Annotated in this window: 114 protein-coding genes, 1 tRNA gene and 3 pseudogenes (2 of these 118 running past the window's edge); 94 read left to right on the top strand and 24 right to left on the bottom strand. The window is 45.2% G+C overall.

Annotated features, from left to right (window positions below; all coding sequences use genetic code 11):
* A protein-coding gene (locus ACINLD_RS16105; protein WP_410207072.1) for an N-acetylglucosaminidase crosses the window boundary here: on the top strand, positions 1–2,175 show its 3' portion. It extends 576 nt beyond the left edge of the window; the window shows 2,175 of its 2,751 coding nt (coding positions 577–2,751); its start codon lies beyond the left edge, outside the window; its stop codon occupies positions 2,173–2,175.
* 91 nt (positions 2,176–2,266) lie between these two features.
* Here ACINLD_RS16105 and tagH read toward each other — a convergent pair whose 3' ends face one another.
* The 5 genes from tagH to tagD form a co-directional block, all read right to left on the bottom strand.
* Positions 2,267–3,865, bottom strand: coding sequence for a teichoic acids export ABC transporter ATP-binding subunit TagH (gene tagH / locus ACINLD_RS16100; protein ID WP_410207071.1), 1,599 nt, complete (start codon positions 3,863–3,865; stop codon positions 2,267–2,269).
* Between the two features lie 20 nt (positions 3,866–3,885).
* Positions 3,886–4,701 (bottom strand): ABC transporter permease, encoded by an 816-nt coding sequence (locus ACINLD_RS16095; protein ID WP_409444336.1) that lies wholly within the window; start codon positions 4,699–4,701, stop codon positions 3,886–3,888.
* A gap of 226 nt (positions 4,702–4,927) precedes the next feature.
* Positions 4,928–7,051: a CDP-glycerol glycerophosphotransferase family protein gene (locus ACINLD_RS16090; RefSeq protein ID WP_410207070.1), complete on the bottom strand. Its 2,124-nt coding sequence runs from the start codon at positions 7,049–7,051 to the stop codon at positions 4,928–4,930.
* A gap of 131 nt (positions 7,052–7,182) precedes the next feature.
* Positions 7,183–9,144, bottom strand: a complete 1,962-nt coding sequence (locus ACINLD_RS16085) for an alpha-glucosyltransferase N-terminal domain-containing protein (protein WP_051290457.1) — start codon at positions 9,142–9,144, stop codon at positions 7,183–7,185.
* A gap of 210 nt (positions 9,145–9,354) precedes the next feature.
* Complete coding sequence (tagD, locus tag ACINLD_RS16080) at positions 9,355–9,744, bottom strand: glycerol-3-phosphate cytidylyltransferase (RefSeq protein WP_026588968.1); 390 nt, start codon at positions 9,742–9,744, stop codon at positions 9,355–9,357.
* Between the two features lie 410 nt (positions 9,745–10,154).
* Here tagD and ACINLD_RS16075 point away from each other — a divergent pair, with 410 nt between their 5' ends.
* The gene (locus tag ACINLD_RS16075) at positions 10,155–10,934 is read left to right on the top strand and encodes a WecB/TagA/CpsF family glycosyltransferase (RefSeq protein ID WP_026588967.1); all 780 of its coding nucleotides are present in this window, start codon (positions 10,155–10,157) and stop codon (positions 10,932–10,934) included.
* A 37-nt stretch (positions 10,935–10,971) separates the two neighbouring features.
* Positions 10,972–12,156, top strand: a complete 1,185-nt coding sequence (locus tag ACINLD_RS16070; RefSeq protein ID WP_077736074.1) for a CDP-glycerol glycerophosphotransferase family protein — start codon at positions 10,972–10,974, stop codon at positions 12,154–12,156.
* Between the two features lie 52 nt (positions 12,157–12,208).
* On the opposite strand, the gene galU is transcribed toward ACINLD_RS16070, so the two are convergent.
* Positions 12,209–13,087, bottom strand: coding sequence for a UTP--glucose-1-phosphate uridylyltransferase GalU (galU, locus tag ACINLD_RS16065; protein WP_026588965.1), 879 nt, complete (start codon positions 13,085–13,087; stop codon positions 12,209–12,211).
* A gap of 189 nt (positions 13,088–13,276) precedes the next feature.
* Here galU and wecB point away from each other — a divergent pair, with 189 nt between their 5' ends.
* Positions 13,277–14,419, top strand: coding sequence for a non-hydrolyzing UDP-N-acetylglucosamine 2-epimerase (wecB, locus tag ACINLD_RS16060; RefSeq protein ID WP_409444334.1), 1,143 nt, complete (start codon positions 13,277–13,279; stop codon positions 14,417–14,419).
* A 32-nt stretch (positions 14,420–14,451) separates the two neighbouring features.
* On the opposite strand, the gene ACINLD_RS16055 is transcribed toward wecB, so the two are convergent.
* Positions 14,452–15,378 (bottom strand): LytR family transcriptional regulator, encoded by a 927-nt coding sequence (locus ACINLD_RS16055; protein WP_410207069.1) that lies wholly within the window; start codon positions 15,376–15,378, stop codon positions 14,452–14,454.
* A 177-nt stretch (positions 15,379–15,555) separates the two neighbouring features.
* On the opposite strand from ACINLD_RS16055, the gene ACINLD_RS16050 reads away from it, so the two are divergent.
* The 12 genes from ACINLD_RS16050 (at position 15,556) to ACINLD_RS15995 (ending at position 29,115) form a co-directional block, all read left to right on the top strand.
* Positions 15,556–15,855 (top strand): hypothetical protein, encoded by a 300-nt coding sequence (locus ACINLD_RS16050; RefSeq protein ID WP_026588963.1) that lies wholly within the window; start codon positions 15,556–15,558, stop codon positions 15,853–15,855.
* Between the two features lie 305 nt (positions 15,856–16,160).
* On the top strand, positions 16,161–17,648 hold the full coding sequence (locus ACINLD_RS16045) for a cell wall-binding repeat-containing protein (RefSeq protein ID WP_410207068.1): 1,488 nt from the start codon (positions 16,161–16,163) through the stop codon (positions 17,646–17,648).
* Positions 17,649–17,736: 88 nt separating this feature from the next.
* Positions 17,737–18,570, top strand: a complete 834-nt coding sequence (locus ACINLD_RS16040; protein WP_347176598.1) for an exopolysaccharide biosynthesis polyprenyl glycosylphosphotransferase — start codon at positions 17,737–17,739, stop codon at positions 18,568–18,570.
* Between the two features lie 23 nt (positions 18,571–18,593).
* Entirely contained in the window at positions 18,594–20,045 is a 1,452-nt protein-coding gene (tuaB, locus tag ACINLD_RS16035) for a teichuronic acid biosynthesis protein TuaB (RefSeq protein ID WP_026588960.1), read from the top strand.
* Between the two features lie 2 nt (positions 20,046–20,047).
* A complete protein-coding gene (tuaC, locus tag ACINLD_RS16030; protein ID WP_410207067.1) occupies positions 20,048–21,256 on the top strand; it encodes a teichuronic acid biosynthesis protein TuaC in 1,209 nt (402 codons plus the stop codon).
* Between the two features lie 145 nt (positions 21,257–21,401).
* Positions 21,402–22,733, top strand: a complete 1,332-nt coding sequence (gene tuaD / locus ACINLD_RS16025; RefSeq protein WP_142246088.1) for a UDP-glucose 6-dehydrogenase TuaD — start codon at positions 21,402–21,404, stop codon at positions 22,731–22,733.
* Positions 22,734–22,751: 18 nt separating this feature from the next.
* Positions 22,752–23,681, top strand: coding sequence for an NAD-dependent epimerase/dehydratase family protein (locus ACINLD_RS16020; protein ID WP_026588957.1), 930 nt, complete (start codon positions 22,752–22,754; stop codon positions 23,679–23,681).
* Positions 23,682–23,748: 67 nt separating this feature from the next.
* Positions 23,749–25,206 (top strand): teichuronic acid biosynthesis protein TuaE, encoded by a 1,458-nt coding sequence (gene tuaE / locus ACINLD_RS16015; protein WP_026588956.1) that lies wholly within the window; start codon positions 23,749–23,751, stop codon positions 25,204–25,206.
* Between the two features lie 37 nt (positions 25,207–25,243).
* Positions 25,244–25,921 carry a teichuronic acid biosynthesis protein TuaF gene (tuaF, locus tag ACINLD_RS16010; protein ID WP_026588955.1) on the top strand — a complete coding sequence of 226 codons (678 nt, stop codon included), beginning with the start codon at positions 25,244–25,246 and terminating at the stop codon, positions 25,919–25,921.
* Positions 25,922–25,950: 29 nt separating this feature from the next.
* Entirely contained in the window at positions 25,951–26,709 is a 759-nt protein-coding gene (gene tuaG / locus ACINLD_RS16005; RefSeq protein WP_026588954.1) for a teichuronic acid biosynthesis protein TuaG, read from the top strand.
* A gap of 28 nt (positions 26,710–26,737) precedes the next feature.
* The gene (tuaH, locus tag ACINLD_RS16000) at positions 26,738–27,919 is read left to right on the top strand and encodes a teichuronic acid biosynthesis protein TuaH (protein ID WP_026588953.1); all 1,182 of its coding nucleotides are present in this window, start codon (positions 26,738–26,740) and stop codon (positions 27,917–27,919) included.
* Positions 27,920–28,050: 131 nt separating this feature from the next.
* Positions 28,051–29,115 (top strand): glycosyltransferase family 4 protein, encoded by a 1,065-nt coding sequence (locus tag ACINLD_RS15995; RefSeq protein WP_026588952.1) that lies wholly within the window; start codon positions 28,051–28,053, stop codon positions 29,113–29,115.
* Between the two features lie 45 nt (positions 29,116–29,160).
* Here ACINLD_RS15995 and ACINLD_RS15990 read toward each other — a convergent pair whose 3' ends face one another.
* From ACINLD_RS15990 to ACINLD_RS15980, 3 genes are all read right to left on the bottom strand, one after another.
* Positions 29,161–30,405, bottom strand: a complete 1,245-nt coding sequence (locus tag ACINLD_RS15990; RefSeq protein WP_410207066.1) for a Kelch repeat-containing protein — start codon at positions 30,403–30,405, stop codon at positions 29,161–29,163.
* A 161-nt stretch (positions 30,406–30,566) separates the two neighbouring features.
* Positions 30,567–31,643 carry an LCP family protein gene (locus tag ACINLD_RS15985; RefSeq protein ID WP_026588950.1) on the bottom strand — a complete coding sequence of 359 codons (1,077 nt, stop codon included), beginning with the start codon at positions 31,641–31,643 and terminating at the stop codon, positions 30,567–30,569.
* Positions 31,644–31,656: 13 nt separating this feature from the next.
* A complete protein-coding gene (locus tag ACINLD_RS15980; RefSeq protein WP_026588949.1) occupies positions 31,657–32,295 on the bottom strand; it encodes a YigZ family protein in 639 nt (212 codons plus the stop codon).
* A 221-nt stretch (positions 32,296–32,516) separates the two neighbouring features.
* On the opposite strand from ACINLD_RS15980, the gene ACINLD_RS15975 reads away from it, so the two are divergent.
* The 40 genes from ACINLD_RS15975 (at position 32,517) to uvrA (ending at position 71,377) form a co-directional block, all read left to right on the top strand.
* Entirely contained in the window at positions 32,517–33,674 is a 1,158-nt protein-coding gene (locus tag ACINLD_RS15975) for a sensor histidine kinase (RefSeq protein WP_026588948.1), read from the top strand.
* 81 nt (positions 33,675–33,755) lie between these two features.
* Positions 33,756–34,445 carry a two-component system response regulator DegU gene (gene degU / locus ACINLD_RS15970; protein WP_026588947.1) on the top strand — a complete coding sequence of 230 codons (690 nt, stop codon included), beginning with the start codon at positions 33,756–33,758 and terminating at the stop codon, positions 34,443–34,445.
* A gap of 119 nt (positions 34,446–34,564) precedes the next feature.
* On the top strand, positions 34,565–35,407 hold the full coding sequence (locus tag ACINLD_RS15965; protein ID WP_026588946.1) for a DegV family protein: 843 nt from the start codon (positions 34,565–34,567) through the stop codon (positions 35,405–35,407).
* Between the two features lie 407 nt (positions 35,408–35,814).
* Positions 35,815–36,930: a DEAD/DEAH box helicase gene (locus ACINLD_RS15960; protein WP_372708878.1), complete on the top strand. Its 1,116-nt coding sequence runs from the start codon at positions 35,815–35,817 to the stop codon at positions 36,928–36,930.
* 56 nt (positions 36,931–36,986) lie between these two features.
* Positions 36,987–37,271: a late competence development ComFB family protein gene (locus tag ACINLD_RS15955; protein ID WP_026588943.1), complete on the top strand. Its 285-nt coding sequence runs from the start codon at positions 36,987–36,989 to the stop codon at positions 37,269–37,271.
* The gene (locus ACINLD_RS15950) at positions 37,228–37,962 is read left to right on the top strand and encodes a ComF family protein (RefSeq protein WP_035428518.1); all 735 of its coding nucleotides are present in this window, start codon (positions 37,228–37,230) and stop codon (positions 37,960–37,962) included. The genes ACINLD_RS15955 and ACINLD_RS15950 overlap by 44 nt, the downstream gene beginning before the upstream one ends.
* A 58-nt stretch (positions 37,963–38,020) precedes the next feature.
* Positions 38,021–38,440 (top strand): TIGR03826 family flagellar region protein, encoded by a 420-nt coding sequence (locus ACINLD_RS15945; protein ID WP_026588941.1) that lies wholly within the window; start codon positions 38,021–38,023, stop codon positions 38,438–38,440.
* 80 nt (positions 38,441–38,520) lie between these two features.
* Positions 38,521–38,787: a flagellar biosynthesis anti-sigma factor FlgM gene (flgM, locus tag ACINLD_RS15940; RefSeq protein WP_026588940.1), complete on the top strand. Its 267-nt coding sequence runs from the start codon at positions 38,521–38,523 to the stop codon at positions 38,785–38,787.
* Positions 38,788–38,806: 19 nt separating this feature from the next.
* A complete protein-coding gene (locus tag ACINLD_RS15935; protein ID WP_026588939.1) occupies positions 38,807–39,286 on the top strand; it encodes a flagellar protein FlgN in 480 nt (159 codons plus the stop codon).
* Positions 39,287–39,301: 15 nt separating this feature from the next.
* The gene (gene flgK / locus ACINLD_RS15930; protein WP_077736082.1) at positions 39,302–40,825 is read left to right on the top strand and encodes a flagellar hook-associated protein FlgK; all 1,524 of its coding nucleotides are present in this window, start codon (positions 39,302–39,304) and stop codon (positions 40,823–40,825) included.
* A gap of 10 nt (positions 40,826–40,835) precedes the next feature.
* On the top strand, positions 40,836–41,747 hold the full coding sequence (gene flgL, locus ACINLD_RS15925; protein WP_026588937.1) for a flagellar hook-associated protein FlgL: 912 nt from the start codon (positions 40,836–40,838) through the stop codon (positions 41,745–41,747).
* 49 nt (positions 41,748–41,796) lie between these two features.
* A complete protein-coding gene (locus tag ACINLD_RS15920; RefSeq protein ID WP_077736083.1) occupies positions 41,797–42,363 on the top strand; it encodes a DUF6470 family protein in 567 nt (188 codons plus the stop codon).
* 20 nt (positions 42,364–42,383) lie between these two features.
* Positions 42,384–42,815, top strand: coding sequence for a flagellar assembly protein FliW (gene fliW / locus ACINLD_RS15915; protein WP_077736084.1), 432 nt, complete (start codon positions 42,384–42,386; stop codon positions 42,813–42,815).
* Positions 42,809–43,033: a carbon storage regulator CsrA gene (gene csrA, locus ACINLD_RS15910; protein WP_026588934.1), complete on the top strand. Its 225-nt coding sequence runs from the start codon at positions 42,809–42,811 to the stop codon at positions 43,031–43,033. Before fliW ends, csrA begins: the two co-directional genes overlap by 7 nt.
* 145 nt (positions 43,034–43,178) lie before the next feature.
* Complete coding sequence (locus tag ACINLD_RS15905) at positions 43,179–44,348, top strand: flagellin (RefSeq protein ID WP_077736085.1); 1,170 nt, start codon at positions 43,179–43,181, stop codon at positions 44,346–44,348.
* Between the two features lie 190 nt (positions 44,349–44,538).
* Positions 44,539–45,018, top strand: coding sequence for a hypothetical protein (locus ACINLD_RS15900; protein ID WP_142246075.1), 480 nt, complete (start codon positions 44,539–44,541; stop codon positions 45,016–45,018).
* 251 nt (positions 45,019–45,269) lie between these two features.
* Positions 45,270–45,608, top strand: coding sequence for a flagellar protein FlaG (gene flaG, locus ACINLD_RS15895; RefSeq protein ID WP_026588931.1), 339 nt, complete (start codon positions 45,270–45,272; stop codon positions 45,606–45,608).
* Between the two features lie 18 nt (positions 45,609–45,626).
* Complete coding sequence (locus tag ACINLD_RS15890; protein ID WP_026588930.1) at positions 45,627–47,132, top strand: flagellar hook-associated protein 2; 1,506 nt, start codon at positions 45,627–45,629, stop codon at positions 47,130–47,132.
* Positions 47,133–47,149: 17 nt separating this feature from the next.
* The gene (fliS, locus tag ACINLD_RS15885; RefSeq protein WP_026588929.1) at positions 47,150–47,551 is read left to right on the top strand and encodes a flagellar export chaperone FliS; all 402 of its coding nucleotides are present in this window, start codon (positions 47,150–47,152) and stop codon (positions 47,549–47,551) included.
* Positions 47,551–47,892, top strand: coding sequence for a flagellar protein FliT (locus ACINLD_RS15880; protein ID WP_026588928.1), 342 nt, complete (start codon positions 47,551–47,553; stop codon positions 47,890–47,892). The genes fliS and ACINLD_RS15880 overlap by 1 nt, the downstream gene beginning before the upstream one ends.
* Before the next feature lie 9 nt (positions 47,893–47,901).
* Complete coding sequence (locus ACINLD_RS15875; protein ID WP_026588927.1) at positions 47,902–48,279, top strand: hypothetical protein; 378 nt, start codon at positions 47,902–47,904, stop codon at positions 48,277–48,279.
* 271 nt (positions 48,280–48,550) lie between these two features.
* Complete coding sequence (hpf, locus tag ACINLD_RS15870) at positions 48,551–49,114, top strand: ribosome hibernation-promoting factor, HPF/YfiA family (RefSeq protein WP_026588926.1); 564 nt, start codon at positions 48,551–48,553, stop codon at positions 49,112–49,114.
* 152 nt (positions 49,115–49,266) lie between these two features.
* Positions 49,267–51,792, top strand: coding sequence for a preprotein translocase subunit SecA (gene secA, locus ACINLD_RS15865; protein WP_026588925.1), 2,526 nt, complete (start codon positions 49,267–49,269; stop codon positions 51,790–51,792).
* Between the two features lie 60 nt (positions 51,793–51,852).
* A protein-coding gene (gene prfB / locus ACINLD_RS15860; RefSeq protein WP_142246076.1) for a peptide chain release factor 2 occupies positions 51,853–52,954 on the top strand; the annotation gives its coding sequence in 2 pieces (ribosomal slippage) (positions 51,853–51,924 and positions 51,926–52,954; 1,101 coding nt in all).
* Positions 52,955–53,160: 206 nt separating this feature from the next.
* Positions 53,161–54,015 (top strand): YitT family protein, encoded by an 855-nt coding sequence (locus tag ACINLD_RS15855; RefSeq protein ID WP_026588923.1) that lies wholly within the window; start codon positions 53,161–53,163, stop codon positions 54,013–54,015.
* Between the two features lie 45 nt (positions 54,016–54,060).
* Entirely contained in the window at positions 54,061–54,384 is a 324-nt protein-coding gene (gene cccB, locus ACINLD_RS15850; protein WP_026588922.1) for a cytochrome c551, read from the top strand.
* A 341-nt stretch (positions 54,385–54,725) separates the two neighbouring features.
* Positions 54,726–55,412: a cell division ATP-binding protein FtsE gene (gene ftsE, locus ACINLD_RS15845; protein ID WP_026588921.1), complete on the top strand. Its 687-nt coding sequence runs from the start codon at positions 54,726–54,728 to the stop codon at positions 55,410–55,412.
* Positions 55,405–56,295: a permease-like cell division protein FtsX gene (gene ftsX, locus ACINLD_RS15840; RefSeq protein ID WP_026588920.1), complete on the top strand. Its 891-nt coding sequence runs from the start codon at positions 55,405–55,407 to the stop codon at positions 56,293–56,295. The genes ftsE and ftsX overlap by 8 nt, the downstream gene beginning before the upstream one ends.
* Positions 56,296–56,389: 94 nt before the next feature.
* Positions 56,390–57,640, top strand: a complete 1,251-nt coding sequence (locus tag ACINLD_RS15835; protein WP_026588919.1) for a murein hydrolase activator EnvC family protein — start codon at positions 56,390–56,392, stop codon at positions 57,638–57,640.
* Positions 57,641–57,832: 192 nt separating this feature from the next.
* Positions 57,833–58,783 (top strand): LytTR family transcriptional regulator DNA-binding domain-containing protein, encoded by a 951-nt coding sequence (locus ACINLD_RS15830; protein WP_409444323.1) that lies wholly within the window; start codon positions 57,833–57,835, stop codon positions 58,781–58,783.
* Positions 58,784–58,924: 141 nt separating this feature from the next.
* A complete protein-coding gene (locus tag ACINLD_RS15825; RefSeq protein WP_026588917.1) occupies positions 58,925–59,773 on the top strand; it encodes an ABC transporter ATP-binding protein in 849 nt (282 codons plus the stop codon).
* Positions 59,773–60,468: an ABC transporter permease gene (locus tag ACINLD_RS15820; RefSeq protein WP_026588916.1), complete on the top strand. Its 696-nt coding sequence runs from the start codon at positions 59,773–59,775 to the stop codon at positions 60,466–60,468. The genes ACINLD_RS15825 and ACINLD_RS15820 overlap by 1 nt, the downstream gene beginning before the upstream one ends.
* 322 nt (positions 60,469–60,790) lie before the next feature.
* On the top strand, positions 60,791–61,849 hold the full coding sequence (locus ACINLD_RS15815; RefSeq protein ID WP_077736087.1) for a tartrate dehydrogenase: 1,059 nt from the start codon (positions 60,791–60,793) through the stop codon (positions 61,847–61,849).
* Positions 61,850–61,972: 123 nt separating this feature from the next.
* Positions 61,973–63,364, top strand: a complete 1,392-nt coding sequence (locus ACINLD_RS15810; RefSeq protein ID WP_026588914.1) for a S41 family peptidase — start codon at positions 61,973–61,975, stop codon at positions 63,362–63,364.
* Between the two features lie 352 nt (positions 63,365–63,716).
* On the top strand, positions 63,717–64,070 hold the full coding sequence (gene swrA / locus ACINLD_RS15805) for a swarming motility protein SwrAA (protein ID WP_035428513.1): 354 nt from the start codon (positions 63,717–63,719) through the stop codon (positions 64,068–64,070).
* 299 nt (positions 64,071–64,369) lie between these two features.
* Positions 64,370–65,578, top strand: a complete 1,209-nt coding sequence (locus ACINLD_RS15800) for a PDZ domain-containing protein (protein WP_077736088.1) — start codon at positions 64,370–64,372, stop codon at positions 65,576–65,578.
* A gap of 134 nt (positions 65,579–65,712) precedes the next feature.
* Entirely contained in the window at positions 65,713–65,973 is a 261-nt protein-coding gene (locus ACINLD_RS15795) for a DUF5316 family protein (RefSeq protein ID WP_026588911.1), read from the top strand.
* A gap of 124 nt (positions 65,974–66,097) precedes the next feature.
* A complete protein-coding gene (locus tag ACINLD_RS15790) occupies positions 66,098–66,331 on the top strand; it encodes a CsbA family protein (protein WP_077736089.1) in 234 nt (77 codons plus the stop codon).
* A gap of 179 nt (positions 66,332–66,510) precedes the next feature.
* The gene (gene uvrB, locus ACINLD_RS15785) at positions 66,511–68,496 is read left to right on the top strand and encodes an excinuclease ABC subunit UvrB (RefSeq protein ID WP_026588909.1); all 1,986 of its coding nucleotides are present in this window, start codon (positions 66,511–66,513) and stop codon (positions 68,494–68,496) included.
* 7 nt (positions 68,497–68,503) lie between these two features.
* Entirely contained in the window at positions 68,504–71,377 is a 2,874-nt protein-coding gene (gene uvrA / locus ACINLD_RS15780) for an excinuclease ABC subunit UvrA (protein WP_077736090.1), read from the top strand.
* A gap of 138 nt (positions 71,378–71,515) precedes the next feature.
* On the opposite strand, the gene ACINLD_RS15775 is transcribed toward uvrA, so the two are convergent.
* Positions 71,516–71,749: a hypothetical protein gene (locus tag ACINLD_RS15775; RefSeq protein WP_026588907.1), complete on the bottom strand. Its 234-nt coding sequence runs from the start codon at positions 71,747–71,749 to the stop codon at positions 71,516–71,518.
* A gap of 231 nt (positions 71,750–71,980) precedes the next feature.
* On the opposite strand from ACINLD_RS15775, the gene ACINLD_RS15770 reads away from it, so the two are divergent.
* The 5 genes from ACINLD_RS15770 to ACINLD_RS15750 all read left to right on the top strand — a co-directional run bounded on the left by ACINLD_RS15770 (position 71,981) and on the right by ACINLD_RS15750 (position 78,114).
* The gene (locus ACINLD_RS15770) at positions 71,981–72,307 is read left to right on the top strand and encodes a hypothetical protein (RefSeq protein WP_026588906.1); all 327 of its coding nucleotides are present in this window, start codon (positions 71,981–71,983) and stop codon (positions 72,305–72,307) included.
* A 25-nt stretch (positions 72,308–72,332) separates the two neighbouring features.
* A complete protein-coding gene (locus tag ACINLD_RS15765) occupies positions 72,333–73,427 on the top strand; it encodes a DUF4097 family beta strand repeat-containing protein (protein WP_077736091.1) in 1,095 nt (364 codons plus the stop codon).
* Between the two features lie 4 nt (positions 73,428–73,431).
* A complete protein-coding gene (locus ACINLD_RS15760) occupies positions 73,432–73,632 on the top strand; it encodes a PspC domain-containing protein (protein WP_026588904.1) in 201 nt (66 codons plus the stop codon).
* Entirely contained in the window at positions 73,632–73,988 is a 357-nt protein-coding gene (locus ACINLD_RS15755; protein ID WP_372708934.1) for a phage holin family protein, read from the top strand. Before ACINLD_RS15760 ends, ACINLD_RS15755 begins: the two co-directional genes overlap by 1 nt.
* Before the next feature lie 94 nt (positions 73,989–74,082).
* Positions 74,083–78,114, top strand: a complete 4,032-nt coding sequence (locus tag ACINLD_RS15750; protein ID WP_077736092.1) for a metallophosphoesterase — start codon at positions 74,083–74,085, stop codon at positions 78,112–78,114.
* Between the two features lie 18 nt (positions 78,115–78,132).
* Here the strand turns inward: ACINLD_RS15750 and ACINLD_RS15745 are convergent, their stop codons facing one another.
* Positions 78,133–79,716, bottom strand: a complete 1,584-nt coding sequence (locus ACINLD_RS15745; protein ID WP_026588901.1) for an MFS transporter — start codon at positions 79,714–79,716, stop codon at positions 78,133–78,135.
* A gap of 141 nt (positions 79,717–79,857) precedes the next feature.
* Positions 79,858–80,340: a MarR family transcriptional regulator gene (locus ACINLD_RS15740; RefSeq protein WP_026588900.1), complete on the bottom strand. Its 483-nt coding sequence runs from the start codon at positions 80,338–80,340 to the stop codon at positions 79,858–79,860.
* Between the two features lie 194 nt (positions 80,341–80,534).
* On the opposite strand from ACINLD_RS15740, the gene hprK reads away from it, so the two are divergent.
* The 6 genes from hprK (at position 80,535) to ACINLD_RS15710 (ending at position 85,555) form a co-directional block, all read left to right on the top strand.
* A complete protein-coding gene (gene hprK, locus ACINLD_RS15735; RefSeq protein WP_026588899.1) occupies positions 80,535–81,467 on the top strand; it encodes an HPr(Ser) kinase/phosphatase in 933 nt (310 codons plus the stop codon).
* Positions 81,468–81,478: 11 nt separating this feature from the next.
* Positions 81,479–82,291 carry a prolipoprotein diacylglyceryl transferase gene (gene lgt / locus ACINLD_RS15730; RefSeq protein WP_026588898.1) on the top strand — a complete coding sequence of 271 codons (813 nt, stop codon included), beginning with the start codon at positions 81,479–81,481 and terminating at the stop codon, positions 82,289–82,291.
* 24 nt (positions 82,292–82,315) lie between these two features.
* Positions 82,316–83,263: a nucleoside recognition domain-containing protein gene (locus ACINLD_RS15725; protein ID WP_077736093.1), complete on the top strand. Its 948-nt coding sequence runs from the start codon at positions 82,316–82,318 to the stop codon at positions 83,261–83,263.
* Positions 83,253–83,900 carry a pyrophosphatase PpaX gene (gene ppaX / locus ACINLD_RS15720; protein WP_077736094.1) on the top strand — a complete coding sequence of 216 codons (648 nt, stop codon included), beginning with the start codon at positions 83,253–83,255 and terminating at the stop codon, positions 83,898–83,900. The genes ACINLD_RS15725 and ppaX overlap by 11 nt, the downstream gene beginning before the upstream one ends.
* Positions 83,897–84,415 carry an acyltransferase gene (locus ACINLD_RS15715; RefSeq protein ID WP_026588895.1) on the top strand — a complete coding sequence of 173 codons (519 nt, stop codon included), beginning with the start codon at positions 83,897–83,899 and terminating at the stop codon, positions 84,413–84,415. Before ppaX ends, ACINLD_RS15715 begins: the two co-directional genes overlap by 4 nt.
* A gap of 108 nt (positions 84,416–84,523) precedes the next feature.
* Complete coding sequence (locus ACINLD_RS15710; protein WP_077736095.1) at positions 84,524–85,555, top strand: glycosyl hydrolase family 18 protein; 1,032 nt, start codon at positions 84,524–84,526, stop codon at positions 85,553–85,555.
* Between the two features lie 49 nt (positions 85,556–85,604).
* Here the strand turns inward: ACINLD_RS15710 and ACINLD_RS15705 are convergent, their stop codons facing one another.
* The gene (locus ACINLD_RS15705) at positions 85,605–86,336 is read right to left on the bottom strand and encodes a C39 family peptidase (RefSeq protein ID WP_077736096.1); all 732 of its coding nucleotides are present in this window, start codon (positions 86,334–86,336) and stop codon (positions 85,605–85,607) included.
* A 223-nt stretch (positions 86,337–86,559) separates the two neighbouring features.
* On the opposite strand from ACINLD_RS15705, the gene ACINLD_RS15700 reads away from it, so the two are divergent.
* From ACINLD_RS15700 to hisIE, 8 genes are read left to right on the top strand one after another with little or no spacing between them, the layout of a single operon-like run.
* Entirely contained in the window at positions 86,560–87,735 is a 1,176-nt protein-coding gene (locus tag ACINLD_RS15700; RefSeq protein ID WP_026588892.1) for an ATP phosphoribosyltransferase regulatory subunit, read from the top strand.
* Positions 87,728–88,369 (top strand): ATP phosphoribosyltransferase, encoded by a 642-nt coding sequence (gene hisG / locus ACINLD_RS15695; RefSeq protein WP_026588891.1) that lies wholly within the window; start codon positions 87,728–87,730, stop codon positions 88,367–88,369. The genes ACINLD_RS15700 and hisG overlap by 8 nt, the downstream gene beginning before the upstream one ends.
* The gene (hisD, locus tag ACINLD_RS15690; RefSeq protein WP_077736097.1) at positions 88,366–89,649 is read left to right on the top strand and encodes a histidinol dehydrogenase; all 1,284 of its coding nucleotides are present in this window, start codon (positions 88,366–88,368) and stop codon (positions 89,647–89,649) included. Before hisG ends, hisD begins: the two co-directional genes overlap by 4 nt.
* Complete coding sequence (gene hisB, locus ACINLD_RS15685; RefSeq protein ID WP_026588889.1) at positions 89,646–90,230, top strand: imidazoleglycerol-phosphate dehydratase HisB; 585 nt, start codon at positions 89,646–89,648, stop codon at positions 90,228–90,230. The genes hisD and hisB overlap by 4 nt, the downstream gene beginning before the upstream one ends.
* Positions 90,231–90,869, top strand: a complete 639-nt coding sequence (gene hisH, locus ACINLD_RS15680) for an imidazole glycerol phosphate synthase subunit HisH (protein ID WP_026588888.1) — start codon at positions 90,231–90,233, stop codon at positions 90,867–90,869.
* A complete protein-coding gene (gene hisA / locus ACINLD_RS15675) occupies positions 90,866–91,603 on the top strand; it encodes a 1-(5-phosphoribosyl)-5-[(5-phosphoribosylamino)methylideneamino]imidazole-4-carboxamide isomerase (RefSeq protein WP_026588887.1) in 738 nt (245 codons plus the stop codon). The genes hisH and hisA overlap by 4 nt, the downstream gene beginning before the upstream one ends.
* Positions 91,600–92,358, top strand: coding sequence for an imidazole glycerol phosphate synthase subunit HisF (gene hisF / locus ACINLD_RS15670; RefSeq protein WP_077736098.1), 759 nt, complete (start codon positions 91,600–91,602; stop codon positions 92,356–92,358). Before hisA ends, hisF begins: the two co-directional genes overlap by 4 nt.
* Positions 92,355–92,984, top strand: a complete 630-nt coding sequence (gene hisIE, locus ACINLD_RS15665) for a bifunctional phosphoribosyl-AMP cyclohydrolase/phosphoribosyl-ATP diphosphatase HisIE (protein WP_026588885.1) — start codon at positions 92,355–92,357, stop codon at positions 92,982–92,984. Before hisF ends, hisIE begins: the two co-directional genes overlap by 4 nt.
* Before the next feature lie 38 nt (positions 92,985–93,022).
* Here the strand turns inward: hisIE and ACINLD_RS15660 are convergent, their stop codons facing one another.
* On the bottom strand, positions 93,023–93,517 hold the full coding sequence (locus ACINLD_RS15660; RefSeq protein WP_026588884.1) for a GNAT family N-acetyltransferase: 495 nt from the start codon (positions 93,515–93,517) through the stop codon (positions 93,023–93,025).
* A 298-nt stretch (positions 93,518–93,815) separates the two neighbouring features.
* Here ACINLD_RS15660 and ACINLD_RS15655 point away from each other — a divergent pair, with 298 nt between their 5' ends.
* From ACINLD_RS15655 to ACINLD_RS15620, 8 genes are all read left to right on the top strand, one after another.
* Positions 93,816–95,276, top strand: coding sequence for a tetratricopeptide repeat protein (locus ACINLD_RS15655; RefSeq protein ID WP_026588883.1), 1,461 nt, complete (start codon positions 93,816–93,818; stop codon positions 95,274–95,276).
* 176 nt (positions 95,277–95,452) lie between these two features.
* Complete coding sequence (gene trxB, locus ACINLD_RS15650) at positions 95,453–96,403, top strand: thioredoxin-disulfide reductase (RefSeq protein ID WP_409444449.1); 951 nt, start codon at positions 95,453–95,455, stop codon at positions 96,401–96,403.
* Positions 96,404–96,810: 407 nt separating this feature from the next.
* The gene (locus ACINLD_RS15645; protein ID WP_142246078.1) at positions 96,811–97,284 is read left to right on the top strand and encodes an 8-oxo-dGTP diphosphatase; all 474 of its coding nucleotides are present in this window, start codon (positions 96,811–96,813) and stop codon (positions 97,282–97,284) included.
* Between the two features lie 18 nt (positions 97,285–97,302).
* Positions 97,303–98,190, top strand: coding sequence for an RNase adapter RapZ (rapZ, locus tag ACINLD_RS15640; protein ID WP_026588880.1), 888 nt, complete (start codon positions 97,303–97,305; stop codon positions 98,188–98,190).
* A gap of 1 nt (position 98,191) precedes the next feature.
* Positions 98,192–99,145: a uridine diphosphate-N-acetylglucosamine-binding protein YvcK gene (gene yvcK / locus ACINLD_RS15635; protein WP_026588879.1), complete on the top strand. Its 954-nt coding sequence runs from the start codon at positions 98,192–98,194 to the stop codon at positions 99,143–99,145.
* Positions 99,146–99,173: 28 nt separating this feature from the next.
* On the top strand, positions 99,174–100,124 hold the full coding sequence (gene whiA, locus ACINLD_RS15630; protein ID WP_026588878.1) for a DNA-binding protein WhiA: 951 nt from the start codon (positions 99,174–99,176) through the stop codon (positions 100,122–100,124).
* 24 nt (positions 100,125–100,148) lie between these two features.
* Positions 100,149–100,406 carry an HPr family phosphocarrier protein gene (locus tag ACINLD_RS15625; RefSeq protein ID WP_026588877.1) on the top strand — a complete coding sequence of 86 codons (258 nt, stop codon included), beginning with the start codon at positions 100,149–100,151 and terminating at the stop codon, positions 100,404–100,406.
* A gap of 48 nt (positions 100,407–100,454) precedes the next feature.
* A complete protein-coding gene (locus ACINLD_RS15620; protein ID WP_026588876.1) occupies positions 100,455–101,216 on the top strand; it encodes an arylamine N-acetyltransferase in 762 nt (253 codons plus the stop codon).
* Between the two features lie 792 nt (positions 101,217–102,008).
* Here ACINLD_RS15620 and ACINLD_RS15615 read toward each other — a convergent pair.
* Together ACINLD_RS15615 and ACINLD_RS15610 are read right to left on the bottom strand one after the other, a co-directional pair.
* A complete protein-coding gene (locus ACINLD_RS15615) occupies positions 102,009–102,347 on the bottom strand; it encodes a winged helix-turn-helix transcriptional regulator (protein ID WP_256860324.1) in 339 nt (112 codons plus the stop codon).
* A gap of 3 nt (positions 102,348–102,350) precedes the next feature.
* Positions 102,351–102,671 (bottom strand): annotated as a pseudogene (locus tag ACINLD_RS15610) (winged helix-turn-helix transcriptional regulator); the annotation flags it as partial.
* A gap of 175 nt (positions 102,672–102,846) precedes the next feature.
* Between ACINLD_RS15610 and hxlA the strand changes: the two are divergent.
* Entirely contained in the window at positions 102,847–103,479 is a 633-nt protein-coding gene (hxlA, locus tag ACINLD_RS15605; RefSeq protein WP_026588873.1) for a 3-hexulose-6-phosphate synthase, read from the top strand.
* A 4-nt stretch (positions 103,480–103,483) separates the two neighbouring features.
* Positions 103,484–104,041, top strand: a complete 558-nt coding sequence (gene hxlB, locus ACINLD_RS15600; RefSeq protein ID WP_026588872.1) for a 6-phospho-3-hexuloisomerase — start codon at positions 103,484–103,486, stop codon at positions 104,039–104,041.
* 134 nt (positions 104,042–104,175) lie between these two features.
* On the opposite strand, the gene ACINLD_RS15595 is transcribed toward hxlB, so the two are convergent.
* Entirely contained in the window at positions 104,176–104,898 is a 723-nt protein-coding gene (locus ACINLD_RS15595) for an ArsR/SmtB family transcription factor (protein ID WP_077736100.1), read from the bottom strand.
* A gap of 91 nt (positions 104,899–104,989) precedes the next feature.
* Between ACINLD_RS15595 and ACINLD_RS15590 the strand changes: the two genes are divergently transcribed.
* Positions 104,990–105,589: a flavin reductase family protein gene (locus ACINLD_RS15590; RefSeq protein ID WP_026588870.1), complete on the top strand. Its 600-nt coding sequence runs from the start codon at positions 104,990–104,992 to the stop codon at positions 105,587–105,589.
* A 19-nt stretch (positions 105,590–105,608) separates the two neighbouring features.
* Here ACINLD_RS15590 and ACINLD_RS15585 read toward each other — a convergent pair whose 3' ends face one another.
* A complete protein-coding gene (locus ACINLD_RS15585) occupies positions 105,609–106,580 on the bottom strand; it encodes a 2-hydroxyacid dehydrogenase (protein WP_077736101.1) in 972 nt (323 codons plus the stop codon).
* 381 nt (positions 106,581–106,961) lie between these two features.
* On the opposite strand from ACINLD_RS15585, the gene ACINLD_RS15580 reads away from it, so the two are divergent.
* Both ACINLD_RS15580 and ACINLD_RS15575 read left to right on the top strand, forming a co-directional pair.
* Positions 106,962–107,558 carry a beta-class carbonic anhydrase gene (locus ACINLD_RS15580; protein ID WP_026588868.1) on the top strand — a complete coding sequence of 199 codons (597 nt, stop codon included), beginning with the start codon at positions 106,962–106,964 and terminating at the stop codon, positions 107,556–107,558.
* A gap of 17 nt (positions 107,559–107,575) precedes the next feature.
* Complete coding sequence (locus tag ACINLD_RS15575) at positions 107,576–109,195, top strand: SulP family inorganic anion transporter (RefSeq protein WP_410207065.1); 1,620 nt, start codon at positions 107,576–107,578, stop codon at positions 109,193–109,195.
* A gap of 36 nt (positions 109,196–109,231) precedes the next feature.
* On the opposite strand, the gene ACINLD_RS15570 is transcribed toward ACINLD_RS15575, so the two are convergent.
* Entirely contained in the window at positions 109,232–110,212 is a 981-nt protein-coding gene (locus ACINLD_RS15570) for an HD domain-containing protein (protein ID WP_077736103.1), read from the bottom strand.
* Positions 110,202–110,570, bottom strand: a complete 369-nt coding sequence (locus tag ACINLD_RS15565; RefSeq protein WP_077736104.1) for a MazG nucleotide pyrophosphohydrolase domain-containing protein — start codon at positions 110,568–110,570, stop codon at positions 110,202–110,204. Before ACINLD_RS15565 ends, ACINLD_RS15570 begins: the two co-directional genes overlap by 11 nt.
* A gap of 65 nt (positions 110,571–110,635) precedes the next feature.
* On the opposite strand from ACINLD_RS15565, the gene ACINLD_RS15560 reads away from it, so the two are divergent.
* Positions 110,636–111,211, top strand: coding sequence for a TIGR00730 family Rossman fold protein (locus tag ACINLD_RS15560; protein ID WP_026588864.1), 576 nt, complete (start codon positions 110,636–110,638; stop codon positions 111,209–111,211).
* A gap of 79 nt (positions 111,212–111,290) precedes the next feature.
* Here ACINLD_RS15560 and clpP read toward each other — a convergent pair whose 3' ends face one another.
* On the bottom strand, positions 111,291–111,887 hold the full coding sequence (gene clpP / locus ACINLD_RS15555; protein WP_026588863.1) for an ATP-dependent Clp endopeptidase proteolytic subunit ClpP: 597 nt from the start codon (positions 111,885–111,887) through the stop codon (positions 111,291–111,293).
* Positions 111,888–112,138: 251 nt separating this feature from the next.
* Between clpP and ACINLD_RS15550 the strand changes: the two genes are divergently transcribed.
* The 5 genes and pseudogenes from ACINLD_RS15550 (at position 112,139) to ACINLD_RS15530 (ending at position 114,045) form a co-directional block, all read left to right on the top strand.
* Positions 112,139–112,214, top strand: a tRNA-Arg gene (locus tag ACINLD_RS15550).
* Between the two features lie 194 nt (positions 112,215–112,408).
* Positions 112,409–112,807, top strand: a complete 399-nt coding sequence (locus ACINLD_RS15545; RefSeq protein WP_410207064.1) for a phage integrase N-terminal SAM-like domain-containing protein — start codon at positions 112,409–112,411, stop codon at positions 112,805–112,807.
* Positions 112,808–112,819: 12 nt separating this feature from the next.
* Positions 112,820–113,398, top strand: a pseudogene (locus ACINLD_RS15540) (tyrosine-type recombinase/integrase).
* A 152-nt stretch (positions 113,399–113,550) separates the two neighbouring features.
* A pseudogene (locus tag ACINLD_RS15535) lies at positions 113,551–113,736 on the top strand (helix-turn-helix domain-containing protein); the annotation flags it as partial.
* Positions 113,719–114,045 (top strand): tyrosine-type recombinase/integrase, encoded by a 327-nt coding sequence (locus ACINLD_RS15530; protein ID WP_410207086.1) that lies wholly within the window; start codon positions 113,719–113,721, stop codon positions 114,043–114,045. The pseudogene ACINLD_RS15535 and the gene ACINLD_RS15530, both read left to right, overlap by 18 nt.
* A 704-nt stretch (positions 114,046–114,749) precedes the next feature.
* Here ACINLD_RS15530 and ACINLD_RS15525 read toward each other — a convergent pair.
* Together ACINLD_RS15525 and ACINLD_RS15520 are read right to left on the bottom strand one after the other, a co-directional pair.
* Positions 114,750–115,055: a barstar family protein gene (locus ACINLD_RS15525; RefSeq protein ID WP_277691695.1), complete on the bottom strand. Its 306-nt coding sequence runs from the start codon at positions 115,053–115,055 to the stop codon at positions 114,750–114,752.
* Between the two features lie 13 nt (positions 115,056–115,068).
* On the bottom strand, positions 115,069–115,343 hold the 3' end of the coding sequence (locus ACINLD_RS15520) for a T7SS effector LXG polymorphic toxin (protein ID WP_410207063.1). 1,156 nt of this gene lie beyond the right edge of the window; the window shows 275 of its 1,431 coding nt (coding positions 1,157–1,431); its start codon lies off the right edge, out of view; the stop codon is at positions 115,069–115,071.

Raw genomic sequence — 115,343 nt, 5'->3', positions numbered from 1 at the left:
CAGCGTATTGTAACGAGCGCATTTACCGGAGAAGACAGAGCAAAAAACGTTTTAGAGATGTATCAACAAGAAACCGGCCAGAAAGCGAGTTATGAACCGGATGGACCAGCAAAAAGCTACCAGCGTATTGTAACGAGCGCGTTTACCGGAGAAGACAGAGTAAAAAACGTTTTAGAGATGTATCAACAAGAAACCGGCCAGAAAGCAAGTTATGAACCGGATGGACCAGCAAAAAGCTACCAGCGTATTGTAACGAGCGCATTTACCGGAGAAGACAGAGTAAAAAATGTTTTAAAAGATTTCAAAGAAAAAACTGGATTGGAAGCTAGCTATGAATTAGTTGGTGAAAAAGAAGATTCGAAGTATAGAATTGTAACACAATCGATATTAGATGAATCAAAACTAAACACTGGATTGAAGTATTTTCATGAAAACAACTGGGGGGCAACAGCCCAAAAAACCGGTGAAACAGGGTATGAAAAATTTAGGATTGTAACCAATCCAACATTAGATGATTCAGAGATTAAAGCAGGCTTAAAATTCTTCACAGATCACGGCTGGGGAGCATCGGCTCAAAAAACCGGTGAAACAGGGTATGAAAAATTTAGAATTGTAACCAACCCAACATTAGATGATTCAGAGATTAAAGCAGGCTTAAAATTCTTCACAGATCGCGGCTGGGGAGCATCGGCTCAAAAAACCGGTGAAACTGGATATGAAAAATTCAGTATTGTGACCAACCCAACATTAGATGATTCAGAGATCAAAGCAGGCTTAAAATTCTTCACAGATCACGGCTGGGGAGCATCAGCTCAAAAAACCGGTGAAACTGGATATGAAAAATTCAGTATTGTGACCAACCCAACATTAGATGATTCAGAGATTAAAGCAGGCTTGAAATTTTTCACAGATCACGGCTGGGGAGCATCAGCTAAAAAAACCGGTGAAACTGGATATGAAAAATTCAGTATTGTAACCAACCCAACATTAGATGATTCAGAGATTAAAGCAGGCTTAAAATTCTTCACAGATCATGGCTGGGGGGCGACAGCCCAAAAAACCGGTGAACAAGGCTATAACAGGTATCAAATTGTAACAGCATCTAATTTATCAATCAATGAATACAAAAAAGCCCGTGATTTCTTTATACAAAAAAAATGGTCATTTACTTATACAAAAACAAATGATTACTATTATAAAATTATAATAGGAGAATTTACGGGTTATGATAATGCCTCCTCTTCAGCTTCGAAAATAAGGAGCAAATATGGATGGGATGTTAGCATTAATAAAGTTTTAAACGGCCCGCAAATCATGTATACCGATTACGGCCTCACCCTCAGTGAAATGCTGCAAAAGCAAATGAGTGTGAACCCGCAGACCGACTCTCCGGGTTATGTATCGCTTTCTTATATCAATACGGCCAACAGTACAGTAACAGCAGACTACCTAAATGTAAGATCTTCGCCGAAAGTAGCAAGCAACAACATTGTAGGGCTGCTTGAAAAAGGCGACAAAGTCAGCATCGTCGGCACTGAAGGAAACTGGGCGAAAATCAACATGGGCTGGAGAAACGCTAGCGAAGATGAGACCGTCTATTATATTAATCCGAACAACTTTTCAATGGACAGCAAGTATTACTTCCAGTTCTTGAAATTGTCTCAATATGCAGGTCTATCAGCCAGTGAAATCAATAGCAAGATTTTAAAAGGCAAAGGAATTCTTGAAGGAAAAGGAGCAGCATTTGTAGAGGCATCTAAAAAATACAACATTAATGAATTGTATTTGATCTCTCATGCTCTTTTGGAAACCGGAAATGGAACTTCAGAATTAGCCAACGGTGTCAAATACAACGGTACAACGGTTTACAATATGTATGGCTATGGTGCATATGATTCCTGTGCGGTATCATGCGGCTCCAAAACAGCCTATGAGCAGGGGTGGGATACACCTGAAAAGGCGATCATCGGCGGAGCCGAACTGATCGGCAAAAACTATATCCACCGAAGCGGATTTCAGCAGGATACTCTGTTTAAAATGAGATGGGCTCCAACGGCGAGTCACCAATATGCAACAGATATCGGCTGGGCTTATAAACAGGTAAATCGGATGTACAGCTTGTACACGCTGCTGGACAACTATACGTTGTATTATGATATTCCTAAATATAAATAGGCAAAAAGATCAGACGCTTAAATGCGTCTGATCTTTATTTCTAATTAAAAAAGCCATTGTGGATGATGAACCATCACAATGGCTTTTTTCTTTATTTTTCATTTCTTATCATTAAAGTATGTTTTTCGTTATCCACTACAAACAGCTGCTTTTTTGTTTTGAAGAAGTATCGTTTATGATCGTTGTCAAACACAGCTTTCTTCTCAGGTAGAGATATTGTGGCCGGCTCGACAGCTTCAATGTCATGGAATATGATTGCTGCTGCTTGTTGCTTTTCAATGATATAGTCGACCTTTTCATAATCAAGACGAAGGCCCGTTCTTCCGTCATCATATTTGGCTTGTTTGATCCCTTGCAACGTCTGTTCTAGTGTCTGCTCACTTTCCCCTAAAAAGGAAAGGAAGTATTGGTAGGAAGACTTTGCTTTCTCGGAAAAGTAAGGCGAAAAAGCATTTGCAGTCAATGAAACAGTTTCCAGGTCTTTAGCTAAGGAAAGGCTGTTTTTTTTCACGAAATAATTCTTTCCGTTAAAATGAATTTGCGCAACTTTGGCATTTTGTGATGAAAGCGTAACTTCAGTTCCAAATGGCAAAGAAGCGGTCTTTTTTTGTTTTAAACTTTGATCACTGTATGTCGTAAGCTGCGCTGACTTGACATATGCCGGCTGATTGACCTTTGTTAAATCTTCTGTATTTGATTCAGCTTGGCGCTCCTCCGTTTTTTTAGCATCGTTTCCCGGAATAGCCCCGAAGGATGCGATTGTTCGCAGAGGAGTGCTCACAAACATCGTTGCGGCTATCGCTATCAGTAAAATTGACAGAAAAGCGACTTGAACTGTATTGGCTATCGTTTGCGATTTATTATTATGTTGTAAATAACGGCTTGTTCGTTCTTCTGTCTGTTCTTTTTTTCGCAGTTCAATCTGTTCCTGTTGGTATTTTTTCTTTTCTTTTTTGGATAGCTTATTGAACCAGTCAATAAATTCTTTATATTCTTTGACAACCTTTTTGGTTTCATCAAACATGCGCATTTCACCGTAATGCATCCAGGCAACACGGTCACACATTTTTTCAATTTGACCAATCGAGTGGCTGACAAAAAAAATGGTTTTTCCACGCTTTTTAAATTCATCAATCCGGTCCACGCATTTTTGATAGAAGGTCTTGTCACCGACCGACAGTGCTTCATCAATAATTAAAATATCCGGATCAATGTGGGCTGATATCGCAAAGCCAAGACGGGATTTCATCCCGCTTGAATAGCTTTTGACCGGCTGATTGATGAAATCACCTATATCAGCAAACTCGACGATTTGATCATAAAGCTCATCAATCTCCTTGTTGGTCAGTCCCATCATCAAGCATTTCAGTCTGATATTATCCTTCCCGCTCAGCTGGTTGTTCAGCCCCGCCGAGATTGCAATAAGGGAAGGCTGGCCATTCATTTCGATTTCCCCACTTGTCGGAGGAATGACCTTTGCCAGCAAGTTCGACATCGTCGATTTGCCGGAACCGTTGATTCCAACAAATCCGATGGTCTCTCCTTCATATACATCAAAGGATACGTTGCGTACGGCAAAGAAGCCCTTGTCATTTCTGTTTGGTAAGAACAGACCTTTTATCTTATCAGACTGTTTCTCATATAGATGATACTGTTTTGAAACATTTCGAAACGAAACTTTTAGTTTCATCGTATAATCTCCTTACTATATTAAAGAAAGTCAACAAACTTATCCCGGAATTTCATATGCAGGATTGAACCCAATGTCAATAATAGCAATGTAAAGACCCAGAAATACAAGGTATATTTCACATCCTGAAAAAACCAATGTCCATTTAAAAAGCTGTTTCTAAAGCCATCTATTATATAAAACAGCGGATTTAATTTAATAATCGCCAATACATGCGGTCTGTTGGCCAGACTGTGTGCCACATCCCAAAAAATCGGGAGCAGGAAAAACAACAGCCTTGTCCCGGCTTGTAGCAAAAATTGATAATCCCTAACTAAAACACTGATCGTCGAATTAAACAGGCTGAATGAAAACATAAACGCAATCATACAGAACAAGTAATAAAAATATTGCAGCCAATGCAGCGTTGGAAAATGTCCACTCCCTATAAGTATTAAAACATAGATCAACGTCATTCCAAAGTAGCTGAATAAATTGGAAGCAATAACGACAGCTGGCAATGAGCTGACCGGAAAATTCATTTTTGATACTAAATTGATTCTTCGAAAAACACTGCTTGATCCGTCAAGAATTGTCGGGCTGATAAAGAACCAGGGAATGATACCGGCAAGCATCCAGATGATGAACGGATAGTGGTCGATATCTGCTCTAGTGCCCTTAATGCCAGTTCCAAAAACAAACCAATAGGCTAAAATCTGGATTAACGGATTTAGAAACTGCCAAACGACCCCTAAATAATTCATTTGATACTTTGACTTTGTTTCATAAACCGCAAGCCGCATAATGAGCGGAAGCGAAGAAAATACTTCTTTCAGAACTTTTACCATAGCATTCATTCTAATCTTCCTTAGAGTTAAAGTTTTAGGTCTTTATTTTCAGAACGTTATTTTTAAAGTACCGCACTATATTGTATCAGATTTCGCCTTATTTTTCACTTTTAATCCGCTTTGTACATATTAACAGAGCTTCTTTTGTTTAACTGTTCAAGCAAGCCTATGAATAGACGCTACACTAAAAAGCCAATGCAACCAATAAAGGTGTACATTGGCTTCCTTTTTAAGATCATTCAAAGACTGTTTTCACAACTTTTTCAGACGATTTTCCCGTCTCCAGATAGCAGAACTTCTCATAGAAAGGATCGAAAATATCCGGCAGCCTGTAATCCGGCGCTTCTGTTTCCCTGATTTTCTCGATCACTTCATCGGTCGTTTTCACCAAAGGACCGGGCGCTTCCTTTTCAAAATCAAAGTAGAAGCCGCGCAGCTTGTCGCGGTATGTTTCAATATCGGGAACGAAGAAAATCATCGGCCGCTTCAGATTTGCGAAATCAAAGAAAACGGAAGAATAGTCTGTAATGAGTAAATCGGACACCATATAGAGCTCGCGGATGTCTTCATATGACGAAAAATCGTACGCAAACCCTTTGTAAGGCTCAAGGTCAAAGTTTTCCGCCACCAAATAGTGCATTCTTAAGACGATCACATAGTCGTCGCCGATTTCCTCTCTCAGCCTGTCAAGATCCAGGTCAAGGTCAAACTTGTATTTCCCTTTTTTATAAAACTGATCATCCCGCCATGTCGGTGCATAAATGATCACCTTTTTATCGGACGGCAGCTGCATTTTCTCTTTTAATGCCCTGACCGTTTCCGGATTGTTGTCCGTATGGAGAAAGTCGTTTCTCGGATATCCGGATTCGATCATCGTTTTGTTAAATTGGAATGCACGGGCAAAGATCTCGGTTGAATATGCGTTCGGCGAAATCAGGTAATCCCATTTTGATGCTTCCGCCGTAAAATTCTTTTTGTATTTTTCCGTGTTTGTGCCTGGCATATGCACCTCTTCCATGTCGACGGCAAGCCGCTTCAAAGGCGTACCGTGCCATGTTTGAAGATATGTCGTGTGCCCGGGCTTTGGAATCCATAAAGGCAGGCGGCTGTTGACGACCCAGTACTCGGCTCTGGCCATGGCAAAGAGCCATTTGAAAGTAAACCTTTTAATATAAGGGATGTTTTTTTCTTCAAAGATATCCGTATAATCCGGGTTTACGCTCCAATACAATTTATATTCTGGATTGTTTTTCTTCATATATTCATATATTGCCCGCGGATTACAGCTGTACTGCTTTCCGGCGAAGCTTTCAAAGATGACGGTCTTCTTTTTGACAGGCAGTTTTCCCGCCAATCCGAAGGTGAAATAATATGCCTTTTTCACAGCTCTGCCGATTTTTTTCTTTAATCTGTTTTTTCTTCTGCGGACAAAGGAAACGGCTCTGTTTTTGTTTCCGACTACAAAATAAACGGCTCTTGTCTTCAGTGTGTAATCATTCATTCTTAAGCGCATTTTTCTTTTTTTCTTTTGCGGGTAGACATGAAAACGCGCAAGACCCTTTTCCGTTTCAAGAATCGAAAACTGGTTTGTTTGCGGATTCGCTTTGTTTTTCAGCAGCAGAGCTTTGCTTCGTTTGACAACTTCCTCCCCGGTTTCAGGGTCCTTGCCGATAAATTCGATATGAAATTGGAACGTAGCCGGCATGACATTTTTTTTATAAAAGTTTTTGAGATCTATTTGGACTTTAAATCCGGCAGATTCCTCGTCTTCCAGAGGGAATTCAAATTCTCTTTTCTCCTCGGCTTCGTTGATTTCTTTTAAAACAAGACGTCTATTCTTAACAGAAACCTTTCCATGCTCATTCAGCAAAAATGCATATCCTTTAAGGAATAGGCTGCCTTCTGGGTTTAGGTTCATATCGCTCACTTCAGCCACTGCTTTTTTTGGCAGAACTTTCAAAGAGAAATTCCCTTTTTTTGTCGTATAGGGGAGGAAGAATACACGTTTTTGTTCATCCCATTTCCAAGATAGTTCAATCGGCTGAAAGTTTGTCTTCATTCTTTTTTTCAGAACGTTGTCATCATTGTTCCGGCCTGTGACGTAGAAATCGAGACAGCCTTTGTCATTGACGTGTTTTGAAAGATCTTTTAAGTGAAGGGCTGAATGGTATCTACCTGTTTCAAGCCCATCTATTTTTTTACACGGAACTGACAGCTCTTCCTTTGTTTTACGGTTTACTGCCAGAAGGCTGATTTCTTCTGCGGAAATTGAATGTTGCAAAGAGAAATCGAGGTGAAGCTGCCAACCCTCAATTTTTAGATTCATTAAATCGCATGTTATTGGAACTTCGTTAACCATAAAATAAGTCTACTCCTCTTTTTTACTCAGATATTCAATGAAGAAGTCTCTCGATTATTATACACAAGATGAATGATATCATCATCCTGCCCTCTACAGCTGGCAGTAACGCCGCACTTTTTGAAGAAACTTCAGTCTTTCCCGTTCAGCGTCCATGAATAATTACCCTTTACAGTCGTGTAAGGTACGATTTCATACTCTTTGGCTGAAAAAGGAGAAGCCATCTCTGTTTGATCAACAGATAACCTTTTTAATACTTTAATATGATTTGCATTACTGATTTCTAAATAAAAATCTAATGTCCTGGTTTTATTTGCTCTTATTTTTTCAACATGAATCCCTTTATCGAAAGAGATATTGAACCGTTTTCCCGATTCGTCGGGAGCGGCAGAAACAACCAGCGCTTTGTTTTTTCTGTCGAGCCCTATCAGCTGCAAATGATAGTTTTCATCAATCTGCATTGGACAATGCAGCTCAAGCGTCAACACGGATTCACGGGTTTGATTCTCTCTTATCGTGAATGGAAGTTTGCTGGAGAACGCGTTTGATAAGCTTTGTTTTTCCTCTCTGATCTTGATCATGTCATGAAGTGCAACAGACCAGTTTCGCATATAATTGTGTGTCGAATATTTCTCGGCCATTTCAAAAGCGCGTTTGGAAAACTCCTCATGAAGCTTTTCGTCTTTCATCAGCAGTACGATTTTTTCGGCCAATTGCTCAATATTATACTGCTCGACAACAAAGCCGTTTTTATTGTCTTTCACAAGGCTTCTGGCCCCGTAATCATAGTCGTAAGTCACAACAGGGCAGCCATTGCTGAGAGCCTCCATATTTGAAAGCCCGAACCCTTCAAAGTGAGAGGTGGAAATAGTAAGCCAAGCCTTTTGAAATTCTGCATCAGGATTTTGAGTATAACCTTTTAGAAAGACATTGTTTTGGAGGCTGGATTTTTCAATTTCAGCCTTTATCAAATGTTCCTCTTCGCCTGATCCGAAAATTTCCAATTGGGCTTCGGGAATCTCGTTCACTACAAGCCTGAAGGCTTTAATGGCGTGAGTAAGATTTTTCATCGGCGCCAACCTCGATATAATAACAGCTTTGTTCTTTTTGCTTGGCACGTTCAACACTTGTTTATCCAGCGGTTTGGCTATCGTGTGCGGAGTGAAAAAGAAAATCTTCTGTTTTCCTGAAATCAGTTCAAAATCCTCCATCTGCTCCTCGGTAATGAAGAAAACAGCATCTAAATTCGGCATTTGACTGAATACTTCTTTGTAACGGCCTTTGATCTGATATTTATTTTCACCGTAATGTTTATTGTGAATGATTGCAGCATAATAGGAAGCCGGCGCTTTTTTGACTCTAAAGATATGCTTGTCCTGCGGCCTGCTGTCAACAAGAAACAACTTCGGCTTGTCTGATTCGGCCTGAAGGACTTCAATCCAATGCCTTCTTAAATCAGATTCGTCAGAAAAATGGAGTGCTCCCATTTCTGAATACCAGTTCATATGAGTGAACTGAACATCTTTCTTTTCTGGATTATATTCATAGTGTTTTTCCAAGTAGATCATGTTGTTTTCATTGACAAATTCTTGACGGGACAAACAGCCTGTTTTTGTATCGAAATAAGCGATCATGATCAGCGTTCCGTTTTTGCTGTATTCTTCTCTTTTATAGCACTTTTTTTCACTGTTAAAGTAATCGACAAAACAGACGGACCTTCCATCTTCGTAAAAAGTGATCTCAAGGTTGTTTATTTTTCCGCTGAACAACGTACCGAATTTCTGAAGAATTCGATTTCTCCGAATTTGCTTTTTAATTTCCTGCAAACTTATTCTTTCAGAATAGAAGCGCCCATTAGCATTTTTGCTGAGGAAATCATCAAACATATTCAATACTCGCGTGAATTTCCGGTCAATTTTTTGATTTTCAAACAATTGATTTTTTTTATTTGAAAATTCTTTGTCAAAACGGAATGTTAAGAAAGTTGTAGGTGTATGACATTCCTCGCCAAATAATTTAGAGCGGAGCAGCAGTGATTTTGTCAATCCTCCGTAATTATCAGGCAGGCCTCCTGAAATAAAATAATACGTCATATTCGGAACGGCTGTTTCCTTATTGTTCAAATTAATAAAATTATTCTCGCCCAAATTTTTTCTTCCTTTCAACTATAAGCTGGCATTCATCCGATTACTTGCATTCACTTCACAAATCCATGAAGCATCAAAAAGTACTTCTTAAAACTTGTAAGAAGTACTTTTTGAAAAAATTATATAGCATAGCTTGTTGTAGCAAAAGACCAGAAATTATAGGTTGGCGATTTCTTCTTTAATCTTTGTAGTTGAAATTCCTTCTGTTCTTGGCAGATAGACGACTTCGCAATGTTCCTTTAGGAAGTCAAATTTTCCTTCCCAATCATCCCCCATGACAAAAACATCAATATCATGGTCGATTACATCCTGTACTTTTTGATCCCAGCTCTTTTCGGGAATCACTTCGTCAACGTAGCGAATGGTTTCCAGGATTAATTTGCGATGCTCATAGCTGTGATAAGCTTTCTTCTGTTTTTGAAGGTTGAATTCATCTGTGGATATCGCTACGACAAGATAATCGCCCAGCTGTTTGGCGCGTTCCAATAATTTGATATGGCCCCAGTGCAATAAATCAAACGTTCCATATGTGATGACTTTCTTCATGTTAAACGTACTCTCCTTCCTCATCTATAACGTACTAAAACCACTATAATGAACTTTCACATGTATTTAAGATCCAAAAAACGTATGTGCTTTCCACTAAAAAAAGACAATTTTTCCGCATGTCTTCACTGATCACTTATTATAGCACATCGTCTATCAAACGTTAAGCATTGTAAACGATAAATGAAATTCCAAATTTTATTTAAAAATAATCCGCGAAATGGCGCTTATTCTTTATGAAGCGTAAAAAATCTTAAATGGATGTAAAGTTATTGTTAAGCTTTTATGAATCATCTATGTTAAAATATACGTTAGATCATTCGCGTTTTTGGGGCTGATCACTTACCTGTGACATTTAACGTTTGTTTACACATATAATTGCATTTTTCTGTTGGAAGGAGGAGATGAAGTTGCAAACGGCACAGATACACAACTTGTCCTATGTTAATAACGATTTAGCCGGCTTTATGAACCATCTTGAACATTCATACATTAATCGGCGCATCGGCGCCTATATCGCTACTGTTAACCCGGAAATCGGATACGCAGCGATTAAAGACAAAAGTTATTCCGATGTATTGTCATCCGCTGACTTTATTTTGCCTGACGGCATCGGAGTCGTGATGATGTCAAAGCTTACGAAGAGCAGGTTAAAGTCGAGAATCGCAGGGTATGATGTTTTTGTCAATCTTTTGAAGATGGCCAACCAAAAACATAAAAGGGTCTTTTTGTACGGTGCAAAAAAAGAGGTGAACAAAGCCGTGGTGGAGCGTATCTCATCTGAATACCCCGATATCAAACTAGTTGGATATTCAGACGGTTTTGCAAAGGATAAAGAAGCGGTGGCTCAACGGATTGCGAAGGCAAAACCGGACATGGTTTTTGTAGCTTTAGGTTACCCGCATCAGGAAAGATTTATTTATCAATATCGTCATCTGTTTCCGCAGGCCATTGCAATCGGCCTGGGCGGCAGCTTTGATGTTTTCAGCGGTTCTGTCAAACGGGCTCCGAACTGGCTGATTCGACTGAACCTGGAGTGGCTGTATAGATTGGCAACAAACCCGTCAAGATGGAAAAGGATGATGAATATCCCGAAATATGCTTTTTCCGTTTTGAAAGAAGAAAGGGTTCAAAAGCAGGGCTACTATCCTGAACGGGTTAAAGAGCAGTCAAAACAAATTGATGCATAATATCATGATGAATTTTTTGAAGAGATTGGGTTGAAGGATGAATATACGTTCTTTACTAGTTGTACTATATTCGGCAGGGCTTTCGGTAACCGGCTTTATTTTAAGGTGGATCAAGCCGCGAAAAAGGGTCGTCTTTCTCGTTTCATTCCAGGATAATGCGAGGGCGCTGCTGAAGGAATATGAAAGGAAAACAAACCGACCTTTTGAAGTCTGTGTATTGTATACTCGACACGCCGCTTCCCTTGCAAAGGAATTTCCGGCCGTTAAATCAAAATGGCTAAGTGAAACAAATCCTTTTCATATCATACAGGCTGTTTATCATATGTTCAGGAGCGAATGTGTTATCACTGATAATTATTTTTTGATAACGAGCGTACTGAACAATCGTCCGCAGACGAAATGTATCCAGGTTTGGCATGCCAATGGCGCACTCAAAAAATTCGGACTTGAGGACGTTGCGAATAAACATAGAACGGCGGCGGATATCAAAAGGTTTAAAAAGGTATATCGTTCCTTTGATTATATTGCGGTCGGTTCAGACAAGATGGCAGAGATTTTCAAACGTTCATTCGGCGCAAAAGAAGAAAAGTTTTTGCGGACGGGAGTTCCGCTGACTGATCAGTATTTTGATTCGGAGCCAAAGGCTTCATTTGTGCAAACTAAAAAAGTCATTCTCTACGCTCCGACCTACAGGGATTATGACATGGCAAGCCTCAATCTTCCGTTTACAAAAGAACAGCTTTTAAAAGATTTAAACGGAGAATATGAGCTGTGGGTAAAATTGCATCCGGCCGTGCGTAAAAGGATCGAACTGGATGAGAGTGATGGCTGTTTTAAAGATGTTTCAGAGCATCCTTTACAAGATCTTTTATACGCTTGTGATGTACTGGTTTCAGATTATTCTTCGGTCCCTTTTGAATTCGCATTATTAAATAAGCCGATGCTGTTCTATACGTATGATATGGCTCAATATGACGAAAATCGCGGACTAATCGATGACTTTGAAAGGGTAATACCCGGAAAGGCATGTTTTAAACGTGATGAACTGCTTGAAGAGTTGAAACAGATCGGCGAACAAAATGAAAATATTCAACATTTTGCAGCGGAGTGGAACTCATATTCAAAAGGGGATTCCAGCCGAAAGCTTCTTGATTTTGTTCATCAATTGCTGATGCAATCAGAGACTGAGAAAAGTGTCAGGCGCAAGCAAGAAAAAGGATAACAACTGATTATTATACAAAAAAACTGGCATTTAAATGCCAGTTTTTCTTTGTTTAAATCTCTTCCTTATTTAAAAGGTTTTCTATAAAAGGAACAAGCTGTGTTTTTAATTCTGGGTCCTGCATGGCAAATTCAAGTGTTGTTTGAATAAACCCAAGCTTTTCACCGACATCATAGCGCTTACCTTCAAAATCGTAAGCGAATACACGCTGAATTTCATTCAGCTTTTGAATCGCGTCTGTCAATTGAATTTCCCCGCCCGCTCCAATTTCTTGTTTTTCCAGATACATAAAGATTTCAGGCGTAAAGATGTAACGGCCGAGAATAGCCAAATTAGAAGGAGCTGTTCCAGGCTTTGGTTTTTCGACAAAGTTCTTTACTTGATATCTCCGGCCTTCTTTTGTAAGCGGATCAATGATTCCGTAACGGTGTGTTTCATCTTCCGGCACCTGCTGAACACCGATGATAGAAGAAAGGGTTTTATCATATTCATCCATCAGCTGACGAAGCCCTGGTGTCTCAGCCTGAACGATATCATCCCCAAGTAAAACGGCAAAAGGCTCATTACCGATAAAATTCCGCGCACACCAGACTGCATGTCCGAGTCCTTTTGGCTCTTTCTGTCTAATGTAATGGATATCAGCCATATTCGATGCTTTTTGGACTTTTTCAAGCAACTCGTTTTTCCCTTTTTCTTCAAGATTGCGTTCAAGTTCCGGAGCGTGGTCAAAGTGGTCTTCGATGGCACGCTTTCCTTTACCTGTGACAATGATTATATCTTCGATGCCTGATTCAATGGCCTCCTCAATTATGTACTGGATGGTCGGCTTGTCGACAATCGGAAGCATTTCTTTCGGCATTGCTTTAGTAGCCGGCAAAAAGCGAGTGCCAAGACCAGCTGCTGGAATTATGGCTTTTCTTACTTTTTTCATTAGTAAAGCACCTTCCTTAAAGTGTATGTGGTCGATATCTTAAACTTTACCACAATTCAAGTTTTTTCACACGTATTAACAAAACAAATAAATTATTCAGTTTTAGGAGAAAATAATGATATATGAAATCAAATAATGTTATTATAAAATACAAGCTACAGATTGGGGAAAGGAAAGGTAAAAGCTAAAATGGACAAACTAAAGGTCATGACTATATTTGGCACTAGACCCGAAGCGATTAAAATGGCTCCTCTCGTACTGGAATTAAGAAAACACCCGGAAATTACATCATATGTGACAGTGACTGCTCAGCATAGGCAAATGCTTGATCAGGTGCTCGAAGCATTTCATATTCGGCCTGATTTTGATTTGAATATTATGAAGGAACGGCAGACTTTGGCTGAAATTACGTCAAATGCTCTAACAAAACTAGATCAGCTCTTCCAAGAGATTAAACCTGATCTTGTTCTTGTACACGGTGATACAACGACAACTTTTGCGGGAAGTTTGGCTGCTTATTATCACAGGATTTCAGTCGGTCATGTTGAAGCAGGCTTAAGGACGGGTAACAAATACTCTCCATTTCCCGAAGAAATGAACCGTCAGTTGACTGGGTCGATAGCAGATTTTCACTTTGCGCCAACAAAGCAAGCGGAAGACAATTTGTTAAGGGAAAATAAAAAAGTAGAATCAATTTTCGTTACTGGGAACACAGCTATCGATGCCTTGAACACAACGGTTCGGGAGAAATACTCACACCCGCTTCTCGATAAGATGGATAATAACCGGATGATACTTTTAACTGCACATCGCCGCGAAAATTTAGGGGAACCGATGGAAAATATGTTTCGTGCGATCCGGAGAATCACAGAAGAATTTCCAGATGTCCAAGTAGTGTATCCTGTACATTTGAATCCTGTTGTTAGACAAGCTGCAAATCTGTATTTTAGTGGATTGGACAGAGTGCATCTAATTGAGCCGCTTGAAGTAATCGATTTTCATAATTTTGCTTCTAGAGCTTATTTCATTTTGACTGACTCCGGAGGTGTGCAAGAAGAAGCACCTTCCCTCGGGAAACCGGTTCTTGTGTTAAGAGATACGACAGAGAGACCGGAAGGCGTTAAAGCAGGGACATTAAAACTAGCTGGGACGGATGAAGAAAATGTATATAAGCTGACTAAGCAGCTGTTAGAAGATGATGAAGAGTATCATAGAATGTCCCAAGCTTCAAACCCATATGGCGATGGGAATGCATCAAAACGCATTGTCGAAGAAATACTCTATCGTTTTGGCTATCGGACTGACAAGCCACTGCCTTTTAAGGAAATTTAAAAACTAGCTCCGCATTTGCGGAGCTAGTTTCGTTAATTTTCAAGTGCCAAACTTTCTTTCAATTCTTTAGAAATGGCTGCACGATCGTTCTCGTCCACTTGATAGTAATAGATTCCGTTGATTTTTGTGCCCTGACCTTTCAGCTGATGTTGAACGACATTGTTTCGGGCTGATTTGTAGTTTGACTGAATATCCCACATATCATCAAAAGTAAGGTTGGTCTTGACATTATCTTCAATTACATTGAACATATCGCTGAATTTCGTAACGGATGAGATGTTTGCTCCTTTTTTGATGATGCCTTCGATGACTTGCCGCTGCCGCTCTTGTCTTCCGAAATCCCCCTTTGGATCCTGTTTTCTCATCCTTGTGTATGCAAGTGCTTCTTTACCGTCCAGGGTAATTTCCCCTTTATTGAAGGTATATCCGTCATAGCTGAAGGCGAACGTGCTGTTCACTGTAATGCCGCCGAGTGTATCAACAATATCCCTGAAGCTTTCCATATTGACTTTTACAAAGTAATCGACAGGTACATCCAAAAAGTTTTCAACCGTATCAACGGTCATTTGCGTTCCACCGAAGGCATAGGAGTGGTTGATTTTGTCCGTCGTTCCTTTGCCGATGATTTCGGTGTATGTGTCACGAGGAATGCTCACCATTTCCGTTTTATTCGTCTTAGGGTTCACCGTCATGTAAATGAGGGAGTCGGCTCGTCCTTTATCGCCTTTTCTTTCATCTACTCCCATGATTAATACAGCAATTGGATCCTTGCTGTTCACGTCAACCTGTTTGTCTCTTTTGTCGGACTTTCCGAGATCTTCATGTATGCTCGCGATGGTTGAAGCAGCTTTATTCCAGAGGTAGTATGCATACCCGCCGGTACCTAAAACGAATAAGCCTATAATTGTCAAAATAATGAAAAAGACTTTTCTTTTCTTTTTTCTTTTTTCAGCTCTCATAGATTCCTCACCTTATTTTTTACTCTTACTTGATTATAGATTTTAAAATTCATAGAAACAACATCTTTTTTTTGTCACATTACAACTTGACGAAATAGAACTTAAGAATGTTTCAAAATTCTTTTGTTTTCTTTAAAATTAAAAATGTTTGTCGATAAAAAACAAGAGGTGATGAAAATGAAACAATTAGCCGCATTGATGTTTTTCTTAGTCTTATTGGCAGGCTGCGGAACTGCTGAACAATCAACACAAGGAAGTCAGACAAACGACATTCAGACTGAAGAAGGAACATTTGTGGGATTGGCTGATTCTCATACAATCGAAGTTAAAGTTAATAACGAACCTGTCAGCTTAATCATTGTCGATGATTACAAAGGAGATATTAACCAATTAAAAGACGGGGAAAAAGTGAAAGTCAATTATCAAAAAAATGAAGAAGGCCAGCTCGAATTGAAAAAAATTGAGAGTATCAAATAAAACTTTCAAAATTTTTGCTTGTATTTTTCAAAAGGGCGGATGTGGCAATGACACCCGCCCCCAAAATACATAATAAATGGAACCAGCTGAGATGACTAGGGGGCATGCAAGGCCCGGGCACAAATGAAAGTTTTTAGAGGAAGGCACCACTAAAGCCGTTTGCAATGTGTTGATCAAGCGGACGATACGCCCGGTAAATGCAGAGTGATGTGCGAGTCAGCATATCATATCAATTTGGATATTTCGATCTATATATTTAGAGCCTAGTAGAATTAAAATATTATAGAAAAGATGGAGTGGTCACTTTGCACAGATTTTTTAAAGTCCTCCCGATTTGCTTGTTAGGACTTGTTTTATTTATCCCTTCTGCACTTGCAGATAACACAGCAAACAGGATTGCCGGAAAAAGCCGCTATGACACAGCTGTACAAGCATCCAAAAAAGGCTGGTCAAGCGCAAGCACGGCTGTGATTGTAGGCGGAGGAGCTTATGCGGATGCCATTTCGGCAGCGCCTTTCGCTTATCAGAAAAACGCACCGCTTTTGTTTACAAACTCAAAAAAACTGTCAGCTGAAACGAAATCCCGTTTAAAAGAGTTGAATACAAAAACTGTTTATATAGTAGGAGGAACTCCTGCAGTATCAAACACAGTAGCCAATCAAATCAAAAGCCTTGGAATCACCGTGAAAAGAATTGCCGGAAAAAACCGTTATGATACAGCGGCAAAAGTGGCGAAATCTATGCCAAACACCTCAAAAGCGATCATAGCGAACGGATTCTTATATGCAGATCCAATCGCCGTCATTCCGTACGCCGCTAAAAATGGTTATCCGATCTTGTTTACCAACGAAAAAACGTTAAACAGCTATACATCCGGGGCAATCAAAAGCAAAGGCATTAAACAAACAATTGTCATAGGAAGCACGGGAAGCATAAACAGCACATTATATCGCAAACTTCCTTCTCCTACCCGAATCAGCGGAAAAAACCGCTATGACCTTTCTGTAAATATCGCAAAAAAATTCAGTTTAAGCACGAGCAACACTTATGTCAGCAATGGATTTAAATATGCCGATTCTATCAGCGGGGCGGCCCTGGCTGCAAAACAAAATAAAGCGATCATTCTGACGAACGGAGACAATTTATCAAAGGAACCAAGGGCATTCAGCGGCGACAAAAACATCAAATACTTTTCCATAATGGGCGGAACACCTTCAGTCAGCTCCAAAGTGGCCAACCAGCTTAAAAATCCCGCCGTCGGTAAAACGATTTTCATCGATCCGGGACACGGAGATCAGGATCCGGGTGCGGTCGGCAACGGTTTAAAGGAGAAAGATGTTAACCTTGATATCGCCAAAAGATTGAACAGCAAGCTGTATAGCGCCGGTGCACTTCCTGTCATGTCAAGATCAAACGATACGTTTTACTCGTTGGAAGAACGGGTGAAAAAGGGCGCTAACGCAAAAGCTGATCTGTTCATCAGCATTCATGCCAATTCATATACGTCTTCATCACATGGCACTGAAACGTATTATGACAAAACCTATCAAAGCGCCAACAGCAAGCGGCTTGCAGAATTAGTTCAACCGAGGGTCGTCAGCGCGTTCGGAACAAGAGACAGAGGCGTGAAAACAGCAGGGTTCTATGTGATTAAGTACTCGAAAATGCCGAGTGTTTTACTAGAAACCGCCTTTATCACGAATTCGTCTGACGCAAGCAAATTAAAAAGCGGGACGCTAAAGGATAAAGCAGCAAAAGGAATCAATGATGCTGTTTCAGCATACTATAGATAGAAGGAGGGCTTCCTGAGCCCTTTATGTGAAAAAAGGAGCCGAACTTCGGCTTCTTTTTTTATATATAGAAATATAGTATGATTATTCCATTAATTCAACAAAAAGGAGCGGAGGCGGTCGATGGTTAAAGAAAATTAAACAAATTTATCAAAAAATCACACAATTAATATTCTTTAACAAGCCCTTTACAATGGGTTTACGTTCATATGCTACACTGACGCAGAGATCACAAAGAACCAAACCAATCGTGAGGTGTATGTCAGTGAGTATGGACAAAAGCTTAAGAATGTATAATGAATACTCAAGCCAGCAGATCTATTCTTGTGCTCTATCTGAAAAAGCAGTACGGTATTTGAATATAAAACGGGCAATGGATATCGTCCTATCACTCATCGGTCTCGCCATTACACTGCCGGTGATCCTGCTATTCTGTATTTTGATTTCTATAGAAACTCCCGGCTCGCCTTTTTACCGCCAGGAACGCGTCGGAAAAGACGGCAAGCATTTTAAGCTGATCAAATTGCGCTCGATGAGAATCGATGCCGAAAAATCCGGGGCCAAATGGGCCCAGAAGGATGATCCGCGGGTCACAGCGGTCGGGGCGTTTATTAGAAGAACAAGGATTGACGAACTGCCGCAGCTGATCAATGTGCTGGCCGGAGACATGAGCCTTGTCGGACCAAGGCCGGAACGGCCGATGTTTACCGCTCAGTTCCACCATGAGATTCCGGGATTTAAAAACCGCTTAATTGTAAAGCCTGGGTTAACGGGGCTGGCACAAGTCAATGGCGGATATGACATCAGTCCGAGGGAAAAGCTTGTGCATGATCTGTATTATATTCGAAATTTGACATTTCTTCTCGATTTGAAGGTCATGGTCAAAACGATTAAAGTAGTATTGACTGGTGAGGGAGCCAGATAATACAAGGAAGTTAGGAATATGCTATGTCAACCATTACAAAACAAATCTTAAGCGGTGCAAAATGGACAAGCCTGTCCACTTTGATTGTCACGGCTGTCCAGATTGTACAGTTTGCACTGCTTGGCAATATAATGACGATCACCGAATTCGGGCTCGTCGGGATGCTGACAACGGTCACGGTTTTTACGCAAATTGTGCTTGATATGGGATTCGGGGCCGCTTTAATTCAAAAGGAAGACATCAGTGAACGCCAATTGTCGACTTTGTATTGGCTCAATATCATAACGGGCTTCCTTTTGTTTATCGGCCTTTTTTTCTTAAGTCCGGTGATTGCTGATTTTTATCAGCGGGACGAACTTGTGCTGCTCATCCGGATTTTGGCGGTGATGTTCTTAATCGCGCCGGTCGGACAACAGCATCAATATTTGCTACAGAAGGATTTGAAATTCAATGTGCTGAGCAAAATTGAAGCCGGTGCCGCGATAGCGTCGTTTGTGCTCCTGCTCGTCCTTATGGTTCTGACGGACCCGATTATCGCCTATGCTTTGTCACAAGTTTTTCTCAATTCCTTTAAAGGGATCCTATTTTTTGCTGTATATTTAAAAAAATGGCGTCCTTCATTTGTTTTTGCGGTACGGGAAGTCAGCGGTTTTTTCTCGTTTGGCGCTTTCCAGCTTGCTTCACGCCTTGTCAACAGGCTCGGCGCCAACATTGATATGATTTTGATCGGCCGTTTTCTCGGCGCTGAAGCTTTGGGAATCTATAACCTGGCCTACCAGATTATCACGATTCCCGTGTTGAAAATCAATCCGATTATTACAAAGGTTGCATTTCCTGTCTTCTCAAAAAATCAGCGGGACAACGGAACTCTGCGCGAAGGCTTTTTAAATATGACAAAGCTTCTCGCACTTGTTTCCTTCCCGCTGCTGATCGGGCTGACCACCGTTTCCGATCTGTTTATCGAGGTCGTCTTCGGAGAAAAATGGCTGCAGGCCGTCCCTGTGCTTAACATTCTGGCGATTGTCGGCTTGCTCAGGGTGCTGATGAATCCGAACGGATCGGTTTTATTGGCGAAGGGGAGAGCGGATCTTGCCTTTTATTGGGACAGCGGGATTATGCTCCTTTACGGACTGTCTCTATATGCTGCGGTGCTGACGAATGACTTGGTGCTGACCGCCTGGACGTATGCTGCGATTAGTCTGATCAATTTCTTGATCGGCAGATGGCTGCTCAAATATGTGATCCAGCTTAAGTTTGGCGAATACTTCAAGACGATCGGCAAACCGTTGGCGCTGACGGCCTTAATGGCAGCCCTGGCTCTGGGCTTGAGCGCGGGAACCAGACACCTTTTGCCCGGAGCCATGCTTCAGCTGTCGGTTTCCGTCGTCATCAGCGGAATTGTATACAGCCTGCTGGTCGGCAAGTTTTATCAAGGGGCGGTAAGAGCCCAGTTTCAAAGCAGAAAGGGCGTTTAATGTTGAAGGTACTTTGGATTACCAGTGTTTATCCCAGCGGTCAAAAACCGGGGGAAGGCGTTTTTCATGAGACACAGGTACAGGCGCTGCGGATGCTCGGAATCGATGTCACCGTCATTTGTCCTTTGCCTGTGAATCCCGGGCCTCTCAGGCTTTTGAAAAAAAAATACCGGCGCATCCGTTCATCTCCGGAATATGAAGAAAGAAAGGGAATTCCGGTCTACAGGCCGCCATACACTGCGCTGCCCGGCCAGCTGAAATGGGCCCAGCCGCACCGCCGGATAGCCGAAGCCGTTTTGCGGATAATCGGCAAGCACCGGCTGGCCCCCGACATGATCCATGCCCATTTCGCGATGCCGTCGGGAGGCGCCGCCGCCGTCGTCTCAGAAAGGCTCAACATCCCTTATGCGCTGACGCTGCACGGGAGCGACGTCAATGTTTACCCGCATTACAGCAAAGGGGCCTTCAAAGCATTTGAAAGAGCCGTTCGTTCGGCTTCCGATGTATTGGCGGTCAGCGATATGCTGAAAGACAAAACAAAAGAGATGACAGGTGTCGAAAGCGCTGTGCTTCCGATCGGGGTCAGTCTTGACCGGTTTCAAAAGCCCTCCGCTTCAAAAGCCGAACTGAGGGAGAAATACGGCTTGCCGAAAGATAAAAAGCTGCTGACCTTCGTCGGCCGTTTGGTCAAGGGAAAGGGAGTGGCTGAGCTGGCAGAGGCCGTTCGGCAGCTTGATGACAGCTATGCGGCGGTGTTTGTCGGCGACGGGCCGGAAAAAGAGCGGATCCGGCAAAAAGCCGGCGGCCAGGCGATATTGACGGGGCAGGTGGCCAATCAGCAAATATCCGAATACCTTGCCGCATCAGACCTGTTTGTCCTTCCTTCCTATTCGGAAGGGATGCCGACCGTTGTCATTGAAGCGCTGGCTCTGAAAGTGCCGGTTGTCTGCACAGCGGTCGGCGGTGTCCCGGCTTTGTTCGGAAAGCATCGCCATCTCCTTGTGAAGCCGGGTTCCGTCTCCGAATTGAAAGCCGCGGTCACCGATTATGTCGAAGGCGGCAAATGGCGGGCGGATATCGCTGACGAGCTCTATCAGAAGGTGTATGAACATTATGATGCAAACCAAAACGCAAAAGCGCTGAAAGAGAGATATGAAAGGATCGTGCGCGATCTAAAAAAAGGCGCGGAAGTACCCGGCGGACCGGGGTGAAATGTCAAAAGGACCTGTTTAAAGCCGCAGGTTTAGGTCCAAGATGAAATCTAGAGAGACTTGATTTTTATAAACAGAGATAAAAATCATCGCCTAAAAAAAGCTATTGGATTGAAGGGTTAGCTTAAAGAAGGGAATGATGATATTGAAAAGGATCGCTGTCATTGGAACAGGATATGTTGGGCTGGTATCTGGAACTTGTTTTGCCGAGGTGGGAAATTCGGTTGTCTGCTGTGATATAGATGCTGAAAAAATCAGAGGGCTATCAGCCGGTATCATGCCAATCTACGAAAACGGACTGCAAGAACTAGTTGAGCAAAACGTAAATGAAAACCGTTTGTTCTTTTCAACGGACATTCCCAAGGCGATAAAACAATCAGACATTATCTATATAGCTGTCGGGACGCCGATGTCAGAAAGCGGAGAAGCTGACCTGACGTATGTAAAATCCGTCGCCGAAACGATCGGAAGCCATTTGAACGGCTATAAAATCATTGTGAACAAGAGCACTGTTCCGGTTGGAACAGGAAAGCTCGTTCAATCGATTATCGAGAAGGCCTCAGGAGGCAAATACCCGTTTGATGTCGTCTCGAATCCCGAGTTTCTTCGCGAAGGAACGGCCATTTTTGACACGATGAATATGGAAAGAGCGGTGATCGGCGCCACGAGCGAAAAAGCTGCGGCGATCATTGAAGAGCTTCATGAACCGTTTCAAACGACGGTTGTGAAAACAAACCTTGAAAGTGCAGAAATGATTAAATACGCGGCCAACGCGTTTTTAGCCACGAAGATTTCGTTCATTAATGATATTGCGAACATTTGCGAAAGAGTCGGCGCCGATGTCGCAAAGGTTTCCGAAGGTGTCGGACTCGACAGCAGAATCGGCGGGAAATTTTTAAAAGCCGGGATCGGCTTTGGGGGCTCTTGCTTTCCGAAGGATACGATGGCGCTTTTGCATATCGCCAAGTCTGTCGGCTACCCGTTTAAAATGATCGAAGCCGTGATTGAGACGAATCAAAAACAGCGGGCCCACATTGTCGGAAAGCTGCTTGACGTGTTTGGCGATCTGAACGGCATGACAGTTTCGGTTCTCGGATTGGCGTTCAAACCGAATACAAATGATATGCGGTCAGCGCCTGCACTGGATGTCATTCCGATGCTGCGAAGTCTCGGCGCTGAGGTCAAAGCATACGACCCGATCGCGGTTCCGGAAGCGGAGCGCCTGCTCGGCGATCAAGCCGTTTACAGCAATGATTTGTTCGAGACGGTAAAAGATACGGATGCGTGCCTAATTTTAACAGATTGGCCGCAGGTGAAGCATATGGATATAAAGAAGCTAAAATCATATTTAAACCGGCCGGTCCTGATTGACGGACGCAATTTGTTCCAGCTCGAGGATATGAAAAGGGAAGGCTTTATCTATCATTCAATCGGCCGCCCTCATGTACAGGGAGAGAAGATTTTAACAAAAGTATAAACGCGGGGTGTTATCAACATGGAAAAAGTACTAGTGACAGGCGGATGCGGATTTATCGGCTCACATATAGCGGAACAGCTTCTGAAAGAAAACTATCAAGTATCGATTCTCGATAATTTATCAACGGGTCACCGCTCGAATATCGAAGGACTTCCGATCGACTTTCACCACGAGGATATTACAAACCCGGAAGTCATAGAAGTGATCAAAAGCATTAATCCCGATTATATTATTCATTTAGCGGCACAGGTGAGCGTGGGGGAGTCTGTCAAAGATTTTTTGAACGATGAAAATATCAATATTAGAGGCTCGCTTCACGTCATCAAGGCAGCGAGCGAATGCGGTGCAAGAAAAATCATCTTCGCGTCTTCCGCCGCCGTTTACGGAAATCCGGATTATTTGCCTGTCGACACCCGTCACAACACAAACCCGGGATCGCCTTACGGTTTGACAAAGCTTACGGTAGAAAACTATTTGAAGCTGGCCTATGACCTTTACGGAATCGAGTTCTGTGTGCTGCGGTACAGCAACGTGTACGGACCGCGCCAAGATGCGAAAGGAGAGGGCGGAGTCGTCTCGATTTTCTCCGACCTGTTAACAAGCGGAACAGCTCCGGTTATCTTTGGAGATGGTGAACAGTCCCGCGACTTCATCTATGTCGGCGATGTGGCCAGCGCCAATGTCAAAGCGCTCAAAGCTCAATCAAACGTTTGTTTAAATGTGTCAAACGGCTTTTCCATTACGGTCAATGAGCTGTTTGCCGAGATGAAAAAGGCGACGAAATCAACGCTTTCTCCGATCTATCAGGATGAAAGACCTGGAGATATCCGCCACAGCACACTGAGCAATGAAGAAACAAAACAAATCTTGAACTGGGAACCGAAAATGCCGCTCAGTGAAGGACTGGAAAAGACCATTTCCTTTTATAAAAAAGAGATGAATACTTAAAAACAACTGGCTGCTGGCTCATGCCGGCAGCCCTTTTCCAGAAAACACGCGGAAGGAGGGGGAATCGATGAGTCTGAAACGTTCCGCGGCCAATGTTCTGGTTTGGCTCGCCGCTTTGGCCGCAGGCTTAGCATTAACGAATTTATTGGCTCAAACAAGCACAAAGAAAATATTGTTTGTCTTTCTGTTTTTGATCGCGCTGGCTGTATTTGCAGTGCTCAGACCATATTTGTCAACCGAACAGATCATGATGCCCATCTTGTATCTATTGATCTCGGCAACGTTTGCCAACAATGCGTTTTTTACGATCAAGCTCGGATTTTTCAGTCTGTTCCCATACCGGATTCTCTTGATCCTGGCAGGCTTCTGGTTTGTCATGGACATCTTGAAAGGCAGGGGCCATCTGGAAAAATGGAAACAGGTTCATGTGAAAGGGATTCTCTCGTTTTTTGCTTTTTGGTTCTGCTATGGAATGATTTCGCTGCTTTGGGTCAAGTCTGTTACAGATGGCGTGAAATATTTATCACTGCTGGCGATGGGGATGTTTTTTGTCTTTTTGATCGTCCTGTACTTTCAAAAACTGGACCGGCTGCTCGCTTTTTATTACATATGGATGACGCTGACGATTTTCTTGATGGTCATCGGATTCTACAACCATTTTACATTGCACCATCTGCCGAGCTCTACGCTGTTCAACGGACCGCATTATAAGCAGCACTACCCGACATCGGTTTTTTTCAATCAGAATGACTTTGCGACGTTCCTGTCGATCAGCTTTTTCTTTTATCTGGCTTTTTTTAAAAACATCAAAAACAGCTACTTGAAGACGGCGGGACTGATCCTCGCGTTTTGTTCGGTGTATTTGATTTTCCTGACCGGTTCAAGAGCCAGTATTTTAGGCGTCATCGCCGGTCTTGCGCTGTACGTGTTTATTTTGCTGCCCCGGATCTTAAAAAAGTGGGCGCTTATCATCGCTGCCGCAGGATTCATCGCTTTTGCCGCGCTCTTTGCCGGCAAAATTACGGATAAGTTCTATGAATATTTCTTGGCCCCGCAGGCCTCGCACGATTTCAGCGAGCCGCTGCCGTCCAATGTCGCCAGGGCGAACCTTTTGAAAAACGCCGGACATTATGTGCTTGATACATACGGATTTGGCGTGGGCGCAGGCAATGTGCCGTATTATTTAGAGCATCACGCCCTCTTTGATACCGACCAGGTTGTGGAAGTGCATAACTGGCTCGTTGAGATTATGGCTAATTTCGGGGTGCTGATGATGCTCGGCTATTTCACGATGTATCTGTATGTCATGTTGGTGCTTTACCGTTTTTATAAAAAAGGACTTTCAAGCCGCTATAAGCTTCTGATAGAAGGGCTGCTCGCCGCTCTTGTCAGCTTTCTTGTCTCAAGCATCAGCCCGAGCTCCGTCTCGAATCTGTATTTCCACTGGGTGTTTCTCGCGTTGGTTCTCGCGGCGGTCAATACCTTTAGAATACATGGAACGAGTGAAACCGAACGTTTTAGATGATGTCCGAAATAGAATTTAAAAGCAGGGAGAAATTGATGTGAATGATTTAATCAAACGTATTGCAGGCAGAATCAAAAAATTTTTTGTGCTGATCATCGCGCTTCCACTAGTTCTTGGGCTGTTCGGCTATTTCATGCCGAAAGGAGAGGCGGCTCCGTCCGATTACACGGCCACTGTAACGATCTCGACAGGGAACTACGGAGAAGCGAAGTACAACAATGCAAAAGATGTTCCGCTCCTTTTGAAAAACGAACCGTTTTTAAAAGAGATTTTCCCCGAGATGGAAGAGGAAGATCTGGCGGAGCTGAAAGATGAACTGGCGATTGAAATCAGAACGGATTCGCTTTTCAACTTAAGCTATACAGGGCCTGATAAAGAAGAAACATTAAGCATATTGGAAAAGATCAAAAATGCTTATATGGAAGCCGACAAAGCCCTCTTTTCAAAAAGAGAGGAAGTCATCGAAAAGAACATCAAAGCGCTTGAAGGTGAAACGGTCAGCGCTGACTCCAAGGTCGATAAGCAACGATTTTTGTATGAGCTGGAAACGAGCAAGCTTGATTTGAAGCATGCCGAGGAAATCGAGCCTTTAACCGTTTTGGACAACGAGTCCGCCGGCTTGTCGCCGAAAAAAAGAGCGGTGCTCGGCGTGTTGATCGGTTTGGCGCTGTCGTTTTTGATTATTGTTGTGCCTGAAGTGTTTAGAGAACGCTAAAATTTTGATTGGGGATGTGGATCAGGATCATGTCGAGTCAAAAACCTTTAATCTCTGTGATTACGCCTTCCTATAATGCGGAGGCATTTATCGAGAAGACCATTCAGTCAGTCCTCCATCAGAGCTTTTCCGATTGGGAAATGATCATCGCCGATGATTGCTCAACAGACGGAACGAGGGACATTTTAAAGCGTTATGAAGAAAAAGACGGGCGGATCCACGCCATTTATTTAGAGGAAAACAAGGGAGCGGCGGCGGCGCGGAACGCCGCCCTCAACAAAGCGGAAGGGCGCTATGTCGCTTTTTTGGACAGCGATGATGTTTGGAAAAAAGAGAAGCTGGAAAAACAGTTTGCTTTTATGCAGAAGCATCAACACGCCTTTACATTTACGGCGTACGAGCTGATCAGCCAAAACGGCGAGCCGCTTCATAAAACGATCGCCGCGCCCGGAAGTCTCGCCTATGACGACGTTTTAAAAAATACGATTATCGGCTGCCTGACGGTCATGCTTGACAGGGAGCAGACGGGCGACATTCAGATGCCGAACATTCGCACACGGCAAGATTTAGCGACTTGGCTGTCTATTTTAAAACGGGGATTTAAAGCGTACGGATTAAACGAGCCATTGGCTGAATACCGGATTGTCGACACGTCGATTTCCAGAAACAAGTGGAAGGCGGCGCAAAAAACGTGGTATGTGTACAGGGAAATTGAGCGCCTCCATTTGATGAAGGCGACATGGTGCTTTGTCCACTATGCGAAAAATGCGGTCATGAAAAGATTATAACGGCATCGCCGGAAAAAGGTGATAGAAAGTGAAAACAGATCAAGTCAGACATGTTGTAGTGGCGACCGGCCAGTGGGGGCAGGATCAGCTGAGATACCGAAGGCACCGCCTTGCGGAATTTTTGGCTGAACAAAAGGAGACAAAGGAAGTCATCTGGGTATGTCCCGCAGAAGAAGTTTTTTCAGAGACATTTACAGAGCTTAACAACGGCATCAAGCAATTTGCGGTCAAGGATTTTTTAAAGAAAAAAGTGTTCAGATTTGCGCGCTATAAAGATGTTTTCTATCAAAAAAAGCTCGCACCTCTTTTACAGTATTTGACGACAGAAGGCCGCGGAGAAAAAGTGTATTTATGGTACACATTCCCCGGCTTTCCGCTACTCGCGTCGTTATATCAGTGGGATCAGGTCATTTATGATTGCAGCGACCATTGGGCGGCGCCGATCAGCGGAAAACAAAACATTGCCGCTGCGTTCAGGCGAAAGGTGATTGTTGAAGCTGAAAGCAGAATTCTCAATGCCGCTGACACGATTTTTTGTACGTCCGAATATTTGCGCCAAAATGTCCAGAACCGGCTGAAGGGAGAGAAAAAGCCGGTTTTTAAGATCGAAAACGGCGTCGAATACGATCTGTTTGCGCGAAATGAGCAAAAGGCGGATGTATTGAACGGCAGAGAAGGCACCGTGCTCGGTTTTATCGGCGGAATTAAGCCGAAGCTCGACTTCAGGCTCGTCAAAGAAACCGCCAGAGCGAAACGGGAATGGACGTTTTTATTTGTCGGTCCTGACGGAACAAACGGCGACCCGGAGTTTCAAGAGCTCCTGCAGGAGGAGAATGTCATCTGGACGGGGCCGGCGGCGCCCGCGGAAGTCCCTGCTTATATGAATGTGATTGATATCGGGATCATGCCTTACAAGCCGTCTCCCTATAATAATGCGGTGTTTCCTTTAAAACTGTTTGAATTTTTGGCGGCCGGGAAGCCTGTCGTCGGCTTAAACCTGCCTTCAACAGAAAAGGTGCAGAAAGAACACATTTACCGTCATATCGCAGGGAGCGATATGCGTGCGTTTACGAAAGCCTGTGAAGAACTGGAGATGTCGCACGATGACCCTTCCCTGACCGAGCTTCGCAAAAAGACGGCCAAGGAGAAAGATTGGCATCAGTTATTTTTCGAAATGACCGGAAAACTAAACCTGAACCAGCATGCATAGGCCGCGGCAGAATTTAATTTATCATGTTTCTTTTAGATTGAGCTTGTTATAATAAATAATGAAATTGTATAATGAAAAGGTATGACCTATTCTTAACTCGAACCAGACTTCATTAAAAAGGAGACTTCTTTATGTCTTATGAACGCACAATACTTGCGTTTTTTGTCTCTCTGATAACCGTTTTAATCATCACTCCGCTAGTGAAACGAATAGCACTCAAATCCGGTGTCATCGATCAGCCGGATCATCGAAAAATACATGATAAAATTATGCCGCGTATGGGCGGTTTAGCCATTTTTATAGGAGTATTGACCGGATCGATGGCCGGCGGTGTTTATGAAAACAGAATAACGGCGATCACGCTCGGCGCTTTTATGATCGTCACGTTAGGGATTATAGATGACAAATACAATTTAAACGCGAAAGTCAAATTCACCGTCCAACTACTGGTGGCTTGCCTGATCGTCAGCACCGGTTTGAAAATGGAGTTTTTGTCGATCCCGTTTTGGGATATCCGCTTTGATCTAGGGTGGCTCGCCTATCCTTTAACGATTTTATGGATCGTAGGCATTACAAACGCCATCAATCTCATCGACGGATTGGACGGACTCGCAGCCGGCATATCGGTGATCGGCCTTTCGACAATTGCCATCATGGCTTTTTCCGCCGACAAAATCTTAATTTTCTCTTTATCATTGGTTGTCATCGGCAGCACGCTCGGCTTTCTCTTCTATAATTTCCACCCCGCGAAAATATTTATGGGAGACACGGGCTCGCTGTTTCTCGGCTATGTGATCTCCGTCTTGTCGCTTTTGGGTCTGTACAAAAGCGTGACGCTTTTCAGCGTCGTCATCCCGATCATCATCCTCGGGGTGCCGATCTTTGACACGACCTTTGCGATTATTCGGCGCATTTTAAACAAGCAGCCGATTTCCGCACCTGACAAATCACATATCCATCACAGGCTGATGGCCTTCGGACTGTCACACAGAAAAGCGGTGATCGTCATCTACTTAATCGGCATCGTCTTCAGCCTCAGCGCTATTCTCTTAAAGACAGCGACGCTCTGGATGTCGATCTTCATCATCTTCGGCCTGATCCTCTTCATGCAGATCATCGCCGAAGTGACCGGACTCGTCAATGAGCAGTACAAGCCGTTCACGAAGTTTTACAGGCGCATGGTGAAAAGGAATTGACAAAAAACCTTGATTTCAAAAGAAGAAATCAAGGTTTTTTAATGGTTATTTAGACGAATATTCGTTTACTTCAAAGGTCAAGATATTGTTGAAAATCACATAATCCTTCCGGCTGGAAAACGGCCCTTTGTTATTGTCATGCTTATCAATCGCATATTTCGACGACCCGCTCCCGGCGTCTTTTTGATCATACCAGCTGATAAAGTCATTTACCTCATCCATCGACAGGTCAAATTCCTTCTCAAGACCATTCGTCATGGTGATGACGAGCAACGCGCGGTCACCTGATGACTGATCCGGAGTTGGTTCCGGGGTGGTGGGAGTTTCCGGTGTTTCGGTGTCTGGTGTTGAATCTTCTGGGGTGTACATTTCGACTGTTTTTAATGCAAGGTCTCCATTAGATATTCTGCCCCCAATGATATAGATATCATTTCCAACTGTAGCAGCAGTAGCTAAACATCTTGCGCTGTTTAAGGATTTGAACTCTTCAATCGAATCATTAGAAGGATCATAGACTTGTGTTGTTGCAGTTGCTTTATCTCCAGGAATTACTCCACCCATAATATATATTTTCCCATTTAGAGTGGTTACTGATGTAAAAGTTAATTCACTAATCAAATTTTGTTTTTTTGTCCAAGAGTCTGTTTCAGGGTTATATTCATAAAGAGTTTTAAACATTTTTTCCTTGGTGTAAGCACCATTCATTCCACCGACTGCATAAATTTTTCCATTTAGAGAAGCGGTGTTGGTACCGATAGCACGAACAGGCATATTATTTTTTTTTGTCCACTTTTTTGTGTTTATATCATAACTATAATTTTTACCGTCTAATATTACGTATATTTTTTTATCAATAACTTCCGCAGAAGTATAATTCCCCGACTCAGGTAAATCAGGAGCATTTTCCCAAGAATCGGTAGCAGGATCATATACCTCTACGGTATTAAAGAAATGAAAACCATCCTTTTGTCCTCCGATGACATAAATTTTCCCGTCAACAACGGCAGCAGCTGCTGCGTATCTTGCAGTAGGCATATCAGCCTTTTGAGTCCACGTATTCTTTCTAGGATCATAAACAAAAGTTTCTTTTTTATTGGGTACATTACCACCGAAAATATAAATTTTCCCATTATAAACAGCGGTAGCAGCTTTATAACGAGCTTCAGGCAAATCCGCCTTCGCCACCCAACCATTCGTCTCCTCACCAGCATCCTCCGCCGATGCGGGAATATACCCCGTCACATAGCTGAGCAGCACAATGACGCATACTAAAAAAAAGTTTCTTTTCAAACATATCTCTCCTTATCCATAATTTCAGCATTCTTTTATATCGGCTGACCGGCGCTTTTTTTAATAGAATCGGATTGTGATGAGCGGTATAGCAGCGCACATAAAAAAACACCTCTTGATAAATCTCTCATCAAGAGGTGTGTCTTTTATCAGTTTGAATATTAATACGACACAGACGCATCTGCAGAACTATCCGTCCCGTCGGGAGTTGTGTCTGAGCTGTCAGTCGATGATTCGCTTGCATCAGCGGTTGCATTCGGATAGAGGTGTTGGGTCAGTTCACTTTGAACGTTCGCCAGGTTTTGGTCATCCGGTTCAAAATAGTACACGCCGGCAAGCGTCAGGTCTTGTCCGGTAATGCTTAACGTTTCAATATCATTGCCTTCAAATCCGCTGTAGATTTGCTGGAGGGCGAGCGCTTGCGTGATTCTGAAGTTTGTTTGAATATTTTTGCTTGCTTTTTGGGCGATCGTATCGATTTTCGCCAGGTTTTGCGGCTTGGAAATCTGATCGAGCGCCGCTTTGAGGATTTGCTTCTGCCTGTCGTTTCTGCCGAAGTCTCCCCGTTTATCCTGCTTTCTCATCCTGGCGTAGGCCAGCGCTTCTTCACCGTTTAAATGCATGTTGCCTTTTTTGAAGTAGATTCTTTTCGATTTGGACACATCGCTTTTTTCGTCAAAGTCAAACGGCACGTCAACATCGATGCCGCCGATTTCGTCGATGACCTCTTTGAAGCCGTCAAAATCGACCGTCGCATAATAGTCGATCGGAATGCCGAGAAAATCCTCGACCGTCTCGATCGTTTCTTCTTTGCCGCCTTTCGCATAGGCCGCGTTAATTTTCGTTTTTGTACCGGATGTGTCACTGGCCAGCTGGACTCTCGTATCCCTAGGAATACTGAGCATTTTCATCGTTTTTTGCTTAGGATCAAGCGTGACGACAATCAGGGAGTCCGACCGTCCGTGGTCTCCGTCTGTCGCATAGTCTTCAATCCCCATGAAAAGAATGGAAAAAGGCTTTTTCTTAATATCGACGACTTCATCGCGAAGCTTTGACTTTTCTCCCCGTTCCAGTTGTTCGTAAGTGTCGTCTGCGGCAGAGATCGTGTTGAAAATCTTGTAAATGCCCACTCCGCCGATTACAAGAAGTGCGAGCAGAATCAGGACCATCATCCGTTTAAACAGCTTTCTTTTTTTACTCTTTTTTTTCCGCACTCTCACTTTTATACGCTCAGCCATATATTAATCTCCTTTAATTATTAAAAGCTTCTTCCAGATAGACCTGAATGCCTTCTCTATTCTCACTCTTGCCATTTGTTAATTCCGTTATCCATTCAGTAAAGGCCTGTTTTTCGTTTTCCTTTACATATGTTTCAAACTCAACGTCATCGGCATAGTGAACGTCTTTTATTTTATACGGCGACTCGCGAAGCTCGTTTTCCAGCTTCCCGATCCACGTGTAGCCGACAGTGGTGTGCATCACCCGCATCAATGTGCGTTCGACAACCCCGACATGGTTCAGCCCTTCTGATACGGATTTTCCGTAAGCCCGTATCAAACCCCCGGCGCCCAGTTTAATGCCGCCGAAATAGCGCGTAACGACCGCGCATGTATCTTTTAAATTGCGTTTTTTTAATACTTCAAGCATCGGAACTCCTGCTGTTCCGCTCGGTTCCCCATCATCGTTTGCTTTTTGAATCTGATCGTTTTCACCGATGACATATGCGGAACAATTATGAGTCGCATTCCAATGCTGTTTTTTTATATCATGAATAAAATTTTGCGCTTCTTCCTCAGTACTGACACGGGTTAGATGACAAATGAACCGGGATTTTTCGATCACGATTTCATGCGTCCCTTCTCCGGAAACAGTAAGATAGCTTTGCAGCATCCCCGTTTACCTCCTGACAATCCGTGCTGATGTTCTTAAATAACGAACAGACTTAGAATTTTGACGCGTATTTTGTTATGATTAAATAGATATGGATGAGAGACCATAAATAAACCAAAAAAAACAGAATACGCATTCTTTCATTATAATTCGACACGAATTTCAGTTCAATGAAAATTATGATAAAACTACATGACAATGCTGTTACGGAGGGAAAATGGGTGAGTGTTTCCAAAATGGACTCCAAAGTCTTAGATTCAATCATTATGAAGATGTTAAAAACGGTTGACGGGAGCAAGGACGAAGTCTTTCAAATCGGCGAGCAGTCCCGTCAGCAATACGAAGGCTTAGTGGAAGAGCTGAAGCAGATTAAACAGCAAGTCAACGAAGTCATCGATCTCGGAGACAGGCTTGAGGTGCATGCGCGCCATGCCCGAAACCGCTTGTCAGAGGTCAGCCGCAACTTTCATAAATTTAGCGAAGAAGAAATTCGCGAGGCTTATGAAAAAGCGCACAAGCTGCAAGTCGAGCTGACAATGATCCAGCAGCGGGAAAAGCAGCTGAGAGAAAAGCGCGATGATTTGGAACGGAGGCTGTTGGGCCTTCAGGAAATCATCGAGCGCTCTGAAGGGCTTGTCAGCCAAATTACTGTCGTCTTGAACTATTTAAATCAAGATCTGCGCCAGGTGGGCGTCCTTCTGGAGGATGCGCAGGCCAAACAGGATTTCGGACTGCGGATCATTGAAGCGCAGGAGGAAGAAAGAAAAAGAGTCTCCCGGGAAATACACGACGGACCGGCGCAAATGCTCGCCAACGTCTTAATGAGATCGGAATTGATCGAGCGCATTTTCAGGGATAAAGGAACGGATGAAGGCTTCCAGGAAATCAAAAACCTCCGTCAAAACGTCCGCAATGCCCTTTATGAAGTGAGACGGATTATTTATGATTTAAGGCCGATGGCTTTAGATGATTTAGGATTGATTCCGACGCTCAGAAAATACTTGAATACAATCGAAGATTATCATGGAAAAGCGAAAATTCATTTCCAATGCATCGGAGAATCTGAAGACAGGCGAATTGCGCCGCGATTTGAGGTGGCACTGTTCCGCCTTGCCCAGGAAGCGGTCACAAATGCCTTAAAACACTCCGAATCAACAGAGATCCATGTTAAAGTAGAAATAACAAAAGATTTTGTGACACTGATCATTAAAGACAATGGAACAGGCTTTGATATAAAAGAAGTGAAAGGCAACAAAAACAAATCTTTTGGTCTTCTTGGCATGAAAGAGAGAGTCGATTTGCTCGAAGGTTCGATGACAATAGATTCGAAAATAGGTCTCGGGACATTTATTTTGATCAAAGTTCCGCTTTCTTTGTAAAGGTAACTGTAAAATAGAGACAAAAGACATATTGACCATAAAAGCGGTGTATAGAACAATGAGAATGGGGAGGCGTAGCTTGTGACTAAAGTAAATATTGTAATTATTGACGATCATCAGTTATTCCGTGAAGGTGTAAAACGGATTTTGGACTTCGAACCTACCTTTGAGGTAGTAGCCGAAGGAGACGACGGTGATGAAGCAGCTCGCATTGTCGAGCACTATCATCCTGATGTTGTGATCATGGATATCAACATGCCGAATGTAAACGGAGTGGAAGCGACAAAACAGCTGGTCGATCTTTACCCGGAATCAAAGGTTATTATTTTATCCATTCACGACGATGAAAACTATGTAACACACGCATTAAAAACAGGAGCACGCGGCTATCTTCTGAAAGAAATGGATGCCGACACACTGATTGAAGCCGTAAAAGTAGTGGCTGAAGGCGGATCTTACCTTCACCCTAAGGTTACGCACAATCTTGTCAACGAATTCCGGCGTTTGGCAACAAGCGGGGTATCAGCGCATGCCCAGCATGAAGTGTATCCGGAAATTCGCAGACCGCTTCACATTTTGACGAGAAGGGAATGCGAGGTTTTACAGATGCTCGCAGACGGAAAAAGCAACCGCGGCATCGGTGAATCATTATTTATCAGCGAAAAGACGGTTAAAAACCATGTCAGCAACATCCTGCAGAAAATGAATGTAAACGACAGAACTCAAGCTGTCGTCGTGGCCATTAAAAACGGCTGGGTAGAAATGAGATAATAGTGGACTTGCCATCAGGCAGGTCTTTTCTTTTTCTTGAAAATCAAATTTTATAATGAAAAACGACTGCTTTTCTTTTAAAATAGATAAGAGTATCTTTCATAAGGAAGGTTTATTTCATGAAAACAGCAGTAGTAACAGACAGTACAGCTTATATCCCCAAAGAACTGCGGGATCGCTATGATATTCATATGATACCGCTCAATGTTATTTTTGGCGAGGCTTCATACAGGGAAGAGATTGATATGAGCTGGAAGGATTATTATAAAGAAGTAAAAGCCCATCAAAATCTCCCGACGACTTCACAGCCGGCATACGGAGAAATGATCTCTCTCTATGAGAAGCTTGCTGCGTCGTATGATGCGGTCATCAGCATCCATCTCTCCAGCGGAATCAGCGGAACGTTTAACAGCGCTGTATCCGCGGGCGGAATGCTTGATGATATTAAAGTGTATCCGTTCGATTCGGAAATCAGCTGCATGGCGCAGGGCTTTTATGCGATCGAAGCGGCTGAGATGGCGGAAAAAGGGGCGGCTCCCGAAGACATCCTCAGCCATTTGGAGCACATGAAAATCTCGATGAGGGCTTATTTCATGGTCGACGATCTTTCCCATCTGCAAAGGGGAGGGCGGCTCAGCGGCGCTCAGGCGTTTGTCGGAAGCCTTTTAAAAGTAAAGCCGATTCTCCATTTTGAAAATAAGTTGATCGTGCCTTTTGAAAAGATCCGGACGAGAAAAAAAGCGTTAAACCGTTTGTATGAGCTTTTCGGCGAGGATGCCGGAAAAGGCAAACCGCTCAGAGCGGTCGTGATTCACGCCAACCGCGAAGAGGAAGCCGATCAAATCATTGCAAAGCTGTCACAGCAATATCCTCATGTCGAATTTTATAAAAGCTACTTCGGCCCTGTAATCGGCACACACCTTGGTGAAGGGGCAATGGGCATTGCCTGGTATATAGTATAATGCTAATCTCCGTTTTTAGAAAAACGGGGATTTTTGCATTTTGAGCCGTTTTCAGACCGCTGTTTTTCGATTTTCCCGATTTTACAAGAAAACGGGAATGATAGATACTGAATGCGTGATTGGAGGTGGTCTGAATCGAACATGAGGCATCCGCATATACCGGCAACCTGCAGGCTCTTCTGGAGGCGCGCCAGCTTCTGAAAAGCGAGCTTCCCTTTCCGGACAGCGCCGTAGAATGGCATATACAAAACGGACTCATCAAGGCTGAAACACCGATTCAAAAAACGGCAAAGGGCTTGATCTGCATGAGGTGCGGCCAGCGCGATCCGTCACGTTTTGCGCAATATCCTTGTTTAATATGCCAAAAAGACTGTGTATACTGCCGTTTCTGCGTAATGATGGGAAGGGTGAGCGAATGCACGCCGCTTTTGACATGGACAGGCGGCGGTTCTTCGGCATGGCCGCCGGTCAGCATGACCTGGAAAGGTGTTCTTTCGGCCGGACAGGAAAAAGCGGCGCGAATGATTGTCGATGCCATCCGCCAAAAAGAGCAGCTTTTAGTCTGGGCGGTTTGCGGTTCAGGCAAAACAGAAATACTTTTTCAAGGAATTGAGTTTGCGCTAAACAAAGGTTTAAGGGTATGCATCGCCACGCCGAGAACGGATGTAGTGCTGGAGCTCGCCCCGCGGCTGCAGACCGCATTTAAAGGATTGGACATCGCCGTATTATATGGCGGAAGTCCGGACAGAGGGAAGCTTGCACCGCTTGTCATCTCAACAACCCATCAGCTTCTCCGCTATAAAAAAGCATTTGATGTGATCATCATCGATGAAGTCGACGCTTTTCCATTTTCTCTTGACCAAACACTGCAATATGCTGTTCAAAAAGCGCAAAAACCGCAAAGCGCCCGCATCTATTTAACCGCCACCCCATCGGAAGAAATGAAACGAAGCGCTGAAAATGGCAAGCTCCGCACTGTGCAGATACCCTCCAGATATCACCGCAAGCCATTGCCTGAGCCTGTTATGAGGTGGTGCGGGAACTGGAAGAGAGGACTCGACAAGGGAAAACTGCCGCCCGTAATAATGCAATGGCTTTTCAAGCATAAAGAGCTGCAGCAGCCGGTTTTTTTATTTGTTCCCTCGATTCCAATTCTCAAATCAGTGTCATTCCTATTAAAAAAAGCGCAATTCCAAGTCGAGAGCGTTTATGCAGACGACCCCGGCAGAAATGAGAAAGTCGGGCTGTTCAGAGAAGAAAAGCTTGATGTACTGGTGACGACAACCATTTTGGAAAGGGGAGTGACGGTCAGAAAAGTCCAGGTCGGGGTGCTCGGTGCGGAGTCGGCCGTCTTTAGCGAAAGCGCGCTTGTCCAAATCGCCGGCAGAGCCGGCAGACACCCGCAGTTTCCTTGGGGAGACGTCTGTTTTTTTCACTTTGGCAAAACAAAGAGCATGAATGCGGCCTGCCGCCATATTCGCGATATGAATAAATTGGCTAAAAAGGAAATATTGGTTGACTAGTCCGATATTCATGGTACAGTATACTCATGATATGAAAATTGAGGAGCGGTGCCGGAATGTTAGTCAATGCAAAAGAAGCTGTTTTGGAAGAATTGTTTGATCAGTATATCGACCAGCTGCATATGGATTGCATGTGCGAAAGGTGCAAAGAAGATGTTCTCGCCCTTGCTTTAAACGCGGTCAAGCCAAAATATGTCACAGATGCGTCAAAGCTAACTTACATCAAAGCAGAGCTAGTTGATAAACAAAAAAATACGTCCATGCTTGTCACCTTGGCTGAAGCCGCAAGAAAGGTGAATGAAAATCCGTATTGCGAAAATCAACAGAAAGGAAGAGGATGAGCTGAATTGTTTAATCTGTGAAGCGCCTCTTTCACATTCTCTTTCATGGCGTGTCTTGTTCTTTTTGCGAACGGAAGAAAAGATATGTCGGGAATGTAAAGAGAGCTTTAACAAGATCGAAGGAACCGTATGCCGCAAATGCGGCAGGCCGCAGGACAGTGAAAGGCTCTGCCGGGATTGTTTAAAATGGGAAGCCGATCCGAAAACACGCTCACTTCTCAAGCAAAACCGCTCCGTTTATCTGTACAACTCTTTTATGAAAGACGCGCTCGCCCGCTTTAAGTTCAGAGGCGATGCCGAACTTGTCTTCGCTTTTGCCCCATCATTTATCCGCGCCTTTCAAACATACTGCCGCCATTCTCATCCCATACTCGTGCCGATTCCTTTAAGCGAGGAACGCAAAATCGAGAGAGGCTTTAATCAGGCGGAGCTGCTTGCTTCCTTATTAAAAAGACCCGTCATCCATCCATTGATCAGAACGGAAAATGAAAAACAATCCAAGAAAAGCAGAGCGGAGCGCCTTAAAGAAAAAAACGTCTTTCAAACGGACAAAGGATCTGTAAAGGGTCTCCATGTCATGCTGATTGACGATTTGTATACGACCGGCGCAACTCTCCACCATGCAGCCCGGTGCCTGAAGGTTGACGGAGGAGCCGATTTGGTATCATCTTACACATTAATTCGAAGCTAAATCATTTCTTTTCCCTGCCGATATATAAATTAGAATTTAAGGATAGGGGTCAAAGTTTATGAATCAATTGGCGAATTGTCCAAGATGTAATGCATTGTTTATGAAAAGCAGCTTTCAAACCGTTTGCCATTCATGTCTCAAAGAAGAAGAACGTTCATTTGAAAAGGTATATAAATTTCTGAAGAAGCAGGAAAACCGCCAGTCTACGATGATTCAAATCGTGGAAAAAACCGGGGTTGAGGAAGAGCTGATTCTGAAATTTATCAGGCAGAAACGCATCCATATTTCCAATTTCCCGAACCTTGGCTATCCATGTGAAAGATGCGGCACCTTGATTCGTGAAGGCCGTTATTGCAAGCCTTGTGATGAAGACCTGGCTTCGCAAATGAGTCAATTGGATCAGTTGGAACAGCTTGAAAAACAGAAAACGAATAGTTCCAAAGGCACATACTATACCATTCAGCCCAAAAATGATTGATTCCCTAAACTACCTTGCAGCTCAGACGATAAAATGAGTATGATCATAGACAAACTATGACGGAAAGTGAGAGGAATCCCATGAAAATCAATCAATACGGAACACAATCTGTTCATTCTTATCATAAATCTTTTGAAAAACAAACGCCATCTGCACAGGCGGCAGCCAAGCAGGAAGATAAAGTCGAAATTTCTGCAAAAGCAAAGGAGCTCCAGCAAGGTCCTGCTTTAATGAAGGAACGCCAGGAGAAAATTGCCCAGCTGAAGGCAGCCGTGGAAAATGGGACATACAAGGTAGACGGCAAAGGCATCGCTGAAAAAATGGTTCATTTTTATAAGGAAAAATAAGAAGGGAGGAAGACGTTTAGTGAAACGGGTGATTGAAGAGCTGGAGCGCTTGTGCGTTTTGCATGAGCATCTTTTGACGCTGTCCGAACAAAAAACGGAGGCGCTGAAGACAAATGAGATTAAAGAGCTTTCAGAAATCGTGACGAAACAACAAAAGTATGTGCAGGCAATTGAACAAACGGAGCAATCCCGCATTGAAGCGACGAAAGGCTGCCTCGGAAGCACGGATGCCACCATCAGCGCATGTATCAGCGCAGCTGAAGGAGATGAAAAAAGGACGCTTGAACAGTTATTCGCCAAGCTCTCCAAGCTTCTCATCCGTTTAAAGGATGTGAACGACTTGAATAAGCAGCTGACGTTTCAGTCGCTTCAATTCATCTCGCTCACCTTTGACTTGCTTATGCCGAAAGAAGGCGGTTCGAACTATGGAAAAGATCAGCAGCCAAATCAATTAGGCAGCGGGACAAAACGGCTTTCTTTATTCGATTCAAAAGCGTAAAACGGAGGGGAAAAGATGACAAATCCAACTTTTTTAGGGCTGGAAATCGCCAAAAGAGGGTTGTCTGCACAGCAGTCCGCTTTAAGCGTCACATCAAACAACATCTCAAACGCCAATACCGAGGGCTATACAAGACAGCGCGCCACATTTAAATCGACAACACCTTACCCGACGGTATCAATGAATTCCATCGGTCTTGCCGGACAGATGGGGACAGGCGTCGAGGTCGGCACGGTAGAACGGGTCAGAGACAGCTTTCTCGACTATCAATACCGGACGCAGAACACGAATGTCGGATACTACAATGCGAAGGCCGATGCCTATGAACAAATGGAAGGCATTATGAATGAGATGAATGGGACAGGCTTGAACAGTGTTCTTAATTCCTTTTGGAATTCGATTCAGGAATTGACGAACAATGCACACGAACCAAGCGCACGTTCGGTTGTCGCCCAAAAAGGAAAGGCGGTAGCCGAGACGTTTAACCATTTGTATGAATCGTTGACAACCGTTCAAACCAATTTGGGGGATCAGATTGAACAAGATGTTTTGTCAATTAATTCCGTCCTTTCACAGCTGAACAGTGTGAACGACCAAATTGCACAGGTCGAGCCGAACGGCTATTTGCCGAATGATTTGTACGATAAGCGGGATATGCTGCTTGATCAGCTGTCTTCAATGGTCAATATCAAAGTCAGCTACAGTAAATCGGGAGGCAATCCACAAGCTGGGGCCCAAGGAATTGCTTCCGTTGAAATTCTTGACAGCAATGGTCAGTCTCTCGGGAAAATTCTTGACGGGCCAAATTTCACAACTGCGAATGTGAAAGTCAACTATGACAATGACACGAACCTTGTGACAAGCGTTTCAATCGGCGGCACGGACATCGGCATCGATTCATTTACCAGCAAAGGTTCGCTTCTGGGCTTAATCGAATCTTACGGCCACATGTCCAGTGGCGAAGAGAAGGGTGTATATCCTGAAATGCTTGCCGACCTTGATGAGATGGCCCTCGCATTCGCAAAGGAATTCAATACAGTCCATCAAAACGGATATACTTATTCCGGTGATCCTGGCGGCGCGTTCTTTGAATTCACCGGCGGAGAGGCCGAACCTGCCAAAGGAGCCGCTGCTAAAATCAAAGTGGCCGATGATATCATGGATTCCAAGGGAGAAAATATCGCCGCATCTCTGAACGGTGAGACGAGCGATAACTCAAATGCGACAAATCTGGCGGAGGTCTTTACGAAAAAGTTTCAGATCGGTGAGAAAACAACGACGGTTTTAGACTATTACGCCGGTATGATCGGAGAAATGGGTGTGCAAGGACAAGAAGTCAACAGGCTTCTTGCGAATTCGGAGACGCAGCTCAATTCAGCCGAATTAAACCGGCAGTCGGTGAGTGCTGTTTCACTCGACGAAGAAATGACGAACATGGTCCAATTTCAGCATGCTTATAATGCAGCGGCGCGAATGATCACGCTGCAGGATGAAATCCTCGATAAGATTATTAACGGCATGGGTGTCGTAGGAAGGTAGGTAAAGAGCGATGCGGGTAACCCAAGGCATGATCGCAAAAAATTCTTTGCGCTACATCAGCTCCAGCTACGGAAAGCTGGATAAGCTGCAAACACAGATTTCAACAGGGAAAAAAATCACGAAGGCGTCGGACGATCCGATCGTCGCGATGAAAAGCCTGAAATACAATACACAGCTGTCTCAGGTTGAGCAATACAAAAGCAATGTTTCCCAAGCATTCACATGGCTTGAAAACACGGAAACGAACATAACTGAAGGTATTGACATCATGGGGCAAATCAGGGACAAGATTGTCAATGCGAAAAATGATACAAATGGTGACACAGAGTTAAAGGCCATCGGAGTCGAAATCGGCCAATTAAAGGAACAGCTGATTCAAGTCGCCAATACACAGGTCAATGGCCGCTACCTATTCAATGGAACGAACTCGGATGTCGCTCCAATCGTAAAAAATGCGGACGGCACTTATACGTATAATTTTGAAAGCTATACAAGTTCTTCAGATGTGAACATTAATGTCTCTCCAAATGCAACATTAAATGTGAACTCAAACCCGAACTCGGCTTTCGGCGGAAAATCAGACAGCGGGCAAAATGTCTTTGAAATGCTGTCGTCTCTTGAAGATGCGTTGAATTCGAATTCCTTGGATGATATGGACGCTGTCATAGCAGATATTGACAAATTTACCGGTCAAATGAGCGCGGAACGGTCTGATGTAGGAGCGCGCTATAATCGGCTTGAATTGATCGAAACAAGGCTGGGCGTACAAGAAGAGACTTCAACAAAAGTGTTGTCAGACAATGAAGATGTTGAACTTGAAGAAGTCATCACAGACTTTATTACACAGCAAAGCGTGCACAGAGCGGCGCTGTCCGTAAACGCGAAAATTGTTCAGCCGACATTAGTTGACTTCTTAAAATAAAAGCGACTCTTTTGGAGTTGCTTTTTTTCGGCAAAAGGAGGTAGCTAGCATGCAAATACCAAGGTTGATCATGCAAAATACACCGGGACGAATCGGGTTGACGACGACACCGCCGGACATAAAAATCGAACAGCCGCAAGCCGATGTGAAAATCGAGCAGCCGCCGGCGGAATTAAAGATATCAACCACGCCTTCAAAGCTTACGATTGACCAGACGAAAGCCTGGGAAGACTTAGACAGGAAGCATATTTTCAAAAGAATTGAAGAGGCCGCCCAGCAAGGCCATCAAGATTGGCTTGACGGACTCGCGAGAACCGCTGAAGAAGGGGACGAACTGATGAGGATCGAAAATGAAGGCGATCCGATCGCCGATCAGGCGAGAAGAAACACCGAGCCTGAACCGATTCAGATCGGTGTCCATTTCACACCGGAGTTCTCAAGAGTGAAAATCGATTATACACCATCAAAAGTTGATATTCATGCGGTGCCGCACAAACCGGTCATTGAAGCGAAGCCTAATCAACCGGTGATTGAATATACACCCGGCAATGTAAAGGTTGACATGCTTCAATATCCGGAGTTAAAAATAGATGTGGAGTATCCGCAGCAAAAGTAATCAGCAAAGGATCGTGAACGATGATCATTAAAACGAAATACCACGGTGAAATGCCTATTAATGAAGAGCAAATTTTGGTGATGGAAAACGGGATTCCCGGCTTTGTCGATGAGAAAACATTTGTCATCCTGCCGCTTTCCGAAGATTCCCCGTTTCTTGTCCTCCAATCGACGGCAACTGAAGAACTCGCGTTTATCGTCGCCAGCCCGTTCATCTTTTTTAAAGAATACGGGTTTGACCTTGACGATGCCACGGCTGAGCTTCTTGAAATTGAGAAGGTCGATGATGTCGAAGTGATGGTCATTTTGACGATTGAAGATCCATTTGAAAAAACGACAGCCAATCTGCGTGCGCCGATTATTGTCAATCGCACCAATAAGCGCGCGAAGCAAGTCATTTTGCACGACACCTCTTATACGACAAAGCACTTGATAGGAGGATCCCCATGTTAGTCTTAACGCGCAAACTGAATGAAGCGATCCAGATCGGCGCCGATATTGAAGTGAAGATCGTTGCCGTTGAGGGAGACCAGGTCAAAATCGGCATCAGCGCTCCCAAGCATATCGATATTCACCGCAAGGAAGTCTATTTGTCGATTCAGGAAGAAAACAGCCGGGCCGCTTCCATCTCCAACGACTTTCTCGCTCTCTTGTCCTCACAAAAAAAGTGAGGATTTTTTTCATTTTTAAGCTAAACAAACTATCCTCCACTCCGATATAAAGGATGTAGCAGGACAAGGGTGAACGCGATACCCGGAAACTGCCGCAACGATGCACATGGACGTGCTCGACACCCATTTCAAGGAGGAAAACAAAATGAGAATCAACCACAACATCGCGGCGCTGAACACGCACCGCCAACTGACTGCTGGTTCAAACGCTGCCAGCAAAAACATGGAGAAACTATCTTCTGGTCTTCGCATCAACCGCGCTGGTGACGACGCTGCCGGACTTGCGATTTCCGAAAAAATGCGCGCGCAAATCCGCGGCTTGGACATGGCTTCAAGAAACGCCCAAGACGGCATTTCTCTTATCCAAACAGCTGAAGGTGCATTGAACGAAACACACAGCATCCTTCAACGCATGAACGAGCTTGCAACACAAGCGGTCAACGACACAAACACGGACACTGACCGTGCCGAGCTGCAAAAGGAAATGGATCAGCTTGCATCTGAAGTCAAAAGAATTTCAACTGACACCGAGTTCAACACGAAAAACCTGATTGACGGATCAGCAAAAGACCTGACATTCCAAATCGGTGCCAACCAAGGACAAACAATCAGCCTGTCTATCAACAAAATGGATGCTGAAACTTTGAAAGTTGGAACGGATTTCAAAGTTTCACAAACAACGAATCCAGGAGATACTATTACAAGCACTGATGGCACTGTCACTGGAACTTGGAGTAACACTGTAGTTGGTACTGTCACAACTGCTGCTGATGGAACAAGCTCAATGGCTTATACTGATGTAGATGGTACTACTGCGGTTACTGCTACATTTGATGCGAACGGAGCAGATGGTGCGGGTTACTATGACGGTACTAATCTTGTATATGCAGCAGATAAAGCACTTTCTAATAACGCCAAAGTAGATGTTAAAAAATCAGGCTACTATGATGCTTCTGGGGAATTAGTTTACCAGGCAGATAAAGCATTTAAGAATGGAGAGGTAGTAACAAAAGGTATCGACATCTCTTCTAAAGATGCTGCATCAACAGCTTTAACTACAATTAAAACTGCAGTTGACACTGTATCTGCTGAGCGTGCGAAACTTGGTGCGGTGCAAAACCGTCTTGAGCACACAATCAACAACCTTGATACATCTTCTGAAAACTTGACGGCTGCTGAGTCTCGTATCCGTGACGTAGACATGGCGAAAGAAATGATGTCTTACACGAAAAACAACATCCTGACTCAAGCTTCTCAAGCAATGCTTGCGCAAGCGAACCAACAGCCTCAAGGCGTACTTCAATTATTACGTTAATCGGACTAAAAAAGACTCTGGCGACAGCCGGGGTCTTTTGCTTGTCAGCCCTGGTTTTTCGATAAAACCTTGGCTGACAAGCTTTTTTTGTATGAATGTATTTTCATAAATTATCCATATTTATTGGAAGGTAAATGGAAGAAACGTGTTTAATTGATATATTGAAGACATAAAAAGGGGGAGTTAAATGATGAATGTTAAAAAAGCTTGTGTTTCCATGCTTTCGGTTTCCGCGCTCGCTTTATCAATGAGCGGACCCGCTTTTGCCGCTGAGCAGCCGCAGCCTCAAGCAGCGGCCGTAAAATCAGCCGTTTTGAAACCGGCAAGCATTGAAACCGTCGGGGCATGGAACAAGTCCATTTCAACGACAGGCGGAGAAGTGACGTTGGACACGGTGTACTGCAAATACGATACGATCCTGACGATCAGCGGCTTTCAGGAAGCGCAAGGCACTTCCGCCAGAGTCAGATACCAGCTCAGGGAGAAAATCAGCAGCTATGAAGTCGGCCCCGTCATCAGCTATGTCGATGTCACAAATGTGAACGGTTATTATTCAAGAGCATTCGCCACGAGCGTTTTATCGACTGATAAGACATACGTGATTCAAGCTGTCAACAATACATCTGCTCCAGTTACATTGAGAGGAAACGCTATCCTCTACTATGAATAAGAGACATCCGGACAGATCTTGTTTCTGTCCGGATTTTTCATGATAAGCCTCGAAAACAGAACCTCCGCAAAACGGCGGCCTCCAAAATCCGCAGCCATTCCTTTAGCAAATCCATGATACAATGAAAAAATCAGCTTCATTTTAAAATCGATTTTTCAAGTGAAACCAAACAAGTTTTTTTCCAATAAATATTGAACTTGACTAAACCTAACCGATATAAACGATAGATCAAAGCATGGGGGATGAAATAGATGTCAATTGAGAGCGTCCATTCGATTTCCGACCGGATTATGAATGCTTATCAGTTAAAGGCGGCGAATCCTGTTGAGGAACAGGAGCGAGGGAATTCAGCTGAGTACGAAGTTTCTTTTCCGGAACTGCAGAAGACGGTTGAGGGAGCAAATCGCCTGCTGGAACCAACACAAATTCACCTTCAGTTTGAACTTCATGAAAAATTAAATGAATATTTTGTTAAAGTAGTAGATAATAAAACGAACGAAGTCATCCGGGAAATTCCGCCTAAAAAATGGCTCGATTTCTACGCGGCGATGGCTGAGTTTATGGGCTTGATTGTTGATAAATCTTTATAATAAAGGAGAGAATGCGTGATGGTAACAAGAATTACCGGGCTTGCCAGCGGAATGGATATAGATTCTATGGTTGAAAATTTGATGAGGGCGGAGCGAACGCCTCTGGACAAGCTCAATCAGAAGAAACAGCGCTTAGAATGGCAGCGCGACAGCTACCGCGACATCAACAAGAAACTTGAAGAGTTCTCTAAATATGTCTTTGATAATATGATCCTATCTACAAACTACAATAAAAAAACGGTTTCAAGTTCAGATACATCAAAAGTGACGGCCAAGGCGGTCAATGCAGAAAACAATGTCACAACACAAATTAAGGTGGGAAACCTTGCGACCGCGTCTACATATAAGTCGACAGGTACGATTAATTACACCGCAGGTTCAGCCCGAACGCTGACTTTTAACGTTACGAAACCGGGAGAGACGAAATCCAGCCCGGTCAGCATCAAAATATCCAGCTCGGATACCCTCGACCAGGTCGTATCTAAAATCAACAGCTCTGGGCTTGGCGTAACTGCGATGAAAGAAAATATTAAAAATGCAGCCGGTGATTATGTCGAAACGATCGCTTTAACGTCCAATGCGACAGGCGCCGGCGGGGTGATTCAGGCGGCTGATTCTGCGACGGCAAGCTTTATGTCGGATCAGCTCGGTTTCACGCTCGATGCCTCCAACAACCTGACAGCCAGCACAGAAGGCGTTGACGCCGTCATCACCTTCAACGGCCTTGAGATGAAAAAGTCATCAAATACCTTTAATGTCAATGGTGTAGAGTACACGCTCACCGGTGTGACGGGAATCGCCGACACAGACACACCAGTGACCATTTCAACCGCCACCGATGTAGACGGGATTTATGACAGCATCAAAGAATTTGTCGACAAATACAATGAACTGGTCGACGAAATCAATTCAAAGCTGAACGAAAACAAGTACAGAGACTATCAGCCTTTGACTGACGAGCAAAAGAAGGCAATGTCAGAGGATGAAATCAAACTGTGGGAAGAAAAGGCGAAAAGCGGATTGCTTCGCAACGACTCCATTTTGTCAGGCAGCACCAACGCGATGCGGGCTAAGATGTACGAAAGCGTATCTGTCAATGGACAGACCCTGCAGCTGGCCGAATTCGGCATTACGACAACAAGCATCTATTCTTTGCGCGGGCATTTGGAAATCGATGAAGATAAACTGAAGGAAAAAATCGCTGAAGACCCTCAGGCTGTCGTCAATTTATTTAAAGCGGACGGCGTGACATCAGGGGAAAAAGGGATTGCCAGACGACTCCGGGAAACCTTGGAGGACACGGTTAACCAAATCGAGAAAAAAGCCGGAAATTCCGGTTTGGCATCTTCTCAATATATTTTGGGCAAAAGTCTGTCATCTGTCGAAAACAGCATCTCCGATATGGAAAACCGTTTAAAAGATATCGAAAACCGTTACTATAACAAGTTCACCGCGTTGGAGACGGCGATTCAAAAAATGAATTCTCAATCTGAATACATCAGCCAGATGTTTAGCGCATCATAATATGGAGGATCAAAACAATGGCGATTAACAACCCTTACGCAGCTTACCAGCAAAATTCAGTAAACACCGCTTCCCCCGGGGAGTTAACGCTCATGCTGTATAACGGCTGCCTGAAATTTATTAAAAAAGCTCAGCAGGGAATTGAGCAGGGCGACATGGAAATGAAAAATGAAAACCTGGTAAAGGCGCAAAATATCATCCGGGAATTGAACATCACCCTTGACAGAAGCATCGAAATAGGCGAATCGATGGCGGCCATGTACGAATACATTTACCGACGCCTGGTGGATGCCAATATTCATAATGATCTCGACATCCTGCGCGAAGCCGAGGGGTATGTCATTGAGTTTCGCGATACGTGGAAAGAGGTCATGCAAATCGAACGGCAGGGCCGGCACGGATCAGGCGGGCAGGCATGATGAGCAGAACAGAGCTCATATACAGCGAAACGAAAAACATGCTGTCAGAGATCAAGGGTGCCCCGGAAACTGATGAGCTGCTTCAGACCATTGAAGACTTTCTGGCGAAGCGGGAGGACTTGCTCAAAGAGATCAAGCTTCCCCTTTCTACTGAAGAAAAACACCAGATGGCTCAAGTGATGGAATGGGATCCATTGATTGTTGATGAGCTGAAAAGGCTGCAGCAGGCCGTCAAACAAGAGCTGATCCAAGTGAAGAAGAAGCGCACCCTGCACAATACGTATATGAACCCATACAACAATATCACGATCGACGGCCGCTATTATGACAAGCGCAAATAGGTGAGACATTTGACAAGCACCGAGGATTATATGCTTTTAACAACGTATTATCAGCTTTTGTTTACGATTGAAGAAGGGTTTTGCTATTTGATCGAGGCGAATCAAAACTTGGAGAAGACGGAAGGGGAGCGGATTTTTAACGATTTGATCTATGCTTTTTTTCAATTGGATTCATCGCACACGGTTCTGCTTTCAATAGTGGAGACAAGCTGTGTCAAATCGTCCATTCGTTTCTTTGACAGGGTCTTCCGCGAGTTTGACCGTCTGATTTATCACAATTATCCTTCCGCTGAGTTTCACCACGATTTGATCAACCGTTTTTTACCGCTTTACCGAAAATGGATGAATGCGATTCATCAATGCATGAGACCGTATGTGATCCATTGATGGCCATACGCCCGGCAGCATGTCGGGTGTATGGCCGTTTTGTTTAGAAAGGGAGGGGCTTTGTCCGAGTTTCGAAAGTAACGTTCTGATTTCTTCCGTTCCTGCATATATCTAGGATTCCAAAAGGGAATTTACATCGGTGACATCTTGAAGGACAAAATTCGTCAAAATTCACGGATTTTTCACATAATTTTTACGTTTATGCAGGATTTCAGAAGGGAAAAGGAGAAATGTATTTACATATCCTTAATATAAAGGAGGCGTTCTTTTGATGGAGTACAACGTCAGAGGAGAAAACATTGAGGTAACGGCAGCGTTAAGAGAACACGTCGAGAAGAAAATTGGAAAGCTGGAGCGTTATTTTGAAAATAACGTCGATGCGATTGTCCAGGTCAACTTGAAATTTTACAATGATCAGGAATCAAAGGTTGAAGTGACAATTCCAATGACAGACCTCTCTCTCCGTGCGGAAGTTCATCACGAAGATATGTACACAGCAGTAGATCTAGCAGTAAACAAACTGGAACGTCAAATTCGCAAGCATAAAACAAAAGTGAATCGCAAATTTCGCGAAAAGGGTTCTCCGAAATATGTATTTGCGGAAGGGAACGGCATCGGCACCGCTCTCCATGAGGAAGCAACAGATGATGAACAGCCGCAGGTTGTCCGTCAAAAGCGTTTTAACTTAAAACCGATGGATAATGAAGAAGCGATTTTACAAATGAATATGCTTGGACACAGCTTCTATGTCTTCACGAACGCCGAAACCAATCTGACCAATGTGGTTTATCGAAGAAACGACGGAAAGTACGGTTTGATCGAACCGAATGAATAAAGAATGAGCAGCACCCCTCTCGGTTGCCCCGCAGAGGGGATTTTTCCGTTGATCTGCGGTAAATTGTTTGGAAATGACAAAAGGTGTGATATGATAATTGATATATATAAATCACTGTTTAAACAAGGAAAATTACAGAGGAGCGTTATTCTATGCTTGGAATTTTAAATAAAGTGTTTGATCCGACAAAACGCACGCTCAGCCGTTATGAAAAGAAGGCGAATGAGATTGATGCGCTCAAAGCGGAGATGGAAAAGCTTTCTGATGAAGCGCTGAAACATAAAACGATCGAGTTTAAAGAACGGCTTGAGAAAGGCGAATCGGTTGATAACCTTTTAACAGAAGCGTTTGCCGTCGTCAGGGAAGCCTCCCGGCGCGTCACCGGCATGTTTCCGTTTAAAGTTCAGCTGATGGGGGGGATTGCCCTTCATGAAGGAAATATCGCCGAAATGAAAACGGGGGAAGGTAAAACATTGACTTCCACGATGCCCGTTTATTTAAACGCGCTTTCCGGAAAAGGCGTCCACGTCGTGACGGTCAACGAATACCTGGCAAGCCGCGACGCCGAAGAGATGGGGCAAATCTTTCAATTTCTCGGACTGACGGTCGGTTTGAACTTGAACAGTCTGTCAAAAGACGAGAAACGCGAGGCTTATGGCGCCGATATTACGTATTCGACCAACAATGAGCTCGGCTTTGACTACTTGCGGGACAACATGGTTCTTTATAAAGAGCAGATGGTTCAGCGTCCGCTTCATTTCGCGGTCATCGATGAAGTCGATTCGATCTTGATTGATGAGGCGAGAACACCGCTGATTATTTCCGGACAAGCGGCCAAATCGACGAAGCTTTATGTGCAGGCCAACGCGTTTGTGCGGACATTAAAAGCTGAACAGGACTACACATACGATATTAAAACAAAAGCTGTTCAGCTGACGGAAGAAGGCATGACAAAGGCGGAAAAAGCGTTTGGCATCGAAAACCTGTTCGATGTCCGCCATGTGGCATTAAACCACCATATCGCCCAGGCGTTAAAAGCGCATGCGGCGATGCATAAAGATGTTGACTATGTCGTGGAAGAAGGACAGGTTATCATCGTCGATTCCTTTACAGGTCGTCTGATGAAGGGCCGCCGCTACAGCGACGGACTCCACCAGGCGATTGAAGCGAAGGAAGGGCTGGAAATTCAAAATGAAAGCATGACGCTTGCGACGATCACCTTCCAAAACTACTTCCGGATGTATGAAAAGCTGGCCGGTATGACGGGTACGGCGAAGACGGAAGAAGAGGAATTCCGCAACATCTACAACATGCAGGTTGTGACGATTCCGACGAACAAGCCGATTGCCCGGGATGACCGTCCTGATTTGATTTACCGAACGATGGAAGGCAAATTTAAAGCGGTCGCCGAGGATGTCGCCCAGCGCTATATGGTCGGACAGCCGGTTCTTGTCGGCACCGTTGCGGTCGAAACGTCTGAATTGATTTCCAAGCTTCTGAAAAACAAGGGAATCCCGCATCAGGTGTTGAACGCGAAAAACCATGAACGCGAAGCGCAGATCATTGAAGACGCCGGCCAAAAAGGCGCGGTGACGATCGCGACGAACATGGCGGGACGCGGAACGGACATCAAGCTTGGCGAAGGTGTCAAAGAGCTTGGAGGGCTTGCGGTTATCGGGACCGAGCGCCATGAATCGCGCCGGATTGACAACCAGCTCCGCGGACGCTCAGGACGTCAGGGAGACCCCGGGATCACGCAATTTTATCTGTCAATGGAAGATGAATTGATGAAGCGGTTCGGAGCCGAGCGGACGATGGCGATGCTCGATCGTTTCGGGATGGATGATTCGACACCAATCCAAAGCAAGATGGTGTCAAGAGCGGTCGAATCCTCACAAAAACGTGTCGAAGGAAACAACTTTGACGCCCGTAAGCAGCTTCTGCAATATGACGATGTCCTCCGCCAGCAGCGCGAGGTCATCTACAAGCAGCGCTTTGAGGTGATTGATTCCGACAACCTCCGCTCCATCGTCGAAGACATGATCAAATCTTCACTGGAACGGACCGTCGCTTCGTTCACTCCGAGAGAGGAGCTGCCTGAAGAGTGGAATCTCGACGGGCTCGTCGAACTGATCAATGCGAACTTCCTTGATGATGGGCTGCTTGAAAAGAGCGACATTTTCGGAAAAGAGCCTGAGGAAATCACAGAGCTTGTGTTTGACAGGATCAAAACGAAATACAATGAAAAAGAAGAGAGATACGGCGCAGAACAAATGCGCGAATTTGAAAAAGTGATCGTTCTTCGCGAAGTGGATACGAAATGGATGGATCATATTGACGCGATGGATCAGCTCCGTCAAGGCATTCATCTGCGGGCATACGCCCAGACAAATCCGCTCCGTGAATATCAGATGGAAGGCTTCGCCATGTTTGAAAACATGGTCGCCGCCATCGAGGATGACGTTTCAAAATTCGTCATGAAGGCTGAAATTGAAAACAACCTTGAGCGCGAAGAGGTTGTTCAAGGACAGACGACAGCCCATCAGCCGCAAGAAGGCGATGAGGCCAAACAGGCGAAGAAAAAACCGGTCCGCAAAGCGGTCGATATCGGCCGAAACGACCCGTGTTACTGCGGAAGCGGAAAAAAATATAAAAACTGCTGCGGAAGAACAGAATAAAAAGAGGTGTGCGCCTCTTTTTATTTTGCTCCGGCTTGAATACATGATGAGGTGAAGAACATGGAATTAGTTGAAATCAGACAGGAACTTGAAAATATGGCTACTCGATTAGCGGACTTTAGGGGGTCTCTTTGACCTCGAAGCAAAGGAAGCGAGAATTAAAGAATTAGAAGAGCAGATGGCTGACCCTGACTTTTGGGGTGATCAGCAAAAAGCGCAGACGATCATCAATGAAGCGAATGGCCTAAAAGACTATGTCAACACATACAAAGATTTAAGCGAGTCGCATGAAGATCTGCAAATGACGCACGATCTTTTAAAAGAAGACCCGGACCCTGATCTTCAGGCTGAACTCGTAGACGAGCTGAAAAGCTTGACAAAGCGGTTCAATGAATTTGAGCTGCAGCTATTGTTAAGTGAGCCGTATGATAAAAACAATGCGATCCTTGAGCTTCATCCGGGCGCCGGCGGAACCGAATCCCAGGATTGGGGCTCCATGCTTCTCAGAATGTATACGAGATGGGCTGAGCGCCGCGGATTTAAAGTGGAGACACTTGATTACCTCCCCGGCGATGAAGCGGGAATCAAGTCCGTCACACTTTTGATCAAAGGACATAATGCATACGGTTATTTAAAAGCGGAAAAAGGCGTGCACAGGCTCGTCAGGATTTCTCCGTTTGACTCCTCAGGCCGCAGGCATACGTCGTTCGTTTCCTGTGATGTCATGCCTGAATTCAATGAAGAAATTGATATCGAGATCCGCACGGAAGATATTAAAGTCGATACGTACCGGGCGAGCGGAGCGGGCGGACAGCACGTCAATACGACGGACTCGGCCGTCCGTATCACCCACTTGCCGACAGGGGTCATCGTCACATGCCAAACAGAACGTTCGCAAATTAAAAACCGCGAGCGCGCGATGAAAATGCTCAAATCAAAGCTGTATCAGCGCAGAATTGAGGAGCAGCAGGCACAGCTCGATGAAATTCGCGGCGAACAAAAGGAAATCGGCTGGGGAAGCCAGATCCGTTCATATGTTTTCCATCCGTATTCTCTTGTCAAAGATCATCGCACCAATACGGAAATGGGGAACGTGCAGGCTGTCATGGACGGTGACATCGATTCGTTCATTGATGCATACTTGCGTTCAAAGCTGTCCTAAATGAATGAGACACATCCATATCGGATGTGTCTTTTTTTGATGCGGCTAAACCTGTCAGCGTTTGTCCATGATAAGTCGTAAGAGCGGGACAACCTTTGCTCCTCTGCCGCTTTATCCGATTAACACGTTATCCGGCTGTTATTTACTTACAATAGGCGAAATGCTATACTCTCGATTGGTAAAGAAATGTGCGGGGGATGACATACATGACATTTGACAAGAAAAGATATCACGTTTGGCAGGCGATGCGCGATTACGGCTACATTCTTTTAGGGTCGGCGATTGTCGCTGTCACATTTAACATGTTTTTGCTGCCGAACCGGATTGCAGCCGGCGGGGTCAGCGGAATCAGTACGATACTGCAATCATTCGGTTTTGAAGCGGCCTATGTCCAATGGGCTTTTAATATTCCTTTATTTGTCGCCGGCGTCTTGATCCTTGGCGGGAAGTTCGGAGTAAAGACGCTTGTTGGATCTGTGTTTCTCCCGCTTGTTGTCTATCTGACGAGGAATATCGCGCCTGCGACGGAAAATGCGCTGTTGGCAGCCATTTTTGGCGGCGTCGGGATCGGAGCGGGAATCGGAATGGTTTTCCTTGGGAGAGGCTCGACAGGCGGGACTGCGCTTGCGGCTCAAATCATTCATAAGTACACAGGGCTGTCCCAGGGGAAGTGCCTGGCACTGATAGATGGAACGATCGTGCTGTCGGCGATGTTCGTTTTTAATATTGAGCAAGGGCTTTATGCCATGCTTGGCGTTTACATATCGAGCAAAACGATCGATGTCATTCAGCTCGGTTTGAATCGCTCAAAAATGGCGATGATTATTACAAACCGGGAAGAAGAAGTACGACAAGCGGTTTTGAAGAAGATCGACAGAGGCATTACAAAAATCTCGGCTGTCGGGGGCTATACGGATGATGAACGTCCCATCCTGATGTGTGTTGTCGGCCAAACGGAGTTCACAAAGCTGAAACAACTGGTGAAGCACATTGATGAGTCTGCATTTGTCATTGCTATGGACGCTTCTGAGGTGCTCGGAGAGGGTTTCAAACGCGCGTGATCGAAGGTATAATAGGATTGATTTGTAAAAGGAGCTGACCTCAAAATGAAAATGAAGCTGTTTACTCTGTTTATGGCTGTTTCCTTTGTGCTCGCCGCCTGCGGAGGCAACAATGAAAGCAAAGAAAAAAATACAGGCGGGCAAGCGACTGCATCTGACGGGGAAGAAATTTACCAACAAAACTGCACAGGCTGCCACGGCAAGGATCTGGCCGGCGGCTCTGCGCCGAGCTTGAAAGAAGTCGGCGGCAAATATGATGAAAAAGAAATTAAAGACATCGTTGTCAATGGCCGCGGCAATATGCCGGGAAACCTTGTCAAAGAAGATGAAGCAGAAGAGATTGCAAAATGGCTTTCCGAGAAAAAATAGGAAGCGTCCCAGGGGGAACCTTTTTCACACGGGAGTGAAAAAGGTTCTTTTTGTGTTGAATGATTCTTTTTACCTAATGAAAAAGTGGGTAAAACAGGTTATTTCGTCTTGGAAAAGGCCTAAAGTACACATTTTCTGGGGGAATTTACGTTTTTCCTATAACTAATGTCGTTATTGAAACAAAACTGTAATATCATTTTGTCTAATCTTGACGTATAATGGGTGTTGTTGAAAAAGAGAGCAACACAGCTTGCGGACTGCAAGCGGATTGATAAAGGACATAAAACGACATACGGTTTCGAAGAGTATGACCGTATAAACATAAAAGATTAGGTGATTACATGATCGAAATGACAGATGTGTATAAGACTTATTCCAACGGGGTTTCAGCGCTGAACGGAATAAGCATCTCAATATATCCCGGGGAGTTTGTTTATGTTGTCGGGCCCAGCGGAGCCGGAAAGTCAACCTTTATTAAAATGATCTACCGCGAGGAAAAGCCTTCCAAAGGGAAGATTGTCATCAACAAGAAAAATTTGGCCCAAGTAAAAGAAAAAGATATTCCATATGTCAGAAGAAAAATCGGCGTCGTCTTCCAGGACTTTAAACTGCTGCCGAAGCTGACGGTGTTTGAAAATGTCGCATTTGCTTTGGAAGTCATCGGGGAGCGACCTGAGGTCATCAGGAAAAAAGTGCTTGAAGTCCTTGATCTCGTACAGCTGAAGCATAAGGCAAGGCAATTTCCCGACCAGCTTTCAGGCGGTGAGCAGCAAAGGGTATCGATCGCAAGGTCAATCGTCAACAGCCCTGATGTGGTCATAGCGGATGAGCCGACGGGAAACCTTGACCCGGAGACATCTTGGGAAATCATGCGGACGCTTGAAGAAATTAACAACCGCGGAACAACAGTCGTTATGGCGACTCATAATAAAGAAATCGTCAACACCATGAAGAAACGTGTCATCGCAATCGAAGACGGAGTCATTGTGCGTGATGAATCTAGAGGGGAGTATGGTTCTTATGATTAGAACTCTCGGACGGCATTTGCGCGAGAGTCTGAAATCTCTCGGGAGAAACACGTGGATGACCTTCGCATCCATCAGTGCTGTAACCGTAACACTCATCTTGGTCGGGGTATTTTTGGTGATCATGTTCAACCTATTGCATATGACATCAAACGTCGAAAAACAAGTAGAAGTCAAAGTTTTAATCGACTTAACAGCCAATGAAGATAAAAGAGCTCAGCTTGAAAAAGATATTAAAGACATTCCAGAAGTCAGCAGTGTTAAATACTCTTCAAAAGATGAGGAGCTTAAAAACTTAAGAGACAGTTTTGGGGAAGACGGGGACGTCTTTGCAATGTTTGAGCAGGAAAATCCGTTGAACGATGCGTTCATCGTCAAAACGTCCAATCCTCAGGATACGCCAAAAGCGGCCAAAAAAATTGAGAAGCTCGGCAGCGTTTATAAGGTGAACTACGGGAAAGAGCAAGTTGACCGTCTGTTTAAAATCAGCAATGTTACCAAAGCCATCGGAATTGGATTAGTTGTCGGTCTCTTGTTTACAGCAATGTTCCTAATCTCTAACACCATTAAAATTACGATTTTTGCAAGACGGAAAGAAATCGAGATTATGAAGCTTGTAGGCGCGACAAACTGGTTTATCCGCTGGCCTTTCTTTATCGAAGGTCTGCTGCTCGGTGTATGCGGCTCCATCATTCCAATCGCGATCCTGGTCGGAATGTATGATCAAGCTATTCAATGGATTGCTCCAAAAGTGCAAGGAACTTTTATTGAGTTATTGCCATACAATCCGTTCGTGTTCCAGGTTTCCGCCATTTTGATGCTGATCGGCGGCATTATTGGCGTATGGGGAAGCTTGATGTCGATTCGAAAATTCTTGAAAGTTTAAACCGGCGCTTACCGCCGGTTCTGTCATGTTTAAAGCAGGGATGCCTGTCAAGCGCAGGGCTCCCTTGATTCTTAAGGGCAAGGAGGTACCAAGGTTGAAAAGAAAGCTTATGACATTGGGATTGACTGCCGCAGTCGGAATGTCGGCGATTTTAATCCCGATCAAAAGCAACCATGCTTTAGCTTACGAAGACTTGGAGAAAAAGAAGAGCGACGTTCAGAGCAAGCAGTCGGAAAACCAGTCAAAACTTGAAAAAAAGAAGCGGGAACTTTCCGAGCTAGAGTCAAAGGAAGCAAGCTTGAAGAGCGATATCGAGAAGATTGACGGCAAAATGACCGACACGAATGAAAAGCTTGAAAAGAAAAAAGAAGAAATCGAGCAAACGAAGAAGCAGATCGACGAACTGAAACAGCAGATTCAAAAGCTGAAAAAGAAGATAGAGAAGCGTGACCGCATATTGAAAGAGCGGGTCCGATCCATGCAGGAAAACGGCGGTAACGTTCAATACATAGATGTTCTTCTCGGCTCGGATTCGTTTGCGGATTTCATCAGCCGTGCCAGCGCAGTATCGACCATTGTGACGGCGGACAAGGATTTAATGGAAGAGCAGAAAAAGGACCTTCAGCTCGTGGAGAAAAAAGAAGCAAAGCTGAATAAAAACCTGGAAAGCCTTGAAAAAGCGCTTAAAGATTTGGAAAAATTAAAAAAGACACTGGATGAGCAGCAAAAAGAAAAAACAAAAGTGATGGCGAAAGTGAAACAGGATCAAGACCATGTACACGATGAGCTTGGCTCACTTGAAAATGAAGCCGACGTTTTAAAGCGCCAGAATGAGGCGATAAAAGCGGAAGAAGAACTGCGCAAAAAGCAGGAAGCTGAAGAGCGCCGAAAGGCACAAAGCGGAAATTCAAAAGCTTCCGATGCAAAACCGTCCGCTCCAAGCAGCTCAGGCTTTATCCGCCCTGCTTCAGGGAGGCTGTCTTCAGGCTTTGGGCATCGTTCGGGCGGAAACCATTTTGGTATAGATATTGCCAAGCGAGGCTCAGGTGTACCGATTCATGCAGCGGCTGCGGGGACCGTGTATAATGCGCACTACTCGTCAAGCTATGGAAATGTTGTGTTCATCACCCATAACATCAATGGGCAAACGTATCAAACGGTTTATGCCCACATGTCTTCACTCAAAGTACGGACAGGCCAGCGCGTCAGTCAGGGACAAGTGATTGGCACGATGGGGAACACAGGGCACTCTTTTGGTCAGCACCTCCATTTCGAGATTCATAAAGGCCTGTGGAACAACGCAAAATCAAACGCCGTTGACCCGGCGAATTATATACCGCTATAATATCAAACCGGTTCGGTCCATGTAGACCGAACCGGTTTTTTGTCATTTTAGCGATCTCCGTGGCACCACCTTTTTTCAGGAGATTTTGCTATGGACTCATCAAACCAAAAAAGTAGAATAAACTCCAAAGCACTTCATGGTATACTAAATTAATCTGAAAAAAGAAGATCTGTTTGAACAGGAGTTTACATGATGACACATTTTACAATAAATGAAGAGATGATAAACAGCGAGTCGCTCCCGCCATTTACGCTTACGATCGAGGATACTTATGCCGCGGCAGTATATAGTGATACGGAGATACAGGCCGAACTCGTAAAGGTCCTCGAGAACAATGGCAAATTGACCGTTTTTGATCAACAGGAAGGTTTGTATCAGCGTCTGACGGTGGAGGGGAATATCGCTTTTTTCCATAAATGGTTCGGTTGTGAAACGCCACTGCCGGAAATTCTTGTACTGTTTGAACTGCAAAACTGTGCCAAAAAATCGCTGCATAAATGTTCGGAATCTGACATTCGCCGTGTCTATTTTGCGAAGTATTTCATGAGCGGTGTTCACCCGATGATCTTCCGCGAGCCGATCCATGGCACTGATGTCAGAACAATAAATACTTTTATGAACATGCTGCAAAAGTTGAGGGATCGGCACATACCTGTCATGATCTTATTATCCAATATGGAACACGCACTGCTGCTTGGGGATATAGCATACAAACTTCAGAAAAATGGTTTACAAAAAATCGAAATCATCGAAGGAGAAGAAAGGGCAACGGAAGCTAAAAACAGTGGAACAGCGACGACTACAAATTTTTTCAAGGTCCCGGCGAAAGTCGATGACAAGATGATATTATTTGATCCCTTGGAGATTGACTACATCGAAAGTCAGGATGGCAAAGCGATGATCGTTGTTCATGATGAATCATATGCGATGGATTCCACACTGGCAGAAATCGAGAAAAAATTAGCGGTTTATGGATTTTATCGATGTCATCGTTCGTATATCGTCAATTTACAAAAAGTCCGTGAAATCATTACATGGTCTAAAAATACATATTCACTGCGAATCGATAACAAATCCCAGTCGACGATTCCGTTGTCGCGAACGAAAATACAAGACATTCAGGAAAAATTCAGTCTGAAATAGGTACCGTTCACCCCATACAAACAGCATTTGCACGTATTTTAGTACAGTTTACCTTCGGGATGGTACATTCCATTCTCATATCACTGCATCAACTGGTTATATCCGTTACGATGAGAGCCGATCATCGAAGGGGGTTTTCAGTTGGAAAATGCAATAAAAGTAACAGGAATGCAGAAATCGTTTGGACGACACACAGCTATTAAAGATGTCAGTTTTCATGTGAAAAAGGGTGAAATTTTTGGATTGCTTGGACCAAGCGGATCAGGCAAAACAACAACGATTAAAATCTTAACCGGAGAACTTGGACAATCGGCGGGTAAAGTAACGGTGCTCGGGATGGATTCATCCCGAATTGGAACAGCTGATTTTAAATCCAAGGTCGGGATCCTATCTGATAACAGTTCACTATATGAGCGACTGACGATCTATGATAATCTGAAATTATTTTGTAAATTGTACCATGCTCCGCTAAGTCAAATCGATGTGATGTTGCGTGAGGTTAACCTGCACGATCAGCGAACGAAAACGGTCTCGAAGTTGTCAAAAGGGATGAAACAGCGTGTACTTTTGGCTAAAGCACTCATTCATACACCTGAACTGGTATTTCTGGATGAACCAACATCTGCATTGGACCCGGGAAATATGGCGCACATTCACCGTGGACTAAAGAAGCTGAATGAAGCGGGAACAACCATTTTTCTGACAACGCACAATATGGAGGAAGCGAATGAATTGTGTGACCGTGTTGCATTTTTGCATAAAGGTGAAATAGTGGAAATGGATCGTCCAGATGTACTCCGTTACAAGTACTCGACGCACGCATTTCATGTTGAAACATTTGATGGAGAACGGATCGTCATCAAAAATAAACCGGAAAATGCGGATCAGATTAAGGAATTGGTGATACACAATCGAGTGAAATCAATGCATACCGACAATCCGACGCTCGGCCAAATCTTTTTGAAAGTGACTGGGGAGGAGCTGATATAATGAATATTCAACGTATAAGTGCCATCTTTGAAAAAGATATAAAAGACTTTATGAAAAATATGATGCTATTGATGATGCCGTTGATCCCAATTATATTATCGCTTTTATATGAGCGGATGAGCGCTGGCAAAGAGCTCCCTATTTATGTCATATATATCATTGTTGGGGCAACGTATTCAGCGGTTACTTCAAGCGGCATGATGACCATGATGGCAGAGGAAAATGAAAAGAAGACATTACGCGGTCTGATTCAGTCACCAGCGTCGTTTCTCGATATTATTGTCGGCAAAAGTCTTGTGATCGGATTGATGACTTTTATTTCCCTTGTTGTATCACTACTAATCGTTGGTTTTGACCCGTTTCTTCATTTCAGAGCGCTTCTTGGGTTGATCTTATTGTTCTTATACTTTTTATTGCTTGGCATTGGCATTGGCCTATTTTCCAAGTCAATCGCTGCAACGTCTGCATACATCATGCCAGTGATGTTTCTGTTCGGATTTACATCGATGATTGAATTTCTTGGTTTGGATAAAGACAGTATCATCATCAAAGTTGCAGATACTTTTCCAATCATGCAAGCAATTGAGATACACGATACCAACTCCTGGCTGCCACTCGGTATTATAGCTGTTTGGGTTTTAGGCGCAGCCCTGTTTATGTATGTTTGTTTTAAGAAGACGATGACAGACGATTAATAGGGCTTTTTAAAAAGGCTGGGGAACTCCCGCCAACGAAGTGAGACTTGAAAAAGCGTACCTTTTCCAGCTTCATGCAGCTGCATTTCGATAAGAGTGCAGCTGTTTTTTATATTGCTTTCGCCTGGTATTACTTCACCATCCAAGGCTGCGAGATAATGTACATCCAGTGAAAGCCAACAAGGCTATTGTTACAATGAAAATAAAACAACCCTCATCTTTACGTTCATAAAATCAGCTTGTCAGAAAATATCTCCAGGTATAGAATGAAAGTGATATCAGTCGACTGTCGACAATTTAAAAAAAGCGAGGAGATTGGCCGATGAAAGTATTCAACATTGCCAGCATACCTGGAGACGGTGTGGGAAAAGAAGTCGTACCTGCAGCACAGCGTGTTTTGAAAGCGGTTTCTGATGTTCACGGAGGAATCTCATTTCAGTTTACAGAATTTCCATACAGCTGTGAGTATTATTTGGAGCACGGGGAAATGATGCCTGAAGACGGGTTGGAGCGGCTGAAGGACTTTGACAGCATATTTTTGGGAGCTGTCGGCAACAGCAAGCTTGTGCCGGACCATGTTTCATTATGGGGGCTGCTCATTAAAATACGCCGTGAATTCGAACAAGTCATCAATATTAGACCGGCGAAGTTTTTACAAGGGATCAAATCACCTTTAGCCAACCCGAAAGATTTTGATCTGCTTGTCGTCCGCGAAAACAGCGAAGGCGAATACAGCACGGTCGGCGGAAGAATCTACAGAGATGAAGAAGAAATCGCCATCCAAAACGCCGTTTTTTCAAGAAGAGGAGCGGAAAGGGCGATGCGCTTTGCGTTTGAGATGGCAGCCAAACGTAAACAACATGTCACGAGTGCGACAAAGTCAAACGGAATCATTCATTCGATGCCTTTCTGGGATGAAGTCTTTAAACAGACCGCCAAGGATTATCCGGATATCGCAACCGACTCACAGCACATTGACGCGCTGGCGGCGTTTTTTGTCACGAAGCCTGAGAAGTTTGACGTTATCGTTGCCAGCAACCTGTTCGGCGACATTTTAACCGATATCGGGGCGGCGATCATAGGTAGTGTAGGTATCGCGCCTGCGGCCAATATCAATGTAAACGGCAAATATCCGTCCATGTTTGAACCGGTGCACGGCTCAGCGCCCGATATTATCGGAAAAGGGATCGCCAATCCAATCGGACAAATCTGGACGGCGAAAATGATGCTCGACCATTTTGGGGAAGAGGAGCTTGGAAGCAAACTGCTGGATGTCATTGAAGATGTGCTGAAAAGCGGCTTTTTAACCCCTGATATTGGCGGAGCGTATACGACGGAAGAAGTGACAGATGAAGTGATCAAACGTCTCAAATATGCATAGGTAACAATGAAAAACTGCCGGTGTCATCCGGCGGTTTTTTTAAACCCTTCATTACATGAAAACAGCAATGTTGGCACATACTACATCAAGCAAACATAGTGCAGCGAGAAGAGGAGGTATAGGATGAACCAGAAAATTGCACGTCTCATCATGGCCGTCTGCCTGCTGTATGGTCTTTTATCAGGTGCTGCCCCAGCCCTTGCGGAGGGCAAAGATGAAGCCATGCAGAAGATTGAAAAAGCGTACGATCTGATCTCAAACGAATATGTAGAGCAGGTAGATAAAGAAAAGCTGTTGGAAGGCGCCATTCAAGGCATGCTTTCAACATTAAACGACCCATATTCCGTTTATATGGATAAACAGACTGCAAAACGATTTTCCGATTCTCTTGATTCCTCCTTTGAAGGAATCGGTGCGGAAATTGGCATGGAAGACCGAAAGATCATCATCGTTTCCCCATTTAAAAGGTCTCCGGCAGAAAAGGCCGGATTAAAACCGAATGATGAAATTTTGAGCATTGACGGAGAATCGATGGCGGGAATGGATTTGAATGATGCCGTACTTAAGATCAGGGGAAAAAAGGGTTCTACGGTTACGCTGAAGGTTCACCGCCCCGGTATGAGAGATCAGCTGACATTTAAGATCAAACGCGACGAAATCCCGCTTGAGACCGTTTTTGCATCCATTAAGAAAGTACAGAACAAGCCGGTCGGTTACATCGCGATTTCTTCTTTTTCCGAACATACAGCCAAGGATTTTGCGGCAGAACTGAAAAGGCTTGAGAAAAAGGGAATAAAAGGTCTTGTGTTGGATGTGAGGGGGAATCCCGGAGGATATTTGCAAAGTGTTGAAGAAATTTTAAAACATTTTGTGACAAAAGATCATCCGTATATTCAAATTGCCGAAAGAAACGGAAATAAAAAGCAATACTTCTCCAAACTTAAAGAGAAAAAGCCATATCCTGTAAGTGTGATCACGGATAAAGGGAGCGCTTCCGCTTCGGAAATTCTTGCCGGTGCATTAAAAGAAGCGGAGGGTTATCAGGTCGTCGGCGACCCTTCTTTTGGGAAAGGCACTGTGCAGCAGGCTGTTCCGATGGGGGATGGAAGCAATATCAAGCTGACCTTGTATAAATGGCTGACACCAAAAGGAAACTGGATCCATAAGAAAGGAATCCAGCCGACCGTTCCCGTAGCACAGCCTGCTTATTTCTCAGTGGGACCTGTACAGCTGAAAGAGCCGCTCAAGCTCGATATGAACAGCCGTGAAATCAAGCGCGCCCAGCTGCTTTTAAAAGGTCTTGGCTTTGATCCGGGCCGGTATGACGGATACTTCCATGAAGGCACTAAAAAAGCGGTGCTGGCCTTTCAGGCACAAAATAAGATGAAAAAGAATGGGGTCATTGACCAAAAAACGGCAAATACAATGAATCTTCGGATCGAGGAAAAAAAGATGGATGATCAAAACGATCTGCAGCTTCAGGCAGCGTTGAAAGTGCTATTTGACAAAAAGTGAGGATAACGGAATATCCTCACTTTTCTTATATTCGGAAAGTAAATTCTCAACCTTTTTACCTAAAATTTTTGTTTTTTCATAAAAAAAACATTCATAATGAATAGAAATGACCCGATAACATAAGTATATGGGAGACTTTATAAGGATGTAAAGATGCAGTAAAAATGTAACTTTTGCAAGTTGTATAGCAAAGGAAAAGTTTTTAAAATAGAAACAGACCTTTCATAAATTATAATGCGTGCATTTTTTTTGCGAAGAATGTTAGCGCTGTTTGCGTTCTTCGTCTCTGGTTGGTGGAGTCGTCTGACGCTTGCGCTTTTCTTATATATAAATCATAAATGGGGGTACACGATTGAAAAGGGCAAGTATTGTGAGAGAGAAAAAATACTATGAATTAGTGGAGCAGTTAAAAGTTCGATCACAAGACGTTACATTTTCCGCTACAAAGGCAGTGGGGCTGCTGATGCTGTTCAGCAGATACCTCGTGAACTACACTTCCGTTGAGAGTGTGGAAGACATTAATGAGGAATGTGCGGAGCTTTATTTCAACTATTTGATGGACAACCATAAGCGCCTTGGCATCAATTTAACAGATATCAAACGGTCCATGCAGCTGATTGGAGATATTTTGGATGTTGAGGTCAATCATTATTTAAAGGATTTTTCGCTCTCCAATGTGACGCTTTGGATGAGCCAAGAAAAATAAACCTCGCGTTTACCATACCCAAGGATTTTATTATTTGTTAGAATAATAATAAAATGCACCAGCTTGCCTGAAGGTGCTGGCATTTCTCGTCACGAATGCGCGTTTAAAAGCGCCCGGCGTCTTGCAAGTGACGAATCGAGGCACTGCTCAGGCGTCTCCGTCTGAGTGTCCGTCCTCTGTTGTTCCTTTGCTAAAGGATGCCAAGACAAGCTGGATTTCTCCATAAAATATCCAACGTGAAAAGGCCGTCGCATGTGCGGCGGCACCTGCATGCTTGGTTTGAGGCGGTGAACGTTTCCTTGTCAGTTGAAGAAAGCTTGATTGAACTTTTAAAAGGAGCCGGATGGTTTTTTGTGCACCCGCTCTTCTATTTTATGATGGTCATGAGCTTGGCTTACGGCTATGCCCGGATCAAACGTGAAAGAAAAACATTTCATACGCGCATTGAAGATATTTATGATGAACTTCAGTTTACATATTCAAAAGGGATTTTGGCGGGCATCCTTCTGTCCATTGTTACCTTTGGACTTGGGCTGTCCCTCCCGTTCGGAATGCTGATCATCATTGCGGCAGTGACCGCAATTTGTGCTTTAACGTTCAGGCAGAGCATGCTGTCTTCGGCTTACACGCTCGGCTTGAGCATATTAGCCGGCATTTCGCTCGAGTACGTCAATCCGGACGCGATTGATCAGGTGATCCCGCAGCTATCCTTCGCAAATTGGCCGGCAGCCGCCGTCCTGCTCGGTCTTCTTCTGTTTACTGAAGGGATGCTGGCTTACAAAACGGCCCATGTCAGGACGTCCCCGTCAATTGTGATGAGCAGGAGGGGGCTGCCGATCGGACAGCAGGTCGCGGGCCGCGTTTGGCTCCTGCCTTTGTTCATTTTGATTCCCGGGCAGGCGATCGAATCGTCCGTCCCATGGTGGCCTGTTCTGTCCGTTCACGACGGCGCCTTTCAATTATTGTGGATCCCGTATTTTGTCGGTTTCGGGCAGCGGGTTCAAGGGTCGCTTCCGATTGTCAGCATCAAAATTACAGCAAGGCGCATCAGTGTTCTCGGTATCATCACATTGCTGATTGCAGCAGGAAGTATATGGTGGACGCCGCTTGCCGCCGCAGCAGCCGTCACCGCTGTGGCCGGCAGAGCCTTTCTGACTTGGAAGCAGCGGATGAACGATAATTCCGCACCTTTCTACTTTTCTAAAAGAGATCGCGGGCTGATGGTGCTCGGGATCATTCCCAACACCCCGGCTGCCGGCCTCGGCCTTCAGATCGGCGAAATTATTACGAAAGTGAACGGCATCGAAGTCAAAAATGAAGCGGATTTTTATGAAGCACTCCAAAAAAACCGCGCCTTCTTCAAGCTTGAAGTGGTCGGCTTGAACAACGAGGTCCGCTTTGAGCAGAGGGCTTCATATGAAGGAGAGCATCATGAGCTCGGGATTTTGTTTGTGAAAGATGAAGCTCCGGCCCTTGCCGAAACGGCTGCGGCTAAGGAAACGCACTAATTCCGGTTTCCCAAAAAAGCGTCTGGTTCAGGCGCTTTTTCTCTTATTGTAAAAGAAACGCGAACCGTTTTTATTGTGTTTTTTCTAACGTTCCGATATTGTGATGAATAGATCTGGTTGAAGGAGTAGGTTGAATGAAAAAGGCTTTTCTCTCGGGTATAATCGTATGTTTTGCTGCTGCACTGATTTCGGCGGTTGCCGGCGATTGGACCTTTATCTACAAAATTTCCGGAACAGCCGGTCTTGGCTCAATGATTCTGTCAGCCTTGCTTTCGTTCGTGAGCGGAGATCGTTTTGGTGGAAGAGACGGGAACGGAAAGATGACGAATGGACTCGCCGTTTTTGCGCTGCCGAATCTATTGGCGGCCGGAATCTCATTATTTTTCGCCTTTTAGAAGAGCCGCTTTCGAATAATGCGGCTTTCATTTGGGTAACATAAAAAAGTGAGTGCCCGCGTTTGTCCGTTTCTTTGTTCTTTAATATAATCGAATAAGATCAACAAACGTGAGGAGGGTTTTTGTGTTTACAAAAGCCGTTTTTGCACTAATTTTTCCTTTTTTCCTTGTCTTGTTTTTTACAAGGGTGACCTATAATCATTATGTCGGAATCGCGCTTACGGCTGCGCTGTTATTCGCTTCCTATTTAAAGGGTTATACGGAAACCTTTTTTATCGTAGGACTTGATATCGTCTCGCTTGTGGCCGGTGCTCTTTATGCGGCCAAAAAGGCCGGCGAAAAGAAGGAAGACTCATAGAAACCGCCGTGAATTTGCTGTGAAGCCCTGCTTTTGATGAGAAAAAGGAGGGATTTTTTGATGGGGCGAAAAAACGGTTTGTGGAAAAACACAAAAACCGAACTTTAGTTCGTATTTTTTGTTTGGATGTGTTAAAATAATAAAACAGGAAGATTTCGTAAAGAAACGGAGGCTTTTTTGTGAAAGACCGCTTTGAATTAGTCTCGAATTATCAGCCCCAGGGTGATCAGCCGAAAGCGATTGAACAGCTTGTTGCAGGCATTCGGGAAGGCAAAAAGCATCAAACGCTCCTGGGGGCGACCGGTACAGGCAAGACGTTTACGATGTCAAACGTGATTAAAGAGGTCAATAAACCGACGCTTGTCATCGCCCACAACAAAACGCTTGCCGGTCAGCTGTACAGCGAGTTTAAGGAGTTTTTCCCGAACAACGCAGTCGAATATTTTGTGAGCTATTACGACTACTATCAGCCGGAGGCCTATGTGCCTCAGACCGATACGTTTATTGAAAAAGACGCCAGCATTAATGATGAGATAGATAAATTGAGGCACTCAGCCACATCCGCTCTTTTTGAACGCAAAGATGTCATCATCGTGGCGAGTGTCTCTTGTATTTACGGTTTGGGTTCGCCGGAGGAATATAGAGAGCTCGTGCTTTCGCTCAGAACGGAGATGGAAATTGAGCGCAATGAGCTTCTCAGAAAGCTCGTTGACATTCAGTATGCCCGGAATGACATCGATTTTCAGCGCGGGACATTCAGGGTGCGCGGCGATGTCGTCGAAATCTTTCCGGCTTCAAGGGATGAGCACTGCATCCGCATCGAGTTTTTCGGAGACGAAATCGAACGGATCAGGGAAGTCGATGCCTTGACAGGCGAAATTTTAGGGGAGCGGGACCATGTTGCCATCTTTCCGGCTTCCCACTTCGTCACCCGTGAAGAAAAGATGAAGAAAGCGATCGTGAACATTGAATCGGAGCTGGAAGAACGCCTTAAAGTTCTGCATGATGAAGGAAAGCTGCTTGAAGCGCAGCGCCTTGAGCAGCGGACGAGATACGATCTGGAAATGATGCGTGAAATGGGCTTTTGCTCAGGGATCGAAAACTATTCCAGACATTTGACGCTGCGTCCGGCAGGGTCCACTCCGTATACACTGCTCGATTATTTTCCCGATGACTTTTTGATGGTCATCGATGAGTCTCATGTCACGATTCCGCAGGTGAGAGGAATGTACAACGGAGACCAGGCCAGAAAGCAGGTCCTCGTCGACCACGGCTTCCGGCTTCCATCGGCTTTAGACAACAGGCCGCTGAGGTTTGAAGAGTTTGAAAAGCACATTCACAACATAGTGTATGTTTCTGCGACGCCTGGTCCGTATGAACTGGAACATTCTCCTGAAATGGTTGAACAGATCATCCGTCCGACCGGACTGCTCGATCCGATTATCGAAGTAAGGCCGATCGAAGGGCAGATCGATGACCTGATCGGCGAAATCAGGCAGCGCATCGACCGGAATGAACGCGTCCTCGTCACGACGCTGACGAAGAAAATGTCAGAGGATTTGACCGACTACCTGAAGGAAATCGGCATAAAGGTGACCTATCTGCATTCCGAGATTAAAACGCTGGAACGGATCGAAATCATCCGCGACCTGCGCCTCGGCAAGCATGACGTTCTCGTCGGCATCAACCTGCTGAGGGAGGGGCTTGACATCCCTGAAGTTTCGCTTGTGGCGATATTGGATGCGGATAAAGAAGGCTTCCTCCGCTCTGAGCGTTCCTTGATTCAAACGATTGGCCGGGCGGCGAGAAATGCCGAGGGCCGGGTCATCATGTACGCGGATAACATCACGGGCTCCATGGAAATCGCGATCAATGAAACGAAGCGGCGCAGGCAGCAGCAGGAAGCATACAACAAGGAACACGGCATTACACCGAAAACGATCAACAAGAAGATCCGCGACGTCATCCGCGCGACACATGTGGCTGAAGAACAGGAAGAATACAAAGCAAAAGAGGAACCGAAGCTTTCAAAACTGACGAAGAAAGAGCGCGAAAAAGTGATCGCCCAGATGGAGCACGATATGAAGGAAGCGGCAAAAGCGCTTGATTTCGAACGGGCCGCCGAGCTTCGGGACCTACTTCTAGAGTTAAAATCGGAAGGATGAATAGAGTATGGCAATGGAACGAATTGAGGTGAAAGGAGCAAGGGCTCATAACCTGAAAAACATCGATGTCTCGATTCCTCGGGATAAGCTTGTCGTGCTGACAGGCCTTTCGGGTTCAGGGAAATCGTCCCTTGCGTTTGACACGATTTATGCGGAGGGGCAAAGGCGTTATGTCGAGTCTCTATCCGCGTATGCCCGCCAGTTTTTAGGGCAGATGGACAAACCTGATGTGGATGCGATCGAAGGTCTTTCACCAGCGATCAGCATCGATCAGAAAACGACGAGCCGCAACCCCCGTTCGACGGTCGGAACGGTCACGGAAATTTATGACTACCTCCGCTTGCTGTTTGCGAGAGTCGGGAAGCCGGTTTGCCCTGTTCACGGCATTGAAATTACGTCGCAGACGATCGAACAGATGACGGACCGGATTCTGGAATATCCTGAACGCACGAAGATTCAAGTGCTTGCTCCGGTCGTGTCAGGGCGGAAAGGCACTCATGTGAAAATCCTCGAACAAATTAGAAAACAGGGTTATGTGAGAGTCCGAATCGACGGCGAAATGAACGACCTTTCCGAGGATATTGAACTTGAGAAAAATAAAAAGCATTCGATCGAAGTCGTTGTTGACCGCATCGTCATTAAAGAAGGCGTGACAGCCCGCCTCACAGATTCGCTTGAAACCGCGCTCCGCCTTGGCGAAGGACGGGTGATCATCGATGTAATCGGCGAAGAGGAGCTGCTTTTCAGCGAGCATCATGCCTGTCCGCACTGTGGCTTCTCGATCGGAGAGCTCGAGCCGCGAATGTTTTCTTTCAACAGTCCGTTCGGCGCCTGTCCAAGTTGCGACGGTCTCGGTTCTAAATTGGAAGTCGATGTCGACCTTGTGATTCCAAATGATGAGCTGTCGCTTAAACAGCATGCGATCGCACCATGGGAACCGCAGAGCTCCCAATATTATCCGAAGCTTTTGGAGGCGGTTTGCAGCCATTATGGAATCGATATGGATGTGCCGGTGAAGGAACTGCCGAAACACCAGCTTGAGAAAATCCTCTATGGAAGCGGCGGGGAGCAGATCTATTTTAGATATGAAAATGACTTTGGTCAGGTTCGTGAAAGTTATATCGAATTTGAAGGCGTTATTCGAAATATCGAAAGACGTTATAAAGAAACGAGCTCAGACTACATCCGCGAACAGATGGAAAAATACATGGCCAACCAGCCGTGCCCTTCCTGTAAAGGATACCGGCTGAAAAAGGAAGCATTGGCCGTTTTGGTAAACGGCCTTCATATCGGAAAAATAACCGAGATGTCGGTGACAAACGCCCTTCAATTTTTCCGTGAGCTAAAGCTTTCAGAGAAAGATATGAAGATTGCCAATCTGATTTTGCGGGAGATTGAAGAACGGCTCGGGTTTTTAAACAATGTCGGCCTTGATTATTTGACGCTGAGCCGCGCCGCCGGTACCCTGTCAGGCGGGGAAGCTCAGAGGATCCGTCTCGCGACGCAAATCGGTTCAAGGCTGACCGGCGTCCTCTACATCCTTGATGAGCCGTCGATCGGCCTTCACCAGCGCGACAATGACCGGCTGATTGATACGCTGAAAAACATGCGTGATATCGGCAATACCTTGATCGTCGTTGAGCATGACGAGGATACGATGCTTGCCGCCGATTATTTAATTGATATCGGACCGGGAGCGGGCATTCACGGAGGAGAAGTGATTTCCTCAGGGAAGCCGGAAGAAGTGATGAATGATGAAAAATCACTGACAGGGCAATATCTTTCAGGGAAAAAGTTTATCCCGCTTCCCGCTGAGAGAAGAAAACCAGACGGACGCTTTATCGAAATCAAAGGTGCTAAAGAAAACAACCTGAAAAATGTTTCCGTCAAATTTCCGCTCGGCGTGTTTGCCGCGGTCACAGGCGTTTCCGGATCAGGGAAAAGTACGCTTGTCAATGAAATTCTGCACAAGACACTTGCGCAGAAGCTCCATCGGGCTAAGTCAAAGCCGGGAGAACATAAAGAAATGAAAGGGATTGAGCATCTCGAAAAGGTCATCGATATCGATCAGTCTCCGATCGGCCGGACACCGAGGTCGAATCCGGCCACATACACCGGGGTGTTCGATGATATCCGTGATGTGTTTGCTCAGACGAACGAGGCCAAAGTCAGGGGTTATAAGAAAGGCCGCTTCAGTTTCAATGTGAAAGGCGGCCGCTGTGAGGCGTGCAAGGGCGACGGGATCATCAAAATCGAAATGCATTTTCTCCCGGATGTATATGTGCCTTGCGAAGTCTGTCATGGCAAGAGGTATAACCGGGAGACGCTTCAGGTCACGTACAAAGGGAAAAATATTTCCGATGTGCTTGAAATGACTGTCGAAAAAGCGGTGCAGTTTTTTGAAAACATACCGAAGATCAAACGCAAGCTGCAGACCCTGTATGATGTAGGGCTCGGCTATATTACACTGGGACAGCCTGCAACAACGCTTTCCGGCGGTGAAGCGCAGCGTGTCAAACTGGCGTCTGAGTTGCACCGGCGTTCAACAGGACGATCCCTTTACATTTTGGACGAGCCGACGACAGGCCTCCATGTCGATGACATCGCAAGGCTTTTGACCGTTCTTCAGCGCCTCGTTGATAATGGGGACACCGTGCTTGTTATTGAGCATAACCTCGATATTATTAAAGCGGCTGATTATTTGATTGATTTGGGACCGGAAGGCGGAGACGGCGGAGGGAAAATTATCGCTGCCGGAACGCCTGAAGAAGTGATGAAGGCGGAAGGTTCATATACGGGACGCTATTTGAAGCCGATCATCGAACGCGACAAAAAAAGAATGAAGGAACGGCTTCAGGAGAAGGAAGCTGTCAAACCTTGATAAATGGGCTGCCGGCATCGAGCCGGCAGCTTTTTCGATTGCTCTTTTTTGTATAGCTGTTATAAGGTAAAACAAGGACGTGCACATACAAGACGTTCGGTTAATGGGATCATATAGAAGTGATAAACGCCGCAGACATTATTCCTGATCATGCCTGTCGACCTGTTTAGTCAATTCAATCAGGCTGTTGATGATGTGTGTACTGCTGCTGCTCAGCAAAACCTTTAAATAACGGATTTCACTGGAAAGCGGAGGAGCGGAGTTGATTGCTTCCAGTCGGTTGATGATTTCCTGGTTCATTCTTTTTTGTTCCTGAATCAGTTCCAGAAGCTTTGGGGTGAGTGATGCGGACTCTTCCGATTTCTGTTTCATTGCGCCTCCTCCTTTTCACACTAGCTTTTCCACATATTTTAAAGGGTTATAAAAAAAGAATCTATTCATAAAATCTAAAAAAATCAATTCGCGAAGATTGACGCATGCCTATCGAATGAAAATGAAACCAAAAGGCCATGATACTCGTAAACTTGAGTATAAGGTCATTGTACATTGGACTCAAGGGAGCGCGGACTTACATTGACAAGCTGGTATAGGAGAGTGGTATGAATGACTAGAAGTAATGCGTTGATTTCGGCAATTTGTTATTTTAGCGTTTTTTTTGCCCCGCTTATTTTGCCTATTGCTGCGTATTTTATAACAGATGACCGAGAAACGAAAAAACATGCGCTGCGGTCGCTGGTATCACATATTATTCCGTTTATAAGCGTCGTCATATTGGCAGCAGGCGCAATCAGCGGTACGATTATTTTTAATGATAACGGTTTTCTGGCGCTTTTTTCTGTTTTTGGGGCCTTCATTTTTTTCGGGGTCATCAGTTTGATTATTGTCATCTGGAACGTCGTCCAAGGGATTAAAATGCTGACACAAGCATAATTGACGGAGAACGGGGGAGCTTTTGATGAAAAATGAAAAAGAACGGATTTTAAAGCTTGTTGAAACGGGAAAACTGTCGGCGAAAGAGGCGCTGATTTTGGTTGAAAAACTAGAAGATGACTACAGGCAGACTGAAAGCAAGGTGACGGCCTTATCTGAGGATGTCCTTGATTCAGACCACTTTTACAGCGAAAAAAAGCGGGAGCCGAAGCCATCGATCGGATCAAAACTGTTTGAGTGGATCGATACCGCTGTGAAAAAGGTAAAAGAGGTTGACTTGGACTTGAACTTTGGGCAATCATATGATGTCCAACATATTTTTCAATTCAAAGATACCGATTTTTCCACTCTTGATATTCAGTTGGCAAACGGCAGCGTCAACCTCATGCCATGGGACGATGGCGACATTCGCGTCGAGTGCCAGGCGAAGGTGTACCGCGTCGATAACCAAGAGGAAGCAAGGCAGGCTTTTCTTCAGCATATAGATTGCGGTACGGAAGGCGATAAATTTATGATCCGTACCGAGAAAAAAACGATGAAGACCAATCTCACCGTTTATATTCCAAACAAGGAATACGGCAAAATCCGCTTTAAGCTGTTTAATGGCCCTGTCAGGGGGGAACATTTAAGCGTAAAAGAGCTCTCAGCCAAAACGACAAACGGTGTGCTGTCTTTTTCCGCTCTGACCGCCGAAAAGGCAGCGCTTGAAACGGCGAATGGACAGATCAAACTTGCTGATCATGACTGCGGAGAGATTGAAGCGGAAACGATCAATGGCTTGATTGATATAAAAGGGTCATGCGAGTCTCTGGATTTGCAGAGCTTTAACGGCAATATTGCTGCAACTGTCAAAAATCCGCATTGCCGTTCGGCATATGTGAAAACGACGACGGGCTCTATCGAGTTGAACGTCCCGCGCGATTGTGCGGTAACCGCTGAGCTGAAAAGCAATTTGGGCTCCCTGTCAAACGATCTTAGAGATGCGGAAATTCTCAAAGAAAAAAATGAGACCATCCAAAAAGAAATGCATGTCAAAGCGAATCAGAACCATGATCACAGCATGACAGTGTTTTTGGAAACAAAGACAGGATCGATCCATTTAAACCATACACAGGAGTGATACGATGAAAAGGCTATTTCGATCCGAAACAGACAGAAAAATTGCAGGGGTCGTGGGAGGGCTGGCAGAATATTTAAATATAGATGCGTCTTTATTGCGCATTATCACCGTTTTATTATTTATATTTTCGACGGGAATTCCCGTGGTGCTGATTTATATCGTCTGGGTGTTTCTCGTTCCGAATGAAGGAGACGTCAAATCGTGATGAGATGGATCATAAACGTTCTTGTCAACGCCTTGTTATTAATCGTTATTGCTGGTTATTTTGATTCGGTTCATGTCAGAAGCATCGGTGCAGCCATTACGGCAAGTCTCATTTTGTCGATTTTGAATATGTTTGTGAAGCCGGTGCTGATCATCCTGACATTGCCTGTCACCGTTGTGACGCTTGGCTTGTTCTTATTTGTAATCAATGCACTCACGCTCTATATGACGGCAGCCATTATGGGTGACAGTTTTGATCTTGACGGCTTTGGGACAGCTATTTTTGCATCGATTGTCCTGTCGGTTTTCCATCTGCTCATCCAAAAAGCGATCATCGAGCCGATGACGAGAAAATAAAAAGGAGTCTGATTCCATCAGGCTTCTTTTTTTGTCTTTCAACATATTTCATAAAATGGGCCAAACAAGGCAAAATACGAAAGGGAGGTAGACGATGAAAATGAACAGAACCCGCCAAACCCTTTTGTTGCTTGCTGCAGCATGTTTTTTATTGCTGCCGTTTCCAATCGGTCATGCTGCCGGAAAACTGGATGAAGAAAAAAGCTCCCCTGTTATCAAACATGTGCCAACAGAACAAGTCCGCAAAGGGGACGACTTGTATTTTCGCGCCAAAACGTCTGCCGATACGGTGATTCTTCATTACAAACAGCATGACGAATTGCCGTTTCGGGTAATTCCGATGGAAATAGAGCCCGGTAAAATGAACAGCTATATTGCGAAATTGGGAAGCGAGAACATATCTTCCGACAGGATTTTTTATTACATTGAAGCGCAGTCTGGCGATTTGTCCGCCAAGACCGATTTGTATACGATCGACATTGAAGGAATGAAGGTCGATGTCCAAAAGCTGCCTGAGCTTTTCATCACGGAAATGGTTGTTAATTCAACAAATGCCGGAGGAAAAGACGGTTACGAATTTATCGAGGTTTATAATAATACGAATAAGCCGGTTCATATGAACAGCTACAATATCAAATACCGCAATCCCGAAAAAGGAAAGGAATCAGAACTGCTCTGGCCGTTTGCACAAGCCGATATCACGGTGCCGTCGGGACAGACGCATGTATTCTGGATTAAAAACGAAACGAACAGCCGCTTGACGGCCGCTGATTTTAACAGGCACTACGGTGTCGATCTGCAGGAAGGAAAAACGCTTTCGGTGCTGAAAGGAGGCGGAATGGCTAACAACGCTGTCAGGGAATTGGTCATCAGCACCAAAAGCGGTGAAGACATCGCTGTCGCCCGTTATCATCGTGAACGAAACGAGACAGTCGCCGTCAAAAACAAAGCGATCCTTTATCGATATCCGCTCGATGGAACAAAACAGATGATGAAAATGTCCAGCGGTGAAGAAAAGCCTTCTCCAGGTACGCTTTTACAGGAGCAAACACCGTCGGAAACAGTCGCTGTTATGCCTGACAAAGAACAGCCGCATATTCAGGATATGACGGATCATCATGCGGCAAAGCCCGGGGAAACGATTCAGCTGTTAGCCGATATCAGCGACAATCAGCAAGTCAAAAATGTGCAATTTTTTTACCGGATGAGTGCAGATGAGCCATTTAGCAAAGTCAGTGTTGAAAAAAGCAGAAATGACGGGCTTTACCGCCATAATCTTTATTTTGCAGAGCTCATCGGCAAAGAAAAAGTGGAGTATTATATCAAAGCTAGCGACGGATCAAACACAGCGGCGACTGAGAAAAAGACAATCGCACTTGAACAGAGCTTTTTGAAGGGACTTCGCCTGAATGTGCATAACGGCGGAACCGTTTCAGGACATACGCTGCTGAAAGCGACATCTGAAAGACCGCCGTCAGAAACGAAAATCCGGATTGACGGAAAGGAGCAAAAAGCGGGATATAGGGCGCTGGAAAAGAAAGCGTATTTTGCTTTTGACGTCAATAAAACGAACCTATATTTCAAAAATGCGGTCACCATCGGCAAACGGGTGCAAAAAATATTTGACGACTCGCGCCGCCGATATGCGACCATTACCGTTCCGGTTTCGCCTGAAGAATTTACGAAAGGAAAGCCCTTTGCCGTAAAGGTGCGTTCCGGGACAAAATCAACCCCGTTTGAACAAACTTCCGCGGAAAACCGGGATGATTTTGTATTGAAAAACCCGCGGCTCATTTTGGCCGACGGAACTGTCATCCATGATGAGCGCTATGATGACGAAAAAAAAGAGCTTCCCGTCGGAGACAACCCGGATGCGAAAGAATGGTATGAATTCCGATTCACTCTGCCGGAAAGGTGCTTTACATCGCTTGCCGTCCAGTGGAACACAAAGGTGTGGAAAGAAGGGAGCCACACAATTGAAGCGGAGAACGGGGAAGAACGGGTTATACACCAGGTGACGGTTGATCACACAGGCCCTGAAATCAAAGCTTCTGTGAAAGACGGCAAAACGTATAAAGGCGCATTTACACTTGATGCAGCCGTTACTGATAGATGGAGCGGAGTCCGCAAAGTCAAAGCTTTTCTAGACGGAAAAAAAATCGCTTTGCCTTACACCGCTTCTTCTGCAGATCTGGACAGCGGCAAGCACGTTTTGACAGTTAAAGCAGCCGACAGTGCCGGAAATACGTCAGTTTTAAAAAGGAATTTTCACATCAAAAAAGAACAGCCGGACAAGCCTGAGCAAGCAAAAAACGCCGCAGGGAGCACACATGCAAAATTGGCCGTCCGGGTGAAAGACCCGACAAAGGATAAAATGCGCGTCTCTTTTTATCGAGGGTATCAATATACAGCCGCAGACGAAAAGCATGTCAAAGTGTCGGCGAATCAAAGCGATACAGAGCCGCCGCAAGGGTTGGCGGCAAACGGCGGAAAGGTGCTTACAAAAGATGAGCGCGCTAACATGTCCTCGCCTGACGGAAAAGGCTTTGAAACAGTCTCAAACACTCGTTTTCCGTATCACCGCTTCGATGTGAAGGTCGATGAAAATGTCCGAAAACGCGACAATGTTGAAGTCGTGTGGCGCGGAAGCTCTCTTCCCGGCAGAAAAGTGTCGATGTTCGCCTGGAACTACAAAAAAAAGCAATGGGATACGCTCGCTTTCCATATCGCCAAAAATAACAGGCTGTTTACGCTGAAAGGAAGTGTAAAGGCTGCCGACTATGTCCGCGATTCCCGCGCTGCTGTCATCATCCAGGATCAAATACAGCTGTCGGAAGACGACTATACACTGATTTGGATGTCCGATACCCAATACTACTCGGAAAGCTATCCGCAAATTTTTGAAAAACAAGTAAAATGGATCGCCGAACAGAAGGACAAGCTGAACATTAAGTATGTTTTTCACACGGGAGACCTTGTTGATGAAGCGGATCAGCCGATTCAATGGGAGCGCGCCGACCGCTTTATGAAAGTGCTCGATGATCACAAGGTGCCGTACGGGGTATTGGCGGGAAACCATGATGTCGGCCATAAAGACAACTCTTTTCAAACATACGGGAAATATTTTGGCGCAAAACGGTTTCAAAACAAACCTTTCTACGGAGGCTCATATGCCAATAACAAAGGCCATTATGACCTGATTTCCTCAGGCGGTAATGACTATATTATGCTGTCGATGGGCTGGGGAATCGGAGCGAAAGAATTGCAGTGGATGAATGATGTGCTGAAGCGCTATCCCGACCGTAAAGCGATTTTGGCATTCCACGAATATCTGCTTGTTTCAGGAGGCAGAAGTCCGATCGGCGAGCGAATATTTGAACAGATCGTCAAACCGAATCAAAATGTCATCGCTGTTTTATGCGGACATTACCACAGTTCAACATTAAAAGTCGACAAGCTGGATGACGATGGAGATGGAAAGCCGGATCGAAAGGTTTTTCAAATGCTTGCCGATTATCAGGGCGGACCTGAAGGCGGCCAGGGCTATTTAAGGATCTTTCATGTCGATCCGAAGCATGATGCGATTCATGTCAAAACCTATTCGCCATATCTTGACGACTATAACTTTTATGATCCGCATCAATTCGGACCAAAGGATGAATTCAGTATAAAAACAGATCTCAAACCGCGCAAGAAAAAAGTGAAAACCGATTATTTTGAAATGAATGTTTTTTCAAATCAGCAGATTGGCAAAGCCAAAAAGGTGAAAAGCGGGAAAACAGCTTCTGTGACATGGGAGGATTTGAAGCCGAATACGGATTACTATTGGTATGCCGAAGCCAGGGATCAATACGGCGGGAAAAGCCGTTCTAACATATGGAAATTGACGACGGCGGCAGATGATATGAAAGCATTTTTCACTAACAACGGTGATGAAGCCTTATCCCTGCACCGAAAAATGACCGGAAGCGCTGAGTTCGGCGGCGGACGGCCTCCAGGTCCTTCGGTGCGTATTTTGCGGCAGGAGGAGCTCCCGTCTTTGCTCAACACCATAAAAAGTTCTGTTGCATCCTTTTTGCTGATATTGATGTTGGTGCAAAGCCAGTCAAAACACTTGTTTTCCTGAGGGGGAGACAAGTGTTTTTTAGTTTGAGAAGTGTTGGCTTTGACTGGTCGGAGATGATGTCTTTCTTCTGTGAATCGACAATACCGTGATGGCGGCAAGCACGGCCGCCGATATGAGCGCGGCTGTTAAATAAAGGTTTCCGAAGCCGTTGCCGATGCTGTCATGGATCGCTTCAGCAATAATCCCTTTCACTTTCGGATCAGGAATTTGTGAAAGGGCATCTTTGAACTGAAGTTCACCTGCTGCACCGTTTGAAAATCCGTGTGAGGGAATGCCGGCATCCTCTAATTTGCTTGTGACGCGGCTATCGATATTTTCATAACCGGCTGTAATAAACCCGGCGTAAAGAGCCGGAGCCAAAGTCAGCCCCATCTGTCTGACGAGCGACAACGTCCCGAGGGCGGTACCGTAATTTTGTTTTGCCGCCTCTGACACGAGCATATTTAATGGCGCCCCTAACAGAAAACCAAAACCGGCGCCTGCGATCACACTGGCGAAGATAAACTCCCATTTCTCAGTCACCCAGACGGACAACAATAAAAATCCGATGAAAGAAATCGTTCCTGACAGCAATGTCGCCTTGACCGGCCCTTTTCGGTCAGCCATGATTCCGCCAAGTCCGGCTCCCGCTCCTGAAGCGAGCGCAAGCGGCGTCATCCAGTATCCCGCTTTTTCGGGTGCGACATGCAAATATTGTTCCGCATAGGCGGGAATAAAAATCACGGCCGCTAAAAGACCTCCTGATAAAAAACCGATCAAAAGCGTCCACTGGAACACTTTATTTTTCAGCAAGGTATAGGCGAGTATCGGATCACCGCCTTTTGATTCCACACGTTTTTCATAGAAAAACAACCCGGTAAACAGGGTGGCGCCGATGATCAAAAAAAGGTAGACGCGCGGATCGGCGAGGCCGGCGAGTATATCTTGGCCATCGAGGTTTGTGATGCCGTACATCACAGATAAAATCGCCAGGGATAATATCACTGTTCCGGCGGTATCGAGCGGTTTTGCTTTTGCCGCCTTTGTTTCGATCATAAACGGAAAGCTTAGCGCGATCAGTCCCGCAGCAATCGGCAGGTTGATCAAAAACAGCCAATGCCAGCTTCCGGTAAGGTCCAAAATAAAGCTGCCGATATTTGGCCCGAGGACCGCTGCGATTCCATTCATCGCCCCTAACAGCCCGAGTGCCGTTCCTTGTTTTTCCTTTGGCAATGTCGCAAGGATGTGGGAGCTTCCGATGATAAAGATTCCCCCTCCGCCGAGCGATTGAATCAGCCGGGCAAGCAAAAACATCGGGAAATTCAGGCTTAAGGCAACGAGAAGAGAGCCTGTGCCGAACAGCAGCACCTCAATGATAAATAGCTTTTTTCGTCCGTAGCGGTCGGATAATTTCCCCACAATCGGCACGCTGACAGCTAAGCCGAGAGTATAAAGCGTGATCCCCCAGGCTCCCCATGATGGTGATACATCAAAAGAATGATTGATTGTCGTAAGAGCTGCGGAAATGATGCCGTTGTCTAAAGCAGCCATAAACACCCCGATCGTAAACAGAAAAATGGCCCGTTTTTGGTTTGTATCATGTTTCGTCAAAGCTTTGGACACGGTGTTTTCCCCCCTTGTTAATTAATTTTAAGTGAATAATTCACTTAAAATGAACTAATTTTATCATCTTAGAAAAAAATGGTTTTGTCAAAGGTGATTTTTCAACAAAAAAAGCTGCACCGCGCCGGGTGCAGCTTGTCCCTAATCTTCCTGATTGGCTTTAAGCGCTTTTTCAAGAATGGTAAGGCCTTCGTTCACTTTGTTTTTCTCCTGCTCATTCATCATTTGGAGCGCTTTTTTTAGCTTTTCGTGCCCTTTTTGATATAAGCTTCGGAAAATATCTTTCGCTTCCTCTGTTAATTCGACGACGATCGCACGCCGATCTTGCGCGGAATGCGTTCTTTTAATAAAGTTTGCCTGTTCAAGACGGCTGAGCAGCCCGGTCATATTTGACAGGGAGGCGCCCATTTTTTCGGCAATTTCAGAGACTTTCAAGTTTCCATGATTGTTGAGCAGCATCAACACTTTCATTTGCGGCATACTGATATCGAGCTTCATCCATTCGGATACGTCTCCGAGTCCCGCGGCTGTCAGCACTTTCATATAAAGGACCCATGTTTCTTTTTCCTCCGGGGAGAGGATGTCCTCATTCAGCACGGTTGTATCGTGAATGTTGTATTCCACGGTCTCTTCACTTCCTTTAAACATTCCTCTTTTCATACTACTGATTTTCCGGCCTGAAAGAAAGCCCGGAAAACGATGTTTCTAAAGGCGGCGGCAGCGCCTTCTGCAAAAATTGTTTTAGGTTTATTTTGAAAGTGATAGAATAAAGCTGTATGTCAAGTTCTTCACCTTTAGAAAAGGAGGGTGCAATCATCATGCCGAAAGTTCGAACAAAAGATGTAATGGATAAATTTAAACTTGAGCTCATCAGCGGAGAAGAAGGGATCAACCGTCCGATCACGATGAGTGATTTATCAAGACCGGGCCTTGAAATGGCGGGTTATTTTACATATTATCCAAAAGAGAGGGTCCAGCTTCTTGGAAAAACGGAAATCACCTTTTTCGAGAAGCTTCCCGAGGAAGACAAAAAACAGCGGATGCTTTCTTTATGCACGGAAATTACACCGGCGATCATTCTGTCGCGCGATTTGCCGATCCCGCCTGAATTGATTGAAGCGTCGGAAGAAAACGGTGTGCCTGTTCTGCGTTCCCCGCTCAAGACGACGCGTCTGACCAGCCGCCTGACGAATTATCTTGAAAGCCAGCTTGCTCCGACGACTGCGATCCATGGCGTGCTTGTCGATGTCTACGGTGTCGGGGTGCTGATCATTGGAAAAAGCGGCGTCGGAAAAAGTGAAACGGCGCTGGAGCTTGTCAAAAGGGGCCACCGTCTTGTCGCAGACGACTGTGTTGAGATCAGGCAGGAAGATCAGGATACATTGATCGGAAGCGCCCCTGAATTAATCGAGCACCTTCTTGAAATCAGAGGTCTCGGCATCATCAATGTCATGACGTTGTTCGGCGCCGGTGCCGTCAGAAGTTTTAAACGGATTACACTTGTGATGAGCCTTGAGCTTTGGGAGCAGGGAAAACAATACGACCGTTTAGGCCTTGAAGAGGAAACAATGAAAATCATTGATACTGACATTCCAAAGCTGACCATTCCGGTCCGTCCGGGAAGAAACCTTGCCGTCATTATCGAAGTGGCCGCCATGAACTTCAGGCTGAAGCGTATGGGTCTGAACGCGGCGGAGCAATTCACTCATAAACTGGCGGATGTCATTGAAGATGGTGAGCTTGAAGAATAGGAGATGACAATATGAATGAAACGATTGAACCTTTGAATCCGATTGCCTTCCACCTTGGGCCGATCGCCGTACATTGGTACGGTATCATCATCGGTCTCGGCGCTTTGCTGGGATTGTGGCTTGCGGTCAGAGAAGGCGAACGGAGGGGGCTGCATAAAGACACGTTTGTCGATCTGGTGCTTTTTGCAATCCCGATTGCGATTTTGTGCGCAAGGGCGTACTATGTCATTTTTGAATGGGGCTACTACAGCGAACACCCCGACCAGATCATTCAGATTTGGAACGGCGGTCTTGCGATCCATGGCGGTCTTATCGGAGCCGTCCTGACCGGACTTATCTTTGCAAAGGTAAAAGGCCTGTCATTTTGGAAGCTTGCTGATATCGCGGCTCCCAGCATTCTTTTGGGCCAGGCCATCGGCCGCTGGGGAAACTTTATGAATCAGGAAGCGCACGGAGGCTCCGTATCAAGAGCGTTCTTAGAAAATCTCCACCTGCCTGATTTTATCATCAACCAAATGTATATTAACGGGCAATATTATCAGCCGACGTTTTTGTATGAGTCATTATGGAGCTTCACGGGTGTTGTGATTCTGCTTCTTTTAAGAAAAGCGAATTTAAAGAGGGGCGAACTGTTTTTAATCTATGTCATTTGGTATTCTATCGGCCGCTACTATATTGAAGGCCTTCGGACGGACAGCCTGATGCTGACGGAAGCGCTGCGCATGGCGCAGGTTATTTCAATCGTGCTGATTATCATCGCGGCCGCGCTGATTCTATTCAGACGCTTGAAAGGCGGAGAGATTAAACGATACCAGGAGATGTAGATTGTCATTAAAGGGGAGACAGCAATGAAGGGAACGTTGAAAGCCGGACTGGAAGCCGGTCTGAAAACGACGTGGACACTCGGCAAGGTGATCTTTCCGGTGACACTGATTGTCGGCCTGCTTCAGCATACACCGGTCATGGACTGGCTGATCAAGATGATCACTCCGGCTATGGGAATTTTCGGTCTTTCGGGAGAAGCGGCGATACCGCTTGTGCTGGGCAACATGCTCAACCTGTATGCGGGGATCGCCGGGATTTTGACGCTTGATTTAACGGTTAAAGAGGTCTTTATATTGGCGATCATGCTGTCGTTTTGCCACAACCTGATCATCGAATCGACAGTCGCTTCAAGGGTCGGCATCAAAATATGGGTCATTTTACTCGTCCGCATCGGTCTCGCTGCCTTCGCCGCTGTTATCATCAATCTTGTTTGGCACGGCGGGCAGGACGCGGCTGAATACGGCCTCGTTTCAGCGCAGAGCACAGCTCCGTCCGGCTGGCTTGACATCGCGCTTGAGGGCGTCACAAAAGCGGGGCTGGGGATCCTTCAGCTTGCCGCCATTGTGATACCGTTGATGATCATCATTCAATATATGCGGGATCTCGGCTGGCTAAACACTTTTTCAAAGTGGTTTGCACCGGTGACGAGAATGCTCGGGATGAAAGAAAACACATCGATGACAATGGTCGCCGGGCTGACGATCGGACTGGCGTATGGTGCCGGTGTCATGATCAAAGCCGTTGAGGAAGACGGCGTCAGCAAACGCGATGTCACGCTTGCCTTTATTTTTCTTGTCGCCTGCCATGCTGTTGTCGAAGACACATTGGTATTTATTCCGCTCGGCATACCTGCCTTGCCGTTGCTAATGATCAGGCTTGTGACAGCGGTGCTGCTGACAATCGCCGTATCGCGTTTGTGGAAAAAACCGGGATATTCCGTTCGGAGAAAGGAGGCTTTCTATGAAAATTAATACGGTTTTATTTGATTTGGATGGAACGCTTATCAATACAAATGAGCTGATAATCGCGTCGTTTTTGCATACGCTTGATCATTATGCACCCGGCCGGTATCAGCGGGAGGATGTGCTAAGTTTCATCGGCCCGTCATTGTATGAAACCTTCAGCAGCATACATCCGGATCAAACAGATGAGATGATCAGGATGTACCGCGAATTCAATCATCAAATGCATGATGAGCTTGTCACAGAGTATGAGACGGTATACGAGACGCTTGAGCGTCTGAGAGCTGAAGGATACAAGCTCGGAATTGTTACAACCAAGCTGCGGGATACCGTCAACATGGGGCTAAAGCTTACCGGTCTGGATGCTTTTTTTGAGACGGTAGTGACCCTTGATGACGTAGAGCGGCCAAAACCGGACCCGGAGCCGGTGCTGCTCGCGCTTTCAAAGCTTGACAGCCGTCCCGCGGAAGCGATCATGATCGGTGATAATTACCACGATATATTAGCGGGGAAACATGCGGGAACAAAAACCGCGGGTGTCGCGTGGACGGTAAAAGGAGAGGAAAGCCTTGCCAAGCACCACCCCGATTATATGCTCAGCAAAATGAGCGACCTCCTTCAAATCCTTGGAGTGGAAACAACTTGAGAAAAACGAAACGCTATCCGGTGTCAGGCGCCAATTCGTTATGGCACGTCTATCAGACGGTTCCGTTTTTCAAAGTGGTCAAAAATTTCATCGTCATACAAGCGGCGCGCTATACGCCTTTTTTAGGGGTCAAAAATTGGCTGTACCGGACCTTTTTGCGAATGGAGATCGGTGAAAAAAGCTCATTTGCCCTGATGGTCATGCTTGATGTGATGTTTCCCGAAAAAATTTCCGTCGGACGAAACACCGTGATCGGCTACAATACGACCATTTTAGCCCATGAATATTTAATCAAAGAGTATCGGCTCGGCGAGGTTAAAATCGGCGATGAAGTGATGATCGGAGCGAATGCGACGATCCTTCCCGGTGTTGAAATCGGCGACGGCGCAGTCATCTCCGCCGGTACGCTCGTCCACAAAGATGTTCCGCCCGGAGCGTTTGTCGGCGGCAATCCAATGCGGCTTATCTATACAAAAGAAGAAATGGAAAAACGTTTGAAAACCCCTGCTGAATGACGGCAGGGGTTTTCAAGCTTGTAATGTCTGAAAAAAGACATCTTCCTCCTAAAAATCCGGCTCCTGTTTCATGTTAAAATGAGGAAAAAGAAAAGGAGAAACTTGATAATGAAAAAGAAATTGTGGGTATGTCTCGCTTTTTCAACTGTTTTGGTGTTTCTGACGTATGTGAAAGCGGATGCTGCGGAGAGGATGATTGTCGGCTATACGACTGGCGACAGCGCTTCATATCAATCGCTGGCCGCATATCATGACTATATCAATTCGATCGCCACCGATACATTCGCTTTTGATGCCAAGGGAAATCTCATAGGAGAAGCGCCTGAAAACCAGCTCTCCTTTGCAGAAAAGCACCAAATCAAGACATGGGCTGTGATCTCCAATTATAACGAAGCGATTCAAGATTTTGACGGGGATTTAGCTTCCGCGGTTATGACAAACGAAACAAACAGAAAACGCTTTACGGATCGGCTTGTGAGCCTGGCTAAAGGGCATGGCTATGATGGCATCAACATCGATTTTGAAGCTGTTTTTCCGGAAGAGCGATCCGGATACACGAAATTTATCCAATACATCTCTGATATTTTAAAAAGGGAAGGAATCCAAACGATGGTTTCCGTGCCGGCCAAAAGCGCCGATGACCCGGAGGATGATTGGAGCTGGCCTTATGATTACGGGAAAATCGGAGCCGCCGCCGACTTTGTACAAGTGATGACATATGATGAACACGGCAGCTGGAGCGAGCCGGGATCTGTCTGCAGCATGGGCTGGATCAAAAGCTCACTCGAATTTGCAGTCGAAGAAATCAGCTCGGATAAAGTGATCATGGGGATTCCATCGTACGGATATGATTGGGATTTAACAGATCAAGGCAACAACACATTGAAACAATGGAATGAAATTCGGACGCTCAAAAATGAGACGGGGGCCAAACCGAAGTATGACAGCGGAACAGCATCCATGACGTTTTCTTATGTCGATCAGAAGCGTCATCAGCATGTCGTTTGGTATGAAAATGAAAACACGGTAGAAATGAAAAGCCGCCTCACAAACGATGATCATCTAGCCGGGGTCTCGGTATATTCATTAGGTTATGAATCCGAGTCCTTCTGGCAGGCTGTTCAAAAAGGAACAGAATAACACAACCTAAAAACAAGCTTGCCGGTGACTCGGCAGGCTTGTTTTTCCGTTAGGAAGCAATCACAATCGCCTGGCTGCCCATTTGCTTCCATGATTTTTCAAAATTGCTTTTATCTGTTTTCCGGTTTTTATAGCCATATGGATCGTTCAGATAAACATAGTTTTCATCATAGCCTGTAACCGCCACACTGTGTACACTGTAAGTCACATCGACTTTGCCGCTTGGCGTCTCCCAAGTCTCCATATCATTCACCTTGTTGAAATGAACGGTTGTAATCACCCAAACCGGTCTCCCTTTATTCAGCTGTTCGTAAATATCTTCAGGGCTGTTTCCTGTCAGGTCGATGACTTTGTCTCCTGCATAAGATGAGGCTAAATCATAAATCGGCCCATGGTAGACGCTGAGACCGGGGCCGTTTTCCATATCGCCGACAAAGCCGTCATTTGGATTTCCTTTCAAGCCGTTTTCATATTGCAGCGGCACCCTTTTGATTTTTTCAGCCAATTCATTCTTTGTCACATCATATCCGCTGTAGTTTAAAATCATCGCCAGGCTGGCAACTTCACAGCCGTTGTAAAGCTTTGGCGAATCCATTTGTTTGATCAGGGGAACGTCCAGGGGAGCCCGGCTCGTTTCCTTCGTTTTAATGCCTACAGTTGTTTGGAAATTTTTGATGCCCTCAGCCAGCGGGCTCAGCGCATCTCTAGAAAACAGGATCAGAACGGCGGTCATGACTGCTGTAAGGAATAAAATAAGAAAAAACGTTTTTAAAATTTTCATATCGATCTCCTGTTCATACAATGCTGATTAACCGTAAATAAGTAGTCCTTTTTTATTATATCATCAAGCTGTTCATGAAATAAAAGAAAGAATTGCCCAGCCCCATGGCCCATTTGAATATCATCTGTTGCTTTTGATTCTTTTATCTGTTAGCATATTATCATATTAGCGAACTAAAGGATTCGGAATATTCCTTCTAGCGTATATGGGGGTGCAAGTGTATATGTTTATGTTCGAAAAACCGTACGGCATGAGAGACACTTTGCCTGAACTTTATGAAACAAAGAAAAAGGTGCGTTCATCTTTGACAGAGGTTATGGTTTTGTGGGGATATCAGTTTGTAGAGACGCCTACGCTGGAGTTTTATGATACCGTCGGTGTTCAATCGGCGATATTAGACCAGCAGCTTTTTAAGCTCCTGGATCAGGAGGGGAAAACCCTTGTTTTAAGGCCTGACATGACCACACCGATTGCAAGGGTGGCGGCGTCCAAGCTCCATAAAGAAAACCATCCGCTCCGAGTCGGATATGCGGCGAACGTTTTCCGGGCTCAGGAACGCGAAGGCGGCCGCCCCGCTGAATTCGAACAGGTAGGGGTCGAACTGATCGGCGATGGATCGACAAGCGCTGATGCCGAAGTGATCGCACTCGTGATTTTCTCGCTGAAAAAGGCGGGGCTGTCCTCTTTTAAAATCTCGATCGGTCATGTCGGCATTGCCGATGCTTTGTTTATGGAGGTATTGGGCAATGAAGAAAGGGCGCAAGTGCTGAGAAGGTATTTATATGAAAAGAACTATGTCGGTTATCGTGAGCATGTGAAGTCGCTGAATTTATCATCCATCGATAAAAGCAGACTGCTTGAGCTGCTGAAGCTTAGGGGCGGTATTGAAACGTGCGGCAAAGCAGAGCAGCTCGTCGATTCCGAAAAAGGAAAAAATGCGATCACAGAACTTGAGACGCTTTGGGAAACGCTCGGTGACTACGGATGTACGAATGATATCAAACTCGATTTCAGCATGGTCAGCCATATGAGCTATTACACGGGCATTTTATTTGAAGTTTATGCCGAAAACGTCGGCTTTCCAATCGGAAACGGCGGCCGCTATGATCAGCTTCTCGGTCATTTCGGCTCTCCGGCCGCGGCCACCGGCTTTGGAATCAGGATCGACAGGCTTCTGGAAGCTTTGAACCCAGACGAGGAGCAGGAAGACATGGATGTCGTGATTTTCAGCACAGAACAGCGGGCGGAAGCGATCAAATTTGCCGAAGAAGAGCGGCTGAAAGGCAAAAAAGTCGTTGTGCAGGATTTAGCGGGAATCGAAAATATCGACCGGATGACCAAATCTTTTCAAAATGTAACCTATTTTATCGGGGCCAGAAAGGAAGAACAGCATGGATAAGGAATTGACGATTGCGATGCCGAAAGGACGGATTTTTGAAGAAGCCGCCGGATTGCTGCGGCAAGCCGGCTATCAGCTTCCGGAAGAATTCGATGATTCAAGAAAGCTGATTCTTGATGTCCCTGAAGAAAACCTTCGCTTTATTCTCGCCAAGCCGATGGATGTGGCGACATATGTTGAGCATGGAGTGGCTGATGTCGGAATCGCCGGCAAAGATGTCATGCTTGAAGAAGAGCGTGATGTGTATGAGGTGCTTGATTTGAAAATCAGCAAATGCCACCTTGCTGTGGCCGGCCTGCCTCTGGCGGCGGCCGGCGGAGTTGCACCGCGGGTCGCGACGAAATATCCAAACGTCGCATCAAGCTATTTCAGGGAACAGGGAGAGCAGGTGGAAATCATCAAGCTCAACGGCTCGATTGAGCTCGCTCCGCTCATCGGCCTTGCCGACAGGATCGTTGACATTGTGTCGACGGGGCAGACTTTGCGGGAAAATGGTCTTGTAGAAACAGAAAAGATTTGTGAGATCACGTCCCGGTTGATCGTAAACCCTGTCAGCTACCGAATGAAGGATGAAGTGATCGATGAAATGGCTTCACGGCTGTCTCTCATTGTGGAAGGGGAAAAGACAAAATGAAGATTATATCCATCAGCGGAAACGCGGCTGTTTCATTAAAACGTTCCATCAGCTCCGGGACGGAAGAACAGAGAAAAGCGGTCTGTGCGATCATTGAAGAAGTGAAGAAAAATGGAGACGCGGCTCTTTCTGCTTATACCCGGCAGTTCGACGGAGTCGATATTGCCGATTTCCGCGTTTCTGCACAGGAGATTGAAGAAGCATACGGCAAGCTGAAACAAAGTGATCTCACCACCTTAAAAGCGGCGATCTTCAATATCAAAGAGTACCATGAACGCCAGCTGTCATCTTCGTGGTTTTATCACCGGAAGGACGGGACGATGCTCGGCCAAAAGATCACGCCGCTGGATTCAGCCGGTGTTTATGTACCAGGCGGGACCGCCGCTTATCCATCATCTGTCATGATGAATGTGATCCCTGCACTTGTCGCGGGCGTCGAGCGGATCGTCCTCGTCTCCCCGCCAGGAAAAGACGGCAAATTGTCTCCCGGTGTTTTGGTTGCGGCGGCCGAGCTCGGCATAGCAGAAATGTGCAAAATCGGTGGTGCACAGGCGATCGCGGCATTGGCATACGGAACGGAAACGATTCTGCCCGTTGATAAGATTACGGGGCCGGGGAATATTTATGTCGCTTTGGCAAAGCGGGAAGTATTCGGCCAGGTTGATATTGACATGATTGCAGGGCCAAGCGAAATCGCGGTGCTTGCCGATCAGACGGCAGACCCGCGGGAGGTGGCCGCTGATCTTCTGTCACAGGCTGAACATGACACAATGGCTTCAAGCATTCTTGTCACCGACTCCCGTCTGCTTGCCGAAGCGGTTCAACAAGAGATCGAGCAGCAGCTTGAGCGTCTGCCGCGAAAAGAGATTGCCCGTCAGTCGATTGAGGACTACGGCCGCATTTATGTTGCAGATACGCTTGATGATGCGGTCTCTGCGGTGAACGAGCTTGCTCCTGAACACTTGGAGATTTTAACGGCTCACCCTGAGGCGCTGCTAGGGAAGATCAGACACGCAGGCGCCATTTTCCTGGGGCGCTACAGTTCCGAACCTGTCGGTGATTATTTTGCGGGCCCGAACCATGTGCTGCCGACAAACGGAACGGCCAAATTTTCAAGCCCGCTCAATGTCACAGACTTTCAAAAGCGATCCAGCATCATTTCATACAGCAAGGAAGCGTTTGCGGAAAACGCTGAAAAAATCGCAGCCTTCGCCAGATTGGAAGGGCTTGAAGCCCATGCCAGAGCAATCGAATTCAGAAACCGGGAGGAAGACCGATGAGAAAAGCCGAACGGGCAAGAAAAACGAATGAGACAGACATTAAATTGTCCTTTAACATCGATGGAGAAGGAAAAGCAGACATTCAAACAGATGTCCCCTTTATGACGCATATGCTTGATTTATTTACAAAACACGGACAATTTGATTTTTCTGTTGATGCAAAAGGCGATGTGGAAATCGATGATCACCATACAACAGAAGACATCGGCATATGCCTGGGGCAGGCGCTTTTGGAAGCGCTCGGCGATAAAAAAGGCATCAAGCGCTACGGTTCAAGTTTAGTGCCGATGGATGAAGCGCTCGCCCAAGTCGCTGTCGATTTAAGCAACAGGCCGCATCTTGAATTCAGGGCCGAGTTTCCGAGCCAGAAGGTAGGAACATTTGATACGGAGCTTGTCCACGAATTTTTATGGAAGCTGGCTCTCGAAGCAAGGATGAACCTTCATGTGATCGTTCATTATGGCACAAATACACACCACATCATCGAAGCAATTTTTAAAGCGCTGGGACGCGCGCTTGATGAAGCGACAATGATTGATCCACGTGTCAAAGGAATTCCATCAACGAAAGGAATGCTGTAAATGATCGGTGTCATTGACTATGGAATGGGCAATTTGTACAGCGTTTCTAAAGCGCTTGAGCGGATTGATGCCCCTTATTTTGTATCGGAGTCGCCAGGCGAGCTTCAGAAAGCTGACAGCTACATCCTTCCCGGTGTCGGCGCTTTCCGGGATGCGATGGAGATTTTGCATAAAACAGACCTGATCCCCTTTATTCGGGACGCTGTCAGTGAAGGAAAGCTTCTTCTCGGCATCTGCCTAGGGATGCAGCTTTTGTTCGCCGAAAGCGAGGAGCAGGGAACAACAGAAGGTCTCGGACTGTTAAAAGGGAAAGCCATCAAGCTGAAGGGGAGCGATCAAGCCGGAAACCGCCTGAAAGTCCCGCACATGGGCTGGAACCGCCTGACGGTTCATCGCGATTCACCGCTTTTGCAGGAAACTGAGGAAGGGTACGCGTATTTTGTCCATTCCTACTATATCAGCGGTATGGATGAAGAAGCATTGCTGGCCAGTGCGGATTACGGTGTTCGCATTCCCGCCGTCGTAGGTTTAGGCAATGTGTACGGCGCCCAATTTCATCCGGAAAAAAGCAGTACGGTCGGAATGTCGATTTTAACACGGTTCCAACAGCTGACAGAAGAACAGAAGGTGAAAAAATGAGCGGATTTACATTATATCCTGCCATCGATATGAGAAATGGAAAATGTGTAAGGCTTGTACAGGGAGACTATGCAAAAGAAACGGTATACGGCGATTCCCCGCTGGAAATGGCGTCTCTTTTTGCCGGCGAAGGCGCCGATTGGATTCATCTTGTTGATTTGGACGGCGCCAGGGAAGGGAAAAAAGTAAATGACAGCCATGTGGTAAGGATCGCCAATGAGCTGAATGTCGATGTACAGGTCGGCGGCGGCATCAGAACCGAAAAAGATGTCTATGAATATTTGTCACAAGGCGTAGAAAGGGTTATTTTAGGAAGCTCAGCCGTTTCAAACCCGGATTTTGTCAAAAGGATGCTGAATACATATCGGCATCACATCGCCATCGGACTTGATGCAAGAGACGGGTTTGTCTCGACGGAAGGCTGGCTTGAAACATCGGCCGTGAAAGCGGAAGAGCTTGGCCGTGAGCTTGCAGGAGAAGGTGCGGAGGTTTTTATCTTTACCGATATTGCAACGGACGGTATGCTGTCCGGGCCGAATATCGACAGCACGGTTCAGCTTGCAAAAGCAACCGGCAAGCAGGTGATTGCCTCCGGAGGCGTCAGCTCCCTCGCCGACCTTGAAGCATTGGCGATCCGCAGCGCAGACGGCGTCAGCGGCGCCATTGTCGGAAAAGCTCTTTATACAAACAAATTCACCGTGTCTGCAGCGCTTGAAAGGGTGGGAAGCAAGTGATCACAAAGCGAATTATTCCATGTCTGGATGTGAAGGACGGCCGGGTTGTCAAGGGCATTCAGTTTCTTGAACTGAAAGATGCCGGTGATCCGGTCGAACTTGCTGAGATATATGACAAAGAAGGCGCTGATGAACTCGTTTTTCTCGATATTTCCGCTTCTCATGAAGGGAGAAAAACGATGGTTGACGTTGTGGAAAGAGTGGCGGCAAAGCTCGCCATTCCGTTTACTGTCGGCGGGGGCATCAATCATCTTGAGGATATGAAAACAATTTTGCGGGCGGGAGCGGACAAAGTGTCCGTCAACACAGCGGCTGTTCTCCGCCCTGAACTGATCGCAGAAGGTGCGGCATTCTTCGGCTCGCAATGCATTGTCGTCGCCATTGATGCGAAATATGATCAAGACGCGGGCCAATATTTTGTATACACCCATGGCGGCCGAAAAAAAACCGATCTTGAAGCTGCATCATGGGCGAAGGAAGCCGTTCGGCGGGGCGCCGGTGAAATCCTGTTGACAAGCATGGATTCAGACGGGGAGAAAACCGGCTTTGACCACAGGCTGACAAAGCTTGTATCAGAAGCGGTTCCGGTCCCGGTCATTGCATCGGGAGGCGCGGGAAGCGCCGCGCATATGCACGCGGTATTTGAAGAGGGCCAAGCAGACGCCGCTCTGGCCGCTTCAATTTTTCATTATAAAGAAACATCTGTCAAAGAAGTGAAAGCTTATTTAAAAGAGCGCGGGGTGAATATCAGATGATAACGGCAGAAGAATTGAATTTTAATGAAGCTGGTTTAATCCCGGCGATCGTCCAGGATGCAGCAAGCAAAGAAGTGCTGACCCTGGCTTATATGAACAAAGAATCGTTCCAAAAAACACTGGATACAAAGGAAACATGGTTTTACAGCCGCTCACGCGGAGAGCTGTGGCACAAAGGAGCCACATCGGGCAATATCCAGCGTGTCAAGGATATCCGCCTGGACTGTGATCAGGATGCGCTTGTCGTGCTTGTTGAACCGGCAGGTCCGGCCTGCCATAAAGGAACGTACAGCTGTTTTACTTCATTGGACGGACACAAGACAGCCGGAGGAGACCGTTTCGCGATCATAAACGAACTTGAATCAGTGATTGCCGAGCGTCAGGCTGAAATGCCTGAAGGAGCTTACACGACATATTTGTTTCGGGAAGGCGTAGATAAGATTTTGAAAAAAGTCGGCGAAGAAGCTGCGGAAGTTATAATCGCTGCAAAAAACCGGAATCATGAAGAATTGAAATGGGAAGCGGCGGATCTCCTCTATCATCTGCTTGTCCTTTTAAGGGAACAGTCACTCCCGCTTGATGAAGTGTTAGACGTATTGAAAAAACGTCATGAAGGAAACGAATGATTTGACCAAAAGGGGCTTGTACCCCTTTTGTCCGTTTTTCACCCGATGTTCAGGCTCATCACCAGCTGCTCTCCGATAGGGCCCATTTTTCTTTCTCCGGTGTCTTTAAAGCCTGCTTTCCCATACAGACGCTGTGCCGCAGTGTTTTTATGATTGACGGCTAAAACGATTTCATCACATTGGCTGAATTCCCTGCCGGTGAATTCCGGAAGTTTGAGCATCCCCATTGTGCCGAAGCCTTTACCTTGCTGTTTATAATCGATTGATAAAGCTGTCAGCAGCATTGCCTTACGGTTTTTCGTATAATCTTTCACCCTGTCGCTTGTGTGTAGAATAAAGAATCCCACGGGTGTCCCTTCATTTAAAATCACGATTGGATGCTGTCCGTCTGCCGGGCTTAATACATCTTTAGGAAAAGCGGTAAATCGGCTTTGTTCTTCCGGAAGCTCGAACGCAAGCAATACGGGCAGATGTTCCTCGGAAAAATGCACAAGTTCCAGCTTGTTGTCCAAATCATGTCCCCCCTTTTTTATTATCATATAACGGGAACGTATATTCGTCATCTATAGAATTTCAATATTCTGAGGCAAAAAACTCTTTTTTACGGAATGATTCGCTGGAAAATAATGATGAAAAATAACGGCTTAACATCCGATATAAAGCGTGTGCGGAGCAGATGACAGCTGCATGCATCAGGGAGAAAAAAGTCAAAATCCGCTGGTAAAAGTGGAAATTGGAGAGAATTTTCTCGAAACTTGTTTTTGACCTGTTAAGCCTGCTGGAAACTATGTTATACTACTCACGGTATACAGTTTGAATTGGAGGGTATCTGTGGGAAAGTACACTTCTGAACACCAAAAAAACACGACGATTGTCCAGCTGTTTCAAGACGGACAATATTTATATCATAAAGGGCTGAAAGCGTACAGAGAACGAAATTTATCCCGCGCGAGCAAGCTCATTCAGAGAGCGATTTTTCTTGAGCCCGACAACACGGGCATGCTGAGTCAGCTTGCCGTCATTTATACAGAAATGGGCTTTTACCAGCAGTCAAATGAACTTTTAGATTTTATATTGAAAAACATGAATGAAAAAATGACGGAATGCTACTATTTTAAAGCGAACAACTATGCTCATCTCGGCCTTTTCCAGGAAGCTTATAAAGCGGCAGAGACGTATTTGAAAGAAGACCCAAACGGTGAATTCAGCGCGGAAAACGCAGAGCTCCTTGATTTATTGGATATGGGGGAAGAAGGTCAAGGCTTCTCGGAGTATGATCAGGATGATTTGATCCTGAAACAGGATCGGGCGAAGTCGCTGCTTGAGAACGGACAGCTTCAGGAATCCATCGTGATGCTAGAAGAGATTATCGCCGATTATCCGGAATTTTGGTCGGCTTACAACAATTTGGCGCTTGCGTATTTTTATGCGGGCGACGTCCAAAAAGCCAAGGCGACGATTTTTACCGTTTTGGAAAAAAGCCATGGAAACCTGCATGCGCTATGCAATCTGCTTATTTTTTACCATTATGAGCGAAAAGACGACAAGGTTAAAGAGCTTTCTGAACAGCTCTCCAATATTTATCCGATGCTGATTGAACAAAGGTATAAGCTCGGGGCCACACTTTCGCTCGTCGGCAGGCACGATCTCGGTTTTAAATGGCTGAAATCTCTTTACCGTATGGGTTTTGAAGGAGATGAAACCTTTTATTACTGGCTCTCCTGCTCCGCATACTTTACAGGCCGCACCCAGTTTGCCCGCTCCGTATGGAAAAAGATGCAGGAGGAGCACCCTGATGCCGCCCGCATGGAGCCGTGGAAAGAACGGCGGGAAAAAACCCCCGTTCAGCGCACGCTTGAAGAACGCCTTGCCGCATACTATATCAGCGGAAGAAAAGGGGAAAAAGAACAGCTTAAAGCCGTGCTTGATTCAAAAATGGCCAAAACGACGTTTGAAGACCAGTTTATCAGGCTCGTGCTGTACGGTGAAAACGGAGAAGCCGCCGCATCGAAGGAGGCGCTTCTTGCGTACAGGACGGCAAAAGCGATTGAAGAGGCGGACAGATCCGCAATCGAACAGGAAGCGATGTGCTTTTGGATATTCCATGTCATTCAGCAGATCAGGGCTTACGGCCTTCAGCTGAAAAACGCCGGCGGTTTGGCCGCGGCCATCTATTTCATCTGGAAAACAGCGCACCATGAGCGCCTCACCAAAGCTGAAACGGCAAAGCTTTTTCACATCTCGCCGGGAACGCTTTCCAAATATGAACGTACATTAAAAGAGCATCTATAAACAGGTATGAACGGACGTTCAGCCTGTTTTCTTATTGTGTGAGCAAAAAGATAGCGCTTATTCATGATATTTTATAGGATATGGGTAAGGAAGATACAAGAAGGGAATCTTATTTGAAGAGGATTGGACTGCTTGCCGACAAAAGCAGCAAGAAGATTCATGAAGGAGTGAACATTGTGTCAGAAGAAAAGATTTATGACTGCATTATTATAGGAGCGGGTCCTGCAGGAATGACAGCGGCCGTCTATACATCGAGGGCGAACCTGTCAACATTGATGGTTGAAAGAGGGGTTCCCGGCGGACAAATGGCCAATACAGAGGATGTTGAGAACTATCCGGGGTTTGAAAGCATTCTGGGGCCTGAACTTTCAAATAAAATGTTTGAGCACGCGAAAAAATTCGGAGCGGAATACGCATACGGCGATATCAAAGAAGTCGTTGACAACGGAGACACGAAGATCGTCAAAGCCGGTTCCAAAGAATTCAAAGCCCGTGCTGTCATCATCACAGCCGGCGCTGAATACAAGAAGCTCGGCGTTCCGGGCGAAAAAGAGCTCGGCGGCCGCGGCGTTTCCTATTGTGCGGTATGTGACGGCGCATTCTTTAAAAACAAAGAGCTCGTCGTTGTCGGAGGCGGAGATTCTGCTGTAGAAGAAGGCGTCTACTTAACCCGTTTCGCTTCAAAAGTAACGATTGTTCACCGCCGCGATAAACTGAGAGCGCAAAGCATTCTTCAGGCCCGGGCGTTTGACAACGAAAAGATCGACTTCAAGTGGAACAAGACGGTCAAGGAAATCCACGAACAAGACGGAAAAGTCGGCAAAGTGACGCTTGTTGATACCGTCACAGGCGAGGAAGAAGAATTCCGTACGGATGGCGTCTTTATCTACATCGGTATGCTGCCGCTGTCAGAGCCGTTTAAAAACCTCGACATTACAAATGAAGAGGGCTACATTGTAACAAACGAACAGATGGAAACAAAAGTCGATGGCATCTACGCCGCCGGGGACATCCGTGAAAAAACCCTTCGCCAAATCGTTACTGCAACAGGCGATGGAAGCATTGCCGCACAGAGTGTTCAGCATTACATTGAAGAGCTGAATGAAAAAGAAAAGGCTGTAAAATAACGCCATTTAATCGTCATCATGTTTTAACCGCGCTGTAACACCAGTGAAACAAAAATTCGTTATGATTGGTATAGTAATTGACCCCCTTTTATAATGAATTCTTTTGGCACGGATTGTCATAATCCGTGTCCTTTTTTTGACCGGATCACTTTTTACAAATTTTCGCAATTTGTTCATATTTACGCGATGAACAGGCGGATTTTGCTGTAAAATAGAATGCAAGAACGGTTTTCGCAAGCGCTTTCATTTTCTTGTTTATCCCTGTTCTGCAATCTGCCGGTCCGCGTATTCAAAATGGCCGGATTCATCCAGGAAAAGACGTTTTTTACAGTTGGACTGCATGTTCATTGTGACTGGCTCCAGGAAACGGTATAATAGAAAAAAGAATTGAAGGAATTAAAGGATGGGTGACAGACTTGCAAAGAGTGACGAATTGTGTGCTGATTTCCGATGATCAAGTCCTTTTGCTGCAAAAACCGCGCAGAGGCTGGTGGGTGGCTCCCGGCGGGAAAATGGAACGCGGGGAAACGGTAAGGGACGCCGTCATCAGAGAATACCGCGAAGAGACGGGCCTGTATGTGTTAAACCCAAAGCTGAAAGGAATATTCACCTTCATCATAAAAGAAAATGATCAGGTTGTATCAGAATGGATGATGTTCACGTTCGTCGCCGATCATTATACTGGAAAGCATGTGGAGGAGTCTGAGGAAGGCATCATTAAATGGCATCAGACAGAGGACATAGAGAATTTGCCGATGGCGCCCGGCGATGTTCACATACTTGACTTTATGATGAAAGGCAAGGGTCTGCTTCACGGCACCTTTACTTATACACCTGACTTTGAACTGCTGTCCTACCGTCTGGATCCGCAGCGCGACTAAGCTTAAGGGGGGAAAAGCATGAATGCAAACGGAAGCCATGACATTCAGCTTGTGATAATAACCGGTATGTCTGGAGCAGGGAAAACAGTGGCGATTCAAAGTTTTGAAGACCTCGGTTTTTTCTGTGTCGATAATCTGCCGCCGTCCTTGCTCCCGAAGTTTTTGGAGCTGATGAAAGAGTCAAGTTCAAAAATGAGCAAGGTGGCTCTTGTGATGGATTTGCGCGGAAGGGAGTTTTTTGACAGCCTGATTGAGGCGCTTGATGAAATCGGTGAAACGTCTTGGATCACCCCGCGCATTTTATTTTTGGATGCAAAGGATTCGATTCTTGTGTCAAGGTATAAAGAAACAAGGCGGTCACACCCTCTTGCCACGACAGGACTGCCGCTTGAGGGAATCGAAACCGAACGCGAGCTTTTGGAGGAACTGAAAGGCCGATCACAGATTATTTATGACACATCTGATATGAAGCCGAGGGATCTTCGCGAAAAAATCGTCCAGCACTTTGCGACTGACGCGGGACACACCTTTACGGTAAACGTCATGTCATTCGGTTTTAAATACGGAATTCCGATTGACGCCGACCTTGTATTTGATGTGAGGTTTTTGCCGAACCCGTACTACATTGACAGCATGAGGCCGCTGACAGGCAAGGATCACGAAGTGTCTTCCTATGTGATGAAATGGAATGAAACGCAAAAGTTTCTTGAAAAGCTGACTGATCTTTTAAGCTTTATGCTCCCTTCGTACAAGCGCGAAGGAAAAAGCCAGCTCGTGATTGCGATCGGCTGCACAGGCGGTCAGCACCGCTCTGTGACGCTTGCGGAATATCTTTCCGATTATTTTAAAAAGGACTTCTATACTCATGTTACTCACCGGGACATCGAGAAAAAGAGCAGAAAATAGCATGGCTGATCAGAAAAAAATCGCGATATTTGGCGGCGGAACAGGTCTTTCTGTTTTGCTGAGGGGATTAAAGCACCAGCCGGTCGACATTACGGCGATTGTGACGGTCGCTGATGACGGCGGCAGCTCCGGGAGATTGCGGAATGAGCTGTCCATTCCCCCGCCCGGGGATGTCAGGAATGTGCTGGCCGCGCTTTCCGACGTTGAACCTCTCGTTGAAGACCTGTTTCAGCACCGCTTCAACAAAGGCGGCGATTTGCTCGGCCATTCGCTTGGAAACTTGATTTTGGCGGCGATGACGAATATAACCGGTGATTTCTTTCACGCCGTCACCGAAATGAGCAAGGTCTTAAATGTGCGGGGCAGAGTGCTCCCGGCTGCAAATACAAGCGTTGTACTTCATGCGGAAATGGATGACGGAAGAATCATTTCGGGCGAGTCGACCATACCGTCCTACGGCCGGCGGATCAAAAGGGTGTTTCTAACCCCGGAAAAGATCGAGCCTGTTCCGGAAACAATTGAAGTCATACGCGAGGCTGATCTGCTCATACTTGGACCCGGCAGCCTGTACACGAGCATTCTGCCGAACTTGCTCGTCCCGAAAATAGGGGAGGAAATATTAAACGCAGCGGCTAAAAAGGTCTATATTTGCAATGTGATGACACAGCCCGGCGAAACGCTATATTACAGCGCTGCCGACCATGTCAAAGCGCTTAATCAGCATTTGGGAAGTCCGTTTATTGATACGATCCTTGTCAACAGCGAGGAAATTCCCGGGGATATCCGGGAAAGATATGCAAAAGAACAGGCTCAGCCCGTACAGTTCAACATTGACGATCTGACCGAGATGGGGCTTGAAGTCATCAAGGATCAAATTGTCACGTATGAGAATGGCGTCATCCGCCATGATACACATAAAGTCGCTTCGCTTCTTGTTGATTTGTTAAAAGAATAGCAGGCCTTGGAATGGGGGTGTCTAAAAAATGTCATTTGCATCGGAAACGAAAAAAGAACTTACAAACCTTGAAGTAAAGGATTGCTGCGCTAAAGCGGAACTTTCTGCCCTCATTCGGATGAACGGTTCATTGTCTTTTTCAAACCGAAAAGTGGTTCTCGATGTCCAAACCGAGAACGCGGCCATTGCAAGAAGGATTTATACTTTGCTCAAGAAGCAATATGACGTATCCGTCGAGCTGCTGGTGCGAAAGAAAATGAGACTGAAAAAAAACAATGTGTACATCGTGCGCCTAATCGAAAACGCAAAATCAATTCTCGAAGACTTAAAAATTCTCGGAGACAACTTCGTCATCGTCAGAAGCATTTCGGAAGACCTCGTCAAGAAGAGATGCTGCAAGAGGTCTTATATGAGAGGTGCGTTTTTAGCCGGAGGATCTGTCAACAATCCGGAGACATCTTCCTACCATCTCGAAATTTTTTCGATGTACAAAGAGCATAACGATTCATTATGCAGCCTCATGAACCTTTTTCATTTGAACAGCAAAACACTCGAGCGGAAAAAGGGATATATCACTTATCTGAAGGAAGCGGAAAAGATCACAGAATTTTTAAATGTCATCGGCGCACACAATTCTCTGCTTCGCTTTGAAGACGTCCGGATCGTGCGCGATATGAGAAATTCTGTCAACCGTCTCGTCAATTGCGAAACGGCTAATCTAAACAAGACGATCGGCGCTTCGCTCAGACAGGTTGAAAACATTAAATTCATCGATGAAAAAATCGGCCTTGATGCTTTGCCCGAAAAGCTGAGGGAAATTGCACAGCTCCGCATCGATTACCAGGAAGTGACCTTAAAGGAGCTCGGGGAAATGATGACGAGCGGGAAAATCAGCAAATCGGGCATCAATCACCGCCTCAGAAAACTGGATGAAATCGCAGAACAACTGCGTTCAGGACAATCTGTCTCTTTGAAATAATCTGCAGGGAATGGGGGAGATCGTATGGTGCAAAAAAAAGTGGAAATTCTTTTGAAAACAGGCCTGCAAGCCCGGCCGGCGGCACTGTTTGTTCAGGAAGCCAACCGTTTTCAATCAGATATCTTTCTCGAAAAGGGAGAGAAAAAAGTGAATGCGAAAAGCATCATGGGGCTGATGAGCCTTGCTGTCAGTTCGGGGGCGGAAGTCACGCTCATCGCCGACGGAACCGATGAACAGGAAGCCCTTGATACGTTGACCGCATATGTTCAAGAAAAAAGCTGAACCTCTTTCGGGGTTTGGCTTTTTATTCAAAGTGAAAGGGGAATCATGATGACGGCTCTGCTCGATTCGCTCTATAAGAGGATCGGATACCGGTCCAATCAGCCTGTGACATTTGCCGATCTGCCTGAATTTTTATCATTAATGGCCCTTCAGTTTCCTTTTGAAAACAGTGCGGTTTTAAACAAGGAACGGATACCGATGACAAAAGAAGGTTTGGCGGACGCCTTGCTCAACAATCAGCGGGGCGGATTATGCTATGATTTAAACGCTTTTTTATATTATATTCTGAAGGAAATTGGTTTTTCTGTTGAGCTGGTTCAGGGAACGGTCTTCAAAGAAGATACGCAAACATGGACGCTGACAGGAACACATGTCGCCGTTGTCCTGCGGGAAGGCCATGATACTTATCTCCTTGACACGGGCTTCGGCACCAATCTTCCGCTTGCACCTGTCCCGTTTTCAGGAGAAACCGTCACTTCGAAAACGGGGGCTTACCGCGTCAGAAAGACCAAGACGGATAAAGGCGATTATCTTCTTGAAATGAATAAAGGTGAAGGCTGGCAGAAGGGGTATGCCTTTACATTAAAGCCGATCGATGAAAAAGTGCTCGCAAGCGTTCGCGATGTCATTTTTGATGATGAAGGATCACCATTTAATCAAAAGCCGCTCGCATCCAAACTGACGAAGAACGGAAAAGTGATTTTGTCAAAGGATCATTTGACAAAGCATACGGAATACGGGGTGACAAAAGAAAAGGTGAAGGACGGGGAATTTGCAAACATTTTTAAAGATATATTCTTTGATGAATAGCATAGCTTAGCCGGCATGCCGGCACCCGTCAAAAAACTTCTTTCGTTCAGGCGCCTCTCAGGTCATCCACAAGAAGATACGAGAATACAAGTGTTTGTCTTGAGAAGATTCGGTGTGAACAAAAAAGGATCGGGCGATTACCGAAAAACAAATGGGGTTTCTGTTTTTGATCCCGTTTGACGTCGGATCCATGCCGCCTCCCTGCGTATAAAGTGCTCAGCAATATGCTCGGCTCCAATCTGATGTTGAGCGCAGCAGCCGACATCGACGTTTATTTTATCTTCAAGACCGCTTACTATACGGCTCGGAAGGTGTATGAACAGGCCGTTTGACATCATATTATATTTAATAAAGTAAAAATAAAAGCTGGTGAACCATATCGAGCGATTCGCCAGCTTTTGTTTTTTTGTATCTGAGCGATGGTCATCCGTCACTCATTTCCTCACGGCGAGAAGTTTAAGCTCGATGTTGATGTCCACTTTGCACAAAGGTGTGGTGTAGTCTTCGGACGCCGCGGTTTGTTTGACATAACCAGATGCGCTCCCCACATCTTTTTGGTAAAGCGTTCGGCCTTCTTCGCTTTTCCGTTTTTAATGCTCCTTTTCTTTTCGTGCCTCATACACCGGATGATAGTCCACTTGGCGATTTTCGTAATGTACTTGTTCACATCTTGCTATTTAAACGAAACTCGAATACGCATCATTTCTCATCATTCTTCTAACTGGACGCCACGGCGGCGTAATTGGATGTACTCCGATAGCCCGATGTCCATATTAAGGATCATTCAACCTTTTATCGTGTTCCACAATGTTGTTCCATATAACTGTGACCCCAATCTTCTAATGCTTTGAGAATTGGAAATAGACTTTCACCTTGTTTTGTCAAGGAATATTCTACTTTAGGGGGAACAACTGGATATACTTCTCGATGAACGAGTCCGTCTTCTTCCAAATCCCTAAGTTGAGTCGTCAACATTTTCTTTGTGATATTCGGAATGAGTTTTCTAAGTTCTCCAAATCGCTTTGTTCCTTTTAAGCCTAAATGACATAAAATAATCAGCTTCCATTTACCCTCTATAACAGACAATGTTAGTTTCTTCTCAGAATACATGCCGTCATCTTTTTCCTTCATCTGTTCTAAATGTTTTTTTCCCCAGTCATATAACATATCTAGAATGGGCAATAAACTTTTCCCTTGTTCTGTTAAGGAATACTCTACTTTAGGGGGCGCAACGCGATACACTTCCCGATGAATGAGTCCGTTTTTCTCTAATTCTCTCAGCTGATTCGTTAACATTTGTTGTGTGATTTTAGGTGTTAATTGCTTAAGCTCGTAAAAGCGTTTTGTTCCTTTTAAACCTAAATGACATAAAAGAGTCAGTTTCCATTTTCCCTCTAGGATAGACAATGTTAATTCTTTTTCAGGGTATATTCCTTTGATTGTTTTCGTCATCATCCCATCCCTCTCTCTTGCATTAGTCTATTTTAAGATACTATATCAGAAAAAAGTGCCTACTTACATAAATAAGGTTTTGTATCTATTATAGATGATGACAAATTTCTATATGGAAGATTTAGTGATTTGATTTATCTGGATAGGATAAAAATTTGACCAGCAGGAGGAATAATCAATGAAATTACAATTAGCGTTAGATCTTGTCAACATTCCGGAAGCGAAGAAAGTCGTCAAAGAGGTAGAAGAACATATTGATATCGTAGAGATTGGTACACCCATTATTAAAATTGAAGGGCTTAAAGCTGTTCAAGAAATAAAAGAAGCTTTCCCCGGGTTGCAAGTATTGGCAGACTTAAAAACAATGGATGCTGCAGCGTATGAAGTACAGAAGGCTTCCGAAGCAAATGCGGATATCGTGACGATTCTAGGCGTGGCTGAAGATGAATCGATTAAAGGAGCTGTTGAAGAAGCGAAAAAGCAAGGGAAGGAGGTTCTTGTTGATTTGATCGCGGTGAAAGATATCGAAGCGCGGGCAAAAGAGCTAGATACATTCGGCGTCGATTACATTTGTGTACATACGGGCTATGATCTTCAAGCCGTCGGTAAGAACTCATTCGAAGATCTTCAAACTATTAAACGTGTTGTTCAACATGCTAAAACAGCTATCGCCGGCGGAATTAAACTGGAAACATTGCCAGAAGTGATCAAGGCCCAACCGGATTTGGTTATTGTCGGCGGGGGAATCGCTGGGCAGGAAGATAAAAAAGCTGTTGCAGCCAAAATGCAAGACATGATTCAACAAGGTTGATCCGATGAAGACTACTGAATTTTTACAGGAAATCATGAAGGAGCTCAATCATTCAGTAGGTTTAATCGCTGATGAGGAAGCTGAAACATTAGTAGACAAAATTCTTGAATCCAAAAAGATCTTTGTGGCTGGAGCCGGCAGATCAGGATTTATGGCAAAATCCTTTGTGATGCGAATGATGCATATGGGGATCGACGCTTATGTTTTAGGTGAAACGGTGACGCCGAACTTTGAAGAACATGATATTTTAATGATCGGCTCAGGTTCAGGTGAAACGAAGGGGTTGGTTACCATTGCTGAAAAGGCAAAAAGTATTGGCGGAACAATTGCCGCTGTTACATTAGTACCGGAATCAACGATTGGAAAGCTTGCTCATTTCACCATTCAATTACCCGGGGCAGTCAAAGACCGAACCAACAGCGATTATCAAACCATTCAACCGATGGGCTCACTATTTGAGCAAACTCTTTTGCTTTTTTATGATGCGGTTATCTTAAGGTTGATGGAGAAAAAGGGATTAGATACAAATAAAATGTATGGAAAACATGCCAATCTAGAATAATTGCAGGGGTCTGTCCTTTGTACACCATCGGCCATTTCGTTCACAACACGCGCCTTCCCGGAAGGAATGAGGTCGGATGAATCCATACTGCTTAGAAGCAGTATGGAAAACGTAGAAAAAAGCTGCCCAAAAGGTCAATTTCTTATGATCTTTTGGGACAGCTCTTTTTTTATTGAAAGGCCGAAAACGCGTTCCAGTTCTTTTTCGCCTTTAGGCGTGAAGGTGACAGCTCTTGTTTTCGGACGGCGCCTGATCCAATCCATGCGGAAAAATAAGTCCAGCAATGCGGCCCCTAAAGCTCCCGCAATATGGTGCCGTCTTTCGCTCCAATCGAGGCACTTGTGGCAAAAGGAGCGGCGCTTTCTTCGGACTTGGGAAATGTCGATACCCAGTTCTTTGAAGCATGCGGCGCCTTTTTCAGTCACAGCAAAAGCGCTCTCCTCTTCTTGCAAAAATCCCATTTCCACAAGCCGTTCAGCAAGTATGACACCGAGTGTCCCGGCCAAATGATCATAGCATGTCCGCGCTTTTCGGAGCGCTTGATCTTCGGCTGACTGCCTGAGGGAGCGAATCTCGCCGGGGGGTGCAATGTTCAGAAGACCTTCCAACGCTTGGGCAATGTTTGCGTTTTTCAGGCGGTAATAACGATGCCGGCCTTGTTTTTGGCAGAACAGCATATCGGCATCCGCCAGCTTGGAAAGGTGAAAGCTTGCAGTCTGCGGCTTAATACCAGCAAAGCCGGCAAGCTCACTGGCCGTATAGAAGCGGTCATCGAGCAGTGCGGTTAACATGGCTGCCCGCGAAGAATCGCTGACAAGCTTTGCGGTCTCGGCCATTTTCGTCGGATGAGCGTTCATCACGTTTCCTCCTCCTAAAATGTAATCGATACTTCGATGATAATCGAATGAATGATGAATTACAATGAAAGTATGATAGGAGGAGAGAGAGATGAACCAAACAATCAAAGAGATCGAGCCAAGTATTTTATATTACGGGACGCCTGTCATTTTGCTCAGCACGCTGAATGAAGACGGTTCAACAAATATCAGTCCGCTTTCATCTTCCTGGGCGCTCGGGGACTGCATCGTGCTCGGAGCCGGCACCTCAGGAAAGGCCTTTGAAAACATCCAGAGGGAAAGACAGTGTGTCATCAATGTACCTGATCCATCATTATGGAGAAACGTAGAGCAACTCGCTCCTTTAACCGGCAAGCATCCCGTCCCAAAAGACAAAGAACGGCTCGGCTTCACTTTTCACAAACGAAAATTTGCGGCAAGCGGCTTTATGCCGGCTCCTTCCCTGTCGGTCAAGCCTGATAGAATCGCTGAATGTCCGCTTCAAATCGAAGCCGAGGCCGCGAGCATCCGGATTCCTGAACATTCTCCATTCTTCGCAGTCATCGAAACAAAAGTGCTGAAAGTCCATGCACATGAGCGCATTATCAAAGAGGGAAATCACATTGATCCGCAGAAGTGGAGCCCTTTGATTTATAACTTCAGACATTACTTTAGACTCGGCGATGAGCTTGGTAAGACGTTTCGAGCCTGAGCTGCGTATCGCCAGACGGCTATCTCAATTCTTTCACAATGTTCTGCGGCCGTCTTCCTTCAAGGCCGTCAATCATGTTTTTTGCGGCACATTTCAGCATGTTGATATGAGTGATGCGGGTGGATGAGCCGATATGGGGAAGGAGTGTGACATTGGGAAGACTGATGAGCGGATTGTCCCCGGCAATCGGCTCTTTTTCAAATACATCAAGCCCTGCCCCTTTAATCCATCCTTCCTCCAACGCTTTGATTAACGCTTTTTCATCAACGGTTTGGCCGCGGGAGATGTTAATAAAGATGGCCGACTTTTTCATCCGCTTTAATTCGCGTTCTCCAATGAGGTGATATGTTTCCTCTGTAAGCGGTGTGATCAGAACGATGAAATCTGAACGCTCCAGAAGCTGATGAAAATCCGTATACACGGCGCCCGTTTTCTTTTCGGTCTCCGGTTTGCGGCTGCGATTGTAGTAAAGGACCTCCATGTCAAAGCCAAAGGCGGCCCGTTTGGCGACCTGCTCGCCAATGCGTCCCATCCCGATGATACCGAGTGTTTGATGATGAACATCGCTTCCAAACAATGTTTCATCATCCTCGGACTTGGTCCATTTGCCTTGACGGACATAGCGGTCAAGCTCAGCGATTCGGCGAGCTGAAGCCAGAATCAGCCCAAAGGCGAGATCGGCGACGGTATTGTCAAGAATGTATGGTGTATGCGTCCCAATGACAGAATTCTCTTTCATCGCTTCAATATCAAAATTGTCATAGCCGACGGAATTGTTGCTGACGATCTTTAATTTCGGTGCACAGGATAATAATTCACGATCAATTTTTGTTCCGGACGTCAAGAGACCTTCCGCTTCCCCGATTTTTTCAAGCAGCGTGCCCCTGGGAATACGCTCCCGCGACGGCCAAATTTCATATGTGCAAGCTTTGCTGAGAAGCTCTTCAATCTCTTTCGGTATCGGTTTTGTCACGTATACAAACGGCTTCATCTGCATTCTCCCTTTCGAAAAATAAGATCTACTGCCATTATAGAGGAAAAACGGATTTTGCAAAAACACAGGACTATCAGATCATTTGTTTAAGAAACACATATTCATAAATTATTGTTTCAATTTTTTAATTTATTTTAATACATGAATATTACTATAAATCCAAAAGTTTACTTTCCTAATTTGTTTCCAGTTTTGTTTTTATAGGTGAAGAAAAGCGTAGATTTTATTATTTTAGAAAGATATAAAATTTGATTTTTAAAAATTTTCAGTACATTTTTAGTGAATTTTTGGAATCAAATCCAAAGGCAGGATCCATGTGCTATAATGCGTCTGTAACAATATCAAGGTCATATGACTATGAAAAGGAGTGAGAGAAGAATGGCTAATTTATCTTCCATTTTGAAACACAACCAGTCTTTTGTAGAGGAAGAGGGGTACAAGTTTTACGAAACGACAAAATTTCCTGAGAAAAAGCTTGTGATTTTGACATGCATGGATACACGTTTATTGGAGCTGCTCCATCATGCTATGGGGTTGAAAAATGGAGACGCAAAAATTATCAAGAATGCGGGAGCCGTTGTTTCTCATCCTTTTGGAAGCGTGATGCGCAGCATTCTTGTTGCCGTTTATGAACTGAAGGCCGAAGAAGTCTGCGTCATCGGCCATCATGAATGCGGCATGGCCAGTCTAAATGCTTCATCTATTCTCGAAAAGGCTAAACAGCGGGGAGTGGGAGAGGACTGCCTGGAACTATTAGAAAACGCCGGGGTCGATTTGCGGTCGTGGATGACGGGTTTTGCCAGTGTAGAAGACAGTGTCTCACACAGCGTCAATATGGTGCGGAATCATCCGCTGATGCCGCCGGATGTTCCCGTTCATGGGTTGGTGATCGATCCAAGGACCGGCCGTTTGGAAGTTGTAGAAGATGGATATGTTCAGGAAGATGCACCACTCTCAGGTATAGGTAGAACGTGATGGGGAGGATTGGATGAATGCTACGTTTTTCAGGCAGATTTGAAGGATATAACCTGAAACGGTTTCAAAAAGATATTGTTGCAGGGACGGTTGTAGGCGTCGTTGCGATTCCGCTCGGCATGGCTTTTGCGATTGCCTCAGGCGTGAAGCCGGAGCACGGCCTTTACACCGTGATCGTCGCCGGGATTTTAATCTCTCTTCTTGGGGGATCGAAATACCAGATAGGCGGGCCAACAGGCGCGTTTGTGCCGATTTTGTTCGGAATCGTGCTGCAATATGGATTTGAGAATCTGTTAATCGCCGGTTTTATGGCTGGAGCGATATTGGTCATGTTGGGGCTGCTGAAGCTCGGAAAGGTGATCAAATTTATTCCCCGCCCCGTCATTATCGGGTTCACAGCCGGGATAGCAGTGATTATTTTTACCGGGGAAATCGCAAAGTTTTTAGGCTTAAAAGATGTCGAGAAGCATGAAAGCTTCTATATGAATATGAGGGAGATCGTCATTAATCTCGATACCATCGGTTTTTACAGCGTTTTGACAGCTGTTGTATCCCTCTTCTTTGTGCTTTTTACACCGAAGATTTTGCCGAAAGTGCCAGGTGCGCTGGCCGGCCTTTTCATATCGACGGTGATGGCGACCATGCTGTTTCCGGAACAAGTGGTCACCATCGGCTCCGCATACGGAGAGATCCCGCGCAGTTTACCGAGCTTTCAGTTTCCGGAACTGTCATTGGAAAAGATCATCTATTTGCTTCCGCCGGCGTTTGCGATTGCAATGCTTGGAGGAATTGAGTCACTGCTTTCCGCAATGGTGGCCGACAATATGAAAAGGACAAGACATGACAGCAACAAAGAGCTTGTCGGGCAGGGGATTGCGAATATGGCGGCGCCGCTGTTTGGAGGCATTCCAGCGACAGGCGCGATTGCCCGCACGGCGACAAATATTAGGACCGGAGCTGCTTCACCGGTTTCGGGAGTCGTCCATGGCGTGTTTGTTCTCCTTGTTCTCCTCTTGTTTGCGCCATATGCCTCACTGATCCCGCTTGCAAGCATGGCGCCGATTTTAATGGTTGTCGCCTGGAACATGAGCGAGCGGAAAGAGTTCGTTAATATTTTGAAAATTAAAAATTCCGATTCCGTCGTTCTTGTCGTCACCTTTCTTTTAACGGTATGGCAGGACCTTGTATTTGGCGTGGCCGCCGGGATCCTTCTGGCGATTATCATGTTTATCGCGCGGATGAGCCAGTCGTTCCGCATTAAGAGGGATGCGTCAGAATCGATTATTCAAGCGGCTGCCACAGCGGAGGAAAAGAAGTTTCACCGCTCAGTCAGCATCTACACGGTCGAAGGCCCGCTCTTTTTTGGCTCATCAAACTCGTTGGTCGATTCGATTTTGGACAAGAATCCCCCGCCAAAACTGTTAATTTTGATGATGAATAAAGTAGATTATATGGATTCGTCAGCAGAAGGCTGCCTGATGACGATTGTCGATCGCGTTCATCAGCAAAACGGAAGGGTCATGATTGTCGGCCTTCAGCAGCAGCCGCGTGAGCTTCTGCATAAAACAGGCCTGTTTCATAAAATCGGTAAAAAGCATTTTGTCGACCGGCCTGAACAAATCTTTGATGTGACATAATCGTTGAAACCGCCTGTTTCGATAACAGGCGATTTTTTATTGATCGTTTGCTTTGACAAAAGCGCCTTTTTTCATTACAGCAACAGCCGTCTCTTTCATCGAACGCACATTCTCCGAAAGAGCGGAAGCGGGGACTTTACAGCCGTGAGCGACGACTTTTGGGTCGATCCAGCGTACTTTTAATGTTTGATGAACGGTGAAATCGTCCTTGCTGCCTTGTTTGACATGCGCTTGGGCCATACCGAGCTTTTCCATCCTGTCTCTGAAGCGGGCCTCCTGCCTAAGCGTCGCGAGCAGTTCCCTGTCGGTCTTAAAAAAATCGTCACGACTGATCAGTTTTGTCTCCAGCGCCTGCTGCAACAGCCGGCTGAGCGTGTGCAAGGCATATACATTGAGGGGATCCATGAAAAAGCCGGTCACTTCCCGATAATAAAGGCGTGTGAACCATTCGGCATGCTCGACTGAAGTACAGCAGATTTCATTTTCAAATACGGTCATCCCCGTTCGTATAAATTCGGCAATCTCCTCTTTGGCGGCAAAGCCGTAAGCATAAGAATCGCGAAGCGTGTAATCGATCCGGTCTGCACATAACGCCGGAGCGGGCTGTTCGAGCAATGTCCATTTTTTGACGTCACCTAAAATCTCTTCCCAGCTGAATCCGTATGTATGGAGAATGTCCGGTATATCAGAATGCCTGACCCATTTGTCAAACACACGCTCATGATAATCTTCATTTTCCATCTGAAATACATCATCAACGACATGGGAAAATGCCGTATGGGAAACATCGTGAAGCAAGCCGGCGATTTGTTCCTCAAGGCTGCCTCCGAGCTTCCGAATCAATAGCATCACACCGGTGCTGTGTTCAAAGCGGCTGATGTTCCATGAAGGATTGACGAGAAAGCATGCTCCGCCCTGATGGATGCCTTTAAGCCGCCGAAGTGCGTTTGAATCGATTAAATCGATGAGCACAGGTTCCAGATCAGCTTTTCCGTAAAGGCGGTCATCAATCTTCATCCTGCTGGAATCTTTCCGTCAGTTTTTTTTGATGGGCTTCCATCATCTCTTCCAATGTGATGTCGTAAATGCCGGCGAGCATGATCAAGTTTCCCATGACATCGCCCATCTCTTCGACAAGCTCCTGTTTTAATTGAAGCACCGGCTTTTTCGCCTCGTCCGGCCGATCTCTGCCGATTTCATAGGTCCTGACAGCCCTTGCCAGCTCACCTGTTTCCTCCATCAGAAAACCCATGCGGATGAAAGGGCCGTATTCGCTCCATCCCCTTTTTTGATAAAATGCTTTCGTCCATTGTTCCGCATCTGTTAACACTAATAAACACTCCCATTCAAAAAATTCTATTATATTATCGCACATGAAATGAACAATATATAGTACAATGTTAATTGTTTTAATCAGTATATTGAGTTGGAGTGAATGGGATGAAAACGGTATGCGTATATTCAGGGTCAAATATGGGAGCGAATCCGGAATACAGAAGTAAAGCGGCCGAGCTCGGCGCTTACATAGCCCAAAAAGGGATCCGGCTTGTCTACGGAGGATCAAGAATGGGATTAATGGGTGTGATTGCGGATACCGTACTGGAAAATGGCGGGGAAGTGATCGGTGTCATGCCGAAGGGACTTTTTAAAGGGGAAGTTGTCCATCAGCAATTGACAGAGCTGATTGAAGTAGAGGGCATGCATCAGCGCAAAGCAAAAATGAGTGAATTGGCCGATGGCTTCATCGCGATGCCCGGCGGATTCGGTACATTTGAAGAGCTGTTTGAAGTGCTGTGCTGGGCGCAGATCGGCATCCACCAAAAACCGATTGGACTCTACAATGTGAACAATTACTATGAACCGCTGATGCAAATGCTGAAGTACAGCATCCAAGAAGGCTTTTCAAACGAATCACACCTTCAGCTGATCCATGCTTCCGAAAGTCCGGATGAATTGATCGGGAAGATGAATGATTATCATTATCCGGTGTTAGAGAAAAAGTGGAAGGATTTTTAAAGATTCATTACATAAGGAAATGAGGGGGAAGCCGGCAAAATGCTTATAAGAAAAGAGCTGCCATCGGCAGCTCTTTGACTTATTTTTGCGAGTCGACATTGCGTGTCAGCACTTTATCAATCAAGCCGTATTCTTTTGCTTCTTCGGCCGTTTTGAAGTTGTCGCGGTCTGTATCGCGCTCGATCACTTCAAGCGGCTGTCCTGTGCGCTCAGCAAGGATTTTGTTCAGCTTGTCGCGCAATGAAAGAATGCGCTTCGCGGCAATTTCAATTTCAGTCGCCTGACCTTGGGCGCCTCCAAGCGGCTGGTGAATCATCACTTCACTGTTTGGAAGGGCATAGCGTTTCCCTTTCTCACCGGCAGCAAGAAGGAACGCACCCATGGATGCCGCCATTCCCGTACAAATCGTAGAAACCTGCGGCTTGATAAACTGCATGGTGTCATAAATCGCCATACCGGCTGTGATTGAGCCGCCAGGGCTGTTAATGTAGATGCTGATATCTTTTTCAGGATCTTCAGCTTCAAGGAATAAAAGCTGTGATACAATGGAGTTCGCAACATTGTCATCGATTGCCGATCCCAGCATAATGATGCGGTCTTTCAACAGGCGTGAGTAAATGTCATACGCTCTTTCCCCGCGATTCGTCTGTTCAATGACTGTAGGTATTAAATTCATAATGCTCCTCCTTCACCTTAAAAGGTAAGTATGTAGTTTTATCATACATTTTTGGTCAATAAAGGTCAAACAAAAAGCAGTCTTCATCAAAAGACATACTGGGCTTTATTTTTCCCACTTTCAATTAAATTCAAACAATACGGCAAAAATCCTTCATCAAATCGGGATAAAGGCAAACAAATTTAAAGATACTGGCATTGACTTATTTAAGATAAGCCCTTATAATATGTATTGCTGACGTTAAAAAATATGCGCTCGTAGCTCAGCTGGATAGAGCGGTGGTTTCCGGTACCACGTCTGCCGGGGGTTCGAATCCCTCCGAGCGCGTCATATACGTTTTAGCCCCGTCAGATCAACATTTTCCGACGGTCCGTTAAAGCGAAAAGTGTACGAAAAGGGTCCGAATGGACACGAACCGGAGCGAAATGTGACCGGCCAAAATCGGTTGGTTCGTATCATCTAAAACTCTGATTCAGCAAACGCAACCTCGCGGATAAATAAATCCGGGAGGTTTTTTTGTTGTGGCCGTTTTAAAACGTAGGAAAGGTGTCAGGAATCGGCGTGAGACTGACGGAATAGTGAAGAGCTTTCGATCGACAAAGACCGTACATGAAGCGTTAGGTATTGCCTACTCGCTGTACGAAACGGAGAACTATCGGGAGCGAACGATTAATGATTACCGGAATTATTTTGCCGAGTTTATGGAAGTGACCGGCATCATGCCGACGGATAACATAACGGATGTGACCGAAGATCATCTACGTTCTTACATCTCAACGATGTTAAAGAAACGCAATCTATCGCCAGTAACCGTAAATATCCGTTTAGGCGGAATTAAATCAATCTTCAGTCGCTTAACTGAACGTGGGCTAATAAACGAGAGTCCCGCGCAAAGAGTGACGAAGCTGCGCGTCGATTAAACATCGGTAAAAATGCTCACAGACAGCCAGGTTCGACGCTTTTTCAAAATGATCGATAAAACTACGTTCTCAGGCTTCCGTGATTTTGTGGCGTTTTTGCTTTCGCTAAAGTGCGGACTCCGGTCGAATGAGCTTGAAGGGCTTGAGCCGGAAGATCTCGATTTCGACAACCTTGTTATTATGTTGCCGGGCGCCATTAATAAGAACCGAAAAAATAGAATGGTGCCGATGACGGAGTAAGTCGCGGAAGAATTGAAGCAGTTACTTACGGAAATGACGGAGTATTTTGGGACTTTTACGCATGTATTCGTTAATCAGTACGGAGAAAAACTCGCTAAAAATTCTTTGAGGAAAAGGGCTGACAAATACGGGGAAATGGCGGATCTAAAGAAAGAATGCCGGCCAAGTATTCACAGCTTGCGACACACTTTCGCGATCAACTATCTAAGAAATGGCGGCGATATTCGTTCCTTACAAAAAATAATGGGGCATAAGGATCTCGCCTCTACAGAAATTTATCTCGACTGTGTTGACGAAATCGTGATCGAGCAGTATAGAAAAGCGAACAAAAACGATAAGTTGAAGGTTTAAAAATAAAAACACACAAAAAAAAGACGACTACCCGTCGGAAAAAATCCGATAGATAGCACGTCCTCACCTACGTCTATCTTATCGAAAAAAGCGTTCAAGTCAACGCTTATTTGAGTGCACCTAATTTCCAACATGGGTCGGTACGAAACCGAATGTACACGAAAGAATCCGCTAAAATGGCGTCATTCCGTTCTGTGGACGAGCTTAACGACGCCATCCGCACGCATATCTACCGCAATAAATCCGACCTAATGCCTGCCGCTATCGAAGTTCTCAAGGTGTTGTCGCGTCATGCCTGCAAAACGCCAGGCGTCGCGTATTTGAAGCTGCTCAAAATCGTTTCCCAACTCGAAGGTGACGACGATGACTACGTATTTGCCAGCCGCAAAGGCGGAAAAACGATCACCCGCGTTCAGGCTTATCGCATCCTAAACGACACCGCCAAACGAGCCGGCATTTACGACAAGATCGGCGGCATTGGTACGCATACGCTCCGCAAGACATTCGGATACCGCCTGTACGAGAACGGCGTTGATGTCTCGCGCATTATGTCGATACTTAACCACTCAAGCGAGCGCGATACGTTAAAATATATCGGGATTACTGCGGATGAAATAGAGGCGGCATATGAGTCGATCGAGGTATAGCGGCAGGGGCGGCCGCATCCATCAGCAAGACATGCCGGACGGAGGCGACCGTCCGAAACTCAGAGGGTGCGCCACTACACTGCGCAACATATAACATAGCCTGCGAATAGACGGAACGCTTTGTGTATCGGCGTTGCATGACGCATCTATGTCCGATCGACTCACCGTAAAATGAAACGATGTTGCATCGACTACGGCCGACATACACCGATACAGCACGTACAATATGCACGATCTTATACATACCTATCGGTACTAGACGCAATCCTGATCGTTGATTTAATACGGTTTAAAACGTGCATAAAGTAAGTTCGATTCATTGCGATAACGAACGTCCGGTGAATAATGTCATATCAACGTTTCATTCGTTTGATGAATGTAACAAAATTCGTTTCTGTTACATTCGATATACAAAACGATGAATGAAGTATTCAGTCGGATTTTTTTTGGAGACGGCCGATCCCCAGGCAACCCGGACAAAACCGCCTCATCTGCCGTTCGGAACTATGCGCAAAATTTTTAACTCGGAGGGGCGTGACGGTTTAGGACGTCAATATCAACGATTGAATATGAATATAGCGGCCCCTTCGATTCTGCATTTCAAAAGCCCGCTAAATCAGCGTTTCTTAGCGTCTAAATCGTCACGGAGAACGGTTGTGGTTCTGTGCCGCACTAAAAAGACGCCGGGTAGGCGCCCTTTAGATTCATTTTTTATAAACTACTTCACATTCCATAAAAGGATATTCTTCATTAAATTCTTTAAAAATGTTAACCAAGGTTTGTGAATCTGTTGGTAGTTTTTCTTCGATATTGCCCCAACCTTCAAATATTATGGTTTTAGGAAGTTCGACAAGTCCTGTAATAGCATCCCAGAACGCATCCCAATTCATTCCGTAAAAGTCCGGGAACTCAAGTTTTTCTTTTAATGCGTTATGGAGTTCGTTGGAATCTTGAATATTGCTTACATCCAAAGTGATCTTCTCTTTTCTTTCTTCGTGTAATGAATCCATTGACTATCATCCTTTACTTAAAAGTCCCAATATAATGAACTGTTTTATAGTGATCCGTGGTAATATACATTTTACCGTCATTGGAATATAGTAGTCTTGTTCCAGCCTGTTTACTTCTGGACATAGTGTTACTTAAACCAACATCAGCCTCATACCAAACTCTCCCCGGAGCTTTTGGCAACACATTTGCAGTATTTTTAAAGATATCCCCGCCGATTTGTCCGCCTGATACATAATTATTCAGTGCTTTTCCTGGCCGCCAACCGTTTTTCGCGGCTATATTCTTAC

It is taken from the genome of Bacillus sp. z60-11, assembly GCF_046464135.1.
Lineage (GTDB): Bacteria > Bacillota > Bacilli > Bacillales > Bacillaceae > Bacillus > Bacillus sonorensis_A.
This window is presented reverse-complemented; position numbering and strand designations above follow the sequence as displayed.

Coding starts and splice junctions, on each gene's coding strand:
- ftsX (WP_026588920.1), top strand. CDS start 55,405: ATGATTAGAACTCTCGGACGGCATTTGCGCGAGAGTCTGAAATCTCTC.
- ACINLD_RS16085 (WP_051290457.1), bottom strand. CDS start 9,144: ATGACGTATTATTTTATTTCAGGAGGCCTGCCTGATAATTACGGAGGA.
- ACINLD_RS15525 (WP_277691695.1), bottom strand. CDS start 115,055: ATGGATTCATTACACGAAGAAAGAAAAGAGAAGATCACTTTGGATGTA.
- hisA (WP_026588887.1), top strand. CDS start 90,866: ATGAGCGGATTTACATTATATCCTGCCATCGATATGAGAAATGGAAAA.
- ACINLD_RS15820 (WP_026588916.1), top strand. CDS start 59,773: ATGAATATTCAACGTATAAGTGCCATCTTTGAAAAAGATATAAAAGAC.
- hisH (WP_026588888.1), top strand. CDS start 90,231: ATGATCGGTGTCATTGACTATGGAATGGGCAATTTGTACAGCGTTTCT.
- tuaG (WP_026588954.1), top strand. CDS start 25,951: ATGTCGAGTCAAAAACCTTTAATCTCTGTGATTACGCCTTCCTATAAT.
- lgt (WP_026588898.1), top strand. CDS start 81,479: ATGAATGAAACGATTGAACCTTTGAATCCGATTGCCTTCCACCTTGGG.
- ACINLD_RS15995 (WP_026588952.1), top strand. CDS start 28,051: ATGTCTTATGAACGCACAATACTTGCGTTTTTTGTCTCTCTGATAACC.
- ACINLD_RS15955 (WP_026588943.1), top strand. CDS start 36,987: ATGTTAGTCAATGCAAAAGAAGCTGTTTTGGAAGAATTGTTTGATCAG.
- hisIE (WP_026588885.1), top strand. CDS start 92,355: ATGATAACGGCAGAAGAATTGAATTTTAATGAAGCTGGTTTAATCCCG.
- ACINLD_RS15615 (WP_256860324.1), bottom strand. CDS start 102,347: ATGAAGGAAAAAGATGACGGCATGTATTCTGAGAAGAAACTAACATTG.
- hprK (WP_026588899.1), top strand. CDS start 80,535: ATGCCGAAAGTTCGAACAAAAGATGTAATGGATAAATTTAAACTTGAG.
- ACINLD_RS15620 (WP_026588876.1), top strand. CDS start 100,455: ATGACGGCTCTGCTCGATTCGCTCTATAAGAGGATCGGATACCGGTCC.
- ACINLD_RS15945 (WP_026588941.1), top strand. CDS start 38,021: ATGAATCAATTGGCGAATTGTCCAAGATGTAATGCATTGTTTATGAAA.
- ACINLD_RS15575 (WP_410207065.1), top strand. CDS start 107,576: ATGCTACGTTTTTCAGGCAGATTTGAAGGATATAACCTGAAACGGTTT.
- clpP (WP_026588863.1), bottom strand. CDS start 111,887: ATGAATTTAATACCTACAGTCATTGAACAGACGAATCGCGGGGAAAGA.
- ACINLD_RS15755 (WP_372708934.1), top strand. CDS start 73,632: ATGAGATGGATCATAAACGTTCTTGTCAACGCCTTGTTATTAATCGTT.
- ACINLD_RS15830 (WP_409444323.1), top strand. CDS start 57,833: ATGACACATTTTACAATAAATGAAGAGATGATAAACAGCGAGTCGCTC.
- ACINLD_RS15770 (WP_026588906.1), top strand. CDS start 71,981: ATGACTAGAAGTAATGCGTTGATTTCGGCAATTTGTTATTTTAGCGTT.
- ACINLD_RS15705 (WP_077736096.1), bottom strand. CDS start 86,336: ATGAAAATTTTAAAAACGTTTTTTCTTATTTTATTCCTTACAGCAGTC.
- ACINLD_RS15625 (WP_026588877.1), top strand. CDS start 100,149: ATGGTGCAAAAAAAAGTGGAAATTCTTTTGAAAACAGGCCTGCAAGCC.
- tuaB (WP_026588960.1), top strand. CDS start 18,594: ATGTCAACCATTACAAAACAAATCTTAAGCGGTGCAAAATGGACAAGC.
- uvrA (WP_077736090.1), top strand. CDS start 68,504: ATGGCAATGGAACGAATTGAGGTGAAAGGAGCAAGGGCTCATAACCTG.
- ACINLD_RS15985 (WP_026588950.1), bottom strand. CDS start 31,643: ATGGCTGAGCGTATAAAAGTGAGAGTGCGGAAAAAAAAGAGTAAAAAA.
- ACINLD_RS15890 (WP_026588930.1), top strand. CDS start 45,627: ATGGTAACAAGAATTACCGGGCTTGCCAGCGGAATGGATATAGATTCT.
- ACINLD_RS16090 (WP_410207070.1), bottom strand. CDS start 7,051: ATGGTTAACGAAGTTCCAATAACATGCGATTTAATGAATCTAAAAATT.
- wecB (WP_409444334.1), top strand. CDS start 13,277: ATGGACAAACTAAAGGTCATGACTATATTTGGCACTAGACCCGAAGCG.
- ACINLD_RS15950 (WP_035428518.1), top strand. CDS start 37,228: ATGAAAATCCGTATTGCGAAAATCAACAGAAAGGAAGAGGATGAGCTG.
- ACINLD_RS15795 (WP_026588911.1), top strand. CDS start 65,713: ATGAAAAAGGCTTTTCTCTCGGGTATAATCGTATGTTTTGCTGCTGCA.
- ACINLD_RS15775 (WP_026588907.1), bottom strand. CDS start 71,749: ATGAAACAGAAATCGGAAGAGTCCGCATCACTCACCCCAAAGCTTCTG.
- ACINLD_RS15920 (WP_077736083.1), top strand. CDS start 41,797: ATGCAAATACCAAGGTTGATCATGCAAAATACACCGGGACGAATCGGG.
- yvcK (WP_026588879.1), top strand. CDS start 98,192: ATGGCTGATCAGAAAAAAATCGCGATATTTGGCGGCGGAACAGGTCTT.
- hxlB (WP_026588872.1), top strand. CDS start 103,484: ATGAAGACTACTGAATTTTTACAGGAAATCATGAAGGAGCTCAATCAT.
- tuaE (WP_026588956.1), top strand. CDS start 23,749: ATGAGTCTGAAACGTTCCGCGGCCAATGTTCTGGTTTGGCTCGCCGCT.
- ACINLD_RS15980 (WP_026588949.1), bottom strand. CDS start 32,295: ATGCTGCAAAGCTATCTTACTGTTTCCGGAGAAGGGACGCATGAAATC.
- flaG (WP_026588931.1), top strand. CDS start 45,270: ATGTCAATTGAGAGCGTCCATTCGATTTCCGACCGGATTATGAATGCT.
- hisD (WP_077736097.1), top strand. CDS start 88,366: ATGAAGATTATATCCATCAGCGGAAACGCGGCTGTTTCATTAAAACGT.
- ACINLD_RS16055 (WP_410207069.1), bottom strand. CDS start 15,378: ATGAGAGCTGAAAAAAGAAAAAAGAAAAGAAAAGTCTTTTTCATTATT.
- rapZ (WP_026588880.1), top strand. CDS start 97,303: ATGAATGCAAACGGAAGCCATGACATTCAGCTTGTGATAATAACCGGT.
- ACINLD_RS16020 (WP_026588957.1), top strand. CDS start 22,752: ATGGAAAAAGTACTAGTGACAGGCGGATGCGGATTTATCGGCTCACAT.
- ACINLD_RS15590 (WP_026588870.1), top strand. CDS start 104,990: ATGAACCAAACAATCAAAGAGATCGAGCCAAGTATTTTATATTACGGG.
- ACINLD_RS16050 (WP_026588963.1), top strand. CDS start 15,556: ATGAAACAATTAGCCGCATTGATGTTTTTCTTAGTCTTATTGGCAGGC.
- hxlA (WP_026588873.1), top strand. CDS start 102,847: ATGAAATTACAATTAGCGTTAGATCTTGTCAACATTCCGGAAGCGAAG.
- secA (WP_026588925.1), top strand. CDS start 49,267: ATGCTTGGAATTTTAAATAAAGTGTTTGATCCGACAAAACGCACGCTC.
- galU (WP_026588965.1), bottom strand. CDS start 13,087: ATGAAAAAAGTAAGAAAAGCCATAATTCCAGCAGCTGGTCTTGGCACT.
- ppaX (WP_077736094.1), top strand. CDS start 83,253: ATGAAAATTAATACGGTTTTATTTGATTTGGATGGAACGCTTATCAAT.
- ACINLD_RS15760 (WP_026588904.1), top strand. CDS start 73,432: ATGAAAAGGCTATTTCGATCCGAAACAGACAGAAAAATTGCAGGGGTC.
- ACINLD_RS15560 (WP_026588864.1), top strand. CDS start 110,636: ATGAAAACGGTATGCGTATATTCAGGGTCAAATATGGGAGCGAATCCG.
- ACINLD_RS15565 (WP_077736104.1), bottom strand. CDS start 110,570: ATGTGCGATAATATAATAGAATTTTTTGAATGGGAGTGTTTATTAGTG.
- ACINLD_RS15750 (WP_077736092.1), top strand. CDS start 74,083: ATGAAAATGAACAGAACCCGCCAAACCCTTTTGTTGCTTGCTGCAGCA.
- csrA (WP_026588934.1), top strand. CDS start 42,809: ATGTTAGTCTTAACGCGCAAACTGAATGAAGCGATCCAGATCGGCGCC.
- ACINLD_RS15580 (WP_026588868.1), top strand. CDS start 106,962: ATGGCTAATTTATCTTCCATTTTGAAACACAACCAGTCTTTTGTAGAG.
- ACINLD_RS15855 (WP_026588923.1), top strand. CDS start 53,161: ATGACATTTGACAAGAAAAGATATCACGTTTGGCAGGCGATGCGCGAT.
- hisG (WP_026588891.1), top strand. CDS start 87,728: ATGGATAAGGAATTGACGATTGCGATGCCGAAAGGACGGATTTTTGAA.
- fliW (WP_077736084.1), top strand. CDS start 42,384: ATGATCATTAAAACGAAATACCACGGTGAAATGCCTATTAATGAAGAG.
- ACINLD_RS16070 (WP_077736074.1), top strand. CDS start 10,972: ATGAATATACGTTCTTTACTAGTTGTACTATATTCGGCAGGGCTTTCG.
- flgM (WP_026588940.1), top strand. CDS start 38,521: ATGAAAATCAATCAATACGGAACACAATCTGTTCATTCTTATCATAAA.
- whiA (WP_026588878.1), top strand. CDS start 99,174: ATGTCATTTGCATCGGAAACGAAAAAAGAACTTACAAACCTTGAAGTA.
- tagD (WP_026588968.1), bottom strand. CDS start 9,744: ATGAAGAAAGTCATCACATATGGAACGTTTGATTTATTGCACTGGGGC.
- ACINLD_RS15810 (WP_026588914.1), top strand. CDS start 61,973: ATGAACCAGAAAATTGCACGTCTCATCATGGCCGTCTGCCTGCTGTAT.
- ACINLD_RS15700 (WP_026588892.1), top strand. CDS start 86,560: ATGTTTATGTTCGAAAAACCGTACGGCATGAGAGACACTTTGCCTGAA.
- ACINLD_RS15765 (WP_077736091.1), top strand. CDS start 72,333: ATGAAAAATGAAAAAGAACGGATTTTAAAGCTTGTTGAAACGGGAAAA.
- fliS (WP_026588929.1), top strand. CDS start 47,150: ATGGCGATTAACAACCCTTACGCAGCTTACCAGCAAAATTCAGTAAAC.
- flgK (WP_077736082.1), top strand. CDS start 39,302: ATGACAAATCCAACTTTTTTAGGGCTGGAAATCGCCAAAAGAGGGTTG.
- ACINLD_RS15905 (WP_077736085.1), top strand. CDS start 43,179: ATGAGAATCAACCACAACATCGCGGCGCTGAACACGCACCGCCAACTG.
- flgL (WP_026588937.1), top strand. CDS start 40,836: ATGCGGGTAACCCAAGGCATGATCGCAAAAAATTCTTTGCGCTACATC.
- ACINLD_RS15965 (WP_026588946.1), top strand. CDS start 34,565: ATGAAAACAGCAGTAGTAACAGACAGTACAGCTTATATCCCCAAAGAA.
- ACINLD_RS15725 (WP_077736093.1), top strand. CDS start 82,316: ATGAAGGGAACGTTGAAAGCCGGACTGGAAGCCGGTCTGAAAACGACG.
- ACINLD_RS15880 (WP_026588928.1), top strand. CDS start 47,551: ATGAGCAGAACAGAGCTCATATACAGCGAAACGAAAAACATGCTGTCA.
- hpf (WP_026588926.1), top strand. CDS start 48,551: ATGGAGTACAACGTCAGAGGAGAAAACATTGAGGTAACGGCAGCGTTA.
- hisB (WP_026588889.1), top strand. CDS start 89,646: ATGAGAAAAGCCGAACGGGCAAGAAAAACGAATGAGACAGACATTAAA.
- ACINLD_RS15815 (WP_077736087.1), top strand. CDS start 60,791: ATGAAAGTATTCAACATTGCCAGCATACCTGGAGACGGTGTGGGAAAA.
- ACINLD_RS15570 (WP_077736103.1), bottom strand. CDS start 110,212: ATGAAGATTGATGACCGCCTTTACGGAAAAGCTGATCTGGAACCTGTG.
- ftsE (WP_026588921.1), top strand. CDS start 54,726: ATGATCGAAATGACAGATGTGTATAAGACTTATTCCAACGGGGTTTCA.
- ACINLD_RS15900 (WP_142246075.1), top strand. CDS start 44,539: ATGAATGTTAAAAAAGCTTGTGTTTCCATGCTTTCGGTTTCCGCGCTC.
- ACINLD_RS15585 (WP_077736101.1), bottom strand. CDS start 106,580: ATGAAGCCGTTTGTATACGTGACAAAACCGATACCGAAAGAGATTGAA.
- ACINLD_RS15710 (WP_077736095.1), top strand. CDS start 84,524: ATGAAAAAGAAATTGTGGGTATGTCTCGCTTTTTCAACTGTTTTGGTG.
- tagH (WP_410207071.1), bottom strand. CDS start 3,865: ATGAAACTAAAAGTTTCGTTTCGAAATGTTTCAAAACAGTATCATCTA.
- cccB (WP_026588922.1), top strand. CDS start 54,061: ATGAAAATGAAGCTGTTTACTCTGTTTATGGCTGTTTCCTTTGTGCTC.
- ACINLD_RS15595 (WP_077736100.1), bottom strand. CDS start 104,898: ATGAACGCTCATCCGACGAAAATGGCCGAGACCGCAAAGCTTGTCAGC.
- ACINLD_RS16095 (WP_409444336.1), bottom strand. CDS start 4,701: ATGAATGCTATGGTAAAAGTTCTGAAAGAAGTATTTTCTTCGCTTCCG.